Genomic DNA, 115343 nt, shown 5'->3' with positions numbered 1-115343 from the left:
GAGGCTCGGGCTCCGCCACGCGCAAGGACGCCCGTTGCGGCGATTCGCCCACCCACAGCGCCGGTGAAAAATGCGGGTCCGGAGCGGCGCCGATCCAGGCATCCTGCTTCCTGAGCCGAGCGAGGCGGCCGCCAGACACGGAATCTTGATCGTCTCGCACCAGCCGCAAACGCACGCCGTTGCGCACGACGATCAATGGCTCACCCGTTTCGGCGACGCGGTCGGCGAGTTGGAACAGGCGCTGGCGCAATTCGGTCAACGAAACGCTCATGGCGGTATCCTCATATCTTTCCATATGCACGTACATACGTACAATATTTTTTGATGAATAGCAAGTCCAACTGAGAGGGCGGATCGTGAAGGCTCCGGGCCAGGCGGTCGAATGTTCCCTGGGTCACACAAGCCGGGAAACGCGAACTGCCGCTCTGCCTCGCTGTGTCCAAAGCGCCGGTACCGTGGCCTGAATGGACGAATCTGAAGGTCAGCCCCCGGGACACGCGCCCTTCCCCATCGCAACGTAGTTCCGCGCCACAGACGCAATCCCACCAGCGATCGTGGCCAGCGCACGGCGATACCCCGAGACGAGTTCGTCGTAGCCCGGGGCCACCGTTTCGCGCGCCTCGCTCGCGCAGACGAGGGCTGAAGACGCGTCGTTGCCGATGCGCAGGCTCCACACCGCATCGATCAACGCATAGGCGCCGGGCGCCGAATCGAAGCGGCGAAGATCGACCTTGATCGCCAGTACTTTCGTGCCTTCGGGTCGCGGCTGGCTGGCCACGTCGGTCGTCGCCAATTCGCGCGACAGATCGGCCGACAGCGCGGAACGCACGTCATCGGCCAACGGTGCGATCCAGCGTTCCTGCTCGAGCGGCGTCACGCCGCCGCCATCGCGCACGACGAGTTGTGGACGGTCGACCTGGGCCGGCACGCCGACGGACTGTACGTCGATCAGAAACGCCGATGGGGTCGCCGACGCGGCCGAAGCCGCAGAATCGCCGAGCAGCGTGTGGTAGTGCGTCGGCGCAGTGCTCACGCAGGCGCCCAGCAGCAGGATTCCGAACGCGGCGGCCATGCGCAGCGCCGTGGTGAAACGCGATCTCATGGCTTGTTTCCTTTGGCGTCCTGCTCGGGCGTGCCGCGCAGCTCGGCGGGATCAGCCGGCTTGCCACGCAGTATCGCTTCCGGGTGCACGCCGAGGTAGTCGGTCACGACGCGCACCGAACGCGCGGCGCGCTGTATTTGCGCCAATGTCTCCGCAAGATTCTGTTGCAGCGACGAATCGGTCGTGATCGTTTTCTGTGCGCTGCCCAGCGTGCCCTGCGCATCGGCCAACGTAGCGTTGAACTGCGGCAACGTGGATTCGTTGACCTGCCGCAGCGTCTTGTCGAGCTGGGCGATCGTGCTGTCGAGATTCCTGCCGATCGACTCGAACGGAATCCGATCAAGCTTCTCGACGATGCCGGTCATCTGCTCCTGCAGGCGGTCGAAGCTGCCCGGCGCGGTCGGCAATTCCACCGGCCGCGCGGCCGGATCGAACGCGGCCTTCGGCGCGTTCGGCAGGAAGTCGAGCGCGATGTAAAGCTGGCCCGTCAGCAGATTGCCGGCCCGCGCCTGCGCGCGCAGGCCGCGCGCGATCATCGGCTTGATGATGTTCGCGAGCCGGGTGTCTTCGTCGTCGCTCGCACTCTCGAGCCGCGCAATTTTTTCGCCCGCCTGGCCGAAACGCTTCGGATAGACCACCACGCCGACGATCAATGGGAAATTCTGCTTGTCGGCGTCGTAGTCGAGACGAATCGAAACCACCTTGCCGACGACGAGACCGCGAAAATCAACCTGGGAACCGACGGTGAGGCCGCGCAACGACTGTTCGAAGCGCATCTGCAGATAGTCGGGTTCGCCGTCGGGCGGCGCCATCGCGGTCTGCAGATCGTCGAACAGGACGAACTCCGCGCCTTCGGCTGCGGGCGTTGCGTCGCGCGGACCGGGCGGCGTCTGGAACGCGATGCCGCCGGCGACGACCGTCGCGAGCGACTGGGTGTTGAGTTTCAAGCCGCCCGCATCGAGATTCAGGTCGACGCCGCTCGCGTTCCAGAAGCGCGAGGAGATGGTGACGAAGCGGTCGTACGGCGCGTCGACGAACACGTCCACCTTCATTGCCTTGCCGTCCTTGTCGAGGTCGTAGGAAACGACGCGGCCGACCTGGATGCGGCGGTAATATACGGGCGAGCCGATGTCGAGCGAACCGATGTCGGCCGCACGCAGCGTGAAGCGCTTGCCCGGCGAGCCGTGGATCACCGCCGGCGGGCGTTCCAGACCGACGAAGGTTTTCTGCACTTCACGCGAGACGCCGCTGTCCGCACCGATGTATGCGCCTGAAAGCAAGGTGCCTATGCCGGACACACCCGTCGTGCCGAAACGCGGCCGCACCACCCAGAAACGCGAGTCGGCTGCGGCGAAGCTCTCCGCGTCCTTGTCGAGCTTCACGTGCGCGACGATGGTCGTGCGATCCTGCGACAGGCGGATCGAATCGACGAGCCCGATCACGACGTCCTTGTACTTGACCTGGGTCTTGCCGGCTTCAAGGCCTTCCGCGGTCAGGAACGAAATCTCGATCGTCGGCCCTTCGGACGCCCAGTTGTGGATCACCATGCCGATGCCGATCAGCGCGGCGACGATCGGCACGAGCCAGATCAGGCTCGCGCTCCAGCGTCGCCGCCGCACCACGGACACGGCCGGCGGCATCGCCGCGTTCGCGGAAACGTCTTCTTCGTTCATGGCGATTCATCCGTCATGCTCGTCGCCATCCCAGATCAGGCGCGGATCGAAACTCATCGCCGCAAACATCGTCAGCACGACGACGAGGCCGAAAAACACGATGCCCGCGCGCGGTTCGGCCGTGCCGAGCAGGTGGAATTGCACGAGCGCGCAGACCAGCGCGACGACGACCACGTCGAGCATCGACCAGTAGCCTATCAGCTCGACGAAACGATACAAGCGCGCGCGTTGCAGCCGCGCCCACGTGCTGTGCCGCTGCGCGGTCACGAGCAACGTACCGAGCACGAGAAACTTGGTCGACGGCACCGCCACGCTCGCAATAAAGATCAGCAACGCGATGTCCCACGAACCGGCCTTCCAGAACTCGACCACGCCGTGCAGGATCGTGCTCGCCTCGCCGCGGCCGAGCATGCTCGTGTACATCACCGGCAGCACGTTCGACGGGACATACAGGATCAATGCGGCGATCAGGAACGCCCAGGAGCGTGCGGTCGAATCGGGCTTGCGCGCATGCAGCCGCGAGCCGCAGCGTGGACAATGCGTTGCCGAACCGGCGCAGGCGAGGTCGCAAACATGGCAGCCGACCAGCCCCAGTTCCCGCGCACGCGGCACCCGGGTCACGAGCCCAGCTCCATGCTACGGTCGCCCCGGTTGTGGCCGTCGGCCACGAGACTCCACAGCGTGCGGATGTCGCGCTTGGCGATCACCGTGATCAATACGGTCAGCACGGCCGTCGCCCAAGCCCCCGGTCCGGCAACGACGTTGATCATGCCCGACAACTTGACGATCGCAACGAGCACGCCGAGCAAGAACACCTCGGTCATGCTCCAGGGCCGGATCCGATGCAGCACGCGCATGACGGAGGCGAAGCCCGGCGCGCGCCGGCCGGCGCGCGCGAACGACAGCACCCAGCCGAGCAGCGCGATCTGCAGCAACGGCACGACGAACAGCGTCACCGCCGCGACCACGCCTACCAACAGCGATCCGCCGTGCGACAGCGCCGAAATCGCCTGTGGCAGATCGGCCTCGTTGTGCATGCCGCCGACCGCAATGCGGATCACCGGCGACGTGTTGGCGATGGCAAAGACGATCGCCGCAGCCACGGTCAGCGCGAGCAGATGATCGATGTCGAGGCGCGACGACCGGTAAAGCACGGCACGGCAACGCGTGCAGCGTGCCATCTCGTCATGCTGCAGTTCGTGCCGATGATGGACAGAATCGCAATACTCGCAGACGACGAGCGAAGCGTGGTATGACCCGGTCGCGCTGCGGGAAGTCGCCATGGGCGCGCTTGGCTAGATTACCCCGAGAACAGCAGCGCCGTCCCCGCGGCGATCAACGCGGCCACGGCAATCAGCCACCAGATGTCATTCCGGCCCGCATCGGGTGCGCGCCGCTCTGCGCCGGGGTGCGGTGCAGGTGCGGCATCGCTAGGCGGCGTGATCGCCTGCATCGTCTGGGTGATGGTCGGGTCCGCCGGACGATGCATCGCCACGCCACCCGATGGACGTGCCGGCAAGCCCGGCGCCTCGACCAGGAAGCGCTCGTGGCCGAAGCATATCTGGTCGCCGGCATACAGGATCGCGTCGCGCACCTCGATGCCGTCGACGCGAGTGGCGCCACCCGCGCCGAGATCGCGCAGCACGATCGTCTCACCGGCGAATTCGATCGCCGCGTGGCGTGCCGCCGTGCCGGCACCGTCCAGATCGAGGTCGACTAGGTTGCCGCTCCCGACCACGAGCCTGCCGCGCACCGGCACGATCTTGCCGAAATGCGTGCCGGAAAGGCCGCGCAACAGCACACGCGGCGGCCGCACGGGATCGGATTCGGGCAAAACGGACGGCGGCGGTACCGCGCTGCAAATGTCGGCGTCGCGATCGGGCTTGAGCACGAACTGCACGCCGCCGAGGCTGATCACGTCGCCCAGCCGTAACATGGCCTTCTCGCGAACTGGACGCGTGTTCACGTGCGTGCGTGCGCCCGCGTCGAGCACGGTCAGTTCAATGCCGCGCTCGCTGGACTTGAGGCTCAAATGGTGCGCCGCGACGCCACTGCCGCCGATCACGATGGTATTGTCCGCCGCTGCGCCGATACGGGCTTCGCCGGCACCGACCAAGGTGTCCTCCTGCTCCTTGTTCGGGAACGAAATGCGCATGCTCTGGGTATGTTCTGCGAGTTTGTACACAATGTAGCATACGGCCCCGCGAACCCGTCCTGAACACGAAGGAAACGCCATGCCGAGCATCGACATCCGCCGCAAGCACCATCACTCGCTCAAGGACGCCAAGGCTGCGGTCAAGAAGACGGCAGCCGCGATCGGCAAGAAGTTCGGCATCGAAAGCGAATGGGACGGCGATACGCTGCATTTCGAGCGACCTGGCGCAAGCGGCGCGATCCACGTCACCAACAAGGAAGTGCGCGTCACCGCCCAGCTCGGCTTCCTGCTCGGCGCGCTCAAGCCGATGATCGAAAAAGAGATCGAAAGCCACCTGGACAAGGAACTGGCCTGACGACGCGCCAGCCCATTCGCTGGCGATAGTGTGAATATTCTAGGTTGCGCGCCTAGATTGGGTTTCGCAGGGACGCATCCGCGTCCTCGATTCGAACCGGGAGGAAAAAAATGGCAACCAAACCGAAACTCAAGACCAAGGCTGCGACGGACAAGAAGGCCGCGTCGGCGGACAAGTCGATCATGGAATCCGCACAGCAGATCTGGCTCGCCGGGCTCGGCGCGCTGACGCGCGCGCGCGAAGACGGCACCAAGTTGTTCGAAAATCTGGTCAAGGAAGGCGTCAACCTCGAAGCGGCCACGCGCAAGATCGCCATCGGCAAGGTCGGCGAGGTGCGTGGCGCGGTGGAGTCGGGCGTCAGCCAGGTGCGCGAACGCACGCAGGAGACGTGGGATCGCCTGGAGCAAGTGTTCGAGTCGCGCGTCGCGCGCGCGCTCGGCAAGCTCGGCGTGCCGGGCCGCAAGGATCTCGACGAACTGCTCAAGCGCGTGGACGAACTCAACCGCCAGATCGTCAACCTCAGTCCAGCGGCGAAGAAGGCCGGTCTCGCCGACGCACTGACGAGCAAGGTCAAGCGCGCGCGCGACGATTTCGGCGATCTCGTCAAGGACATCGAGGAAGCGCAACTCGCCGCCAAACAGACCGTGCAACGCCACGTCGCTCGCCTGACCGAGGCGGTTTCGCCGTCCAAGCCAAAGCCCGCAAGGAAAGCCGCGAAAAAAGCGGCGAAGAAAAAATAGCGCGCAGCAAATCTCCAATGCTCCGCCACGAAGCCCCCGTCTGCCGGGGGCTTCTCTTTTTCGACTCTTGCGACCTGCTTCGCGGCCCCGGCCGGTGATTTGCGGGAATCATTAAATAAACCCAATGGTATGTAATTGCCTTGACAATTATTGTTCCGACAATATACTGTCCGGCGTGAACCGAATACCCGCCATCAAAGAATTGCGCGACGACGCCAACTTCGCCCTGCTGATCCGCCAGATCCGCGAGGGGCAGACGGCCTTGCTCGAACGCGAACTCGGCGCCCTCGGCGTCGAACTCAATTACAGCCAGTTCCTGGTGCTCAAGCTGCTGGCCAAATACGGCCAGCAAATGCCCGGTGACGTGGCGCGCTGCCTGGACCACAACGCCGGCGCCATGACGCGACTTCTGGACCGTCTCGAAAGCAAGGGCTACCTGCGCCGCCGACCACACGCCGAGGACCGCCGCGCCTTGACCGTCGAGCTGACCGAAGCCGGCCACGCGGTGTGGGAGTCGATCAACCGGCGTACCGATCGCCTGCAGGCAATCGCCTTTCAAGATCTCAAAGAAAGCGAGCGCAAACAGCTGCTCGACTTGCTCAGGCGCGTCCGCGACACCTTGGAGAAGCTCACGTGACTGCAAATTGCTTGCCTCGGCAATCGTCTACTGAAAAGTACATTTTTCGCCTTGCCGTGACCGTTGCGACCGCAGCGCTGACTGCCTGTGCGAGCATGGACGGCCTGCACGCCGACGGCCGCGCCGCCGACCCGGCCGCGTTGCATGCCGAACGCAAGTTCGCCCGTATCGCAACGTCACCGGCGGCGTGGCCCAAGAGCGACTGGTGGACTGCGCTCGGCGACACCCAACTCGACGCACTGATCGCCGAAGCGCTCAAGGACAACCCCGATCTCGCCAGCGCCGACGCGCGCGCCAAACAGGCGCAGAGCCAGGTCGATGCGCAGAACGCCAAGCGCCTGCCGACCGTCAACGCCAGCGCAAGCATCGCCGGCGTACACTTGCCGACGACGGCAGCGCCCGAACCGATCGGCGGTTCGTTCGCCACGTATCCGGCGGTCTACGCGAGCTTCAACTGGAGCCTCGACCTCTGGGGCGGCAAGCGCGCCGCATGGGAAGCCGCGCTCGGCCAGGTGCGCGCCGCCGAGGTCGACGCGCACGCCGCGCGCCTGACGCTTTCGGTCAACGTCGCGCGCGCCTACGTGCAACTCGGCTACGCGTTCGCCGAGAAGGACGTTGCCGACGCGCAGCTCAAGCGCGCAAACGCCTCGCACGCACTTGTCAGGCAGCGCGTCGCAGCAGGCATCGACAATCGCATGCAGATCAAGCAGGCCGAAGCCGAAGTCGCCAGCGCCGAACAGCAGGTTGCCGTGGCGAGCGAAGCGATCGATTCGGCGCGCATCGCGCTCGCCGTACTGCTCGGCAAGGGGCCGGACCGCGGCCTCGACATCGCCCGTCCCAAGACCCTGCGGCCCGGCGCGCTTGCCCTGCCGACCGGCCTGACCGCCGACCTGATCGGCCGTCGCGCCGACCTCGTCGCCGCACGCTGGCGCGTGGAAGCCGCGACCAAGAGCATCGCCGCCGTGAAAACCGAATTCCTGCCGAACATCGGCCTGTCCGCATTCGCCGGACTGGCCTCGTCATCGTTCGACAACCTGGTCTCGCTGCCGGCACGCTTCTACATGGTGCAGCCCGCGATCAGCCTGCCGATCTTCGACGGCGGCCGTCGCCGCGCCGATCTGAACGACGCCAATGCGAACTACGATCTCGCCGTCGCGCACTACAACTCGACTCTCGTCGGCGCGATCAACGACGTCGCCGACGACATCGCCAACCTCGATTCGCTGCAGGTGCAGATCGCCGCCCAGCAACGCGCCGTCGATGCCGCGCGCGCGGCGTTCGATCTTTCCCGGCAGCGTTACAAGGCCGGCATCGGCAGCTATCTCGACACCTTGAGCGTGGAACAGCAACTGCTCGCCGCAGAACAGCGCGCCGCCGCGCTGGCCGCGCAGCAGGTCGATACCTCGGTGCGGCTCGTGCAGGGGCTCGGCGGCGGTTTCGACGCGGGCGGCGACGTGCCGCCGATCGCCGCGATCGATCCGCAATCGACAACGCCGCCGGCCCAGCGGAAGCCGGGATCCCGATCTTCAACAATCACGCAATAAAAGCCGGATTCCGGCTTTTGCCGGAATGACGAGCAAAGACCATTTCACCGCAGGTATCCGAATATGAGCACCCCGAACCCCGCCACCGAAACCGCTGCGCCGGCCAACGGCAAGCGCAAGTTGCTCCTGCGACTGGTTCTCCTCATCGTCGTCGCCGCCGCGATCGGCGTCGGCGTCTGGTACTACACCATCGGCCGCTGGTACGAAGGCACCGACGACGCCTACGTCAACGGCAACGTCGTGCAGATCACGCCACAGGCAATCGGCACCGTGGTCGGGATCAACGCCGACGACGGCAACCTCGTGCACAAGGGCGACGTGCTCGTCGAGACCGACGGCAGCGACGCGCGCGTCGCGCTGATGCAGGCGGAAGCCAATCTCGCGCGCAGCGTGCGCCAGGTGCGCGGCTTGTACAGCAATGTGGAAAGCGGCCAGGCCGTGGTCACCGCGCAGAAAGTGTCGCTCGACCGCGCACGCGCCGATTACGCGCGCCGCAAGGGCCTCGTCGCCACGGGCGCGATCTCGGCCGAGGAACTCTCGCACGCGCGCGACGCGCTCGCCGCCGCCGAAAGCCAGCTCGCTGCGACCCAGCAGCAACTGAGCACGACCCGGGCGCTCGTCGACGAGACCGTGATCGCCAAACACCCCGACGTGCTCGCCGCCGCCGCCGCGCTGCGCACCGCCTATCTCAACGACGCGCGCTCGAAGATCTACGCGCCGGTCGACGGCTACGTCGCCAAGCGCAGCGTACAGGTGGGCCAGCGCATCCAGCCCGGCACGCCGCTGATGGCCGTGGTGCCGCTGCACCAGGTCTGGGTCGACGCGAACTTCAAGGAAACGCAGCTCGCGCACATGCGCATCGGCCAACCGGTCCGGCTTACGTCGGACCTGTACGGACCGAAAGTCGAGTTCAACGGCAAGGTGCAGAGCCTCGGCGTCGGCACCGGCAGCGCGTTCTCGCTGCTGCCCGCGCAGAACGCGACCGGCAACTGGATCAAGATCGTGCAGCGCGTTCCCGTGCGCATCGAACTCGACTCGAAAGAACTCGACAAGAATCCGCTGCGCATCGGCCTGTCGATGGCGGTGGACGTCAACCTGCACGACCAGAGCGGCCCCGCGCTCGCCCAACAGTCGCCGAAGGAACCGGCATTCACGACCGACGTCTATCAGGGCCAGATGCAAGGCGCGCAGGCGGACATCGACCGCATCATCCACGACAACGCCGCCCACGCCGGCGCGGACGTGGCGACGAAATAGAAGAAAAGCCGGCTCTCATGGCCACGCCCAATCCCGCGCCGTTCCGCCCCGCGAACCCCGGCCTGACCACGGTCGGTCTGTCGCTCGCCGTGTTCATGCAGGTGCTCGACACGACGATAGCGAACGTATCGCTGCCGACGATCGCCGGCAACCTCGGCGCGAGCGCGGACCAGGCCACCTGGGTCATTACCTCGTTCGCGGTCAGCAATGCGATCGCGCTGCCGCTGACCGGCTTTCTCACGCGCCGTTTCGGCGAAGTGAAACTGTTCGTCGCGACCACGCTGCTGTTCGTGTTCGCCTCGTTCCTCTGCGGCATCGCGCAGAGCATGACCATGCTGATCGTGTTCCGCGCGCTGCAAGGCGCGGTCGCGGGCCCGATGTATCCGGTCACGCAAAGTCTGCTGCTGTCGATCTACCCGCCCGAGAAACGCTCGCAGGCGCTGGCCCTGCTGGTCATGGTGACGATCGTCGCCCCGATCATGGGCCCCATCCTCGGCGGCTGGATCACCGACACCTACACCTGGCCGTGGATCTTCTTCGTCAACGTGCCGGTCGGCGTCTTCGCCGCGCTCGTCGTTTATTCGCAAATGCGCGGCCGCCCCGAGCGGATCATCCGGCCGAAGATGGACTACGTCGGTCTCGCCACGCTCGTGATCGGCGTCGGCGCATTGCAGATCCTGCTCGACAAGGGCAACGACGAAGACTGGTTCAACTCGAACCTCATCATCATCCTCGCCGTCGTCTCGGCGATCGCGCTCGCGATCTTCCTGGTCTGGGAGCTGACCGACAGGGAGCCGATCGTCGATCTCAAGCTGTTCCGCCACAACAACTTCATCATGGGCACGATCGCGATGACGCTGGCCTACGGCGCGTTCTTCTCGATCAACGTGCTCGTGCCGCAATGGCTGCAGCGCCATCTCGGCTATACCGCGACCTGGGCCGGCTTCGCCGCCGCTCCGCTCGGCATCCTGCCGATCCTGCTGACGCCGTTCGTCGGCAGGCACATCAACAAGGTCGACCTGCGCATCTCCGCCTCGCTCGCGTTCTGCGTGATGGGGCTGACCAGCTTCATCCGCTCCGGCTTCTACCTCGACGTCGACTTCTACCACGTCGCGATGGCGCAGTTCATCCAAGGCCTCGGCGTCGCGTTCTTCTTCATGCCGCTGATGCAGATCATGCTCTCCGACCTGCAGCCCCACGAAATCGCCTCGGGCACCGGCCTCGCCACGTTCGTGCGCAACCTCGGCGGCAGCTTCGCCGCCTCGATCACCAACTTCATGTGGCAGCACCGCGCGATCGTCCATCACGCGCAGCTCACCGAGCATCTGACGCCGTTCGATCCCGACACGCAGCAGGCGGTGGCGACGCTCGGCCGGGGCGACGACGCCCTCGCCTACCGCGTGCTCGAGCGCATGCTCGATTCGCAGTCCTACCAGATCTCGTTCAACGAGCTGTTCCACGTGCTCGGCTACGTCTTCCTGTCGCTGATCATCGTGATCTGGTTCGCGCGGCCGCCGTTCACGGCCAAGGGCGGCGCAGCAGCCGGCGGGCATTGACGATCGCAGTCACGCCGCGGCGTAGAGCCAGGTTTCCCGATCCTCCTTCGGCGGCAGCTGCAACGATTTCTCGAAACGGAATCCGAGTTTTTCGAGCAGCGCGATCGAGCGCGCGTTGCCCGGCGAAACGATGGCGACGACGCGCTGCAGCCCGAGCGTCTCGCGCGCGTAGGCCATCGTCGCCGACGCCGCCTCGAAAGCGTAGCCGCCGCCGCGTGCCGGCGGCAGGAAGGCATAGCCGAGATCGACATCGGGCAGCGTGTCGCGCTTGATCAGGCCGCACAGGCCGATCGCCTCGCCGCTCGCCTTCGACTCGACGCAATACAAGCCGTGGCCGTGCTGCGCATACATGGCCAGCGGGCCGTTGCGCAGGTAGACGCATGCGTCGTCGAGCGTGCGCACGCCTTTGTCGCCGATGAACTCCAGCCATGCCGGGTCGTTGACCAGCGTGAGTATGAATTCGGCATCGCGCTCCTCGAGGCGGCGCAGCACGAGACGCGAAGTTTCGATGACGACCATCGGGAACACTTCCTCGTTGAGAGAAGGAAAAGTCACGCCGCGTTCTCCAGCGACGCCATGTCGATAACGAAGCGGTACTTCACGTCGTTCTTCAGCAGCCGCTCGTAGGCCGCGTTGACCTGCTGGATGTCGATCATCTCCACGTCGGCGGCGATGCCGTGCGCAGCGCAGAAATCGAGCATCTCCTGCGTCTCCGCGATGCCGCCGATCGCCGAACCGGCGATGCTCTTGCGGCCGCCGATCAGGCGCCCGCCGACGAGCGGCGGCGTCAGTTCCGTCAGCGCGCCGACGAGTACGAGCGTGCCGTCACGCCGAAGCAGCGCCGCGTAGGGATTGAGGTCGTGCCCGTTCGGGATCGTATCGAGCAGGAAGTGGAAGCTTCCCGCATGCTTCTTCATCTGCGCCTTGTCCGTCGACAGCAGCACTTCGTCCGCACCGAAGCGCACCGCGTCCGCGGCCTTTTCCGGCGACGTCGTAACCATGACCACGCGCGCGCCGAACGCCTTGGCGAACTTGATGCCCATGTGACCCAAGCCGCCCAGCCCGATCACGCCGACCTTCTGGCCTTTCCCGACCTGCCAGTGGCGCAGCGGCGACCAAGTCGTGATGCCCGCGCAGAGCAGCGGCGCCGCCGCCTTGAGATCGAGCGCCGGCGATATCTTCACGGCGAAATGTTCATCGACCACGATCAGGTCGGAATAGCCGCCGAACGCGAGTTCGTCGCTGTTGCGCAGCCTCGCGTTGTACGTCAGCGTCGCCCCGTTTTCGCAGTACTGCTCGAGGCCGTCGGCGCATGACGGGCACGTCCGGCACGAATCGATCATGCAGCCGACGCCGGCGAAGTCGCCGACCTTGAATTTCGTCGCCTGCGCGCCGATCGCAGTCACGCGGCCGACGATCTCGTGGCCCGGCACCATCGGATACAGCGAGTTGTGCCAGTCGTTGCGCGCCTGATGCAGGTCGGAGTGGCAGATGCCGCTGTAGAGAATCTCGATCTGCACGTCGCGCGGGCCGGGCACGCGGCGCGCGAAGGAAAACGAAACCAGCGGGGAATGCGCGTCGTGCGCGGCGTAGCCTTTGGCCGGTAGCATGGAATGATCCCGGGGAATGAATCAGGAAGATGGCGCACAGTATGCGCGATCTCGCTTGCGCAAATGAAGCCCGATTCCGTCATGCCGGTTGGCCCGACGATGCGTTGCGCGTGTAAACTGGACGCGCGATACCTCACCGGCAACCACGATGAGCGACGAAGACGACTACGAAGAACAATGGTGGATCGCCTCGCTCGGCGACGCGCTGGTCTGGGCGCGCCTGCGCGTGCTCGCATCCGGCGTGGCGGAAGTGTTCAACGCCGAAGGCGAAACGCTGCGCTACGACGACGAGGACGCTGCGCACATGGCGCTGCTCGACGCCGAATTCCGCGCCTTCGACGGCCTCGACGACGACGACGCGACGACAATGGGCTTCGAACTCGATTCGATCGAACCGCCCGACGCCGAAAGCGACGAGGAATTGCTGCCGCTGATGACCGAAAAACTGTCGTTGCGGCATTGAACGAACCGATGGATCTCGACCTTTCCGGAAAACACGCACTGGTTTGCGGCGGCTCGCAGGGCATCGGCCGCGCGGCGGGAGAGGAACTCGCGCGCCTCGGCGCAGACGTCACCCTGCTCGCGCGCTCGCGCGAGGCGCTCGAAGCCGCCTTCGCCGCGCTGCCTGTGGTGCGCCCGACGCAGAAGCACGCCTATGTCGCCGTCGACATGTGCGACCACGCCGCACTGCGCGCCAAGGTCGAGGCGATGATCGCCGCGCCGCGTCCCATGCAGATTCTCGTCAACAACACCGGCGGTCCGCCTGGCGGTTCCGCACAAGACGCAAAAGTGGAAGAATATACCGATGCCTTCCATCAGCATCTCGTCGCCAACCAAGTGCTGCTGCATGCCGTGTTGCCCGGCATGCGCGCATCGGGCTGGGGCCGCATCGTCAACGTGATCTCCACTTCGGTGAAGGAACCGATCCGCAACCTCGGCGTCTCCAACACCGTCCGCGCCGCAGTGGCGAACTGGGCGAAGACGCTCGCGGCCGAGCTTGGCCCGTACGGCATCACGGTCAACAACGTGCTGCCCGGCTACACGAAGACGCAACGGCTCAAGCAGATCCTCGGCGAGCGCACGCGAGCCACGGGCAAGAGCGAGGACGAAATCGCCAAGGCCATGCTCGCCAGCGTACCACTCGGCCGCTTTGCGGACCCGGCGGAGGTCGCCAACGCGATCGCCTTTCTCGCTTCGCCCGCCGCGGGCTACGTCAACGGCGTCAACGTGCCGGTGGACGGCGGCCGCACGTCGTCGCTCTGACGCATGGGAAACTCGCATCGGCGGAAGATTCCGCCGCGTTTCCCTCCGCTCAGGCCGGCACCGCCACCACGCGGAAGCCCACGCTGTGGTAGGCACCGCTGGCCGCGCGGCCCTCGCCGCGATGGCTCGTTTTGCAACTGCTCCCGACCGCGTACCACGAACCGCCGCGCACGGCATTGACCGTCGTACCCGACTCGCTGCCGTTGGTGGCGGTGATCAGGCTCGTGGTCCAGCAGTAGGCATTGCCGGACATGTCGAAACAGCCGTAGGCGTTGGCGCCGCTCGCATAGGCATCGACATCGGTGGTGTAGCCGCCGGCGGCGATCAGGGCCGTGTACAGGTCGGTGTGCGCGAAACCGGTGGTGTCGCCGTCCTCCTGCCAGCCGGACACGCCGCCGCTGCTGCTGACCGAAAGAATGCTGCTCACCGTCGTGTCGACGCCGTTCATCGCAGTGACCGTGTCGGCCTGGGTCAGGAGGTAGTACGCCGCGCACAGCCCGTTGTAGTTGTAATTCGCCGTGAGGATACCGTTCGCGTAGCGGCTGCCTTCGCTGTTGCCCCAAGGCCAGATGGTCTTGTTCGGACCGCGCGCGGCATTTTCCATTTCGGCTTCGGTCGGCAGGCGGAAGGTCCAGCCGCCGGATTGGCTCGTCAGCCAGGTGCAATAGGCGTCGGCGTCGTTCATGGAAACCCACAGCACCGGATGGTTGGCCTTGCCCGTCGGATACGTGTCGCCGTTCTGCCGCCAGTGCCAGGGCAGGCTGTTGCCGGTCCTGCCGGTGGCGTCGCAGAACGCCTTGTACTCGGCATTGGTCGTGTGGTATCGACTCATGAAATAGGCGTCGATCGATTGCGCCGTCACGGTGCCCGAAGACAAGGCCGTGGCGAACGAGAACGAAGCGTTCGCCGGGATGTAGGCGAAACGTTCGTTCGGCCCGGCAACGCTGGAACTGCCGAACAGGCAGGCATCCGGCGTGTCGCCGAGCCGGCTCAGCGCGATCGAACCGCTGCGGCCGCTCAATTCGCCCGCCGTGAACGCATAGGCGAACGTCGCCGCGGCGCAGCTCGAGAACGTCAGCGTGGCGCTGCCGACGAGCGTGACCGTGATCGCGTCCGACGCATCGAACACGCCACCGGTCCCCTGATACAGGTCGAGGACGATCGCGGTCGAACCGGCGACATAGGAATTCACCTGTCCGGTGAACCAGCGCTGGCCCGACACCCCGCTGCCCTCGCCGTCGGCGGCATAGGTGAACCACGCGAGGAACACCGCCGGCGAGGAGGGATTCACCTCGAGGAAGATACCCTGCCCCGAGGTGGCGGGGTTGTACCATGCGCCGGAGAGTCCGAAATCGGCATTGTCCGCGGCGATCGTCGACGAGGAAGTGCAGGCGATGGTCGGCAACAGTCGCGTCAACCGAATCGAACCGCTGCGGCCATCCGTGAACGTGAAGTCGAATGTCGCGGCGGAGCACGACGTGAACGTCATCGTCCCGCTGCCCACGGCCACGGCGGTGACCACGGGCGCGGCGTCGAAATTGCCGCCGCTGCCCTGATAGATCGTCACGTCGGTGCTCGCGAGCCCGCTCTCCAGACTGCCGCTGAGATAATACCAGCGCTGGCTCGAGGCATCGCCCGCGCTGGTGTCGTAGGTGAACCAGCCCGCGGTGAGCAATCCCGACCCGATGTCGACGAGGAAACCCTGGCCGCTCGTCGTCGGGTTGTACCACGCGCCGGTGAAGCCCTGCTGGGTCGTGTCGAGCGCGGTCGTGGTCGCCGCGCGCAAACGCGCGACGATCCCGAGCGGAGCCAGGCCGAGCAGGGTCAGGGAAGCCAGCAACCTGCGTCGCGTACCGGATATCCCTGCGTCGGTCGAGGCAGCCTTGTCCGTCGTGGATGAAACCGGCAACGTGCCCATGATTCACCTAGAACGCAATCGTCTGCGAAACCGGCGCCATTCTTGCGCGGCCAATGATTTCGATGGTGCAGATTCCAAGGAATCGAAGTTAGGGCGCGTTTAACACATCTTCGCGCGGATCACGCGCCGTGAGTCGCCGGCGAATGCGTTAAGCTTGCCCGCATGATCGTGCCCAAGACCTCCCGCCTCGCCCATCTGCTCGAACGCAACCGCGCCTGGTCGGCCGACCTGCGTGCGCGCGATCCGGATTTCTTCCGCCGCCTCGCCGACCAACAGGCGCCGAAGTACCTGTGGATCGGCTGCTCGGATTCGCGCGTGCCGGCCAACCAGATCATCGACATGGCGCCGGGCGAAGTGTTCGTGCAGCGCAACGTCGCCAACGTGGTCGTGCACACCGACCTCAACTGTCTGTCGACCATGCAGTTCGCGGTGGACGTACTCAAAGTCGAGCACATCCTCGTCGTCGGTCACTACGGCTGCGGCGGCGTGAAGGCCGCGCTCGACGGCGCACGCCTCGGCCTCGTCGACAACTGGCTGCGGCATGTCGGCGACGTCGCGCAGAAGCACGCGGCCGTGCTCGATCGCATCGACTTCGCCGCGCAACGCCACGCGCGCCTGTGCGAACTCAACGTGATCGAGCAGGTGGTCAATGTCGCGCAGACGACGGTGGTGCGCGACGCCTGGGAACGCGGCCAGAACCTGACCGTGCACGGCTGGTGCTACAGCCTCGAAAACGGCCTGGTCAACGACCTCGGCCTGGAAATCGCGCAGCATTCGCAACTCGCCGAGCGTTACCATCGCGCGCTGGCGCAATTGCGCGAACACGTGCCGTGAGTCGTCTGCAAAAAATTCTCGCACCGCACTTTTGTTTCTCCCGCTTGCGGGGAAAGCGATAGCCTTCGTACCCGCCCGGTTCAATCTTTTCGCATTCGGCAAACAGACGGACGAGCATGCGATGAAGCTACGGCTGTTGCTGTCGTGCCTGCTGCTCGCCGCGCCGCTCGCGGTGCCGGCCGACGACAACCCGCTCACCGAGGCCGCGCGGCTCGGCCTGCTGCAGCGCGCCCAGCAATTGCCGACCGGACACGGGGTGACGCCGGCGGAGTGGCGGCGACGCCAGCTCGCCGCCGCGGACAAGTCCGAGCGGATCATGCGCCGCGCGCAGGAGCAACCGGGCCTGCTCGCGCAATACCTGGCAATGCGGGCCGCCTACGACGGGAGCGACGAGCGCATGTTCCGCCTGGTCTTCAGCCAGTACCTGTCGTGGTTCCAGACCTGGATCGGCGACTACGACGGTGCCGAGCGCTCGTTCTCGATCGCGCAGCCGGCGCAGCCCGACGACGCAGCCTCGCCACTCGCGGGCGCATGGCGCACACGGGCCGCCGATGAGGCAATCCTCGAACTGGCGAAAAACCGCAAGGCCGTGTTCTTCAACGAAGCGCACAGCGCGCCGCTGACGCGCACGCTCACGGCGGAACTGCTCGCGCGCCTGCGCGCGCAGGGCTACACGCATTTCGCCGCGGAAACGCTGTACCTCGAGCAAGCGGAAGCCTTGCGCAAGCGCGGTTATCCGGTTTCGAAGAGCGGTTTCTACACCGAGGAACCGATCTACGCCGAGATGGTGCGCGCGGCCCAACGGCTGGGCTACATCGTCGTCGCCTACGACGCCGAGGAAGCGGGTACCGGCGACGCGCGCGAACGCGCCAGCGCGCAGGCGCTGTACGACCAGGTGTTCGGGAGCAATCCGGACGCGCGTCTCGTCGTCAACGCCGGTTTCGGCCACATCCAGAAGTCCGGCGCGTATCTCGGCGGTTCGAGCATGGCGAAGTTCTTCGCGAAAATCGCGAACGTCGACCCGCTTTGCGTCGAGCAAACCATGATGATCCCGCACGTGCGCAGCGATCAGGATCATCCCTGGTACACCGCGGCGATGCAGGCCGCGCATCCCGCGCAGCCGTTCGTCTACGTCGACGCCGCCGGCAAGCCGTGGACGCTGAAACCCGGGCTCTACGACGTCAGCGTATTCTTTCCGCCCACGGCGCAAATCGACGGCCGTCCGGACTGGGTGAGCCTCGGCGGCATTCGCCAACCCCATACCGTCGGCGGCGATCTCTGCCGCAACCGGTTTCCGTGCCTGATCGAAGCGCGCTACGCGAACGAAGGCGACGATGCCGTCGCCGCCGACCGCACGGTACTCGATGCGATCGACCCGAGCGCGCCAACGACGCAGCACGCGCCGGCCGACCACGGGTCGGCGCAGAGCCGCCTGTATCTTTATCCAGGCGATTACCGGCTGAGCGCGATCGATGGCCGCGGGCGCGTCGTCTCTTCGCAGTCGGCGACGATCGCGCCGGGCACGGCGGCACCCTAGCCGCGCAATGCCCGCGATATCGCATCGAGACCCGCCTCCAGCTCCGCCGCCGTCGGCCAGCCGTAGCCCAGCCTGAAACAGGTATCGGGCATTTCGAACCAGTGGCCCGGGCCGACATAGGTGCCATGGACGTCGAGAAGACGGCGGTAGAACGCGTCCGTGCCTCCCGGCGGCAAATCGCGCATGCGCGGAAAGCACACCACGCCGCCGGCCGGAGGAACCCATTCGAGCAATTCCTCGTTCGCGATCCAGTCGGCGACCCGCTTGCGCCGGCGTCGCATTTCGGCCAGCACTGGATCGAGGATGGCGGCACGGTTTTCCATGATCCGTTCGCCGATCCACTCGTCGATGACGCTGCCGCAGATGCCGATCTGCTCCTTCGCCGCGAGGAACGTTTCCTGCAATGTCGCATTCGTCGTGACGACCCAGCCGAGCCGGATGCCCGGAACGCCGAACGCCTTCGACAGCGACGCCACGCCGATCACATGGTCGCCGAGCGACGCGGCCAATGGTAACGCGCCGTCCAGCGACAGGTCGCGATAGGTTTCGTCGACGAGCAGATAACAGCCGTGCCGGTGCGCCAGCTCGGCCAGGGCGCGCAGCTCCGCTTCGCTGCACATGACGCCGGTCGGATTGTGCGGACAGGTCACGCTGAGCAGCTTCGTCGCCGGCGTGAAGCTCGCCGCGATGCGGTCGAGGTCGATGCGAAAGCCATCCTCGAACCGCAGGTCGACGTGGGTCGTCGCGCATCCGATCGCTCGCGGCGTTTCGAGGTTCGTCGCGTAGTTGGGACGAACGACGACGAGATGGTCCCGCGCACCGAGCAGCGACGTGGCGACGATGAACAATGCGCCCGCGGCGCCGGTAGTGACGAGCACGTCGTCGCGCCCGATGCCCTCGCCCTGCGCCGCGATCAACGAACGCAGCCGTTCGCGGCCGCGATGCTCGCCGTAGAGCAGGGTCAGGTCGGGAACGGCCAGGCCCAGGTCGGACAGCTTGCGGTCGGCGACCGAACTTTCCGACAGGTTGTTGCGGATGCGCGCGTAACCGTATTCCTCCGGCGATTCGACTTCGATGGGCATTCGCACGTAGCGCATGCGGATCTCTCCTCGGCAACCCAGACTTGCCGCTTTCGCAGCGATTCCGCCGATTTTCGCACGCGGTCGCGTCATGGTCGCATGCGCCATGATTTACAAGCTTGCCGGAAGCTGGCAGGCTTTTCGTCGATCCGGCGCTTCGCGCCATTCGCGATCGGAGGCGCTGCGGCGCCAAACTCCCCTGCCGCGAAGGAAGGAAAGAAACGCGCCCATGCTCATCCCGCCCATCGATCTGCAGAAATGGATCGCCGCGCACCGCGACGAGCTGAAACCGCCGGTCGGCAACAAGTGTATCGTCGACGGCGACTTCATCGTGATGATCGTCGGCGGCCCGAATGCGCGCAGCGACTACCACTGGGACGAAGGCCCCGAGTTCTTCTACCAGATCGAAGGCGAGATGGTGCTCAAGGTGCAGGACGAAGGCCATGCGCGCGACATCCCGATCCGCGCCGGCGAGTTGTTCTGCCTGCCGCCGCGCGTGCCGCATTCGCCGCAGCGCATGGCGGGCGGCGTCGGCCTCGTGATCGAGCGCAGGCGCCTGCCGCACGAGAAGGACGGCCTCATCTGGTTCTGCGCGAACTGCAACCACAGGCTGTACGAGGAATACTTCCACCTGCACAGCATAGAGCGCGATTTCCCGCCCGTGTTCGAGCGCTACTACCGCTCGCCGGCCGCGCGCACGTGCAAGGCGTGCGGAAAGGTAGACGGAGTGCCCGACAAGTACCGATGAACTTGCGCCCCCGCGATCCGTCGTTCATCACGGCATATTGGTGGCGCGCACCGGAATCGGTACGCTGCATACGTCGATGTGCCCGAGCGGCACCTTGTAGAACTCGTCGATGCGGTTGCGCCGCGATTCGACCAATGCCGCGAACGTCGGCGTGTCGGTGCGCATGACTTCGAGGTTCGTGCGCTCGGCCGCGGGCACGTCGGCGGCGAGGCGCACGCGCGCGATCCTCACGCGCTGTTCGGGCTTGTCGTAGAAGCCCATCGTCGAGCTGCCGCGCGGCAGGCTGGACAGCAGTTCGATGCCCTGTACGACGCGACCGACGGCGGTGATGTTGCGTTCCAGCCAGCGCGGGGCCTGGCTGATGACGGCGTAGAGTTCCGTGCCGCCGCCCGAGTCGGCGTCGAGATCGCGACCGACGCCGACCGTGCCGTAGCAGTGCGCGAGCCATGCCCGGCCGAGCCTGGGATCGCGCGCGCTCGGGAAATCGCCCGAGAACCCCGTCTGCGCGGCATAGCCGTCGGCATCGGGCAGACGCACGAACGGAATCTTCGCGTCGATCGGCGCGGTGAACTCGGCCTTCAACGTGCGCTTGCCGGTCTTGATCGGCTTCTGCTTCGTCTTGTCCTCGGCGTCGGGATCTCCCCATTGGACCACGTAGTTGTCCTGCACGCGCAGGATCGCGAGACCGTCGAAATACCCTTCGCGCACCAGCGCCTCGATGTTGGCGACGTGGTTCGGCGCGAACTGCGGCGCAAGTTCGATCACGACGCGGCCGGAGGCGAGTTCGAGATAGAGCGTGTGCGCCGGATCGAGCGCGTGCCAGTCCGACGGCTTGGAGTTCTTGACGACGTCGGCCATCGTCGGCGGCTTTGTCGCCGCCCCGGCGCCGGCGCCGAGCGTCAGGCAGGCCAGCGCCATCGCACATGCGGCACGCAGGCCACGAAGCTCGTTTTTCATCGCTCTCTTCCTCCGTCTGGCAGGATTCATTGCTTCGCGTCGCGCGATTCCGCCGCGAGCACGCCAAGCCGTACGCTGCGCTCGACCTGCACACCGCCGCGGCTGATGGTCAGGTTCACGCGCTTGCCCATGTTCGCGCGCAGCAGGTTCTGGAAATCGGCGCGGTCGCGCACCGCCGCGCCGTTGAACTTGAGCACGAAGTCGCCCGTGCGCAGGTTGGCCTCGGACGCGGGCGTACCGCCGATCACCGCGCCGATCTGCACGCCGCCGCCGCCGAGCGTCTTCGCCTCGTCGGCGGTGAGGTTGCGGAACTGCGCGCCGAACGGCAGCTTGTAGCGCACGTAGTACGTCGCGACGAGCGCGGCGGGCAGCGGCCCCGACTCGTCGCTGCAGGCGGCGGTCATTTCCTGCGCGAGTTTCGCGTCGGCCTTCGCGTCGGCCGGCAACACGTAGACCAGCACCTTGTCCGCGCCGACGCGCACGCCCATGCGCTGCGCCCAGTCGCGCGCGGCGGCATCGTCGGTCGGATAACAGCCCGTGCCGATGCGCACGAAACTCCTGGCGACGAGCTTGCGTTCGTCGGCGTGGATGCCGCCGCCGTCGGCGACCTCGGGCGTCGCCGGCGCCGGCGCGGCGCGCAACTCGGCGACGCTCTCGGCGCCGTGGCCCGCCGTTGCCGAATAACGGCCCGGTTCGACTGCCGGCGGCGGCGCTGCGCCCGGCGTTTCGCGCTCGGGGCCGCGCCGGAACCAGGCACAGCCGCCGAGCAGCAGCAACGCCGCCACGACGAACGCGGCGCCGCGAAGCTTCACGATGGACAGGACTCGCATACGCGGCGATAGTACCGCTTTGAAACCCGACTGCCCATGTCGTCCACCTTCGCCTCCGCACCCGCCGACTCGAAACGCGCCTTGCGCATGGCGCAATTCCAGAATCCATTTCTGCGTGCTGCTCTGGGGCTTCACCGCCATTCTCGGCAAGCTGATCTCGCTGTCGGCGCTCGCGCTCGTGCGTTGGCGCATGCTGATCGTCACGCTCGCGCTGCTGCTCGCGCCGAAGGTCTGGCGCGGTCTGCGCGCGATATCGCCGCGCCTGCTGCTGGGCTACGCGACGGTCGGCTTCTTCGTCGCGCTGCACTGGCTCGCGTTCTATGCCTCGGTCAAGCTCGCCAACGCTTCGGTCGCGGCGACCTGCATCGCGATCGCGCCGGTATTCCTCGCCGTGCTCGAGCCGTGGCTGGCGCGGCGGAAATTCCGCTGGCACGAACTGTGGCTCGGCGTCGGCGTGGTGCCGGGCGTGGCGTTCGTGGTCGGCGGCATTCCGGGCGAGATGCGCCTGGGCGTGCTCGTCGGCGTCGTCTCGGCGTTCTTCTGCGCGGTGTTCGGCGCGCTGAACAAGCGCCTCGTGGACCATGCCGATCCGTTCACGGTGACCGCGATCGAAATAGGCACCGGCGCAGCCATCCTGTGGCTGCTCGCCTCCGCGATCCCGCACGAGGGCAGCGTGTTCGACCTGCCCGATCCGCACGATGCGTTCTTCCTGCTCGTGCTTGCGGTCGCCTGCACGCTGGTGCCGTTCACGCTGTCGCTGGTCGCGCTGCGCCACCTCTCGGCGTTCGCGGTCGAGCTCGCGGTCAACCTCGAACCGGTCTACGCGATCCTGCTCGCGATCCCGCTGTTCGGCGAGCAACGCGATCTCGATCTCGCATTCTATCTCGGCGTCGCCATCATCATCGGCGCCGTGCTCGTGCATCCCGTGCTCGAACGGCGGCAGCCGCACAAGGTCGAAACCAACGTGACAGGCTCGGTGGAATGATTCTTTTCATCGGGAAGCGCGGCCAAGCATGGCCGTCTCGTGGCCTTCGCATTCGAAGTAGAACGCGAAAATTCAAACGCAAGAGTCGGAGTGCTTGCGATCATGCGCGTCGATAAGCTGCGTCCATCCCCACCCAAACACAAAGGAACGCGGATGAACGCCATGCTGAAAACTCCCGCCGCCGAAACCGATCCGCGCTGGTCGGCCGTGGTCGCAAAGGACGCGAAGGCCGATGGCACGTTCTGGTATTCGGTCAAGACCACCGGCGTGTATTGTCGGCCGTCCTGCGGCGCGCGCCTGCCGCGGCCGGAGAACATCGCCTTCCACGCGACCTGCGCCGAGGCAGAAAAAGCCGGTTTCCGCCCATGCAAACGCTGCAAGCCGGACCAACCTTCGCTCGCGCGGCAGCACGCGGCGACGATCACCGCGGCTTGCCGCCGGATCGAGGCTGCCGACGAAACGCCGGGCCTCGAAACCCTCGCCGCGCAGGCCGGGATGAGTCCGTACCATTTCCATCGCGTGTTCAAGGCGATCACCGGCGTGACGCCGAAGGCCTACGCGGCCGCGCATCGCGCGCACCGCGTGCGCGACGGGCTCAGCCGCGGCGCGCGCATCACCGATGCGATCTTCGACGCCGGCTACAACTCGAACGCACGCTTCTACGAGCAATCGAACGCGCTGCTCGGCATGACCCCGGGCGAATGGCGCCGCGGCGGCGCAGATGCCGAGATCCGCTTCGCGATCGGCGAATGCTCGCTGGGTTCCATCCTCGTCGCGTGCAGCGGCAAAGGCATCTGCGCGATCCTGCTCGGCGACGATCCCGACCGGCTCGCGCGCGACCTGCAGGACCGGTTTCCGAATGCGCGCCTGATCGGCGACGACGAGGCATTCGCCGATCTCGTCGCGCGCGTCGTCGGCTTCGTCGAAGCGCCGCAGCGCGGCCTCGATCTGCCACTCGACGTGCGCGGCACGGCATTCCAGCAACGCGTCTGGGAAGCGCTGCGCAAGATTCCTGCGGGCGCCACCGTGAGCTACAGCGAGATCGCCGAGCGTATCGGCGCGCCGAAAGCCGTGCGCGCGGTGGCGCAAGCCTGCGCGTCGAACGAAATCGCCGTCGCGATTCCCTGCCATCGCGTCGTGCGCAACGACGGCGCACTGTCGGGCTATCGCTGGGGCGTCGAGCGCAAGCGCGCACTGCTGGAACGCGAACGTACCGGCTGATTCGCGCGGCGATTGCGCCGGTCTACTGCGCCTGAGGAACCGCGCAATTCGGCGAAAGCGTAGCGGTCAAGCCTTCGCTGTCATGGGCGAAACTCACCTGTGTATGGCCGCCGCTGCGCGTCAGCGTGATGACGAAGATGCTGTCGTAATAGTCGTCCGGCCATGCCGGCACCACGCTTGCGTCGCCGCCGTAGTCCTTGACGATGTTGGCGGCGAGCTTGTCCAGGTCGTTGTGTTCCCAGGCGACGAACACCGTGGCGTTCTCGTATTGCGACTTGAGAAGCTCCTTCTCGAGCTTGTCGTAATCGCTGGTCTTGTACTTCACGTCGACCGTCACGCCTGCCGCGATCGCGGTGGGCTCGATCGTGGCCAGCGCACGCAGATACCAATAGTCGACGCCATTGGAATCTTTGTTTTCCTTCGTCTTGGCCGCGAATACGTAGTTCGGAACGCCGAATTTCGGAGTCAGGATGCCTGGCAGGGCCAGCGCGCGGTTCTGGCCCGTGCAGGTCAACTGCCCATTGTCCACATCCGCCGGCTTTTCGCCGTGGCGCACGAGAACCAGCGTCTCGACGCTCGTGGAGGGAGTCGCTGCGGATACCGCGCCTGCGGCCGCAAACGAAAGGGAAAACGCCGCAACGGCGCCATGCAGAAACCGGTTGGACATATCGACTCCTCATCGCAAGAAAGTCCGCTGCCGCGCATCGCAGCGAAGTCGCCGAAGCGACCGCCGCGATACTGTCGCGGGGTTTCTTGCATCGAGCTGACGAAAGCCGAAATGCGGGATGAATGCTCAGCCGGCGTTCACCAACAGACCGTTGACGCGGCGTACGTACTCCGCCGGATCTTCGAGAGCGGCACCTTCGAGAATCTGCGCCTGTTCGAGCAGGAGCAGGCCCAGGTCGGCGGCGCGCGCCGCGTCGATTTCGCCTTCGAGGCGCTTGACCAGCGCATGCGCGGGGTTGATCTCGAGCACGGGCTTCGATTCGGGCATGTCGTGGCCGGCCTGCTTGAGCAGGCGCTGCATCGCGGGACTCATGTCGTGCTCGTCGAGCACGAGCACCGAGGGCGAATCGGTCAGGCGCGCGGACACGCGCACGTCGCGCACGCGCTCGCCGAGCAGTTCCTTCAATTTCTTGACGACGCCTTCGGCGGCCTTTTCCGCTTCCTTGCGTTTTTCCTCGTTCGCGCCGCCGAACTTCGACAGGTCGAGATCGCCCTTGGCGACGTTGCGCAGTTTCTTGCCGGCGTATTCGGCCAGATAATTCGACATCCATTCGTCGATGCGATCGACCAGCAGCAGCACTTCGATGCCGTGCGCCTTGAGCGCCTCGAGTTGCGGGCTGCCCTTGGCCGCGGCATAGCCGTCGGCGGTGAGATAGTAGATCGTGTCCTGGCCGGCCTTCATGCGGCCGATGTAGTCGTCGAGCGACACGGTCTGCGCGGCGCCCTCGCCCTGCGTCGAGGCGAAGCGCAGCAGTTTGGCGATGCGTTCCTTGTTGGCGACATCCTCGGCGATGCCTTCCTTGAGCAGGTTGCCGAATTCCGTCCAGAACGTGGCGAACTTCTCCGGCTCGCCCGATGCAAGCTTGTCGAGCAGGTCGAGCACCCGCTTGACGCAGGCCGCCTTGAGCTTTTCGAGGTTGCGGTTCTGCTGCAGGATCTCGCGGCTGACGTTGAGCGGCAGGTCGTCGGAATCGACCACGCCGCGCACGAAGCGCAGGTACGCCGGCAGCAGTTGCTCGGCCGCGTCCATGATGAAGACGCGCTTGACGTAGAGCTTAAGCCCCTTGCGCTCGTCGCGGTTGCCGCCGAAGAAGTCGAACGGCGACTTCGACGGCACGTAGAGCAGCGACGTGAAATTCTGGTTGCCCTCGACGCGGTTGTGCGTCCAGGCGAGCGGATCGTCGAAGTCGTGCGCGATGTACTTGTAGAAGTTGCGGTAGTCCTCGTCCGAAAGGTCGCTCTTCGGCCGCGTCCACAACGCGGAGGCCTGGTTGACCGTTTCCCACTCGTCGGTCGGCTTGCCGTCGTTTTCCTTCGGCATGCGGATCGGGAAACCGATGTGATCGGAATAGCGCGCGATCAGGCTGCGCAGCGTCCAGCTCTGCAGAAACTCGTCCTCGTCGGCCTTCAGGTGCAACGTTACCGCCGTGCCGCGCTCGGCGACGTCCAGCGTTTCCAGCGTATATTCGCCGCTGCCGGCCGATTCCCAGCGCACGCCTTCGCTCGCCGCTTCGCCGGCCTTGCGCGTCGTCAGCGTGACCTTGTCGGCGACGACGAAGGCGGAGTAGAAACCGACGCCGAACTGGCCGATCAGGTTGGCATCGGCCTTCTTCTCGGCCGACAGCGCTTCGAGAAACTTGCGCGTGCCGGAACTGGCGATCGTGCCGATGTTGGCGATGACCTCGTCGCGCGTCATGCCGATGCCGTTGTCGCGGATCGTCAGCGTGCGCGCGTCCTTGTCGATGCTGACGCCGATGCGCAACTCGCCGTCGCCGCCGAGCAGTTCCGGTTTGCCCAGCGCCTCGAAGCGCAGCTTGTCGCAGGCATCGGACGCATTCGAAATCAGTTCGCGCAGGAAGATTTCCTTGTGCGAATAGAGCGAATGGGTGACCAGGTGAAGGACCTGGGCGACTTCGGCTTCGAACTTGCGGGTTTCGGCGGCTGCGGTCACGGAGCGGATTTCCTTGGCGATGAGTTGCCGGACGAATAAGGTCGCGGAGCCGGCTTTTCAAGCCATCCGTCGCCGGACCTGTCATCAATCGGGAACATTGAACGCGGACCATGGTCGTCCCGGCCCATTGCACATTCCGCCATGAGCACCCTCGCTGCCGAAGCCCTGCCCTCCGCGCGTCCCCGGCTCGACCACGAGCCGAGCCGCGCCACCACCTTCGTCTTCCTCGCCCTGCTCGCGATCGGACTCGGCTACACCGCCTGGAGTCTGACCGTCGACATCGGTGCCGCCGGCGTGCACCCGACGACCTAGATTCCGTTCCTGCTGCTCGGCGTCGCCCTGCTGATCGCGCTCGGCTTCGAGTTCGTCAACGGCTTCCACGATACCGCGAACGCCGTCGCCACGGTGATCTACACGCATTCGCTGCCGGCCAACGCCGCCGTGGTCTGGTCGGGCCTGTTCAACTTCCTCGGCGTGCTGTTCTCCTCGGGCGCGGTCGCGTTCGGCGTGATTTCGCTGCTGCCGGTGGAACTGATCCTGCAGGTCGGCTCCGGCGCGGGCTTCGCGATGGTGTTCGCGCTGCTGATTGCGGCGATCCTGTGGAACCTCGGTACCTGGTGGCTCGGCCTGCCCGCGTCGAGTTCGCACACGCTGATCGGTTCGATCATCGGCGTCGGCGTGGCCAACGCACTCATGCACGGGCGCGACGGCACCAGCGGCGTCAACTGGGCGCAGGCGTCGAAGATCGGCTGGTCGCTGCTGGTCTCGCCGCTGGTCGGCTTCGTTTGCGCGGCGCTGCTGCTGCTCGTGCTCAAGGCCTTGGTCAAGAACCGCGAGCTGTACCAGGAACCCAAGGGCGACACGCCGCCGCCGTGGTGGATCCGCGGCCTGCTCGTGCTGACCTGTACGGGCGTGTCGTTCGCTCACGGCTCGAACGACGGCCAGAAAGGCATGGGCCTGATCATGCTGATCCTGATCGGCACCGTGCCTATGGCCTACGCGCTCAATCGCGCGATGCCCGCCGACCAAGTGACCCCGTTCGTCGCGATGGCGACGACGACCCAGGCGTCGCTGAACAAGTACGCCACCGGGCCGGCGCCGGCCGATTCGCGCAAGGCGCTGTCCGAGTACGTGCGCACGCGCGCATGGAACGACCAGGTCGTGCCGGCGCTGGGTGCGATCACCGGCGACATCGGCGCGCAGATCAAGTCCAGCGGCAGCTTCGCCAAGCTGCCCGCGGAATCCGTGGCCAACGTGCGCAACGACATGTACCTCGCCTCGGAGGCGATGCGCTTCCTCGACAAGGACACGCACAGCGCGGTGTTCGACACCGACACGAAGAACAACCTCGCCGCGTTCAAGAAGCAGATCGACAACTCGACCAAGTTCATTCCGCTGTGGGTGAAGGTCGCCGTGGCGATCGCGCTCGGCCTCGGCACGATGATCGGCTGGAAGCGCATCGTCGTCACGATCGGCGAGAAGATCGGCAAGACCCACCTGACCTACGCGCAGGGCGCGAGCGCGGAACTCGTGGCGATGAGCACGATCGCGGCCGCCGACATGGTCGGCCTACCCGTGTCGACCACGCACGTGCTCTCGTCCGGCGTCGCCGGCACGATGGCCGCGAACCGCTCGGGTCTGCAGCTCGCCACGCTGCGCAACCTCGCGATGGCCTGGGTGCTCACGCTGCCCGCGGCGATCCTGCTGTCCGGGTCGCTGTACTGGCTGTTCAGCCGCGTGCTGTGACGCAAACGGGAAGCGGGCCGGCGAAGTCGCCGCCCGTCCCGGCCGCGATCAGTCCTTCGCGTCCGCGTAGATCTTCACGACCTCGTAGAGGAACTTGCGCCCGTCGAGCAGCGACTTCACCCGGATGCGCTCGTTGAGCCCGTGCGCGCGGCTGCCTTCGGCATCGTGGAACATGCCGGACAGGCCGTAGGTCGGCACGCCGGCCGCGTTGAGGAAACGTCCGTCGGTCGCACCGGTCGACATCGTCGGCACGATCGCCGCGCCCGGCCACATCGATTCGGAAACCTTGCGCACCGGCTCCATGATCTTCTCGGAGAGCGGCGGCGGCGGGCTCTGCAGGCCCGGATCGCCGACCATCTTGATCGTGATCTTGTCGTCGCCCATCACGCTCGTGATCTGCTTCTGCACGTCGGCGATGGGCACGCCGGGCAGGATGCGGCAGTTGACGTTCGCGCTGACGTGCTGCGGCAACGCATTCGGCGCATGGCCGCCGTTGATTTCGGTGACGACGCAGGTCGTGCGCAGCATGCTGTTCCAGCCCGGATTGACCGCCCAGAGTTTTTCGATCGCCGCGTCGTCGTTCGGATTGGCCAGCACCGCGCGCATCTGCGCGCCGATCTCCGGCGGCAACAGCTTCGACTCCGCTTCGTAGTAGCCCTTCGTCGCCTGGTTGAACGCGACCGGGAACTGGTACGCCGACAGTTTTTCCAGCCCCTTGGCCAGGCGCGCGATCGGATTGTTGTGCGTCGGCCGCGAGCTGTGCCCGCCGACGTCGCTCGCGTCGAGCCGGAAGTCCTGGTACACCTTTTCGCCGGCCTGGATCTGCAACGCGACGTGCTTGCCGTCCTTGTCGAGTTCGCCGCCGGCGCCCTCGTTGAGCGCGAACGCGGCGTCGAGCGCTTCGGGATGCGCCTGCAGCAGCCATTTCACCCCGTTGAACGTGTCCGGCGTTTCCTCACCGCAGGTCAGCGCGAGCTTGATGCTGCGCTTCGGCACGAAGCCCGACTTCCTGTAGCGGATCAGGTTGTCGGTGAACGATGCGGCCATCGCCTTGTCGTCGCTCGATCCGCGCGCGTAGAACCAGCCGTCTTCCTCGACGAGCTTGAACGGGTCGCGCTCCCAGTCCTCGCGCTTGGCTTCGACGACGTCGATGTGCGCGAGCAGCAGGATCGGCTGGGCGAGCTTGTCGCTGCCGCGCAGAATCGCGCTCAGGTTGCCGTCCTTCGGCCTATCGGGCGGCACGAGAACCTGCGTGTCGCTCTTGGGAATGCCGCCGGCGACCAGACGCGCCTGCATCGCTTCCGCAGCCTGCGTGCAGCTGCCGACCGAGCGCGTCGTATTGATCTCGACGAGTTGCTTGTACAGGTCCCGGAATGCGGCCTCGTCGGCCGAGGGCGCCTGCGCCCTGCCCTGCGCCGCGAACAGTGCGGCCATGATGGCCGTTGAAAGAGAAAGCGATCGGGCGAAGACGCGCATGAAAACTCCTCGGCAGGTGGGCAGAAAGCGGCAAGAGTGCGATGCGCGGCGGCGAAGATCAATCCCCGCCTCGCGCACATCGCGCACGAACCGCGAAAACGCACTTGCCGTTTTGCCCGCCGTGGCCGGCAAAGCCGGGTTGGCGCGCCCCGTTCATGCCAGCACCAGATCCTGGTATTCCGCGTGCCGCTTGATGTAGGCGGCGATGAACGAGCACTGCGGTATCACCTTTTCGCCGTTGCGGCGCGCGTCGTCGAGCGCGAACTGGGCGAGCCTGGAGCCGATGCCGCGTCCACCGAGCTGCTCGGGCACGATCGTGTGGATGAAGGTGATCACTCCGGGCTTGCGCGCGTAGTCGACATGCGCCGTGAAGCCGTCGACAGTCAGTTCGTAGCGGTTGCGCGCACGGTTGTCGATGATCTCGTCGGACACGGTCCGGCTCCTTGCAGGTTGGACGTCTCCATCTTAACCCCACTCGCCCGTCGACGACCCTCAGATCAAACCGGCATCCGCACCCGCTCGCAGCAGCCACGCGGCGACGCGCTCGCCCCAGGCGGCTTGCCCATCCGCGTCCGCGATCAGGTCCTGGCGGATTTCGAGTTCGACGTTGGCCAAGCCGCGTTGCGTGCCGTACACCGGGATCGCATAGTCGCTCGTGTCGCTGACCGAATACGGCTCGTTGTCGCCGACCACCCACTCGCCTTCCGCACGGATCAGGTGCAGCAAGGCATGCGCAAGCCGCGTGTCGTGGTGGTAGAGGATGCCGGCCTGCCACGGCCTCGAGACGTCGAGATAGGCCGGCGTGAAGCTGTGCACCGTGACGAGGATGGTTCGACGCCCGGCGGCGCGGCGTGCGTCGAGCTCGGCTTCGATGCGCGCGTGGTACGGCCGGAACACTTCGTCGACGCGCTGGCGCCTCTGCGCGTCGGTGAGATTCGCATTGCCGGGGATGTCGGTGCGTTCGCTGCGCGTCGCGATCAGGGTCGGCGAGGCCAGCGGGCGGTTGCAGTCGACGACGAGGCGCGAATAGGTCTGCGCGATCGCGAACGCGTCGAGGCGCGCGGCGAGGTGGGATGTCACCTCCGCCGCGCCGATGTCCCAGGCGATGTGGCGCTCAAGCTCGCGCCCATCGAGGCCGAGGTTGCCGAGCGCGCGCGGCAGGCGCCGCCCGGCGTGGTCGCAGGTCAACAAGAACGGCGAGGTGCCGTTCGCGTTCTTGATCGAATACGGCGGCGGCTCGTCGGCCGCGATGAGGCGCGCGGGGGCAGCCGTCGCCGCGTCGATGCCGGCGACGGCGCTCATCCCTGCGGCGCCCCCACCGAAGCACGGCGCGACCAGTCCAGATCGAGCACGACGCGCTCGCCGCTGCGCGCATCGGTCGCCTCGATCCGCGCGAGGCGGCCGCTGCCGTCGCAAACCCATGCGCGCAGGTCGCCATCGGCGCCCGCTCCGGGCAGCTTGCCATGGGCGCGAAAACGGTAGACCTGCGCCGCGCACTGGCTGGTCCGTGCGGTCGACTCGACATGCGCATCGCGCACCGTGGCGATCGCGCTGCGCATCGCCGCCATGTCGAACGCGGTCGCCGGCACGAGCGATCGGTCGACCGCCGTCCACACACCGAGCGCGCGGATCCAGGCACGCGCGCCGATGGCGACGAACTCCATCTCGTCGGTGCTCGCGTGGATGCGGTCAGGGAACACGACTTCGATCTCGCCGGCCATCGCCGGCAACGAGAGGCCGAACAGGCGCCCTTGCGCATAGCCGCGAAAGCCGCCCGCATCGATGATCTGCGTCAGCGCGCGCCGCACCTCGGCGCGCGCGTCCGCATGCGCCTGTGCGGCGGCGGCGATGCCGAGCAAGCCGGCCAGTAGCAGCCTCATTCGCACTCCAGCAGAAATTCCGCGCAGAGTATCCGGCCGCGTCGATGAATGCAGCTTATCGGCGTGCGCCCCTCAGTGCGCGATGGCGACGCGATCGCGCCCGAGCGCCTTGGCCTCGAACAGCGCGATGTCGGCGCGCTTGACCCAGGCGCGCGCATCGTTCATGTCGTTCTCGTTCGCGGCGATACCGATGCTGACCGAGGACATCGACACCGGAATGCCGTCGGGCGCGCCGGCCAGCACGCTCAAGCGAATGCGTTCGGCGACCTTCATCGCCGTCTCCACGCCGGTCTGCACGAGGACGATGGCGAACTCGTCGCCGCCGTAGCGCCCCGGCACGTCCACGTCGCGAATGCAGCGGCGAATGATGCCGGCGACCTCGCGGATGACCTCGTCGCCGGTGAGATGGCCGTACTCGTCGTTGATGCGCTTGAAATTGTCGATGTCGATCATCAGCAGCGCCGCGGGAATACCCAGGCGCTGATGCCGGCGCAGCAGGTCGAGCGTCTTTTCCTCCCAACTGGCGCGATTGAGCAGCCCGGTCAGCGGATCCACGCTGCTCAACTGCGCCAAGTGCCGGTTCTGCCGACTCATCTTGCTCACGAGCCGGTAGTTCGCGCAGCTTATCGCGAGCGGATACGCCACCAGCAACGGCAACGCCATCGCGATCTCCGCCATCGTCGTCCCGGGCCGGAAGCGCAAACCGCACACGAGCGCGGTAGCGGCGCAGGCAACCGTCTGCGCGATGACGGCGCGCACGAGCAGTTTCGGGCCGCCGAGAGCAAGCCGATCGAACGACAGCGTCACCGCCAGCAGCACGCTGGGCAGGAAGTTGAACTGCATCGCGGCGATCCAGATGCCGCCGAACATCGCGTCGACGACGAGATTGCGCAACTCGGCTTTGCGCGGCGAACGCGAGCGCAGGGCGAGCCAGCGTGCGAGATGCGGCCAGAAGATTCCGTTCCAGAACAGCGCCGTCCAGACCGGCCAGGATGCGCCGTTGACGCGAAGCACGCCGGCCACGCAGATGACGCTCAGCACCACCCCGAGCAAGCGCAGCGGATAGATGCGCCGCACGAACTGTCGCTCATGGTCCATGAACTTCGCAGATTCGGCTTGGAACGCGGTCATCGGTCGGGGACTGCTCGCAAGTCGCTCGTGAGAACGACGGTCGACACGGGAAAAGCAATCTCCATGCCAACCGCGACAAACCTCCCGACCAACCTCTTGCAAGCCGCGTTTTCACGCGAATTCGCCGCTGCCGGCCCCGTAGCGGAGGCGCGACAAAGCCCATGGCGCGCTGCGCAGCCCGCTATCCGCCGGAGCTGCCGCGGTGCGTTACTTTCTGTCTCCTGCCGTCGTGTCGCGCACGGCGCGGAACTCGGAATCGGCGGACCAGTTCGGCCATTCGCGCGAGTTCGCCAGCTTGTTGCCGAGCTGGTAGAGCACGCCGAGATCGTGGCTCATGCCGGCGAAGGTCCAGGTTGGCTCCCATTCGTCGGCCGGCTGGTGGTAGCGGTTGGCGGTGTAGTCCTTGCGGTATTTCTCGCCAGCCTCGATGCCGCCGTTGACCAAATCGTCGCCCGATTCCCACGAGAACGCCGGCACGCCACGCTTGGCGAAACCGAAGTGGTCGGAGCGGAAGAAATGGCCGGCTTCCGGATGCGGATCCTCGGAGAAGTAGAGACCGTTCGTCTTGGCGATTCCAATCACGTCGCCGAGCAGGTCCGACTTGGCATTGCCCGACTGCGAGAAGTTCTTCGCCGGCCCGTTCGGATCGAGCGCATCCATGTTGATGTCGGCGACCGTCCTGCTCAACTGATACAGCGGGTTCGAGGCGTAGTATTCCGAACCGAGCAGGCCCTTCTCCTCCGCGGTGACGTTGAGGAACAGCACCGAACGCTCCGGCTTCGGCCCGTGTGCGAACGCGCGGCCGAGCTCGATCAGCGCCGCGGTGCCGGTGGCGTTGTCGACCGCGCCGTTGTAGATCTTGTCGCCCTTCGCATCGGGCATGCCGACGCCGAGATGGTCCCAATGCGCGCTGTAGATCACCGTCTCCCCGGGATGCTTGGTGCCTTCGATGCGGCCGACCACGTTCTGCGAGGTGATCACGCTCGAATCGACCTGGTAGCTGGCCGAGAAGGTCGTGTCCTTCAACGCGACGGGCTTGAACTCGCGCGTCTGCGCTTCCTTCTTCAGCTTGTCGAAATCCAGCCCGGAGCTCTTGAGCAGCGACACGGCGAGATCGCGCTGGATCCAGCCTTCGAGCTTGGGATGCGTTTCCGCCGGATTCTTGCGGACGATGTCGAACTGCACGTTCGTGTTCGAGTTCTTCACCGTGGCCCAGCCGTAGGAGGCGGGATCGGTCTCGTGCACGATCAGGAGCCCCGTCGCGCCGCGGCGCGCGGCTTCTTCGTACTTGTAGGTCCAGCGGCCGTAGTAGGTCATCGCCTTGCCGCCGAAATCGCCGACGCCGGTTTCGAAGTCCGGGTCGTTGATCAGCACGATCGCCACCTTGCCGTGCAGATCGACGCCCTTGAAGTCGTCCCACTTGCGCTCCGGCGCGGTCACGCCGTAGCCGCAGAACACGACCGGCGCGTTGGCGATGTCGACCGACTTGGCGCCGTCGAGCGGCGCGCGGATCGCGATCTCGTTGCCTTGCGTCAGCGCGTCCACCTTGCCGCGGACGTCGAACGACGACTTCGGCGCGCCCTCGATTTCGGCGCGCAGCAGCGGCACGGCCTGGGTCCATGCACGCTTGCCGTCCTTGAGATCGCCGCCCGGCAAAAGGCCCGCGCCCTTCATCTGCTCGATGACGTAGGCGAGCGTTTTCGTCTCGCCCGGCGTGGCCGGCCCGCGCCCCTCGAAGGCATCGGAAGAAAGCGTCTTCACTTCCGCCGACAACAGCTTGGGGTCGAATTTCGGCGTGTAGGCGGAAGATGGATCGGCGGCAAACGCCGCGCTGGAAATCGCAAGTGCGACGGCGCAGGCAAGCAGAGTTTTCATGACGCTCCCATGGGTGCAGACGAACGCCGATGATAGCCCGCACGCCGCGATAGCGTCCACATCACGCCCATGTTCGCGCAAAGATCGCCAAGAAAGACCGGACTTCCTTTTGCGCCCTCGCATCGAATCGCCCGTTCGTCAAGGCTCCTCGCGCGATCGCAGCGTGGCGCCGGGCGCGCTACTGCACACCGCGCACCGGCAGCGCGATGCGGCTGCCCGGATCGTAGTCGAGCTTCACGCGCAGGTTCTGGCCTTGGTAGGCGTAGACCACATCGAACAGTTGCGGCACGTCCTTGCCCGCGACCACGTTGCGGCAGCGCCTGACCACGCGCGTCACGGTGTCGCCTTCCTGGTGCGCCTCCTGGATCTTCTTGCCGGCAATGCCGCCGCCGATCGCACCCGCCACCGTGGTAAACCTGCGTCCGCCGCCGCTGCCGATCTGGTTGCCGATGACGCCGCCGGCGATCGCGCCGATCACCGTACCGGCGACCTGGTGGTCGTCGGACTGCGGCCGGCGCTCGGTCACGCTCTGATCGCTGCACACCTGCTGCATGCCGCTCAACGGGGTCAAGCTGACTACCTGCGCGTATTCGGCGCTGCCGGCCGCGGGCGCCGGCTCACCGCTTGGCGAAGCGACGCTCGAGGCGGACGAATTCGCCGGCGCGGTCAGTTCCGCCACCAACATCGACGCTGGCGGCGGCGGCGCGGGCGGCGGGTTCTGCGCGGCCGCAGGCGCGTTCTGCGCCGTGTTGCCCGGCGACGAACCGCCGCACGCCGCCAGCGTCGCGGCGAGCGCGCAGGCCAATGCGCCGGCGAACTTCTTCGAGCGGACGAACGGGGACACGATCATGGCGTTCTCCAAATCCCTGCACGGCCGATGGTAGTCGGAAGACGTGTACGGGCGCTGAAAAACGCCGCACGGCGGCACCGATTTCCGCGCGCAATACGGACACGGGAACAGGTGCCGAACACACCCCGCTCGGCGCCTGCGCGGGGCGCGCCGATCCGCATATACTTCTTCGCCACCAACGCTGGGGAGAGAAAAGAAATGAACACCCGTATCGGCTCGATTGCCGCAAGCCTGCTGTTTGCCCTGTCCGCGCAGTCGCCGGCCGCCGCGCCCGCGGCAAAACCGCTCGTGCTCAAGGCCGCGCACCTGTTCGACGGGCGCAGCGGCGCACTGGTCTCGCCCGGCATCGTCGTCATCGAGGGCGAACGCATCGCCGCGGTCGGCGCGAACGCGGCGATTCCGGCCGACGCGAAAGTGATCGATCTCGGCGACGCCACGCTGCTGCCCGGCTTCATCGATGCGCACACGCACATCGCTTCCGACCACAACGACAATTGGGCGCAGGGTTTCTACGAAGACATGCTGCGCTTCCCGGTCGAGCAGTCGTTCCACGCCGAGCGCAACGCGCGCGCGACGCTGCGTGCGGGCGTGACCACGGTGCGCGAGGTTGGCGCGGCCGATTTCATCGACGTCGCGCTGCGCAACGCGATCAACCAGCATCTCGCCGAAGGCCCGACCATGCTCGTCGCCGCGCATGCGATCGGTTCGACCGGCGGCCATTGCGACGGCTCGCCGATCCCGCCCGACCGGATGAAGGAACCCGGTCCGCTCGAAGGCGTGTGCAACGGCCCCGAGTCGTGCCGCCAGGCCGTGCGCGAGCAGATGAAATTCGGCGCCGACGTGATCAAGATCTGCGCCTCGGGCGGCGTGCTGTCCGAAGCCGATCCGGTCGACGTGCCGCAGCTCACGCCCGAAGAACTGAAGGCGATCATGAGCGAAGCGCACGCCTGGCGCCGCAAGGTCGCCGCGCACTGCCACGGCGATCTCGCCGCGAAGCTCGCGATCGAAGCCGGCGTCGATTCGATCGAACACGGCAGCTTCCTCAAGCCCGACACGCTGCAACTGATGAAGCAGAAAGGCGTCTACCTCACACCGACGCGCATGACCCAGGAATGGGTGCTGGCCAAGGCCGACACGTATCCGCCGAAGATCGCCGCCAAGGCGCGCGCCGCGGCCAACGCGCACAACGAGATGATGAAGAACGCGATGAAGATCGGCGTGCTGATGGCGTTCGGCACCGACGCGGCCGTGTATCCGCACGGCAAGAACGCCGAGGAATTCGGCGACCTCGTCGCGCTCGGCATGACGCCCGCCGCGGCGCTGATGACGAGCAGCATCGGTTCGGCCAAACTGCTGGGCATTGATGCCGATACCGGTACGCTCGAAGCGGGCAAGTACGCCGACGTCGTCGCCGTCAAGGGCGACGTGCTCAAGAACATCCGCGCAACCGAAAACCCGCTGCTCGTGGTCAAGCGCGGCGAGACGGTGCGCATGGATTGATCCACGCGACGACGTCGATCGAGGCAGATCGACATTCGGGACGCTGCGCCGGGCGGTGCGTTCGGTCACAATGCGAGGCACCACATACGCGCGGCTCACCTCGCATGCCTGCAACGACGCATCGCCTCCGCATCGTCCGGCGCTTCGCCGCGCTGACGATCGCCGCCCTGCTCGCCGGCTGCGCCACGCCACCAAAGAAACCCAGCCGACCGCGCGAGGAAGTGCGCGCGCAGCTCACGGCTTTGATTCCGCCCTCGGCGCGCGATCGCGCCGGCTGGGCGCTCGACATCACCGACGCTTTCTACGCGCTCGACGTCGAACCGACCTCCTCGCACCTGTGCGCGGCGCTCGCGGTCATCGAGCAGGAATCGGGATTCGTCGCCGATCCGCCCGTGCCGAACCTCGGCCTCATCGCGCAGGAGGAAATCGACCGCCGCGCCGGCGCGCACCATGTTCCGGCGTTCGCCGTGCACGCGGCGATGGCGATCAAGTCCTCTGATGGGCGCAGCTACAACGACCGCATCGCCGCGGTGCGCACCGAGCGCGAGCTGAGTCTCCTGTTCGAAGACCTGATCGGCCGCGTGCCGCTGGGGCAGACGCTGTTCGCCGACTCCAATCCGGTCAAGACTGGCGGCCCGATGCAGGCCAGCGTGGCGATCGCGGAGGCGTTCGTGCGCACGCATCCCTACCCGTATCCGTACGACGGCTCGATCCGCCACGAAGTCTTCAGCCGGCGCGGCGGCGTCTACTTCGGCATCGCCCATCTGCTCGCCTACCCGGTTTCCTACGACCGCATGATCTACCGTTTCGCCGATTACAACGCCGGCTATTACGCGAGCCGCAACGCCGCGTTCCAGAACGCCGTCCACCTGCTGACGCAACAACCGCTGGCCTACGACGGCGACCTGATCGACTACGCCAGCGGCAACGGCCATACCGAACTTGCCGTGCGCTCGCTCGGCAAGCGCCTCGACATGGACGACGGCGACATCCACGCCGCACTCGCGCAGGGCGAGAAGTTCGACTTCGAGAAGACGCCGCTGTACGCGAAGATCTTTGCGCTGGCCGACCGGGCCGCCGGTACGTCGCTGCCGCGCACGATGCTGCCGCAGATCGACCTCGACAGCCCGAAGATCACGCGCAGGTTCACCACGGCCATGTTCGCCGAAAGCGTGGAGCGGCGTTATCGCGCCTGCCTCGCGCGCGCCACGCCGAAGAATTGATTGCGCGCCCCCGAGCCGGGCGATGCGGCCGCGACCGACGGCGCGGAACGCTCTTGAGCCGGATATGCGGAACCGTGCGCAAGTACGCGACCAAAATAGGGATTTTTAACGAAAAGTTCCATTTTTTCCGACTGCGTTGGCGTACTCTTGCGATTCCGGCAGCGCAGCAGGCCATCGCGCGCCGCTGCCGGACGATACCGCACACCGACCAGGAGCGCCTCATGGCACTGTGGAAAGAACCGACCAAGCAATCCCCGCCCTCCGGCATCGCCCCCGACCCCGTCGCGCCGGCCCGTTTCGAGGCGCAATCCACGCCGGAACCGAAGCCCGAAGCGGCACCCGTCGTGGCCGTCGCGCCGCTGCGCGCGCAGACGCGCGCCGCCGAGAAATCCGAATCGCTGATCGCGCCCGACATCACCATCGAAGGCAAGATCGAAGGCGCGGGCCACGTGCGCGTCGCCGGCCGTTTCAAGGGCGACATCAACGTGCACGGCGACCTGACGATCGACCCGCGCGCCAATGTCACCGGCAGCGTGCGCGCGGAGAAAGTCGTCGTCGCCGGCGAACTCGTCGGCAACATCGATGCCGCATCGCACGTCGACCTGGCCCAGTCCGGCGCATTGACCGGCGACATCAAGGCCGGCACGCTCACCGTCGCCGCCGGTTCGCGCATGCGCGGGCACGCCGAGTTCGGCTGGGGCGACGAGAAACCGGCCACGCACAAATCCGCGAACGGCTCGGTCTCGTGAGCGTCGCGCGCGCGGGCACGCCCGGCGCGACGCGCCTTTGTCCGCACTGCCGCGAAACAATACTCGAGAGCGCGACGGTGTGTCCGTCGTGCCGGCACCATCTGCGCTACGGCGCGGAGCCGGTCGCGGGAGAGGCGCAGGCCGCGGCGGTCACTCCGCTGCGCGTCGAAGGCAGCTTCCGCAACAGCGAGGGCGGCGCGTGGGAGTATTCGATGGTGCTGACGATCCGCAACGAGCGCGGCGAAGAAATCGCGCGGCGCCTCGTCGGCGTCGGCGCGATGCAGCCCGACGAAGTGCGTGCGTTCACGCTGAGCGTGGAGATGACGCCGGCCGCGCGCGGCGGCCACACGCGGCATTGAACCCGGGCGCGGCGGGCGACGGCCAGCGGCAATCGTGCGAACGGGAAAACTGGACAAGCCCACGTCGATAACGAAATCCGAACGCAGGTTTGCGGCAAACGTGCCAAGCTCGCCTCAAGGCAAGTGGCAAGCGCAACGACGAGAGGAGCAGCAGTCATGGCCCAATCCGGATCTCCCGCCACCCAGGATATGCCGCGCAGGGAACTCTACTATCCGCCCGGCGTTGCGATTCTCGTCGCGCTGGCGTTCGCGGTGAACGCGTGGCTGTTCTATCGTTTGGGTAACGAAGAAGCGTCGAACGTCGATGCCGCGGCAACGCCGCCGGCCACGATCGCCTGGACCGTTCCCGTTCCTTCGTCCTCTTCGGCACCCGACGCCGGCACGCAGGCGCAATCCGCGCAGCAGGCCGTCACCGCGACGGACGAAACCGCCAAGCCCGCGGCGACCGATGCCAGGCCGGCGGCGAAGCATGCGGCCAAGGCAAAGGCCGCAAACCGCATGCTGGCCAAGGCGACCCGGCCTGCTACTCAGTCGACGACGAAGCCGGTCGAGCGCAGCGTCGCGCTGCTGTCGCATCCCAAGCCGGCTTATCCCGCGGCGGCGCTGCGCGAACGCGAGCAGGGCACCGTGCTCGTGCTCGCCCAGGTCGACGTCGCCGGCCATGTCAGCGACGCGCGCGTCGTCCGACGCAGCGGCTCGTACGTCCTCGACCGCGCGGCGATGAACGAAGTGCGCCGCTGGCAATTCGAGCCCGCGCTGCACGACGGCCGTCCCATCGTCGCCAGCGTGCAGGTACCGGTGAACTACCGCCTGCAGGACTGAAATCGTACGTGCGTTCCCTGCGTTCTACGAGCGCGCTGCCAGCGCGTAATCGAGCGCCGCGCACACTGCCGCCACCTGCGCGGCGTTGCACTGCCCGGGCGTCGTGCGCGGGCTGTCGGGATAGACCTCGGTCGTGGTCTTGTAGGGCGCATCGGTGATGCCGGCGCACAGACCGAGTTTCTTCAACTCGTATTCGATCACGCCCGGCGCGACGACGCGCGAGCCGATGATCTCGCCCTTCGCGTCCGCCGGCGCGATGTGCGTCACCTTCGCCACCGCCGCGATGATCGCCCGCTGGAACGCGGGCTGCGGATGTTCGGCGTCGTCGACCAGATAGAAGCCGTCGGGAATCCCTTCGGGCTCGAACGCCTTGCCGTCGCGCGCGGCCAGCGCCGGGCGGAACTCCGACTCGTCGCTGTCGGTGGTTTCGTGCAGGTCGATGTGCACGAGCATACGTTTGCGCAGCGGCGCAACGAGGCTCATCAACGCGGCCGACTCCGGCGCCGGGCTGTCGTCGCGGAACGAACGGTTCGGATCGATCGCGAGCGGATTCCAGCGATGGATGCGCTCGTATGCCCACGGACTGACGCACGGCACGACGAGCAGGTTGACGCGGCCCGCGTAGTCCGCCGCGCGCAGATCGACGAATTGCAGCGCGCCGTGCACGCCGCTGGTCTCGTAGCCGTGCACACCGCCGGTGACCAGCGCGCACGGAAGATCGTCGCGCCACTCGCGGCTGCGGATCGCGAACAGCGGAAACGATTCGGGCGGATAGTCGAGGCGGCCGTACTCGGCCACGTCGAAGCAGCCACGCAGGCGTTCGACGACGCCGAGCACGTCGGTTGCGTAGCTGCGCTTGCGCGTCTGGCGCGACCGCCAGAGCGCTTTCTCGGCCTCGCCCCAGGGCTGGCCGGGAGTGCCGATGGAATGGGTCGTCGGAAGGTTCACAACGTCGCTCGCGAAGGCAATGGGCCGTGAACTTTATCACTGCGGCGATCGCGCGCGGCGATCAACAAACCTCGCAAGTCCGCCATTGGCGCCGGCGCAGCGTGGCCGCGGCCCAAAAATAGACGGCGGTACCGAGCAATGCGGTCGTCGCGCCGACGTAGCCGGTGGCAGTCCAGCCCCAACCCGCCGTGATCGCCATGCCGCCGAGCCACGGACCGAGCGCATTCGCGGCGTTGAACGCCGCATGGTGCGAAGCGGCCGCGAGCGTCTGCGCCTCGCCGGCCACGTCCATTAGATGCGTCTGCAACACCGGGCCGAGCGCGCCCATCATGCCGATCGCGACCGTGATCGGTAGCAGCGTCCACAACGAACCCGCCGCGAGCGGAAACAGCAGCAGCATCGCCGCCGCGCCGAACAGGATCGCCGGCACCGCGCGGAAGCGCAGTCGGTCGAACAGCCAGCCGCCGAGGAAATTGCCGATCACGCCGCCGAGGCCGAAACCGGCGAGGCCAAGCGGAATCAGCGACGCCGGCGCGCGGGTCACCTGCAGCATCGTCGGCGCGAGATAGCTGAACACGCAGAACAGGCCGGAGAAACCGACCGCGCCGATCGCCAGCGCCTGCCACACCGGCGGCCGGTTGAACGCGCGCAGTTCGGCCAGCGCGTGCGCCGGCGCTCCGGTACGGTCGCGCGGCATGAACGCGGCGATCAGCGCCAGCGTGATCGCGGCGACGGTCGATACCATGACGAAGGCCCAGCGCCAGCCGATGGTCTGCCCCATCCACGTCGCGACCGGGTTGCCGATCAGGATGGCCACGGTCAACCCGAACATGGTGAGACTCACCGCCTTGCCGCGTTCCTCGGGCTTGCTGATCGCCACGGCCGCGAGCGCCGCCACGCCGAAATAGGCGCCGTGGGGCAAGCCGGCGACGAAGCGCGCCACCAACATGCCCGCGTAAGTCGGCGCCGCGGCGCTGGCCAGGTTGCCGAGCGCATAGAAGCCCATGAGCAACAGCAACAAGGCGCGGCGCGGCAGGCGCCCGCCGAGGACGGCGAGCAACGGCGCACCGACCACGACACCGAGCGCATACATGCTGATGACGTGGCCGACTTGCGGCTCGCTCACGCCGAAGCTTTTCACCATCTCGGGCATCAGGCCCATCGCCGAGAATTCGCTGGTGCCGATGGCGAAACCGCCGAGCGTCAATGCGGCGAGGATCAGGGCGCGATGGCGCGGCGACACGGCGATCGCCGACGGCGCCGTCCGCATGGTGGAAGTCGTTTCCATAGCGCCATTATGCTGCAAAGCAGCAAAGCCGGGGTGAACGTGAAGAAAACTTCAGGAAAGCGACGGCAAAGCCGACCGCCGGGAAGTGAAACGATTCCCGCATTCGAGTAAGTTCCACTCTGCGCCGACGAATTTTCCACCCGCTTCCGCCGTCGAATGAAGGAAAGCACGCATGAGCGAACCGGTTCGACACAATCCGCCGTGGACACTGGCGGTGCCGCCGCTGGGCATCGCCGTGCTTGCGCTGGCATGGGCTGCGCCGGGCCTGCCGGGCATCGTCGCGCTGCTCGTGCTCGGGCTCGTGGGCAGCGTGATCGCCTCGGTGCACCACGCGGAGGTGATCGCGCATCGCGTCGGCGAGCCGTTCGGCACGCTCGTGCTCGCGCTCGCGGTGACGATCATCGAAGTGGCGCTGATCGTGTCGATGATGCTTTCCGGCGGCGAGGCCACCTCGGGCCTGGCCCGCGACACGGTGTTTGCCGCGGTGATGATCATCCTCAACGGCCTGATCGGCGCGAGCCTGCTGATCGGCGGCGGCCGCCATCATGTGCAGGAATTCAAGCTCGAGGGCATCAACGCCGCGCTCGGCACGTTGACGGTGATCGTCGTGTTCACGCTGATCCTGCCGAATTTTTCCCTCAGCGCGCCAGGCCCGGCCTATACGCGCAGCCAACTGCTGTTCGTCGCCATCGCGACGCTGGTCCTGTTCGCCGCGTTCACCGTGTTCCAGACCATTCGCCATCGCGACTATTTCCTGCCGGCGGACGCGGAGCACGACGACGACGAACACGCGAGGCAACCGTCCAACCGGGAAACCGCGGCCAGCCTGGGCCTGCTGCTGATCGCGCTCGTCGCCGTGGTGCTCAGCGCGAAAGGCATTTCGCCGACCATCGAAGCGGCACTGCACGCGGCCGGCGCGCCGGCGGCGACGGTCGGCATCCTGATCGCCGCGATCGTGCTGCTGCCCGAAAGCGTCGCCGCGATCCGCGCCGCGCACGCCAACCGCCTGCAAACCAGCCTCAACCTCGCGATCGGTTCGGCGATCGCAAGCATCGGCCTCACCGTGCCCACGGTCGCCGTGCTTTCGTTGATCATGGGCTGGCCGCTCGCACTCGGCGTCGACGCGAAATCCACCGTGTTGCTCCTGCTGTCGCTGTTCGTCGCCTCGATCTCGCTGCGCACCGGCCGCACGACGGTGCTGCCCGGCATGGTCCATCTCGTGATGTTCGCAGCCTATCTGTTCCTCAGTTTCGTGCCGTAGAACTCGATCGACAAATTTGAATTCTTCGTGGAATCGGACCGAAATGCGCTTCGATCCATTGCCCGCCCGCGCAAATGCGCCGAGCATGCGAGGCCGTCCATTGCCACCGAACTCCCATGCGCGATTCTTCCTCTCCCGCCTCCTTGCGCCAGCGCCGACGCCTGCTGAAGGCGGCCGGCAACGCCTTGCTCGCCGCGCCGCTGCTGTCCCTCAACGGCTGCAGAACGACCGACGGAGCAAAAAACGCGATGGCCGCAAAAACGCCTCGCTGGGCCAGCGGCGGCACGGCGAAGATCGGCAGCACAGACCGGTTTCCCGACCCGTTCGGCAAGCTCGGCAACGCGTGCGCGCTCACCTGCATGGCCACGATCGGCCCGTGCCACGCGCTCTCGCCCGAGCGCAGCGACATCAGCGACGGATGGGACGGCCTGCCGCTGCGTCTGGCCCTGCGCGTGGTCGATGCCGACTGCAGGCCGCTACCGGATGCCATCGTCGAGATCTGGCACACCAACCACACCGGCGGCTATTCCGGCCGGATCGCTCCGATGTGCAACAACGACCAGGCCGATCTCGACAAGCGCTTTTTCCGCGGCTACCAGCGCACGAACGCGCACGGCCGCGTCGACTTCGACACCTGCTACCCGGGCTGGTACCGCGGCCGCGCGGTGCACATCCACTTGCGCGTGATGACGGGCGATTACCGGAGCGACGATCGCGCGCCGACCAGCGTCACCACACAATTGTTCTTCTCGGATGCCATGAACCGCGACGTCTTCACCCGACATCCGCTCTACCGCATCCACGGAGTGCCTGAGACGTCACTCGACCGCGACGGCGTGATCGGCGCGGAAAAAGACAAATCGCCCTACCTGTGCGACACCGTACGCATGGACGACGGCGTCCTGTTCGCGTCGAAAACCCTGATCGTGCGCGCATCGCCGAACGACGTCGTCTGCGAAGCGAAGGGAATGATGCCTCCCGGCGGGCCGCATGGCCCCGGCGGACCGCCGCCCGGTTTCCCGCCTCCGCCGGCAGCGGGCTATCCGCCGCCGCCCGGTGAGGGGCCGCCGTCGAATCCGTGACGCTTCGGATTTTCAGCCCACGGCTTTTTTCACGAGCGCGCCGATCTTCGCCTCGACGGCGGCGGTCAACTCCTTGAGCGCGAACGCGCTTGGCCATATCGCGCCGTCGTCTAGCCTCGCCTTGTCGCTGAAGCCGAACGTGGCGTAGCGCGTGCCGAATTTCTGCGAACTCTGGAAGAAGCAGACGACCTTGTCGTCCTTGGCATACGCCGGCATGCCGTACCAGGTTTTCGGCGACAATGCCGGCGCCGCGGCGGTGATGATCGCATGCAGGCGCCTGGCCATCGCGCGGTCCGGTTCCTTCATCGCGTCGATCGCCGCGAGGGCGGCGCTTTCGCCTTCCGCCCTGTTTCGGCCAGCGCGCGCTTCGGCCTTCTTCTCCTGGAGGTAGGCCTTCATCGCCTCTCGCTCTTCCGCCGTGAATCCCGTGGACGATTTGCTGGCGGCGACTGTGTTCCGCGCGGAGTTGCGCACGTTTTTCTTCGCGGGTTGGCGCATGAGGAATTCCTCGCTCGGATTGGGTCCGCCGATTCAACCGCGTTGTTGCACGCGGATCAAGTCGCGCGCCGTGGGCCTGGCCGGTCGGCAACGCACACATCGGAAACCGGCTTGCCGGGCGCTCGACATTCGCGATGGCGTCGCCGCGTCATGCGGATGCGGCGGCCGCTGCGTTATCATGCGCGGACCATTCGCACGAAAGATCGCGCCATGCGTCCATTTCCGCTCGGTGAAGAACTCGACCTGCTGCGCGACACCGTAGCGGCGTTCGCGGACAAGGAAATCGCGCCGCGCGCGAACGCGATCGATCACGACAACCTGTTCCCGTCCGACTTGTGGCGCAAGCTCGGCGACATGGGCCTGCTCGGCATCACCGTGCCGACCGAATACGGCGGCTCCGGCATGGGCTATCTCGCCCATCTCGTCGCGATGGAGGAAATCTCGCGCGCCTCGGGCTCGGTCGGCCTGTCCTACGGCGCGCATTCGAACCTCTGCGTCAACAACATCCTGCACAACGCGAACGAGGCGCAGAAGAAAAAGTATTTGCCCAAGCTGTGCAGCGGCGAGTTCGTCGGCGCGCTCGCGATGAGCGAGCCGGGCGCGGGTTCCGACGTGGTCGGCTCGATGACTTGTCGCGCGGAACAAAAAGGCGACGTGTGGATCGCCAACGGCTCGAAGATGTGGATCACCAACGGTCCCGACGCCGACGTGCTGCTGGTCTACATGCGCACCGCGCACCGCCCGGCGGGCTCGCGCTGCATGACCGCGTTCCTCGTCGAGAAAGGCATGAAGGGTTTCTCCACCGCCCAGAAGCTCGACAAGCTCGGCATGCGCGGTTCGAACACCTGCGAGCTCGTGTTCGACAACTGCGAGATTCCCGATGCGAACCGCGTCGGCGAGATCAACGAAGGCGTGCGCGTGCTGATGGGCGGCCTCGACACCGAACGCCTGGTCCTGTCCGGCGGCCCGATCGGTTTGATGCAAGCCGCGCTCGACATCGCCCTGCCCTACGTGCGCGAGCGCAAGCAGTTCAACGCGCCGATCGGCACGTTCGGCATCATGCAGGCGAAGATCGCCAACATGTATACTTTGCTGCAATCCTCGCGCGCCTACGCCTATGTGGTCGCGCAGGAATTCGACGCCAACCGCAAGTCGCGCATCGACCCGGCCTCGTGCCTGCTCAACGCATCCCAGAACGCGGTCAAGGTCGCGCTCGAGGCGATCCAGGCGCTCGGCGGCAACGGCTACATCAACGAATACCCGACCGGCCGCATCCTGCGCGACGCCAAGCTCTACGAGATCGGCGCGGGCACGAACGAGATCCGCCGCATGCTGATCGGGCGCGAATTGTTCCACGGCAAGTCATGACCTGCGTCGTACACGGCGATCTGCGCGTGCCGGAAACATGCGGGCTACCGCCGCATCGCCGAGCACGGCGCCGGGACTCGTTTTCAGACTTTAGTTCCAATTGCCGCGCCAGTGCCATGGCGCGATAATCGGGGGCCCGTCTTTTTCGACACAGCACAGTAAGGAACCCACCATGTCAGACATCGTCATCGTCGGCGCCAAGCGCACCGCCATCGGCTCCATGCTCGGCCAGTTCACGGGCGTGCCGACGCCCACGCTCGGCGCCGCGGCGATCAGGGCCGCGCTCGATGCGTCCGGCGTACCCGCCGCCGACGTTTCGGAAGTCATCATGGGCTGCGTGCTGCCGGCCAATCTCGGCCAGGCGCCGGCGCGCCAAGCCGCGCTTGCGGCCGGCCTGCCGAAGTCGGCCGGCGCGACGACGATCAACAAGGTCTGCGGCTCGGGCATGAAGGCGATCATGCTCGCCACCGATCTGATCAAGGCCGGCTCGGCGACGGTCGTCGTCGCCGGCGGCATGGAATCGATGACCAACGCGCCGCACATGGTCGCGGCGCGCACGGGCCTGCGCTACGGCGATGCCAAGCTCGTCGACCACATGGCGTGGGACGGCCTGACCAATCCCTACGACGGCAAGTCGATGGGCGTGTTCGCCGACGCCACCGCTGCGAAGTACGGTTTCACGCGCGAGCAGCAGGATGCGTTCACGATCGAGAGCGTGAAGCGCTCGCAGGCCGCGATCGCCTCGGGGGCGTTCGTCGATGAAATCGTTCCGGTCAAGGTCGCCACGCGCAAAGGCGACGTCGAATTCGCCACCGACGAGCAGCCGGGCAAGTCCGACGTCTCGAAGATTCCCTCGCTCAAGCCCGCGTTCGCGAAGGACGGCACGGTTACCGCGGCCAGTTCCTCGAGCATCTCCGACGGCGCCGCCGCGACCGTGCTCATGAGCGCCGACGAAGCGAAAAAGCGCGGCGTGAAGCCGATCGCGCGCATCGTCGCGCACGCGACCAATTCGCACGAACCGGAATGGTTCACCACCGCGCCGGTCGGCGCGATCCAGAAGGTGCTCGACAAGGCCGGCTGGAAGGCCGGCGACGTCGACCTGTACGAGGTCAACGAGGCGTTCACCGTCGTCGCGATGGCGCCGATGAAGGACCTCGGCATCGCGCACGAGAAGCTCAACGTCAACGGCGGAGCCTGTGCGCTCGGCCATCCGATCGGCGCGTCGGGCGCGCGCCTCGTCGTCACCCTGTTGCATGCGTTGAAGAAGCGCGGCGGCAAGAAAGGCGTCGCTGCGCTCTGCATCGGCGGCGGTGAAGCGACCGCGATCGCCGTGGAATTGGTTTAAGCCTCCGTCCAGGCGTCCGGCCGGGCTTCATTGCCGCGGCCGGATGCCCCACACCCGCACATCGCGGATTTGACCTGAGTCAAACGGTCGCGGCTCGCGCCGGCTAGGCTGGTTGCCTTCACTCGCAACTGCGCTTCCCGGCCGGATGTTCCAACCCTGTTCCAGCACGTCGACGCGAACCGCGCACATGCCGTCGCGCGCGGGCACCGGCGCGCCGCCGAACGCCGCGCGCCGGCGCGCAAGACCATGAGCGGGAACAGAACGCCGGGAGAATCGCCGTTCGTCGCGCCGGCCGCGGTCGAAGCCTGGGATGCGTGGTTCCGCTGGCGCGAAAACGGCGTATTGCGCGACGACACCATCGAAGCGACTTGGCAACGCGTGGCCGCGACGCTCGCCACCGTCGAGCCTGGCGGCGAACGCTGTGCGTTCGAGCGCCGTCTGCTCGATGCGTTCGCCGATTGGCGTCTGCTGCTCGACGAACGCATCCTCGCCGCCGCCGGCACCGAGGCCACGCCGTGGCCGGACGACGGCCTCGTCGCGGTGCTGAACCTTGCCGGCTTCGTGCGCCCGTCTCCCGCATCACAGGCCGTGATCGACTGTGCCGCGGTGAAACACTGCGCCGGCCTCGCTGCGCATGCGCTCGACAACGCCATCGTCCTGCGTCGCGACTCGCACCGGACCGCGAAACGGCTGCGCATCGGCGTCATTGGCCTTGCCGATGCGTTGGCCCTGCTCGGCCTGGATTACGCCTGCGCCGAAGCGCGCATGCAGGCCCGGCGGATCGCCCAAGCGCTTGCCGAAGGCAGCCTCGACGCAACGATCGCGCTGGCCGAGTCGCGTGGCCGCGCATTGCGCTGCGACGCCGCCTGGTTCGAGCGCGCGCGCCTGCGCGAGACGCCGACCGACCTCGTCGCGCGCGCGCGCAGGCACGGACTTCGCCACATCGGATTGACGGCGATCACCCCGCAACCGCGCCTGGCGCGATTCGCGAACGACGTCGGCGACGCCATCCATCCGTTGGCGACCGCCGCGCGCGGTGGTTCGGGTCCGGCAAAGCGGGTACGGGCGTCGGTGCCGTCCCAGCTCGACATGCGCGCCGCGATGCAGCCGTGGATGGACGAATCCCTCTCTCTGCCGGTGCAATCGAACCGCAAGCCGTCGCCGGCGGAACATCTGGACTGGTATGCGCGCGCCGCCGCGTTGGGGCTCGGCGCGCTGTCCTGGCGGCGCGCAGCTCCGGCGCCCTCGCCGCAGCCCTGAAACGGCGATGCGCCGATGCCCTGAGGGTATCTACAAAATAAACCCGCCCTCGCGAAAAAGGAGGACTCTTCCTTCCCCCGCTACGCAGGGGAAGCGAAAGCATCCGCTTCGACAATTCCCTCTCAGGCGCCGGCGGCTTTCAGATTTAGGGAATGCAATACCTGGCTGCCGTCCTGCGGATCGGGCACGCGCTCGAAACCGAGAAACTCCGCCAGCGCGCACATGTTTTCGTTTTCCCGCGCGTCGATCGAGTACATCCGCGCATAGCCGCGCTGGCGCGCGATCTCGATCAGATGACGCATGAGGATCGTTGCCAGGCCCTTGCCCTGCCAATCGTCGGCCACGGCGACGGCACATTCGCATTGGACTTCGCTCGGGTCCGCGCTGAAGCGCGCAACGCCGACTTCGCGCTTTTCCGCGCCGTCGGCAACCAAGGCGATGAAGGCAGCCTCGTGCGCGGGGTCCGGATGAGTGAACTTGTCCAGCAATGCCCGGTCCGGCGTCGTCATTTCGCCGAGAAAACGATAACGCCGCGACTGCGGCGAGAGGCGCTCGATGAACCTGCGTTCCAGATCGACGTCGGTGCCGGCAATGGGGCGAATCAGCACCGTCGTGCCGTCGCGCAGCTTCTCTTTCCATTCGGGCGCCGAGGCGGCGCCGCCATGTTCGGGGTGCTCTGGCGAATGCAATGCAGTGGCGATCATGGACGATACCTCCGGTCGGCGGGTGGGCAATGCGGAAGTTCGCGCCGTCGCATCGGATTGGCTTTTTCCGCACCGCATACGAAGGTGCGCCCAGCCGCCGAAACGCGTATTGACCGCCGTCAAATTCACCTCCGCTTCCCGCAACGCACGAACGGAGGCCGGTCTTGATGAAGATCAACGTCGCGCGTCGATCTGCCGGCTATGGTTTCCCCGTTCGGCATACGGAACGGCATCCGCGCCCCGGCGCTCACATCCCACCGCGACGAAGCGGAATCCAGGGGGTTCCATGAATTTCTCCGACCCGACCTACCTGATCCTCGCGCTCGCACTTGCGCTGCCGATGGCGATCCTCGCCGTGCTCAACGGGCTGCTGCGCGAGCGCGGCGGCTTTCTGCGCGGCTGGGCCGGCGCGATCTTCGTCGGACTTTGCTGGATGGCAGCGCTGGGCTTCATCGTCCGCCGCCTCGCGGAATAAGCGTCGCCGCGGCATGGAAAATTGCCATCCGGAGCCGGCGCAAAATCAAAGGTCCTTCGCGGCTCAACCTGCCGCGTGGTGCGCAAAGAAACGCTTGAGCGGAGCGACGCGATCGACCAGGGCGAGGCCCACGCCGCGCAGGGCGGCGACGGCCGCGACATCGCTGCCGAATCCGCGCTGGATCACATCGAAGGCGTTTGCCGCGATCGCATTGTCGCTGCGCCGGCGGCGCTCGTAACGGCGCAAAGTATACTCTGATGCAAAGTCGTGGCTGGAATCGGCCACTTTGCGATTCTTCGCTTCGGCCAGCACGTTCGCAAGCTCGACCGCATCGCGGAAACCGAGATTGACGCCCTGCCCCGCCAGCGGATGCACCACGTGCGCGGCATCGCCGACGAGCGCGAAACGCGGCGCGGCGTAGCGTTCGGCGAGGCGCAGGCGCAACGGGAATGCGGCGCGCCGTGTCGTCGCGGTGATCGCGCCGAGGCGGAAATCGAACGCCGCGCCGAGCTCGGTACGGAACGCCACGTCGTCGAGCGCGAGCAGGCGCTCGGCCTCGTCGTTCGGCACCGACCAGACGATCGAACTGCGCCCGTCGGCGAGCGGCAGGAACGCCAGCGTCGCGCCCGGCAGGAAACGCTGCCACGCGGTCGCCTCGTGCGCGCGCTCGTGCGCGACGTGCGCGACGATGCCGCGCTGCGCGTAATCGCGGTCCCGCGTCGCGATGCCGAGCAGGCCGCGCAGCGCTGAATCGTCGCCGTCCGCGGCGACGACGAGGCGCGCCTTCAGTTGCGTGCCGTCGTCGAGGGTGAGGAGCCGTGATTCGTGATTCGTGATTCGTGATTCGATGGCGGCGCCGGTGGACACTTCGGTCGCTACCACACGCGCGGGACAATGCAGCCGGATCGCCGGCTGGCGCTCGATCGCCCGCCACAGCGCCGACTGGATCAACTTGTTCTCGACGATGTAGCCGAGCGCGGCCGCGCCCTCGTCGGCGGCGTCGAAACCCAGACTGCCCGGTGCGAGCGCGTCCCATACCTGCATGCGCCGGTATGCGCTCGCACGCGATGCAGCAATGGACGTCCAGACGTCCAAACGTTGCAATAGCGCGATCGACGAGGCGGCCAACGCAACGACGCGCAGATCGACTTCGTCCTCCGCGCGCCACGGCGCCGGCGGCCGCGATTCCACCAACGCCACGTCGAAGCCGCGCTGCGCGAGATCGAGCGCGAGCGCCGCGCCGACCATGCCGGCGCCGACGATCGCAACGTCGAAAAGTCTTCGACCGCTCATGGGAAATGCCTCAATGCCAGTGCAGGCGAATGCCCGCGAAAACCCATGCCTCGCGCAACGAGCGCCTGCTTCAGCGGCGCGATCCGATCGATCGCAATCAGACCGAGCGAGCGCAACGCTTTCAGCGGCAATGCCTCGTCCGCCGTCCACCGCGCCAGGCCGTCGCTCATCGCGGCGGTGCCTTCACGATCCTTCCGGCGCAGTTCCGCATGGCGCTTCAGCAGCGAAGCAGCGCCGGCATCGCCGCCGGCGCGTGCCTGTTCGACCAGCAGTTCGGCGAGCGTCAGCGCGTCGCGCAGGCCGAGGTTGAAGCCTTGCGCGCCGATCGGATGGATCGTTTGCGCCGCGTTCCCCACCAATACCGTGCGAGTTGCAACCAAGCGTCGCGCGATCACGCGCGTCAGCGGATGCGACACGCGTCTGCCGAGCCGCGAGAACTTGCCGAGCCGGTAACCGAAGCGCTCGTGCAGTTCGGCGATGTAACCCGCATCGTCGAGCGCAGCCACGCGCGGCGCATCGGCCGATGGCACGGTCATGACGACACCGGCACGGCCTTGCGCCAGCGGCAGCAAGGCCACCGGGCCGGTTGCAGTGAAGCGCTCGTAGGCGCAACCGTCCATCGCGCGTTCCGGCTGCACGGTGGCGACAAAGGCGGTCTGCGCGTAGTCGACCTTGTCGATGCCGATGCCGCACGCATCGCGCACGAACGAAGCCGTGCCATCGGCGCCGACCAGCAGGCACGCGCGCAGATGCTTCTCGCCATCGTCGGCGGCGAGCGTGGCGACGACGCCATTCGCGTCGCCCGCAATCGCGGTGAGCTTCGCCGGCGCGTAGCGCACAAGACTCGCACAGCGCTCAAGCCGCGCGAGCAAGCCGTTGCCAAGCTCGCGCGCCGGACAAGTCGCGCCGAACGCGTCGAGGCCGTGCTCCGCCGCATCGAGCCTGACCACGCCGAACTCGCCGCGGCGGCTGACGTGCACGCGCCGGATCGGCGTCGCCTTCGCCTCGATCGACGGCCACACGCCGAGCGCGGTCAGCGCGTTCACGCTCGCGCGAGCGAGCGCGAGGCTGCGCTCGTCCGGATCCGCGGCGGGATCGATTCGCGGCGCCACCGCCTCGACCTGGGCGACGCGCAGGCCGCTGCCGTCGAGCGCGATGGCCAGGCTGGAACCGACCAGGCCTCCGCCGACGATAAGGACATCCACTTCGTTCATGGCGCGCATCATACCGGGCATGCCCCAGCACGGATATCGATCATCATGCGAGGCCGCCGATTGCCGGTATAATGCCCACGTCTCTTCCGAGGACCCGCGCGATGACCCTTTCTTCTCCCGCCGCCCGCGACGCCGCATCCCCGCTCGTCCGCTATGGGGTGTTCGCCCTACTCGCCCTGATCATGGCGACGACGCGCGTCAACCATTTCGCCGCGGTGCCGGACGCCTCGTGGGGGGTGTTCTTCGCCGCCGGGTTCTACTTGAACAAGGAAGTGCGCTGGGCGTTTCCCGCGCTGTTCGTCGAAGGCGTGCTGATCGATTATCTGGTGATCAGCGGCAGCGGGCTTTCGTTCTGGCAGCACTACTGCGTGTCGCCGGCCTATTGGTTCCTCACGATTGCCTATTTCGCGATGTGGCTCGGCGGCGCGTGGCTTGCGCGCCGCTATCGCGGTCTCGGCGCGCGCGAACTCGGCCTGGCGATCATGGCGGGGTTCGTCGCGATCAACCTGTGCTACCTGACTTCCAACGGCAGCTTCTACTGGCTGTCGAACAGCGTGCCGCTGCCGCGCAGCTTCAGCGCATGGATGAAGAATCTGGGCGACTGGTACCTGCCCTATCTCACCACCCAGGGCATCTACATCGGCATCGGCATTGCCCTGCACGCGATCGCAACCCAATTCGTCCAGTTGCAGCCGGAGCGCACGGCGCTCCCGCGCTGACGCTCGCTCGGGCGCCCTGGTTTGCTGGCATCAGCTTCGTTGCGGTAGTAGAGTCGTCGCATGAACGCGAAACTTGATCCACTGGTTTCGGAATTCGAAAACGCCGAGCAGGCCGCTCTCTACGACGAGTGGCTGCGCGCGAAGATCGAAGCCGCCGCCAACAGCAAGAAACCGCGCGTTCCGCACGACCAGGTCATGACGGAAATGCACGAGCTCCTGCAATCCAAATGCAAGGCCCGCGAAGGCGGCGGTTGAGTGGAGCGACGAAGCTCGCGCCGACTTGCTGCAAATCCTCGACTATATCGGCGAACGCAATCCATGGGCTGCAGAGCGGCTGGCCGATCGTATCGAACAGGCGACTTCACAGCTTCCGCTTCACCCTTATCTGTACAAGCAGAGCGAGCGTGTCTCCGGCGCACGCGAACTGGTGGTTCATCCCAACTACATCGTGTTTTACCGCGTGGAAGTCGTCATTGAAATTCTCGCAGTCGTCCATGCGCATCGGAACTTTCCTTGAGCCATGGGCAACCGCCTCTCCAAAATCTACACGCGCACCGGCGACGACGGCACCACCGGCCTCGGCGACGGCACGCGCGTGGCCAAGGATTCGGCGCGGGTCGCCAGCTACGGCACGGTCGACGAATTGAACAGCGTGATCGGCGTCGTTCTCGCCCAGGAAATTCCCGATTCCGTGCGCGAGACGCTGACCCAGGTCCAGCACGACCTGTTCGACCTCGGCGGCGAGCTGTGCATTCCCGGCATGGCGATGATCCACGCGGCCGATGTCGACCGGCTCGAAACCACGCTCGACGGCTTCAACGCCGACCTGCCCGCGCTCAAGGATTTCATCCTGCCCGGCGGCGGTGCGGCGGCGGCGCACTGCCAGGTCGCGCGCACGGTCTGCCGACGCGCGGAACGCGAAGTCGTCGCGCTCGCGCGCACGGAGACGGTGCGCGCCGAGGCGATCCGCTATCTCAACCGTTTGTCCGACCTGCTGTTCGTGATCGCGCGCGTGATCGCGCGCGCATCGAGCCACGGCGAAGTCCTGTGGCAACATGAGCGCCGGAAGAAATCCTGACGAGTCGCATGCATCCCCGGCTTTACACTCATCCCGCCTGCCTGCGCCATTCGGCCGGCCCCGGCCACCCCGAATCGCCCGCGCGCCTGCAGGCCGTGCTCGAAGCGCTGGATCACGACCGCTTCGCGATGCTCGACCGCATCGAAGCGCCGCGCGCCACGCGCGCGCAGCTCGAACGCGTGCACGACGCGGGACTGGTGGAACTCGTCCACGCCACCGCGCCGGCCGAAGGCTATGCCCAGCTCGACGCCGACACGACGATGTCGCCCGATTCGCTCGAAGCCGCCCTGCGCGCCGCGGGCGCGGTCTGCGCCGCGGTCGACGCGCTGCTCGACGACGGCGCGACGCGCGCCTTCTGCGCCGTGCGCCCGCCGGGCCATCACGCCACGCACGATACGCCGATGGGATTCTGCCTGTTCAACAACGTCGCCGTCGGCGCTGCGCACGCTCTTGGCAAGGGGATCGAGCGCATCGCGATCGTCGATTTCGACGTGCACCACGGCAACGGCACGCAGGACATCTTCTGGCGCGAGCCGCGCGTGCTCTACGCCTCCACGCACCAATCGCCGCTGTATCCAGGCACCGGCGAAGCCCGCGAGACCGGCGTCGGCAACATCGTCAACGCGCCATTGCCGGCCGCGTCGAGTTCGTTCGCATTCCGCGAAGCCTGCCGCGACATCGTCCTGCCCGCGGTCGAGCGCTTCCGCCCGCAACTCGTCATGATCTCGGCCGGCTTCGACGCGCACTATCTCGATCCGCTCGCCAACCTCAACCTCGGCGCGCCCGACTACGAGTGGATCACGCGCGAACTCGTCGACATCGCACGCAAGCACGCGCACGGCCGCGTGATTTCGAGCCTCGAAGGCGGCTACAGCCTCACCGCGCTGCGCCAGTCGACGGCGGCGCACGTCGCCGCGTTGATCGACTAGGCTGTGCCGTTCCAGCGCGGCCCTTGCCCGAACGCTTTGGCTTGTCATTCCCGCATGCTTCTGGCGGGAATCCAGTGACTTTTGCTTTTGAGAGAGCATGCGGAGAGCAACCGGCAAAGACACTGGATCGGTGGGTTGGGTTTTGCAGTTGGCGAAGAGCCAAGACGCCGCATTCCCGCCAGAAGCATTGGGAATGTCGAGGCAAACTGCCCATCGCCCCTTGCGCTCAGAGATTTTGCGACGCCTTGTCCACCGCGAGACGCGGCAGTTGCCGCCTTACCGCCTTGAATTGCCCGGTCATGCCTGCGAGGCGCGCACGCCACTCGCGTTCGAGATCCCCATAACCCAGTTTCATGGCATCGGAGGCAAGAGCTGCAAGACCCGTTGCGCCGATATTGCCCGCGACACCCTTTATCGCATGGCACACATCGCGGAAATCGTCCCAGTTCGAAGTCATTGCGACTTTTTCCAACGCCGCAAAATTTTTCGTCAGGTCGCGCATGCACTCTTCAACGAACAAATCCAGAAATTCCCGGCCGAATTGCTGGGAAATATCATCGAGCACGTCACGAGAAAGCACCTGCGACGCCTCGAATGCGATGGTGGAACTTTGCGGCTTTGCCGATTTCGAAGGCGCACTCTCCGCGCCGCCAAGCGCTATTTCCGCAAGCGTTTCCAGCAACAGCGGCGTGGCGATGGGCTTCGTCAGGAACGCCTTGGCGCCAGCCTGGTCGCAGGCCTGCTTCATTTCAGGCGTGGCGTCCGCGCTCAATACGATGAACGGCGTCACCTCGCTTCCCGCCTGCATGAATCTGGCATGTCGCAATACGTCGAGGCCGCTTAGCCCGGGCATATGCATGTCGATCACGACTGCGTCATACCGACTGTGCTCGAGGCGATCCAGCACTTCCTCCGCGTCGCTCACTTGCTGAACCTTGTGCCCCGATTTTTCAAGGATGCGCTTCAATACCGTCAAGTTGGCCTGCTGGTCGTCCGCAATGAGAATGCTCATTTGCGGGACCCTGGCGCGGTGCCGGATGAACGGATCGTCGAACGAAATCACATTCTGGTTCGAGGCGGCCTCGTTTTCGCTAAAAGCCGTATCCGTCACTTCCTGAAATGGCATATCCACCCAGAAGTGCGATCCTTCGCCTTCCGTGCTTTCGAACGAAATGGTGCCGCCGGCCAGCTCGGTCAACGCTTTTGCGATCGAAGTACCCAGGCCCGTGCCGTCGAATCGACGCCCCCGGCCCTGATCGGCTTGTTCAAAAGCTTCGAAAATTCGCGATTGCGCCGAAGCCGGTATGCCGACTCCCGTGTCCCGAATGGAGAACCTGAGGGTAACCTGCTCTTCGATTCTGTTTGTCTGGGACACCGAGATTTTGACGGATCCGCGCTCGGTGAATTTGATGGCGTTGGCGGTGAGGTTGATGAGCACCTGGCGCAAATGGTTGGCATCGCCCTTCACCTGGGAAGGGATTTCCGCATCGACGCTCACATCGAAATCAAGCTTCTTCTCCAATGCGTGAGGTTGCAGCATCAGATGTATTTCGCTCAACAAGTCCCTCACGCGAAAATCGTTCAATTTCTGCTTGAGTTTTCCGGCCTCGATCGCGGAGATATCGAGGACGTTTTCAATCAGCGTGAGGAGGGTTCGCGCCGAAGTCTGGATGACTCGCGAGTATTCGGTTTCCTCGGGGGGAAGGCGTGCGGTCGACAGCAAATCGGACATGCCGACTATACCGTTCAGCGGTGTACGCAATTCATGGCTCATCGCAGCCAGGAATCGGGATTTGGCTTCGTTCGCCTGCCTGGCCTCTTCCGTCGCGTGCCGCAAGGCTCTGATCAAGTTCGATATGTATCCCGGCAGCGCAATCAGGCCTGCCAACAAACCCCACGCAAGCGGGCGGTTACTCAACCAGTAAGGCGTGTACAGAATTACGCAACTGAAAGAGACGGTCGCCAGCGTCATGGCCGCGATAAGAAAATTGAAACCGTAGCGCAGCCCGTTTCCTATCGTCACCCACAGATACACCGCGTACAGGGGCGCCATGACGTCCCCGAGAAAGTACATCGCCGCCCCCAACGCGATGTAGTCGGCGACCATGCCGAGAATTCGCCGAGCCGGCGATTTCCCGGGGTTGATCACGATACCGGCAAGAATGATTCCGCCGACGATGAATTCCAGGCTCGCTATGAGCAGCGACCACTGGAACAAATGCTCCACGTGCCCCCTGGCAATTTCCAGCCAGACCACGTAAGCGAAATAGGCGCTTACGACAGCGAAGCGGACGATGGCTTGATGGTGTTCGCTGTCGGGCCGATTTGAAAGGCGGCCACGAACGAAATTGACGGCCGATTCGATGAGGCGGCCAGGAGTACGAGCGCGCGAAACCGTCCGGTCCATGGCTTCAATACCCGAATTCTTTGGCCGCAAGGCTGGCGTATTGGATTTCGCTCAGCCTGGCCTGGTTGGCCAGCATGATGTCGACGCACGCCGGGGAAAACAGAACCCCGCGATTCTCGACGAGATAGTCCAAGGCTTTCGCGGAACTCCACGCGGGCTTGTAGGGCCGCTCCGTCGTCAGGGCATCGTATACATCGGCAACCGAAACGATCTGCGCCGCAAGCGGAATTTCATCGCCCTTCAGACCATCCGGATAACCGCTCCCGTCCCAGCGTTCGTGATGCCGCAGGGCGATGACGGCGGCCATCTTGATGAACTTGCTTTGGCTGTCGCGCAATATCTCGTGGCCGATCAGCGGGTGGCGGCGCATGACCTGCATCTCTTCATCGGTCAGCGCGCCCTTCTTCAGCAGGATCGAGTCCGGGATGCCGATTTTCCCAATGTCGTGCAGCGGAGCGGCCAACGTCAGGCAGCGGACGTCGTCCTCGGGCAACCCGATTTCCTCGGCCAGAAGTTCGACGTAGTGCGACATGCGCATCAGGTGTATGCCGGTCGTGAAATCGCGATACTCGGCCGCTTTGGCCAGACGAAACAGGATTTCACGCTCGCGATTCTCCACCTCGTGCAGATTGGCGAGCAGGCGCTCTTCGAGCGAGCGAGCGCGCTCCTTGACCGACTCGCCCTGGCGCCGCAGCGACAGCAGATTGCGGAAACGCGCGCGCAGTTCGCGCGGGCGCACCGGTTTGACGAGGAAATCGATGACGCCCGCATCGAGCGCCGCCTGGCGCAGCGGTTCGTCACCGACCACGCTGATCAAAACGATAGGCACGTCGCGGTTGGCGGGAAAACGGCGAAAACGGCGCGCGAACTCGAGGCCGTCGTAGCCCGGCATGCGATAGTCGAGCAACAGCAGATCGATACGCTGGGTCTCGGACCATTTCAGGGCAACGACCGGATCGCCGAAATCGAACACGCGCACGTCCGGGCTGATGTCCTCCACCACCTTGCGCATCATCAGGCGTGCGGATTGCTGATCGTCGACGATGACTATGTTCATATGCGACTGAAAGCCCAGACGGAACTGCGTCAATTCCGTCCCTTGGACTACGATTTCCGGATTCGACAGCGAATTATTGTCTAACATGGCTGCACTTCGAGTCTGTTGATGGGCTACCGCCAACGAAGTGCAAAGCAAAACTTGCGCCAAAATTTTATCAGCTTTGGAATCAACACGTTGTGTTGCCAAACCCAGGCGACGGCATGACGCGTTACGGCAACTCGTGCCGCAAAAGGCGCAACCTGGACGGGATTACAGGTCGCGAATGCCGCCCCCCCCCTGAGGACGCTCTTCAACCGTTGCGCGCCACCTTGCGCCTCGCTGCAACGGCAAAGCCAGCGTAGACCTACCCGACGCAGGATTCAAGCGCTCTGCGTCGGCGTGAGACGCGCCGAGCCTTTAGCCCGCATTTCTCACAGCCCTCCTGCTGCGGCCGCCGATCCATCCGCCCTGACGCGCGCCGCTCCCTCAGCCGGGCTCGACGTACTGTCGAGTACGCCTTCACCCGTCTTCAGTGCGCATCGCGCGTCAGGACGGCGTCTCGGCATCCTCGCGACGGAGGGCTGCGAGAAATGCGGGCTAGAGATCGCGCGCGACGCGAATGCCGACCTGCGAGTTGCGCGCATCGGCCGGCAGACTCGCGCGGAACGCCGAGCGCGCCTGGTCCGGCGCGCTGCCCCAGGAAGCGCCGCGCACCACGCGGCGCTCGCAGCCCGGATTGACCCAGGCACGGCCATCGGCCGGCGCACGCAGATAGTTGTCGTGCCAGCAATCTTCGACCCAGTCGGCCACGTTGCCGTCGATGTCGCGCAGGCCGAACGGATTCGGCGGAAATTTCCCGATCGGCGCCGGCCCCCAGTAGCCGTCGGCGTAGCGCGGGAACGCATTGGTCCAGCGCCGCTGCGAGGGCGACTTGTCGCCATCGCCGGTCAGGTTCGCGTTATTCGGGGGGGGATTGCCGTCTCCCCACCAATAGCGCGTCGTCGTGTCCGCGCGCAGCGTGTACTCGTACTCGGCCTCGCTCGGCAGGCGATAGCGCTTGCCGGTGCGCGCCGACAGCCATTGCACGTAGGCGGCAGCGTCGTTCCAGGAAACGTGGATGACGGGCAGATCGTCCGCCGCGGCACCGCCGCTGTAGTCATTGCGCCAGGTGATGCCGCGCCGGTCGATCGTGCGACCGGAGTCTTCGTCGTAGACGGTGGAGGAGCCGAGTTTTTCCGCGTCGGTCACGTATCTCGCGGCGTCGACGAAGGCGCGGAATTCGGCGACGCTGACTTCGTCGCGGCCGAGCGCGAAACCGAGCGCGATCTTGACGTCGTGCTGCGGCTCCTCGCTGCTGCGATGGCCCGGTTCCTGCGCAGGCGAGCCCATGGCGAAGCTGCCGATCGGCACGACGACCACGGGCGGCGCATTGCCGTTGCGATCGACGAAGGCATCGGTCAGCACCTGCCCCGGCTTGTAGCTCGCGTACAGGCGCGCGTTGCGCAAGCGCTCGTTGAACGCGTCGACGCCGCCGACATCGGGGCTCATGCCCAGCGCGCGCTGCGCGAGCCGTTGCGCCAGGTTCGCATCGCCCGCGTCGAGCGCGGAGTTGGCTTGCGCCATCACCGCGGACGCGCGTTGCTTGCGCAGACCCTGTATCTGGCTGCGCGTGTCCAGCAGTTGTTGCGAGCCGGGACGGATCGCCGACGCGCGGCTCAGCGCGTCCTCGGCACCGGCGTAGTCGTCCTGCGCCGCGGCGGCGAGCGCGCGATCGAGCCAATTGCGCTCGATCTGCGCAAGGCCCTGGTCCGCCAGCTTGTTGTCCGGGTCGATCTTGATCACCTCGCGGTAGACCGCGAGCGCGTCGTTGCGATTCTTCTCCGCTTCGCCGTCGTCCTTGGCCTCGCGGTGCAAAAGCCCGGCAGCGCGCGTCAACAACGGCGTGGTCTGGCGCAGCTTCTTCAACCGCGCCTGCAAGTCGTCGACGTGCTCGTCGTCGAGCGCCTGGTCGCGCAGCACGGCGATGGCGCGCGCCGATTCATCCTCGTCGCCGCGATCGAGCGCGTCGTTCGCCTGCTGCAGGATCGCCTCGCGCACCTTGTCCACGCCCACCTTAGCGGGCGCGCTGCGATGGTCGGCATCGAGCACCTGGCGGTACAGCGCCAGCGCGCCGTCCCTGGTCTCGAGCAGCCGGCCCTTCGCGAACGCATCGTCGGCCTTCTTCAGCAACGCGGCGATCTGCTTCGGCGGCGGCGGGGCGAGATCGGCGGGCGGCCCCCACGACTCCACTGTTTTTTCGTTGCCGGCCGGCGCGACCACAGCGGCATCGCCCGACTTCTGCGCCTGCGCGACAACGAGCGACGGGCCCATGCCAGCGCTCGCCTCTTGCGTCGGTTCCGTTGGCGGCGGCATGCCCGGGAAGAAACGCCAGGCCAGCGCGAACAGCAGCACGGCGATGCCGGCGGCGCCGCCGAGCGCGGTCTGTTTGTTGACGACATCGCTGCCGGGCATCGTGCACGCACCCAAAACGGCTGACAAGGTGACGGCGGAACCTTAGGCTATGCGTCTTTGTTAGACAAGGGACGAGACAGCCGATGCACGAATGGATGGACAACGAAGCCGCGCTCGACGCATGGATCGCGCAATCTCCGCGCGGCGGAATCATCGCGCTCGACACCGAATTCACGCGCACGAACACGTTCGCGCCCATCCTGGCGCTCGTGCAGATCAAGCTCGGCAACGGCATCGCCCTGCTCGACTCGCCGCGGCTCGGCGCCCACGCCGCGCTCGCGGCGCGCCTGCGCGAACCGGCCGGCATCTGCGTGATGCACAGCGCGAGCGAGGACCTCGAAGCGCTCGCCGGCATCGTGCCCGAAGGCCCCGCGAACCTGTTCGACACACAGATCGCCGCCGCGATGGCCGGGCTTGGTTTCGGCCTGTCGTACCAGAAACTCGTCGCCGCATTGTTCGGCGTCGAACTGCCGAAATCGGAAACACGCTCGGACTGGCTGCAACGCCCGCTCAGCGCCGCGCAACTCGATTACGCCGCCCAGGACGTGGCCTGGTTACTGCAGATCCATGCGCGCCTCGCCGACTCGCTCAAATCGCTCGGCCGCAGCGAATGGCTCGCCGAGGACTGCCGGCGCATGGTCGAGCGCGTGCGTCGCGCCGAGCCCGACATGCAGCCGCAGCGCGCCTTCCGCAGCGCATCGGACTGGCCGCGCGAAAACCAGATCCTGCTGCGCCGCCTGCTGCTCTGGCGCGAACGGGCCGCACGCCGCTTCGACAAGCCGCGGTCCTGGCTGCTCGACGATGCGCATGCGCTCGCTCTCGCCGAGCGCCCGCCAGCGAACGGCAACGAACTGTTCGAACGCACCAAGGGCCTACGCGCGCTGCGCAGCGCCCAGCGCGAGGAAGTGCTCGCCCTGTTGCGCGCGCCGCACGACGACTCGGACGCGGCGGCCTTGCCGATTCCCGCGCCGATGACATCGGCGGAAAAGAAAGCCGTCGCCGCAATGAAAGACGCGGTCGCAGCGGTCGCGCAAAAGCTCGATCTGCCCGATGGCCTGCTCTGCCCGCGCCGCCATCTCGAAACCTTCCTGACCGATCGAGCGTGGCCGGCCGCGCTCGAAGGCTGGCGCAAGCCGCTGTTATTCGATGCGCTGAGCGCGAAGCTGCCCTGATGCAAATCGCAGGGTATTCCGCCCGACCCTACTTTTTCGCCCCCGGCAGCGGCGCCCACTTGCCCGCATCGTATCCGCCCACATCGTAGGACAATTCGCGCGACTGCCCGGAGTCCTGCAAAACGACCGGGATCACGATTTTCTTCGCCTTCGCCAATGCCGCGATGAAATCCTTGTCGCCCTTGATCATGACCGAAGGTTCGCCTGTCGGCGGCAGAAAGCCGCGCAGCGGATGCGGCGTGCCGTCGAACGTCGCCGGCAGGGTGCATACCGCCTTGCACACGAAGCGCCCGCCGTAGAGGAACACGCTCTGGCCCCATTGCGTGTGCCGGCGCAGCACCATCTGCACCGGCGCGCCGTTGATGCGCTGGTTGCTGTAGATGCTCGCGGTGGATTGCGTACCGCCCATCATCGGCGCGACCTGGTATTCCCACAGCGAGGCAAGGCGCGCCTTCTCGGCCTGATCGCGCACGCGCTGTTCGATGGCCGGCAAGGTCTGCTGCACTTCCTGCGCAGCGTCGCTGCCCGCGGACAACTTGACGATGGCGCGGCCCGTATCGACGGCGGCCGCATCCTCGCCGGCCTGCGTCTGCTTGCGATAGAGGTCGAGCAGCCCGGCCGTGCGTTTGGCCGCCGCAGCGGCGGCGTCCGCCTTCGCCTGCGCCGCCGCGGCCTGCGCGGCGGTATCGTCCTGCTGCGAGCAGGCGCCGAGCGCAATGATGGCGAGCAGCGAGGCGAAAATCCGTTCGTGTCGGCGATAACGATGAAAATTCATGGGCACGACTTCCAAGGCAAGGGATGGCCAAGCTTGGAACGAATGCGCTTGCGGCGCAACCCGCCGATTCCCGCGCATGTCCGGTTTTTCCTGCGGATTGTCGCCGTCGACGCAACACGAATGGCCGTCCAAACGGCCAAATGACGAAACGGCTTGACAGCCTGCGCGCAATCGGTTCCACTACATTGATGTATTGCGCCGCAACAATCGCGACGACGACCATTACCACTACCCGCGTGGTGCGGTCCGTCGTGCGCAACTGAATTCCCAAGCACACGGCCCCGCACCTCGACGAAGGTGCGGATCGCGCCGCCCGCCTTCGGTAGAATGCGCAACCCTTCCGGAGGTTCAATGACCACGCTCGCCCAGCCGCCCCGCCCCGCCGACGCCGCATCGGCGACGTCACAGCGCGCTAATACATTGACGAATGTCGCGCACAAATTCGGCGGCACGTCGATGGCCGACGCGACGCGCATCCGCCACGTCGCCGAACTGGTGCGCGCACGGCCCGAGACCACCCAGGTGGTCGTCGTCTCGGCCATGTCGGGCGTCACCGATGCGCTGCTGGCCCTGGCTGCGGCGGCCGCGGCCAACCAGACTTGGCGCGAGCAGTTCGAAACGCTGCGCCGGCGCCATCTCGACACGGCCGCAGTATTGCTCGGTAACGCAGCGCGGCCTGCGCAGGATTGGCTGCATACCCGTTTCGACGAACTGGCCCGGCTGCTTGACGCGATCGCGGTGTTGCGTGGCGCGGGCAGCGGCGTGGCCGAGGCGATCAGCGGCAACGGCGAGATCTGGTCGTCGTGGCTGCTCGCGCGCCTGCTGAACTCGCTCGGCGCCGACTATGCCTGGTGCGACGCGCGCGACGTGCTCGTCGTGCGCCACGAGGAACTCGGCGTCGCGGTGGACTGGGAGGCGACCGAGGCGAAGCTCACGCAGTGGCGCCGTGCCAATCCGCAATCGCGCCTGATCGTGACGGGCTACGTCGCCCGCGACGAGAACGGCCGCGACACCGTGCTCGGCCGCAACGGCAGCGACTATTCGGGCGCGATCTTCGCCGCATTGTATAAAAGTGAAGAATTGCACATCTGGACCGACGTCGACGGCGTGCTCAGCGCCGATCCGCGCATCGAACCCGAAGCGGTTACGCTCTCGGCGATGAGCTACAACGAGGCCTGCGAACTGGCCTATTTCGGCGCCAAGGTCATCCATCCGCAGACGATGGCGCCGGCGATTGCGCGAGGCCTGCCGATCCTGATCCGCAACACGTTCAAGCCGAAACTGCCCGGCACGCGCATCGACGCGACCGGCGACGAGAACGGCCCGGTCAAGGGGCTCACGCTCGCCCACGGCCTCGCCCTGCTCAACGTCGAAGGCACCGGCATGATCGGCGTGCCGGGCACGGCCGAGCGCGTGTTCGCCGCGTTGCGCGCGGCCAAGGTATCGGTCGTGATGATCTCGCAGGGCTCGAGCGAACACTCGATCTGCTGCGTCGTGAAGCTCGTCGAGGCGGATACCGCGTGCGCGGCGATCGAAGGCGCCTTCGCGCGCGAACTGCATGCGGGGCAGATCAGCGGCGTGCAGGTTTCGCGCGACATCAGCGTGCTCGCCGTCGTCGGCGACCGCATGGCCGGCGTCCCCGGCGTCGCCGCGCGTCTGTTCTACGCGCTCGCGCGCTCGCACATCAACATCCGCGCGATCGCGCAGGGCGCCTCCGAGCGCAACATCTCGGTGGCGATTTCGAGCGCGCAGGCGACGCTCGCGCTGCGCGCCGCGCACGCCGCGTTCTGGCTGTCGCCGCAGACGATTTCGGTCGGCCTGATCGGGCCGGGCAAGGTCGGCGCGGCGCTGCTCGACCAGATCGCGGCCGCCGCGCCGCGTCTGCGCCGCGAGGTCGGCCTCGACCTGCGCCTGCGTGCGATCCTCTCGACCAAATACCTGCTCGCCGACGAACTCGACCTCGGCACCAACTGGCGCGACCGCGACGGCGACTTCGTCGACAACGACATCGACGGTTTCATGAAGCACCTGATCGCGGCGCACTTGCCGCACACGGTCATCCTCGACTGCTCCGGCAGCAACGACGTCGCCGCGAAATACGCGCAGTGGCTCGCCGCCGGCATTCATGTCATCACGCCGAACAAGCAGGCCGGCGCGGGCCCGATCGAGCGCTACCGCGCGATCCGCGCCGCCGCGGCGCAGGGCGGCGGGCGCTTCCGCTACGAGGCCACGGTCGGCGCGGGCCTGCCCGTGATCCAGACGCTGCGCGATCTGATCGACACGGGCGACGAGCTGACCGCCGTCGCCGGCATCTTTTCGGGCACGCTGGCGTGGCTGTTCAACAAGTATGACGGCAGCATCGCGTTCTCCGAACTGATCCGCGAGGCGCACAAGCTCGGCTACACCGAGCCCGATCCGCGCGACGACCTCTCCGGCATCGACGTCGCACGCAAGCTCGTCATCCTCGCGCGCGAGGCGGGGCGCGAGCTGTCGCTCGAAGACGTGGCGGTCGAGAACCTCGTGCCCGAATCTCTGCTCGGCGCGGGACGCGAGGAATTCATGTCGCGCCTCGGCGAACTCGACGCGCCGATCGCCGCGCGCTTCGCCGCGGCCAAGGCCAAGGACTGCGTACTGCGCTACGTCGCCCAGCTCGGCAAGGACGGCAAGGCCAGCGTCGGCCTCGTCGAGCTGCCGCGCTCGCACACGTTCGCCAACCTGCAACTGACCGACAACGTCGTGCAGTTTTCGACCAAACGTTACAACAGCAACCCAATGGTGATCCAGGGCCCCGGTGCGGGCCCCGAAGTCACCGCCGCCGGCGTGTTCGCCGATCTGCTGCGCGTCTCGGCCTCGCTCGGCGCGCGCGTATGAAGCTGGAAGCGACCGCCTTTTCTCCGGCGAGCATCGGCAACCTCGGCATCGGCTTCGACATCCTCGGCCAGAGCTTCGCCGGTGCCGGCGATCACGCCACGGTGCGCCGTATACAAAGCGGCAAAGTACAGGTTGCCGCCATCCGCAACGCGCCGGTCGCGCTGCCGCTCGACGCCGAAAAGAATACCGCCGGCGCCGCGCTGATCGCCCTGCGCGAGGCGTTGAACCTGCCGTTCGGCTTCGAGATCGAACTCGACAAGGGCATCCCGTTCGGCTCGGGCATGGGCGGCTCGGCCGCGTCGTGCGTCGCCGCGCTCGTCGCCGCGAACGCGCTGCTCGATGCACCGCTCAGCGCCGAGCAGTTGTATCCGTTCGCGCTGGCCGGCGAAGCCGTCGCCAGCGGCGGCCGCCACGGCGACAACGTCGGGCCGATGCTGCTCGGCGGCGTCGTGCTCGCCACGCTCGACCATCTGGTCAAGATTCCGGTGCCCGACGCTTGGCACAGCGCCCTCGTCCACCCCGATGCGGTGCTCGAGACGCGGCGCGCGCGCGAAGCCTTAAAAGGCGCCTATGCGATTGGCGATTTCGTCGCGCAGAGCGCCAACCTGGCCCTCGTGCTCGCAGGCTGCCAGCGCGGCGACGCGAACCTGGTGCGCGCCGGCCTGAGCGACGTGCTCGTCGAACCGCGCCGCGCGCCGCTGATCGCCGGCTTCGCGCGCGTCAAGCAGGCTGCGCTCGACCATCGCGCGATGGGTGCCAGCATTTCGGGTGCCGGCCCGTCCGTGTTCGCCTGGTTCGAATCGCGCGCGCAAGCCGAGGCCGCCGCGCCCGCGATGCAGGCGGGATTCGACCACGCCGGCATCGCCAGCGAAATCTTCGTCTCGCCCGTCAACGGGCCCGCCGCTCACGTCATCCCATGAAATACATCAGCACTCGAGGAAACTCCCCCGCGCTCGGCCTGTCCGCGGCGCTCGCGGCCGGTCTCGCGCCCGACGGCGGCCTGTACGTGCCGCAGTCGTTGCCGAAATTCACTCCGGAAGATTTCGCCGGATGCGACGGGCTTTCCGATACCGCCGAGCGCTTGCTTGCGCCATTTTTCGTCGGCGATGCGCTTGCCGACGAATTACCGGCGATCTGTCGAAGCGCCTTTACCTTCGATTCACCACTGTACCCACTGGCGACGCCGGACGACCATATTCTCGAACTGTTCCACGGCCCCACCGCCGCGTTCAAAGACTTTGGCGCGCGCTTCCTCGCCGCGTGCATGCAGCGCCTTGCACGCGAATCGGATAAGCCGCTGACTATCGTCGTCGCCACTTCGGGCGACACGGGCGCCGCGGTCGGCGCGGCCTTTGCCGGACTGCCCGGCTTCAAGGTCGCGATCCTCTACCCCGACGGCCGCGTCTCACCGCGCCAGGCGCACCAGCTCGGCGCATTCGGCGGCAACGTACGTGCCCTGCGCGTCGACGGCGCATTCGACGACTGCCAACGCATGGCCAAGCAGGCGCTGGGCGACGCCTCACTGCGTGCGGTCTCGCCGCTCGGCACGGCCAACAGCATCAGCCTCGGTCGCCTGCTGCCGCAGATGGCTTACTACGCGCAGGCGTCACTGCTGCACTGGCTCACACTCCGCGAAAATCTCAACTTCGCGATCCCCACCGGCAACCTCGGCAACGCGGTCGCGTGCGTGCTTGCACGCGCCTGCGGCCTGCCGATCGGATGCATCGCGCTCGCGACCAACGCCAACCACGTACTGCCCGACTTCTTCGGCGGCGCCGACTACGCCGCACAGCCGAGCGTGGCGACGATCGCCAATGCGATGGACGTCGGCGCGCCGAGCAACTTTGAACGCCTCACCTGGCTGTACCCCGATGCCGCCGCGCTGCGCCGCGAATTCGTCTGCGCCTCGGTCGACGACGAAACGATCCGTGAGACGATTCGCGAACGCTATTCCCGCTATGGCGAAGTCCTCTGTCCGCACACCGCAACGGCAATACATCTGCTCGAAACGATGCGTGCGAACGGCAGCACGAAGGCCGATGAGGGCTGGGCCATCGTGTCCACCGCCCATCCGGCCAAGTTCGACAGCATCGTCGAGCCCCTGATCGGCGCGCCCGTTCCGGTGCCGCCGAGTCTGGCAGCCCTTCTCGCTCGCCCCGCGCACGCCGACGCCCTCGCCAACGACTACGCCGCGCTGCGCACCGAACTGGCTTGCGAGTGAGTGATCCGTCGCAGCGTCCGCATTCCCAATTCCAAGCCTTGCCGGCTACGAAGACTTGGCGCAGAAATAGTTAGGCTGTATCATACGCGGCCCGGTGCGGCTCCCCGCCGCACCGACCCGATTCCGGGGTGGTAGCTCAGCTGGGAGAGCGTCGCGTTCGCAATGCGAAGGTCGGGAGTTCGATCCTCCTCCACTCCACCAATTTGATATCACTGGATATCACGCAACATCCAAGAAACCGCGCTACGACGCGGTTTTTTGTTGCTCGTATATCATTCAACTACTGCCAGCATCACTTGAGTTACCGCAATTTTGGCGGTAACTTGGACGGTAACTGCTACCGCCGCAAGTGAGTTACCGTCATGTTGACGCCCTCCGCAGTCCAGAACGCCAAGTCCCGTGCGAAGCCGTACAAGCTCGCCGACGAACGAGGCATGTACTTGCTGGTGCGTCCCGACGGCGCACGCTGGTGGCGGCTGGACTACCGCCGCCCAGGCATCGGCAAACGCAACACGTTGAGCTTGGGCACGTTCCCCGACGTGAGCCTGAAGCGGGCTCGAGAAAAGCGCGATCAAGCCCGCGCCCTACTCGCCGATGGAATCGACCCCGGCGACAAGCGGAAAGCCGAAGCACTTGCGAACGCGGATACCTTCGAGGCCGTCGCGCGCGAGTGGTTTGCCAAGTTCTCGACCAAGTGGGTCAGGAGCCACGCCGACAAGGTACTCGCCCGACTCGAGAATGACGTGTTCCCGTGGCTGGGCGGCAAGCCCATCGCCAAGATCATCGCACTAGACTTCTTGGGCGTCCTGAAAAGGATCGAAGCGCGCGGCGCCATCGAAACCGCACGCCGCGCCAGCCAGAACTGCGGCCAGGTCATGCGCTACGCCGTAGCTACCGGACGCGCGCCACTTGACCCCACGCCGAGCCTGCGCGGCTCACTCACGCCGTGGAAGCCCGAGCACTACGCCAGCATCACGGATCCGAAGAAGTACGCCGAGCTATTGCGCGCGATCGACGGCTTTACCGGAACGCTTCCCGTGAGGTGCGCCCTGCGGCTGTTGCCGCTGGTGTTCACTCGCCCCGGCGAACTGTGCGCCGCCGAGTGGGCCGAATTCGATCTGGATGAAGCGGTGTGGAACATCCCTGCCGAGCGCATGAAGCTGCGCCTGCCGCACGTCGTCCCGCTCGCGCCGCAAGCCGTGGCGATCCTGCGCGAGCTGCACCCACTGACCGGCCGCGGCCGCTACGTGTTCCCCGGCGCTCGAAGCTCGAAGAAGCCGCTCTCCGACATGGCATTGAATGCCGGCCTGCGCCGCCTCGGATTCGACAAGAATACCTTCACGGCTCACGGCTTCCGTGCCGCCGCGCGCACGATCTTGGACGAAGTACTGAACTACCCGATCGACCACATCGAGCACCAGCTCGCGCACGCCGTCAAAGACGCCAATGGGCGCGCCTACAATCGCACTGCTCACCTGCCCGCGCGCCGCAAGATGATGCAGGCCTGGGCCGACTATCTCGACGGGCTTCGTGCGGGCGCTGACGTGGTGCCGGTCAAGCGCCGGGCGTAACTGCAGCCACTCGACCCAATTCCCGAAAGTCGTCAGATATCCAACCTCACCGCATTGACCACTTCACGCTGCCTTCGCAACCCTCGAGCCAGTTCGCGCAGCAGCGGCCGCGTTCCACCCTTCCAGCCATTCCGACTAGCCACAGCCTTGCCCTCCTTCGTGCGCGGCCCGGTTGATGCCTGCCACGGCTTCCACCGTCGAATAGCTTGCGACTGTCGCGCACGCCGCTCCGAAGTCCAACCCGTTTTCATGCTCGTTCTCCAAAAGTTCGACTTGTGCATTTTCGGTCTTCTTGCGCGCGACGGGTCCAGGTGTGCCGTTGTTCACTTGCTGATGGCCGTGCGCGATGTTGGCTTGCTTGGCGAACACCGCCGGCGGGTTCTTGATCGTCAATACCCCTCGCGCATTCTGGCAGAAAGCGGAGCGGTGCAGCGCACTGGCGGTAACTTTGGCGGTACGCCAGAAATCACAAACCACAAACACTTTTGAAGTTCAATTTGTTGCGCGATCCGTCAGGCAGCCCTTCACCCATAGGCCCGCGAAAGCGGGCCTTTTCCGTTTATCTTTTTCTTCCTTTCTTCAAAGCACCGCGCAACATCGCCGCAAACTTCTTCGGCTCGCTGCGACGCACGATCACCTTGGGCGTGCCGTGCCAGTCGGCGGCACGCTGGATCGCTGCGGCGACATCGGCCGTCAGCGCCTCGTCCGGTTCGACGCCGGGTTCGAGGAAGATCGCCTTGACCTCGAACTCGCCGGCCGCGCGATGCGCCTTCGCGTCGAACCGGCCCACGAGCCGGCCGCGGTGCAGAATCGGCAGGACGAAATATCCGTAGCGCCGTTTATGCTCCGGCAGGTAGCACTCGATCGTGTAGTCGAAGCCGAACATCGCGCTCGCGCGTTCGCGATGCCAGACGACGGGATCGAACGGCGACAGCAGCGTGGTATGCGTCGCGCGCAAGGCGCCGCGTGCGGCGCGCGCGAGCAGCTCGGCATGGTCGCGGTGCACGTAGGCGGGATTGTCCCAGCCGCGCACGGCGACGCGGATCAGATCGCCCGATTCGACGTGCGCATCGAGCGCGGCGTCCTTGAATTTCCCGTAGGTGCGGAAATAGTCGTCGATCCAGCGCGCCTGGGCGATGCCGAGCGCGCGCACCGCACCGAGAAGGAATTCGCGACGGATGTCCGCTTCGCTCATTCGCGCATCGGCGTCGGCAAGCTTCGCCTTCGCGAGCACGCGCTCGGAAAGGTCGTAGATGCGCTGGAAATTCTCGCGCCGTGCGATCATCAACCCCCCGAGGACGAATCCGGCCTCGAGCCAGCGCTTCTCGTTCGAGCGGTTCCACCAGCCGCCTGCGCCCTTCGCCTGGCGCTCGAAATCGGACGATTTCACCGCGCCGTTGAGGCGGATATGCTCGATCAGGGCCTCGACATCCGCACGGTGTTCGCGCTGCATGCGCGCGGCGTTCCTGTGCGCCCAATGCCCGGCGCGGATCGGCGACGGATGCCGGTGCAGACCGAAGTCCGCGATCGGCGCGAAACAGGCTTCGTGCGCCCAGCATTCGAAGATTTCCGCGCGCGCGAGCAGGTCGTCGAGCCAGTGCGGATCGTAGTCGCCAAGCCGCGAAAACAGCACGAGGTACGGACTGCGCGCGACGACGTGGATCGTGTCGATCTGCAGCAGGCGCATGCGTTCGATTGCGGCGAGCACGGACTTGCGCCGCGCCCGCGCGCGCGGCGGCGAAAGCAGCCCCTGCGCGGCCAAATGCAAGTTGCGCGCCTGCTGCAGGCTCAGCGGCTTCATCGGGCGGTTATTCCGCAGTCAGGCGCGGCAGAACTCGGCTCGCCGATTCCAGTTGAAATTTGCACCCATTTCATTCGCAGACAGCCCATGAGAATCGTTTCCCGCAGCATCATTCTGGCGTCTGCTCTGTTCGCGTTCGCCTCGATCGCCCATGCGCAGGATTCGTCACGCACCTACACCAATGCGCAAGATCGCGAAGTCATCGTGCGCACCGGCATGCCCGCGGCCGACCATTACGGCCCGAAGCCGAGCTTCGCCCAATTGGACCACGACCACGACGGCACGATCAGCCGCGAGGAAGCCGACGCATTCCCGCCCCTTGCGAACGATTTCGATTTCGTCGCGCAGAACGGCAACCGCATTTCGGCCCGCCAATACGCTCAATGGGATCATCGCTGATCTCTCGACAACCCAAAAAGACGAACCCCCGGCCTTCGCAAGAAGGCCGGGGGTTTTTCATGTCTTCAATCTTCGAAAACGGCTCAGTGACGGGTGCCGTGACTCATGCCGTGACTTGATGGTGCGCTCACGTGCGGCTGGCCGCCACGACCGCCCCAGCCGCCGCCCTGTCCGCGCCACGGGCCGCGATAGCCGTGACCGCCCCAGTAGCCGCCGTAGAACCCGAGGCTGATCGACGGGTAGCCCCAGCCGTACCAGCCCGAGCCGTACCAGTACGGATCGTAGTAGCCGTAGTAGGCCGGCGCGGCATAGTAGCCGCTGCCGTAACTGTCGCTGTCGTCGACGATGGCGTTGCCGTTGGCGCCGTCATAGGCGACGCCGGTGCGCACCGGATAGTAGACGCAGCCGCCGAGACCGAGGCCGGCCGCAGCGAGCAGAACGAGAGCGCTGGATTTGATGACCTTGTTCATGGCGAATCTCTGCCTGGGGAATGCAGGGAAAATATACTCGCACCGGGTTAAATCAAGCCTTAGCGGCAGCGCTCACAAAACTTCACTCAGCCGCCGGCAATCTTGTGCACCCACGCGGCAAACGCCGCCATGAATTTGCCGAGAAATTCCGCGGTCGCCGGAACGAGCGCGCCGTCGGCCTGGAACATCTTGTCGAACCCGCTCAAATACATCTCGGGTTGCTGCAAAAGCAGTACGTCGAGGAAAACCATCGACTAGCGCAGGTGATGGTTCGCGCCGAAGCCGCCGATTTGGCCCATCGAGCCCGCCGGGTTTGCCGCTCCATACGCTCTTGCCGTAAGAGCGCGAGCCGACGTCGAGGGCATTCTTCAAGGCGCCCGGCACGGAACGATTGTATTCCGGCGTGACGAACAGCACCCCCTCGGCGAGGCGCATGCGGTCACGAAAAGCCTGCCACGCCGGCTTCGGTGTCGAGATCCTGGTTGTACAGCGGCAGATCGCCTATCTCGACGATCTCGAGCTTGAGCGACGCCGGCGCCAGCGCAATCAGGTGATGGGCGATCTTGCGGCTGAACGACTCCTTGCGCAGGCTGCCGACGAGGACGGCGATGTTCTTCTGACTCATGGCGGGCTCCTTTCGACGAATGCGAATGCTCAAAAATTGAATTGCGGATGGCCGAGCCGTTCGAGGAAATACGGCACGACGCGCGGCGCCGCCAGCACGGTGAACACGATGCCGTAGGCCGCCCCCCACAGATGCGCGCTGTGATTGATGTTGTCGCGTCTCTGGCGATCCATGTAGATCGAGTATGCCACGTAGGCCACGGCGTAGAGGATGGCCGGACACGGCACGAACCAGACCAGGATCGTCGCCCACGGATTGACCAGGATGAAGGCGAACAGCACGGCCGACACACCGCCCGACGCGCCGAGGCTGCGGTACGCCGGATTGTCGCGATTGGCGAGATAGCTCGGGATGATCGCGACGACGACCGCCCCGGCATAGAAAAGCGCGAAACCGAACGGACCGAGCAAGCCGTCGTACAAGCCCTCCATCACCCTTCCGAAGAAATACAGCGTCATCATGTTGAACAACAGATGCGCGCCATCCGCATGGATCAGCGCGTGGCTGAGAAAACGGTAGTACTGGCCACGCTTGACCGCGGGCGCCCAGAAAATCAGTTTGTCGATCAGTTGCGCATTGTTGAAACCGAGAAAGGAAACGACACAGGTGACGGCGATGATCAGGAGGGTCGTGGTCATTGGAGTCCGGCTGTAGTTTGGAAGTCCTTGACGGATGCCGGTTATGCTTGGCCCCGCACCGCAATGGTAGAGGAAAAACCATGCTGACGATTCATTTCGCGGGTCCCGCCGCATGCACCGTCTGGAAACCGGGTGTGGCCGAGCCGGCCGACACGCCCGTGTGGCTCGACCTGCTCGATCCCGACGACGCCGAACGCGCCCACGCGGAAAGCGTGCTCGGCGCGAAGCTGCCGCAGCGCGACCAGATCAGCGCGATCGAACTGTCCAGCCGTTTGCGTTCGGACGACGAAATCCTGCGCCTCAACATCCCCGCCTTCGTGCGCGCGGAAGCGGGGCACGGTGCGATGACGCCGCTCGGCTTCGTGCTGACGCCCAAGCTGCTCGTCTCGGTGCGCTATGCCGAATCGCTCGCCTTCGCGCACGCAAGCGAGTTGACCGACAAAGCCGAGACGGCGGGCAACAGCGTCGACATGTTCATCGGCCTGATCGAAAGCATCGTCAACGTGTCCGCCGACCGCATGGAGGAAACGGCCGCCGAACTGTCGAAGCTGTCGCGCGCGGTGTTCTCCGACGAGGGTGGGCAGCGCGGGCTGTTGCGCGGCGCGCTGTTCAAGGTCGGCGCGGCGCAGCGCCAGATCGTGCAACTGCGCTCGGCCATGCTCGGCGTGTCGCGCGTGATCGCCTACCTTTGCGAGATTTCTCCGGAATGGATCGGCAAGAAGAAGCTGGAACGGTTCAAGACGATCCAGACCGACATAGGCTCGCTCAACGAATTCGAGCAGCAGTTGTCCGACCGCCTGCAGTTCCTGCTCGATGCCGTGCTCGGCTTCATCAACAACAACCAGAACGAGATCATGAAAGTGCTGACCATCGTCTCAGTCGTCACGATCGGACCGATGACGCTGGCCGGCATCTGGGGGATGAACTTCAAATCGATCGGCGAGTACGACTGGCCGCACGGCTACGCGATGGCGCTGGCCGCGATGGCGGTCAGCGTGATCGTGCCGATGATCATCTTCAAATGGAAGAGATGGTTCTGAGCAACGTTCTACAAGTACGAAATCACACCGCCTTTGCTCCGCTCGTCATTCCCTCATGCTCTCGGCAGACTGCGAAGGCAGGATGCCGAAGCGAACATTCGCGCAGCGAATGGCGCGAAGCGCAAGCCGCGGATGCGGCGAGTCAATTCCGTGCTTTTTCTTGTTCGATGTCGGAGCAAAGTCGCTGGATTCCCGCCAGGAGCATGCGGGAATGACGAGCAAAAATGTCCCTGAAACAATCGAACAACATTCGCTTGGAACACGCGAAGGTCGAACCTCTATTTGCCCAGGTTGTCGGTCTTCTGCACGAATGCGGCGACGTTCGCGTGCAGTTTCTCCAGCGCCGGCAGGTGCGCATAGACCATGTGTCCGGACTCGTAATAGTGCGTCTCGATGTTGCCGGCAAGGTTTGTGGGAATCGGCAGGTGGCGCATCTCGTAGTCGGCTGTGTAATAGGGCGTGGCGAGATCGTAGTAACCGGAATTGAGCATCACGTGCAGGCGCGGGTTCTGCTTCATCGCCGCGGCGAGGTCGGGCATCACGTTCGGGAAGCCCGGCACGGCGAAATCGCCGCCGGGCTGCTTGTGCTCGAACTTCCAGGCTTGGCTGCCTTCGGCGAACAATTCGTAGGTCTGGTCCTGGCCGAACTTGAGCTGCTTGCGCACGTAGTCGTTGAACGCGCCGTAGTACGCCGACGAGATCGCCGCGGACTGGGGATCGTATCCCGCCGATTGGGCAAGCTGGTCGAGCGCCGGGCCGGAGAAGCGCGAGTCGAGGCGGCCCGTGGTCAGGCCGCGATCGATCTGCAGGGTATGCTGAAACTCGCCGCCGTTGACGCGCAGGTCGGCGCGCTCGATGTAGTCGACCGGCAACCCGGTATACGCATGCAGTTTTTCCGCGACCGCATGCTTGCGCGCGGGATCGAGCGCGGTGCCCGCGGCGAGGGCCTGCGCGTACTCGCCCATCGCGAAGCCTTCGACCTCGCGCAGCAGCGTCTGCAGATCGGCGGGCGGATTCGGCGACTTCTTGTGGTACCACGCCGTCGCCGCGTAGCTCGGCAGCACGAGTTGGTAGGACAGGTCGACGCCCGGATTGATCTGCGGGAAATCGATCAGCATCGCCATGTTGAGCACCTGCGAGATCAGGATCACGCCGTTGACGTCGATCGCCTTCTCGTTCTGCAGGACGTTCGCAAGCAGCGCGGAGCGCGTGGTGCCGTAACTTTCGCCGCACAGGTATTTCGGCGAATTCCAGCGCCCGTACTTCGACAGGAACTTGCCGATGAACTGGGCGAACGCCTGCGCATCGGGATCGACGCCGAAATACTCCTTCGGCCCCTTCTCCTTGTCGGCGAAGGTGGAGAAGCCCGCGCCCGGCGCGTCGATGAAGACGAGGTCGGCGACGTCGAGCAGGCTGTATTCGTTGTTGACGAGCCCATACGGCGCGGCCGGCGTGCGTTCGTCGTCCGCGGTGACGACGCGCCGGGGTCCGAACGCGCCCATGTGCAGCCACACGGTCGATGAGCCGGGGCCGCCGTTGTAGATGAACATGACCGGGCGCTTCGACGCTTCCACGCCTTTCTTGAAATAGGCCGCGTAGAATATGCTCGCCGTGCCCTCGCCTTTCTTGTCGTCGAGGATCAGCGTGCCGGCGACGGCCTTGTAGTCGATCGTCTTGCCGCCGATCGTGACGCTGCCTTCGCTCTCGGATTGCTTCGGCACGAGCTTGTTCGGCTTGGCCGCGGCGGGCTGCTCCTTCTTCGCGTCGGGCTTGGCGTCCTTGGCCGGCTCGTCGTCGGCGAAAGCGCCGGCGCTGAAGGCAAGCAACGCAGACAGGACGAGCACGGAACGGAGCGAACGCATGGCATATCCTTCGAACGAGCGGGTCTGGACGCGCATTCTGCGTTGGCGCAGGCATCCGTCACAATCCCAAAAGTCATGGGTCGCCCACGCAGGCGCAGCGCCCCATGCGAAGCTCGTTTAGCCCCGCCGCACCGTATTCGTTATAATCCGTTCCTTGTGCGCCCGGCGCCCTGCTGTGCAATTCATGAATCCCAACTTCCTCGATTTCGAACAGCCCATCGCCGAACTGGACGCGAAAATCGCCGAATTGCGCGCCACCAGCCACGGTCAGGCGTTCAACATCGACGAGGAAGTCGGCAAGCTCGAAGACAAGCTCAAGCGCAAGACCGCGGACATCTTCCGCAACCTGACGCCATGGCAGATCGCCCAGCTTGCGCGCCATCCGGCGCGGCCGTACACGCTCGATTACGTGCAGACGATCTGCGAGGAATTCGTCGAACTGGCCGGCGACCGCGCGTTCGCCGACGACGCGGCGATCGTCGGCGGCCTAGCCCGCATCGACGGGCGCAGCGTCGTCGTGATCGGCCATCAGAAGGGCCGCGACACCAGGACCAAGATCCGGCGCAATTTCGGCATGCCGCGGCCGGAGGGTTACCGCAAGGCGCTGCGCCTAATGCAGCTCGCCGAGCGCTTCAAGCTGCCGATCCTCACCTTCATCGACACGCCCGGCGCGTATCCGGGCGTCGGCGCCGAGGAGCGCGGCCAGAGCGAGGCGATCGCGCGCAACCTGCTCGAAATGTCGGAACTGAAAGTGCCGATCCTGTGCACCGTGATCGGCGAAGGCGGCTCCGGCGGCGCGCTCGCGATCGGCGTCGGCGACGTGACCAACATGCTCCAATATTCCACCTACTCGGTGATCTCGCCCGAAGGCTGCGCCTCGATCCTGTGGAAGAGCGCGGACAAGGCCCGCGATGCGGCCGAGGCGCTCGGCCTCACCGCCCCGCGCCTGCTCGAACTCGGCCTGATCGACAAGGTGCTGCGCGAACCGCTCGGCGGCGCGCACCGCGATCCGCGCAACATGGCGGTTCGCCTGAAGGCCGTGCTGCTCAACCAGCTCGACGAACTCGAAAAGATCGACACCTCCGCGCTGCTCGACCGGCGCTACAAGCGATTGCGCAAGTACGGTGCGCTGCGCGCTGCATAAGCCGAATCCATTGGCATAGTACTCATGATCGTCTTGCTCACCGGACCTACCGGAGTCGGCAAGACGGACACAAGCTGGGCGCTCATCGAACTGGCAGCGCCGATGGTGTTTCTGGATTGCGACTGGTTCGCTTCTCGCATCCCTTTTTCGTGGAAGTCGGCAGTCGATGTCGAAACGGTCTTTCAAGCATTATCGATATTGCTGCGCTATCACATCGGCCGAGGATCGACTCGTTTCGTGATTTCCTTGACGGTCGAGATGGCGCAGTCCTTCAAACAGAATCGACATTACTTCGATGAGTTCCATTTGCCCATGCATCACTTGCAGTTGCGCTGCACCGAAGACGTTCTCAGGCACCGCATTCTGCAACGCGATCGCATGAAGGCTCAGCAGGATGCTGAACTCGCGGTGATGCGCGAACAGCAAATCAGCTTCGAGACGTTGACACGGGAATTTGCCGTCGTCGAAACATCGCAGATCGATGAACGGGCGGCGGCTGAAAAAATCTGGCATATCGTCAACAGAGCAAATGATGCCCCAACCTCTCCCGCGCGAATCACGCCGCGCGCGACTGGCGCATGAGCAACGCAGTCAGCGTGGCGAGCCGGTCGCGCATCTCGCGCCGGTCGACGATCAGATCGACCGCGCCGTGCTCGACGAGGAACTCCGAACGCTGGAAACCTTCCGGCAGCGTCTCGCGCACGGTCTGCTCGATCACCCTGGGGCCGGCGAAGCCGATCAGCGCCTTCGGTTCGCCGATGTTGATGTCGCCGAGCATGCCAAGGCTGGCCGAGACGCCGCCCGTGGTCGGGTCGGTCAGCACCGAGATGTACGGCACGCCGGCGCCGCGCAGGCGCGCGATCGCGGCCGAGGTCTTGGCCATCTGCATCAACGAGAACAGGCCTTCCTGCATGCGCGCGCCGCCGGTCGCGGAGAAGCAGACGAACGGCGCGCGCTGCTCGAGCGCGCGCTCGGCGGCGCGCGTAAACTTCTCGCCGACGACCGAACCCATCGAGCCGCCCATGTAGGAGAACTCGAACGCGGCCGCGATCAGCGGCTGCGCCTTGAGCCTGCCCTGCATCGCGATCAGGGCGTCCTTCTCGCCGGTGTTCTTCTGCGCGGCGGCGATGCGCGCCTTGTAGGTCTTCGAGTCCTTGAACTTGAGCGCGTCGATCGGTTCGAGCGAGGCGAACAACTCCTCGCCCGTGTTCTCGTCGAACAGCGCGGCGAGGCGCTTGCGTGCCGCGATCGGGTGATGGTGACCGCACTTCGGGCAGACCTGCAGGCTGCGCTCGAGTTCGGGGCCGTAGAGCACGGCGCCGCAGCCTTCGCATTTCTCCCACAGGCCTTCGGGCACCTTGCCCTTGCCGGAAGGGCCGCCCTTGCCTTCGGTGCGGATGCGCGAAGGCATCAGTTTCTGTAGCCAGCTCATGTCGTTGTCGTTCTCGCTGTCGAATAGTTCGGCGTCGGGCATTGCGGTGACGATGCGCTCCGGCAGTACCGGTTCCGCCGGCGCCGACCCGGACGAAACCGAATCGGAGACGCGCGATTCTACCGGCTCGTCCGGCCGCGGCACATCCTTGTTGTCCGGATCACGCGGCATGCTTGGCCGGACGCGCGTCAAGCGCCTTGCGGATCGGCGCGAGAAAATCCCGCGCCGCAGCTGTGACCGCGGCGGCGGGCGAAGAGTTCGCCAGATGTTCGACCAAGGCGCTGCCGATCACGACCGCGTCGGCGAATTCGGCGATCGCGACGGCCGAGGCCGCGTCGCGTACGCCGAAACCGACCGCCACCGGCAACGCCGGCACCAAAACCTTGATCGCCGCAACGCGCGTACGCACCGGCGCGAGATCGAGCCGGTTCGCCCCGGTGACGCCGGCGAACGACACATAGTATAGAAATCCACTCGCTGCCCTGGTCAGCGCGGCGAGACGCACATCGTGCGTGGTCGGCGCGGCGAGGAAGATGCGATGCAGGCCGGCATCGGCCAGCGGCTTGATCGTCGCCGACTCCTCAAGCGGGCAATCGACCAACAGCACGCCGTCGACGCCTGCGGCAACCGCTTCGCCCGCGAACTTCGCGTAACCGTGGATTTCGATCGGGTTGAGATAACCCATCAGCACGATCGGCGTGTCCGCATCGTTGCGGCGGAATTCATCGACCCAGCCGAGGATTTGCGCCAGGCCCACGCCTTTGGCGAGCGCACGCTCGCTCGAATGCTGGATCACCGGCCCATCGGCCATCGGATCGGAAAACGGCACGCCGAGTTCGATCAGATCGGCGCCGGCGGCGACGAGCGCGTGCATCAGCGGCACGACCTGTTCGGGCGACGGATCACCCGCGGTGATGAAAGGAATCAGGCCGGTGCGGCCGGCTGCCTTGAGTTGCGCGAAACGCGCATCGATGCGGTTCATTCTGCAATTCCCGGAATATCGTTGAAAAATCAGTCGGCATCGCGCCGGCCGGCCTGGTAGGCCAGCGCTTGCTGCCGTTCGGCTTCGCTCAAAAGCCGCTTGACGAGCACGACCTGCATCTCGTCCACCGCGCGCGGCACGCGAAACAGTTCGTCGCCTGCCGTGCCGCGCTGGCGCAACGCCTCGCCGACCGCGGACAGCTTCATGCCCATCTCCTTCACGTCGAAACGCGCCTCGTTCCAGCCCAGATACCAGTGCCAATCGGTGTAGTACAGCCAACTGCGTTCGTTGAAGGCGCGGACATGCGTCGGATCCTGCCACGCGCCCCACGAAAGATCGTAGGGCACGACGATACGCATCGTGCCGCCGACATCCAGCAATTCCAGGCAGCGCGTCATCAGCGCGACGAGGTCGGGTACGTGTTCGAGCACATCGATCGTACTGATATCGTCGAACCGTCCGGGCTCCAGGCGTACGAGGCCGAAGCGCCTGCTGAAGAAAACCTGCTTCAATCCGCCCGGCACGACGAGGTTGCCGAGCACGTCGGGTTTCCACTTCGGATCGATGTCGATGTTGAGCTTTGCGGCGTCGTAGGCCTTGCCGCTGCCGAGATTGAGATGCCGGGGAAACGGCAGCGAAAACTTCGGCAGCACTTCGGCAAGCAACGCGGCCTGGTCGCGCCGCGCGAAAATCTCGTAGCCTTTCCGCTCGATCGCCGCACGCCGCGCCTCGTCGCGCAGCAGCGCGACGCAAGTCTCGACGATCCCGGCATACGGCACGGCGATCACGGCTTCGCGGATATCGTCGTCGATTTCCGTGTCGGTCTCGCATTCGCTGACCACGATCTTGCGGTTGGCGAGCAGGTACGAACTGCGCACTATCTCGTGCACCTTGTCCTCGTAGAAATGTACGTTGAGCACGATCTTCGCTCGGGCGATCGCGGCGTCGCGCTGTGCTCCGTAGACGCCCGGGGGCAGCACGGCCACCTTGATCCCCGCCGCAGCCAAACCGTCGAGAATGTTCTTGCGGCGCTCGTTGAGCACGCCGTAGAACAGCACGTCGATGTCCTGCACCGGCGCCGCCTCGATACGCGTCAGCTCCGGCATGTAGCCGATCCGGCACGGGTGGACGTGGCGGTTGCCGGTCAGTTCGATGATGCGCGCGACGTTGCGCGCCGAGTAGTCGAGCACGGCATGGCGCTTGAGCAACTCGACATAGTGCGGCTGCACGTGCATGCCGCGGCGCATCTGTTCGAGATTGACGATGATCGAGCCCTGCGGCAAAGGGTATTCCGGCGCGATCAAATGCGCGCCGAAGACGAAGTTGACGCCTTCGCCCGCAAGCGGCTGGTTCACCGCCGCATCGACCTGCGCGCCGAGCGCGGCGAACGCCGCCCTGAAGCCGTCGACGAGTTCGGCGAAGGCGCCGCTGTGCGCATAGCCCGGCGGCTGGATCGTGACCAGCCGCACGCGCTCGAACAGGCGCGGCAGCCGGCCCGAACGTTGCGCGGCACTCACAACGCGATGCCCTCGCGCGCAGCGATCGTATGCACGTCCTTGTCGCCGCGGCCGGACAGGTTCACGAGCACAAGCTTGTCCTTCGGCAGTTCGCGCGCGAGCTTGATGCCCTGCGCGACGGCGTGGCTGGATTCGAGCGCGGCGAGAATGCCTTCGCTGCGCGCGAGTTCGTGGAATGCGGCGAGCGCTTCCTCGTCGGTGATGCCGACGTAGTCCGCGCGGCCGATGTCCTTCAGCCAGGCATGCTCGGGGCCGACGCCGGGGTAATCGAGACCCGCCGAAATCGAATGCGTCTCGGTGATCTGGCCGTCGTCGTCGCAGATCACATAGGTGCGGTTGCCGTGCAGCACGCCGGGCCGGCCGGCGGCCAGCGAGGCGGCGTGGCGTCCCGTGGCGATGCCGTCGCCCGCGGCCTCGGCGCCGACGATCTTCACCTCGCGGTCGTTGAGGAACGCGTGGAACAGGCCGATCGCGTTCGAGCCGCCGCCGACGCAGGCGGTGATCACGTCGGGCAGCCGACCGTACTGTTCGAGCATCTGCGCGCGCGCCTCGCGGCCGACGATCGCGTTGAAATCGCGCACCATCATCGGATACGGATGCGGGCCCGCAACGGTGCCGATGATGTAGAACGTGTCGGCGACGTTGGTCACCCAGTCGCGCATCGCCTCGTTGAGCGCATCCTTCAAGGTCTTCGACCCCGAAGTGACCGGGATCACTTCGGCGCCGAGCAGCTTCATGCGGTAGACGTTGATCTTCTGCCGCTCGATGTCGACCGCGCCCATGTAGACCACGCATTCCAGGCCGAGCCGCGTCGCGACCGTGGCGCTGGCGACGCCGTGCTGGCCCGCGCCGGTCTCGGCGATGATGCGGCGCTTGCCCATGCGTTTGGCCACCAAGGCCTGCCCCACCGTGTTGTTGATCTTGTGCGCGCCGGTGTGGTTGAGGTCCTCGCGCTTGAACAGGATCTGCGCGCCGCCGACTTTCTGCGACAGGCGCTCGGCGTGGTAGATCGGGCTCGGTCGGCCGACGTAATGGGTGAGGTCGCGGTCGAGCTCGGCGATGAAGTCGGGGTCTTTGCGCAAGCGCAAGTAAGCGTCGCGCAATTCCGCGAGCGGCTCCATCAGCGTCTCGGCGACGTAGAGGCCGCCGTAGTCGCCGAAGCGGCCGTGCGCATCGGGGTACCGCGCGTAGTCGATCGCCGCGGCGGACGCGGCTTCGTCGAGGGGTTTTGCCAACATCGAATTCTCCAATCGGTTTGCCGGCAAGCGCGCTGAATCGGGCACGCTTGCGTATGCGGTCTCGGCCTGGGCCGAAGCGACGGCCGTCGGTTGCGGCCAGATGCCGATGCGCGCCGCTATCGCACCGCGGATGCGGGCACGCGACGCCAGCGGCGCAGAGAGCGACCGAACGGAGGCGACGGCAGATTGCGGGGAGAAATTCTCATGGCAGCGCACATAGCGTACACAATCTTGCGCGCCTGCGCTTGTCCGCCGCCACTCAAGCCGCGTCCGCCGCGCGCACGGCCTCGACGAAGGCGCGCAGTTTGGTCGCGTCCTTGACGCCCGGCGTCGATTCTATGCCGCCGGAAACGTCGACCGCATGCGGCCGCAGCGCACGGATCGCCGCGCCGACGTTGTGCGCGGTCAGGCCGCCGGCGAGCACGACCGGCTTGGCGAACGTGTTCACGGCGGCCGACCAGTCGAAGGTCCTGCCGCTGCCGCCCTGCTCGCCCGCGGCGTGGCCGTCGAGCAGAAACCCCGCTGCGGCGGGGTGTGTGCGCGCGACCTCGGCCGGATCGACGCCGCCGCCCATCGCGACCGCCTTCAGGTACGGCACGCGATAGCGCACGCACTCCTCCGCCGTCTCCAGGCCATGGAACTGCAACAGGTCCGGCTGCACCGCGGCGACCGCCTCGGCGATGAATCCGGGCTGGTCGTCCATGAACAGCGCGACCAGATCGACGAACGGGGGCAGCGTCATGCGGATCTCGACTGCGCGCTCGATACCGGCAAAACGCTTGCTTCTTTCGGTCAGCACGACGCCGATCGCATCGACACCGAGCGCGGTCGCAGCCTGCACGTCCTCGACGCGGGTCATACCGCAGAATTTGATCCGCGTTCGCGAGAGGCGGGCGACGAGAGGCGGCGAGGAAGGGGACCTGCTGCTGGCGTTCATGATGCGAGACTCACCGGGTCGGGCAATCCATGCTCGCGAGGATACAGCGGATGCAGGAAGACAAGTCCCTGCGCGACGGCCGTGGGACCGGCCTTGCCGCGATCGCGGCCGCCGAGCAGTCGCGCGATCCATTCGGGTTTTTCCTCGCCGCGTCCGACCGGCAGCAGGCTGCCGACGATGTTGCGCACCATGTGGTGCAGGAACGCGTTGGCCTGGATCTCGACGATCACGCGCTCGCCTTCGCGCCACACCGCAATCTCGTGCACGTTGCGCATCGGCGTGCGCGCCTGGCAGGCGACGGTCCGGAAAGCGCTGAAATCGTTCTCGCCGAGCAGCGCCTGCGCGGCCGCGTGCATCGTGCCGGCGTCGAGCGGCAAGCGCTCCCATGCGACTTGGCGCGCATCCAGCGCGGCACGCGCGGTGCGGTTGAGGATGGTGTAGCGGTAGCGCCGCGCGAGCGCGGAAAAGCGCGCGTGGAAATCGTCCGCGACCGGCCGCGCCCAGACCACGGCGACGCCGCGCGGCAGGTTCGAATTCGCGCCGAGCATCCAGCCGCGCGCGCTGCGCTCGGCGGCGGTGTCGAAATGCACGACCTGGCAGCGCGCGTGCACGCCGGCATCGGTACGCCCCGCGCAGGTGACTTCGACCGGCTCGTCGGCGACCTTCGACAATGCCGCTTCGACCGCAGCCTGCACGCTGGGCCCGTGGCCGAGCCGCTGCCAGCCGTGGAAATCGGTGCCGTCGTATTCGATGCCGAGAGCGATGCGCATGCGAAGGATGAGAGTGCGGGAAGCGGGACGAGTTCGGCCTTGGCCCGCCCCGCCTCTCGTCTCTCACCCGGGCATCAGCCGATCTCGGAAAGCAGCTTGCGCGCCTCTTCCTTCTGCGCCGGGTTGCCTTCGGCCAGTACCTCGTCGAGCATCGAGCGCGCGCCGTCGGGATCGCCCATGTCGAGATAGGCGCGGGCGAGGTCCAGACGCGTGCTTATCGTGTCCTCGTCGAGGAACGTGTGCCGCCCCTCGACGATCTCGTCGTCTCCGGCCAGACCATCCGGGACGGCATCGACCTGGCGGCTGAATTCGCGCTCGAATTCCAAGTGGCTCGGCTCGTTCGATTCGGGCGCGGGCTCGTGATGCGGCTGCTCGAACGCGAGCGGCCCCTCCTCGTCGAGCATCGATCTGAGTTGCGCATCGTGGATGCTGGCCTCGTCGATCGGCTCGGCGTATTCCACCCCGGAGTCGGTCTCGAGGAAGAATTCGTCCGGGTCGTGCCCGTCATGCGCGGCCTGCGCGGAATCGGCGAACAACGGGTTATCCGGCAACAATTGCCGGCCCAGTTCGCTCACCTCGTGCCACTCCGTCGAATCCTCCGGCAACTTTTCGCGCAGGGCATGCGCGAGCGCCAGGAAACGGTCGGCGTCGCCATCGTCGAAATGGCGGTGCAGTTCTTCCATCTCGTCGTCGCCGACGAGCGGCATCGTTTCGAACGGCTCGGACGGAGCGTCGCCGGCGGCCTCGGCGGAATGGTGCCCGGCCTCCTCCTCACCAAGCGCGTCTTCGCCCTCGACCGCCACGGCAGCGGCGCTGGCCGCTGGCAGCATGGGCCGCGGATTGACCTTTTTCTTCTTGCCCGAAGCGCGCGCCAGCAGCCAGCCCGCGAGCAGCACGAGAATGCCGCCCACGCCATACAACGCGTAGGGGTTGTCCTCGTACAAGCCGACATACCAGGGTTTCGGTGCCGCAGGCGACACCGACGCCGGTGCCGGCTTCGGTACCACAGCCGGCGCGGGCACGGGCGTCGGTGCCGGCGTCGATGCGGCGGCGGTCTCGGCCGGTTGCGTGGAAGGCGGCTGCGAAACGGCGGGTGGCGGCGTCGGCATTGCGGCGGCAGGCGCGGGCGCAGGCACAGCGGCGGCCGAAGCCGGTGCGGACGCGACAGGCGGAACGGCCGGCTCGACCGTTGCGGTATCGGCCGGTTTGGTTCCCGCCTTTCCCGCTTCGAGCTGCTTGAGCTTGTTCTGCAGTTCGGCGATCTGCGAATCCTTCAACGAGATCAGGCGCTGGCTCTTTTCGTTGATGTCCTCGAGCTGGCTGACGCGCGATTTGAGTTCGTTCGTCTCCTGCTCGCGGTTCGACAAAGCCTCCTTGGTGCGCGCAAGGTCCGCATGCAGCGCAGTCGATTTGCCGCCGCCCGCACCGCCGCGGCTCGCGCCCCCGTCGCTGTCGGCCCCGGATGGGGGCACCAGGGCGAGACGCTCGGACCTGGAGGCCGCCTCGGCATTGGCAGGCGCAGCCGATTTGTCCGCCGCAGGCGCCGCGCCGGTATTCGCGACCACGGTCGCCGCCCCTCCCCTCCATGCCTCGTTCTGCGCGCGCACCGCCATCGCCGCTTCGCGCAACGTGCCGGTCGCCTGTACCTCGGCGGCAGACGGAATGCGCAGCACCGCGCCGGTCTTCAGCACATTGATGTTGCCCGCGAACGCCCCGGGATTGGCTTTGTACAGGGCCAGCAGCATGCGATTGAAATCGCGCTCGTCGTCGACGCGTTCGTTGGCGATTTGCGAGAGCGTGTCGCCACGCTGGACGGTGTACTCGCCGCTCTGTTCCGCCTTTGCCGCGGCGCGCGGCGATGCGGCGGCCGGTGCCGCCGGCGTCGCCGGCCTGGGAGCCTCGACGGCACGCGGCTGGTTGACCGGCGCACGCGGCGCGGCCTCGACCGGCTTCGGCTTTTCCGCGGCCCCGGGGGCCGTGGCGAGCACGGCCGGCGCGGTCACCGGCGGATCGAGCAGCACAGTGTATTCGCGCAGCAGCTTTCCTTTGCTCCAGATCGCCTCGATCAGGAAATCGAGAAACGGCTCGCGCACGGCTTCCTTCGTCGTCAGCCGGATCACCTTGCCGTGGCCGCTGTTGGCGACGGTGAACTCGATCGGTACGGTGACGCGCGCCCGGGAAAGGCCCACGCGCTGGAAATCCTCGGCCGAGGCCAGGTCGACGTGCAGGTCGTCGGCCTCGGTGGCCGTGTCGGTGACCACGGGAATCTCGGCGAGCAACGGCTGGTTGAGCCCCGACTTGATCTGGATCGGCCCCAAACCGAGCGCGAACGCCTGACTTGCCGCCATGCCCAAGGCAATGGACAACGCGGATTTGATCGGTCCTTTCATGGCATTTCCCCCAAGTATCGAACTTGAATCAGGCGCAACGACGACGTTCCGGGGCGACCCCCGGCAGTGCAAATCTTAGAATGCACATCATCTAAGAGCCATAACTATGAAACGCCATTGCGCTTTCCGCAAGGGCTCCGCGGGCACGGGCACGCCCCGGAATGCCTACCCGTTCAAAGATACGAGGCAATCAGCAACTCGCCGACCTGGACCGCATTGAGCGCTGCGCCTTTGCGGATATTGTCCGAAACGATCCACAGGTCGAGGCCGTGCGGGTGCGAAACGTCCTCGCGGATGCGGCCGACAAAGATCTCGTCCTTGCCCGCCGCGTCGCCGACCGGGGTCGGGTAGCCGCCGGCCTTGCGCTCGTCGATCACCTTCACGCCGGGCGCGGTCTCGAGCAGCGCGCGCGCCGCTTCGGCCGTCACCTTGTCGCGCGTCTCGATGTGCACGGCTTCGGAATGGCCGTAGAACACCGGCACGCGCACGGCCGTCGGGTTCACGAGGATGGACTTGTCCTCGAGGATCTTCTGCGTCTCCCAGACCATCTTCATCTCTTCCTTGGTGTAGCCGTTGGCCTGGAATTCGTCGATGTGCGGGATCACGTTGAACGCGATCTGCTTGGTGAACTTCGACGGCGGATATTCCTGGAAATTGAGCAAGGCCGCGGTCTGCTTGCCGAGTTCTTCCGCGCCCGAACGCCCCGCGCCCGAAACGGACTGGTAGGTGGCCACATTGATGCGCGTGATGCCGTACTTGCGATGGATCGGCGCGAGCGCGACGAGCATCTGCATCGTCGAACAGTTCGGATTGGCGATGATGCCGTGCTTGGCGTAACCCGCGATCGCGTGCGGATTCACTTCGCTGACGACGAGCGGGATGTCGTCCTGGTAGCGGAACTCCGAGGTGTTGTCGATGACGACCGCGCCGGCCGCCGCCGCGCGCGGCGCATGCACCTTCGATACGCTGCCGCCAGCCGAGAAGAACGCGATATCCACGCCCTTGAAATCGAAATCGGCAAGGTTTTGCACGGTGATCGATTTGTTGCCGAAGTCCACCTTGCCGCCGGCGCTGCGCTCGCTCGCGAGCGGCACTAGTTCGGAAATCGGAAATTTGCGCTCGGCGAGGATGCCCAACAGCGTCTCGCCGACGGCGCCCGTGGCGCCGACCATCGCTACCTTGTACTTCTCTTTCTTGCTCATCGTTACGTCAACTCGAGGCTTCGGGGGTGATCTTTCATTTGCTGCGCGGCAGCATAACACGCAACCCGCGCAAACAGCCGTCTGGACGTCTAAATGACGTTCGGTGGCCGCCCCGCATTCGGGCCGCAGCCGAGCGCGGCGATCAGATTGTCGACGGCCAGCGACGCCATCGCGCGCCGCGTCGCCAGACTGGCGCTGCCGATATGCGGGGTCAGCACGACATTGTCGAGCGCGAGCATTTCTGCCGGCACTTCGGGCTCGTGTTCGAACACGTCGAGGCCCGCGCCCGCAATGCGTTTCTCGCGCAGCGCGGCGATCAGCGCCGCGTCGTCGACGATGCCGCCGCGCGCGATGTTGATCAGGTAGGCCTCGCGCTTCATCGCCGCCAGTTCGGCTGCGCCGATCATGTGGCGCGTCCCGGCGCTCAGCGGCACGGTCAGCACGACGAAGTCCGCATCGCGCAGCAGCGTGTCGCGATCGACGTAGCGCGCCTCGCAGTCCTCCTCGATCCCGGCTGCGACGCGCGAACGGTTGTGGTAGATCACCGGCATGCGGAAGCCGCTCGCGCGCCGCGCGATCGCCTGGCCGATGCGTCCCATGCCGAAGATGCCGAGCGTTTTGCCGTACACGTCGCCGCCGAGCATGATGTGGAACGACATGCCCTTCCAGTTTCCCGCGCGCAGCCAGCGCTCGCCCTCGGTCACGCGGCGCGCGGCCGCGAGCATCAGCGCCCAGGCGAAATCCGCCGTGGTCTCGTCGAGCACGCCGGGCGTGTTCGTCGCGACGACGCCGGCGTTCTTCAACGCGTCGAGATCGAGATTGTTGTAGCCGACGCCGCGGTTGGCGATCGCGCGCAACAGCGGCGTCTGCGCGAGCACGCTCGCATCGACCGGATCGGCCACGCCGAGCACCGCGCCGGTCTTGTCGCGCAGCTTCTGTGCCATCTGCTCGTGCGACCAGTCGTGGTCCCCGTTTTCGACTTCGACATCGAAATGTTCGCGCAACCGATCGAGGACGTCGTCGAACAGCGGGCGCGAGACCCAGACGCGAGGGCGTGGCGCTTGCGTGCTCATCGAACTACTTCTCTTCGGCCGAGCCCGGAATGCGCGGCTTGACCTCGCCGACGTCGCCGCACTGCGCGCGATGGCGCAGCGCGTGATCCATCAGCACGAGCGCGGCCATCGCTTCGCCGATCGGCGTCGCGCGGATGCCGACGCAGGGATCGTGGCGGCCTTTGGTGCGCATCTCGATAGCCTCGCCCTGCAGGTTCACACTGCGTCCGGGAATCAGGATGCTCGAGGTCGGCTTGAGCGCCATCGACGCGACGATCGGCTGGCCCGAGGAAATGCCGCCGAGAATGCCGCCGGCGTGATTCGACAGGAAACCTCGCGGCGTGATCTCGTCGCGATGCTCGCTGCCGCGCTGCGCGACGGACGCGAAACCGTCGCCGATCTCGACGCCCTTGACCGCGTTGATCGACATCAGCGCCGCGGCGATGTCCTGATCGAGCTTGCCGTAGATCGGCTCGCCCCAGCCCGGCGGCACTCCGTCGGCGACGACGGTGACGCGCGCGCCGACCGAGTCGCCCGACTTGCGCAGCGCGTCCATGTAGGTTTCCAGTTCCGACACCATCGCCGCGTCGGGCCAGAAGAACGGATTCTCCTCGACCGCGCCCCAGTCGAACGCCTTCGGCGTCACCTCGCCGATCTGCGAGAGATAGCCGCGCACGACGACGCCATGACGCTGCCCAAGCCATTTCTTCGCGATCACGCCCGCGGCGACGCGCATCGTCGTCTCGCGCGCGGACGAGCGTCCGCCGCCGCGCGGATCGCGGATGCCGTACTTCTGCCAATACGTGTAGTCGGCATGCGCCGGGCGGAATGTCTGCGCGACTTCGGAATAATCCTTCGAACGCGCATCGGTATTGCGGATCAGCAGCGCGATCGGCGTGCCCGTGGTCCTGCCCTCGTACACGCCGGAAAGAATCTCGATGTCGTCGGCTTCGCGCCGCTGCGAGGTATGGCGCGACTTGCCCGTCGCGCGCCGGTCGAGGTCGTGGCGAAATTCGTCGGCCGACAATTCCAGCCCCGGCGGACAGCCGTCGACGACGCAGCCGATTGCGGGACCGTGGCTTTCGCCGAAGGTCGTGACGGTTAGGAGTTTTCCGAAGGAGTTGCTCGACACGCTGTACTCGCTCTTGCTTCCCTTCTCCCATCGGGAGAAGGTGGCGCGAAGCGCCGGATGAGGGAAAAGCGTTCCGCATTCGAAATGTCATTTCAACTTGAAAGGCTCTTCCCTCATCCGCCCTTCGGGCACGTACATTCAGGCGGCTCCGCCGTGCACTTCGGCAATCCTGCCGAAGTGTCTCCCGGCGGGAGAAGAAAAGAAAGTCAGCGCCTCTTCAACGCCGCCTTGATCGCTTTCGCATGCGCGACGACGTCCTCGCGCGCGATCGCGAACACGCCCATCTGGCCGACCTCGAATTCGATCCAATTGAACGGCACGCGCGGCAGCAGTTCGACCAGCGCGCGTTCGCTCTCGCCGACTTCGACGATCAACATGCCGCCCTCAGCCAGATGCGCGGGCGCATCAAGGAGAATGCGCAGCGCGAAATCGAGGCCGTCGTGGCCGGCTTTCAAACCGAGCGCCGGCTCGTGGCCGTATTCGAGCGGCAGCGCGGCGAACTCCCGGTTGGTAACGTAGGGCGGATTGCTGACGATCAGGTCGTAGACCTCGCCCTTGAGCCTGGAGAACAGGTCGGACTTGACCGCGCGCACGCGCTCCTCGACGTTCTGGAATGCGATGTTCTCCTTCGCGAGCGACAGTGCCTTGTCGCTGACGTCGACGAGATCGACTTTCCATTCCGGATTGTGCGCCGCCATCGCGATGCCGATGCAACCCGAACCCGTGCACAGGTCGAGCGCGCGATGCACGGCGAGATTGTCGAGCCACGGCGAGAAGCCATTGGAGATCATCTCCGCAATCGGCGAACGCGGCACGAGCGCGCGCTCGTCCGATTTGAACTTGAGGCCGGCGAACCACGCCTCGCCGGTGAGGTACGCCACCGGTTTGTGCTCCTTGACGCGCCGCTCGATCAACTTGAGCACGGCCTTCTTCTCGGCCGCGATCAGCCTGGCCGAACCGTAGGCCGGCGACAGATCGTGCGGTAGGTGCAATGTGTGCAGCACGAGGTGCGTCGCCTCGTCGAGCGCGTTGTCGTAGCTGTGGCCGAAAGTCAGCCCCGCGCCGGCGAAGCGGCTCGCGCCGTAGCGGATGAAGTCGATGATCGTGGCGAGTTCGGCGGTCATGCGAAGAAGTATAACCGAGGGCATCACACGTCACCGTCATTCCGGCCGAGGGCGCGGCAGGACGCCAAGCGGAAGGAGCTTCATGGATGAATCGCCATGCGTGCCCCGGACCCTCACCCGTCGCGCTGCGCGCGCCGGTCTCTCCCGACGGGAGAGGTAAACACGCCATAATAGACGCATGAATTCACCCGCCTCTTCGCGCACCAACACCACCCTGCTCATCGTCCTCGCGGCCGTCGTCGCGGCATTCGGCTTCTGGTTCGGCGCTCGATACGCGAACGCGCCGGCGCAGCCGAAGCTCGCGAGCGCCCTGCTCTACCCCGAACCGCGCGCGATTCCCGAATTCCAACTGCAACAGGCCAACGGCAAGCCGCTGACGAATGCCGACTGGCGCGGCCGCTGGAACTTCGTGTACTTCGGTTACGCGAGTTGCCCCGACGTCTGTCCGACCACGCTGGCCGAACTCAAGTCGGTCTGGGGGGAATTGGCCAAACGCGGCGTACAGGACAAGCTGCGCATCGATTTCGTCTCGGTCGACCCCGAGCGCGACACGCCCGACGCACTGGCCAAATACGTCGGCTTCTTCAGCCCCGACTTCGTCGCCGCTACTGGCACCGACGCCGAACTGGCCAAACTGACCCGCGCGCTCGGCATCGTTTACTCGCGCACGAAGAAGGACGACGGCAGCATCGAAGTGGACCATTCCGGTTCGATCGTCATCGTCGACCCGCAGGGCCGGCTTGTCGGCTTGTTCCGCCCGCCGTTCGTGGCCCGCAGCCTTGCCGACGACATGGTCACGCTGACCGGCTGGCGCTGACGCATGCGCGCGGCCCTCGTCCTGCAATACCTGCTGCCGCACCGCGCGCTGTCGCGCCTCGTCTACCGGGCGACGCGCTGGACCTGGACGCCGTGGAAGAATTTCCTCATCGACGCCGTGGTGAAGAACTACGCGGTGGACATGAACGCAGCCGCACAGCCCGATCCGCATGCCTACGCCAGCTTCAACGCCTTCTTCACGCGCGCGCTCAAGCCGGGCGCGCGCACCGAGCCGGCCGATCCGCGCGCGGTCGCGTGTCCGGCCGACGGCACCGTCAGCCAGGCCGGAGCGATCGGCGACGGACGCATCCTCCAGGCCAAGGGCTTCGACTACAGCGTCGCCGAACTGCTCGGCGACGAGATCGAGGCGACCAAGTATACGAATGGACGATTCGTCACCGTATACCTTTCGCCGCGCGACTATCATCGCGTGCACATGCCGCTCGCCGGGGTGCTGCGCGAGACGGTGCACATCCCGGGCCGCCTGTTCAGCGTCGCGCCGTTCACGGTCGAGGCGGTGCCGCGCCTGTTCGCGCGCAACGAACGCCTCGTCTGCCATTTCGACGGCGAGCACGGGCCATTCGCGGTGGCCATGGTCGGCGCGATGCTCGTGTCGAGCGTGGAAACGGTGTGGAGCGGCCTCGAGATTCCGCCTTACGCAAACACGGTCACGCGCCGCGACTGGCGCGAGAAACGCATCCGCCTCGAACGCTTCGCCGAAATGGGCCGCTTCAATATGGGCTCGACCGTGATCGTGCTGCTGCCGTCCACGCACGCGACGAAATTCGCGGTCGAGGCGGGCCGCAGCGTGCGCGTCGGCCAGCCGATCGGTTGACCACGCGCAGAACGCGGGCCGCCCGTTTGCGTCCGCGCCGCGCCGCGCGATCAGCGCGTGCAGACGCCAACCTGCAGCACGCGCCCCGGACGCACGTTGCCCATGTCCCTGGTCTTGATGCCGTTCGCAATGGCCAGCTCCTGCGCGCTCTGGCAGCCGAACTTGCGCGCGATCGCGCTGAGCGTCTCGCCGCGGCGCACGACGTAGGTCGGCGCGGCCTTGGCGCGCGCCTTCGCCACCGGCGGAGGCGGCGGTGGGGCCCTGCGCGTGGCACTGATCACCGCGGCTGGCGGCGGCGTGGCCAGCACCGCCGCATGCAGGTCGCCGGCCACCGCGCCCCAGGCCCCGTGCACGCAGTTCTTGTCGTACAGCGCGACGAGTTGCTGCGGCACGCGCAGCGGCGTCGACGCCGGCAGCGGCTCGCGCGGATCGATCGCGGCGTTGAGGTTGCGCAGCGTGCGGAACCAGCCGTCGTGCGCGCTGCCCTCCGATCCCAGGCACACGGCGAGTTCGGCCAGCGATGCCCTTTTCTGCAGCACCAGCGTACCGGGCCGGCCGTCGATCTTGGGGAACTGCAGGTTGTATTTCTCCGGATGCAGGAACAGCCACGCCGCGGCGAGCACGACCGGCACGTAGTCGCGCGTCTCGACCGGCAACTGCGCGAAGATTTCCGGATCCCAGAAGCTCGCATCGGGCGCATTCTTCGCAAGCCGCTGCATGCGGCCCTCGCCGCCGTTGTACGCGGCGATCACCATTTCGAGGTTGTTGTTGAAGATCGCGAGCTGCTCGTTGAAATAGGCCGCGTTCGCCCGCGCCGCGAGCTGCGGATCGTAGCGCTGGTCGAAACCGTCGACGTAGCCGAGGCCGAAGCGCTGGCCCGTCGCCGGCATGAACTGCAACAGGCCCGCCGCGCCCGAGCGCGAGTAAGCGTGCACGCGGCCGCCCGACTCCTTGGCCATGATGCCGAACAGGATGGCCTCGGGCAGGCCGGCCTTCTGGTATTCCGGCCACATCAGGTTGCGCAGGTACTGGTAGTTCTCCCACGTGTCGATCAGGTTCGGACGCAGGCTCGTCAGCCACTCCTCGAGCGCCACCTTGACCGGGCCGTTGAGCGTCATCACTTCCGACAATTCCTTGCCCTTGAGCAACGTCACCGTGCGGCCGACCTCGGGCACGGCCGCGGCGACGGCCGAAGTCTCGCCCGCGTTCGCCGTCGCCTCGGGCGTCATCGCCTCCTCCCCCTGCGGCGTCGCCGCGCTCGCGTTGCCCGACATGCGCGCGAACGCCGCGTCGAACTTCGCCACGTCGCAGCCGTGCGTCTTCGTGCACTGCGCGGCCGCGTCCAGCGCGTCGTTCCACGCCCACTCGTACGAGGCCGTCGCCGCCGCCTCGTCGTTCTTGTACGTGGCCGGATCGCGTGCGGCGAAATAACGCTTCTCGTCGTCGGCGAGCCTCGCGTACAGCGCCGCGGTCGCCGGACTGACCTTTTCCTGGCCTTGCGCACCCGTCTTCCTCTGCGCCGGGCCGCCCGCGCAACCCGCGAGCGCGAGCGCGGCAGCGGCCGCCACGCACATCCGAAAATTCAACATGCACTTCTTCCGGCGAGTAAAGCCGGACACGTTACACAGCGCGCGCCGATGCGACAACCCTCGGCACGCACCGCGCGCAAACCGTTCAGCCCGCGTTCCCCGAATCCGGGCGCGGCGACTTTGTCGCGACGCCGCCGCTCGTGCGAACATTCGCCGCGAAGCCTTCCACGAACCATGGGGCAGCCATGAGCAACGACATCCTGCTCGGCAAGAGCCAGCTTGCCGGCAGCAAGACGCCGGACATTTTCCTGCACGCGAAATACGGCAACCGCCACGGCATGATCGCGGGCGCGACCGGCACCGGCAAATCGGTGTCGCTCATGGTGATGGCCGAGGGTTTCTCCAAGCTCGGCGTGCCGGTGTTCCTCGCCGACGTCAAGGGCGATCTCGCCGGCCTCTCGCAGGCCGCGGTCGTCAACGACAAACTGAAGCCGCGACTCGACAAGCTCGGCATCACCGACTTCACGCCGAGCGCGAATCCGGTGATCTTCTGGGACATCTACGGCAAGCTCGGCCATCCGGTACGCGCGACCGTGTCCGAGATGGGCCCGACCCTGTTCTCGCGCCTGCTCGAACTCAACGACGTGCAGTCGGGCGTGCTCGAAATCGTGTTCAAGGCCGCCGACGACCACGGCTGGCTGCTGCTCGACCTCAAGGACCTGCGCGCGCTGCTCAACTTCGCCGCGGACAAGGCCAACGCCAAGGACCTTTCCGCGCAGTACGGCCTGATCAGCCCGACCTCGATCGCGGCGATCCAGCGCTCCCTGCTGCAGCTCGAGAACGCCGGCGGCGATGCCTTCTTCGGCGAGCCGGCCTTGGACCTGGCCGACTTCATGCGCCAGGACATGTCGGGGCGCGGCGTCGTCAACATCCTCGCCGCGGACCAGTTGATCCTCAAGCCGATGCTGTATTCGACCTTCCTGCTCTGGCTGTTGTCCGAATTGTTCGAAAAGCTGCCTGAAGTCGGCGACCTCGACGTGCCCAAGCTCGTGTTCTTCTTCGACGAAGCGCACCTGCTGTTCGACGACTGCCCGCCCGCGCTGCAGAAACGCGTCGAGCAGGTCGTGCGCCTGATCCGCTCGAAGGGCGTCGGCGTCTACTTCTGCTCGCAGAATCCCGACGACGCGCCCGACATCGTCCTCGGCCAGCTCGGCAACCGCGTGCAGCACGCGCTGCGCGCGTTCACGCCGCGCGACCAGAAGGCGGTCAATGCCGCGGCGCAGACCTTCGCGCCGAATCCGGCGCTCGGCGACATCACCCAGGTCATCGGCCAACTCGGCGTCGGCGAGGCCCTCGTCTCGACCCTGCAGGACGGCGGCGTGCCGCTGCCGGTCGAACGCGCGCTGATCGTGCCGCCGACCTCGCGCATCGGCACGATCAGCGATGCCGAACGCGCGACGATCCGCTCGCGCTCGCCGGTCGGCGGCAAGTACGACACTGCGGTCGACCGCGAATCGGCATTCGAGATTCTCGCCCAGCGCACCGGCGCCACCGCCGCGCCGCCCACGGGCGGCGGCGCGCCGGCGTCCACCCAGGACGCGGGGTCGGGCTGGAGCAAGACGATCAGCGACGTGCTGCTCGGCACCGGCCGCCGCCAGGGCATGATCGAAACGATGGCCAAGTCCGCGATCCGCAGCGGCGGCAGCCGCCTCGGCACCGCACTCGTGCGCGGCGTGCTCGGCTCGCTGCTGAAGAAATAACGTGGCCGGATCCGCTCCGCAGGCGGACGCACCGCCGCTGCTCGAACGCCTGTCCGATGCGCTGGCCTATCCGAGCCAGCCCGGGCCGTTGTCGACGCTGGCGGCGATCGCCGCGACGCACGTCGTCGCCGACTGGCTGCCGAGCCTGCCGAGCATGCTGATCGACTTCATCGCCTGGGCCGCGTTCCTCAAGTACGGGTTCGAAGCGTTGCGCTGGAGCGCGAACGGGCGCGACGCGGCGCCGGAGCTAAGCCTGCTCGTCGGCGAATCCGCGGGCTGGTTCGGCGTCGGCGTGCTCGTGGTCGCGCAACTTGCCGTATTCGGCGCCGCGCACTTCTACGGCCAGGGCGCCGGGCTGGCGGCCGGCATCGTCGCGGCGTTCGCGATGCCCGCGATCATGATGCTGATCGCGGTCGAAGACAGCACGCTGCTCTCGCTCAACCCGCTCGCGTGGCTGCGCATCGCCGCACGCCTGGGCGCGGCGTACTTCGCGCTGGTCGTCTTTTTTGCGCTCACCGTCGCGGCGCAGATCGCGCTGGCCGGCGCGCTCGTCGCGGCGCTGCCGCGCTTCGTCGCGATCTTCGCCCTGCACCTGGCCACCGGCTGGCTGCTGCTCGCGAACTTCCGCCTGATCGGCACGCTGATCCACGACCATCGCGACGAACTCGGCTACGCCGGCGATCCGCTGCTGCGCGACGAGCCGCAAACGCGGGACGATGCCGATCCGGTGATCGCCAGTGCGCGCCGCCGCGGCGCCGGCGGCGATGCGGCCGGCGCCGCCGCCCTGCTGCTCGACGAACTGCGCGCGCGGCCCAAGGCGCTCGTTCTGCACGACGAATGCCGCCGCTGGCTGCGCGAAGCGGGCGACGCGGCCACGCTGGCCGCGCACGGCAAGGGCTATATTCCGCTGCTCCTCGATCTCGGCCAGGACCGGCTCGCCATCGACATCGCGCGCGAATCGCAGCAGTGCGATGCGGGCTTCGCTCTCGACGACCCCGCCGACATCACCCGCCTCGCCGCGGCGGCGGCGAACGCGGGCCAGACCCAGGTTGCGCTCGGGCTGATCGACGGTTTCCACGAACGCTTCCGTGGCCATGCCGACACCGTGCGCAATCTCCTGCTCGCGGCGCGGCTGCTGGCCGAGCGCATGAACAAGGAAGCGTCCGCGCACGCCCTGCTGCAACGGGCCAGGCAGGAATTTCCCGAGCATGCGATGATCCCCGAGGTGGATCGGTATCTCGAATTCCTCGATCGCCTCGGCGCATCCGGTCCGGGCGCGAAAACGGGCGCGCCGAGATAACACGCATCGCACGCCACGCTCCACCGCACCAATTCGCCGCATGAGACTTTTCACGCTGGCCAGCCGCGATCGCCAACCGCCGTGCGCCGGCGTTTCGCCCGGACCACGCAAGCCGCGACCCGGCCGCCGCCGCGCGTGGCGCGGGCGCGTCGATATGCGACACTTGGCGCATGCTCGCAACGGCCTCCACCCTGCTCGCCATCGCGCTGTACCTGACCGGCGCGGCGATCCTCGCCCTGCCGCTGCTGCACCGCCAGGCGCAGCCGCGCGCGATCGGCACGGGCCTCGGCGCGCTCGCCGTCGTGCTGCATTTCGCCGTGCTGTTCGGCGTGCACCGCGGCGGCGTGGACCTGCATTTCTTCGCCGCGCTGTCGCTGGTCGGCGCCTGCATCGCGGCGCTGTGCGTGTTCGTCAACCTGAGCCGGCCCGTGGCTACGCTCGGCGTCATCGTGTTCCCGCTCGCCTCGCTGCTGCTCGGCATCGATGCGTTCCTCGCCCCGTCGACGCAGCCGATGCTGCTTCCATGGCAGATCAAGCTGCACGCGCTCTTCGCCCTGCTCGGCTACAGCGTGCTCAGCATCGCCGCCGTGCTCGCGATCCTGCTCGCGCTGCAGGAACGCGCGCTGCACGCCCGCCGCTTCGACGGCCTCGTGCGCACGCTGCCACCGCTGACCCTGACCGAAGCGCTGATGTTCCGCCTGATCGGCGCCGGCTTCGTCCTGCTCACGCTGACCCTGATCACCGGCATCCTGTTCGTCACCAATCTGTTCGACCAGCACCTCGCGCACAAGACCATCTTGTCGATCGCCGCCTGGATCGTGTTCGGTGCGCTGCTGCTCGGCCGCTGGCGCTACGGCTGGCGCGGGCGCCGCGCGGTCAATCTCGTGCTGATCGGCATGGCGCTGCTGCTGCTCGCCTTCTTCGGCAGCCGCTTCGTGCTGGAGTTGGTATTGAAACGCGTGCCATGAAACGTCGGAAGTTTGGCCTGCCGAGTCGCTTACGGTTGTCGGGTTTCGCTGCGCTCTACCCAACCTACGAAACTCAACCGGAAAACGCGGTTGTCAGGATACCAGGTCGATCGCTTCGCGCAGCCGGTCGACGGCAATCACCTCCATCTCGCCGATCCTGCTCTTCTTGGGGGCGTTCGCTTTCGGCACGATCGCCTTGAGGAAACCGTGCGTCGCCGCTTCGCGCAGGCGTTCCTCGCCGTTCGGCACGGGACGGATCTCGCCCGACAAACCGACCTCGCCGAACGCGACGAGTTTTTCCGGCAGCGGCCGGTCGCGCAGGCTCGACAGCACGGCGAGCAGCGTCGGCAGGTCGGCCGCGGTTTCCTGCACGCGGATGCCGCCGACGACGTTGACGAACACGTCCTGGTCGTACACCGCGACGCCGCCGTGCCGATGCAGCACCGCGAGCAGCATCGCAAGTCGATTCTGTTCGAGGCCGAGCGCGACACGGCGCGGATTGCCGAGCGAGGACTGGTCGACCAGCGCCTGCACCTCGACCAGCAGCGGCCGCGTGCCCTCGCGCGTGACCATGATCGCGCTGCCCGGCGTCGGCGCGCTGTGCTGGGCGAGGAAGATCGCCGACGGATTCGGCACCTCGCGCAGGCCCTTGTCGCCCATCGCGAACACGCCGAGTTCGTTGACCGCGCCGAAGCGGTTCTTGAACGCGCGCAGCACGCGGAAGCGCGAACCGGATTCGCCTTCGAAATAGAGCACCGCGTCGACCATGTGCTCGAGCACGCGCGGTCCGGCGATACCGCCTTCCTTGGTCACGTGGCCGACGAGGAAGATGCTCGTGCCGGTTTCCTTCGCGTAGCGCACGAGGCGCGCGGCCGATTCGCGCACCTGCGATACCGAGCCGGGGGCGGCGGTCAGCGTCTCGGTCCAGATCGTCTGGATCGAGTCGATCACGAGCGCGCGCGGGGCATCCTTCTTGGCGTGCTCGAGGATGCGTTCGACGCAGGTCTCGGCGAGGCAACGCAGCGGTTCGAGCGGCAGGCCGAGGCGCTGCGCGCGCGCGGCGATCTGCGCGAGCGATTCCTCGCCCGACACGTACAGCGTGCGCAGCCGTGCGCCGAGCGCGCCGAGCGTCTGCAGCAGCAGCGTCGACTTGCCGATGCCCGGATCGCCGCCGACGAGTACGACCGAGCCTTCGACGAGGCCGCCGCCGAGCACGCGGTCGAGCTCGCCGATGCCGATGCGTACGCGCACTTCCGCCTCGGCCGCGACCTCGGTCAGCGCGACGACCTTCGCTTCGGCCGCGCCCGCATAGCCCGTGCGCCGCACCGTCCCGTTCTTCGCCGCGGATTCGACGACGAATTCCGACAAGGTGTTCCATGCGCCGCAGGATTCGCACTGCCCCTGCCATTTGCCGTATTCGGCGCCGCACTGGTTGCAGACGTAAGCGGTTTTGGCTTTGGCCATGAAACGGAATTCCGATGAAGACGACGGCGTCGCTATTCGGCCGCGACCAGCCAGGCGGCGATGTCGCGGTTCGCGTGCAGCACACGCCAGACGTCGATGCAATCGCTGTGTTCGAGGTAAAAAATCAGGAATGGAAATTGCCGCAACGGCCAGCTTCGCAACTGCTCGAGCTTGAGTTCCACGCCATAGCGCGGCGACCCGCTTGCGGGATGGGCGACGATGTGAGCGACGGCCGTCTCGAAGGCATCGAGAAAACGCGATTCGAGCGACTGGCCGCCCTCAAGGGCATAGTACGCGGCGGCTTCATCGATATCCGCTTCCGCGCGCGGCAGCAGGATCGCAAGCTTGGCGCTCACTGTCGCGCGCGTGCCTTCGCACGTTTGCGCAGACGATCAAAAAACGCCTTGTCCATCGGCTTGCCCGGCCCGGAATTCGCCCCTTCCAGCAGCTTCCGGCGCAGATCGTCGATGTCGCGCTGCTTGCGGATCAGGTCGCGCAGGTATTCGCTGGTCGAGCCGTAGGCGTGCTCGGCGACCTGGCGGTCGACGAAGGCCTTGAGTTCGTCGGGCAGGGAAATGTTCATCGTCGCCATCGCAGCACCCGTGTTTGGCAATGTTTGCCACACCATAGCGCAAGCGCCTGGAAACCGCCAGCGAGCAGGCAAGCACGAATGCCTAATGCGGGAATGAAGATCGGTCGACGCCGATCAGGTTCCCGCGAGCGCAGGAAAAGCGACGTTCCCGCTGACCCATTGATAACAATCCGCACCGAATTCCGTTTTTTTCGTTAGACGCTGCCGTGCGCGGCTTGATCGGACGAGGCGAACATGAAACGAAACCGGGAACGAAGCGTGTCCCGCCCGCTGGCGTGGCTCATCGGCATCGGCGCCATGCTGCGGCTGACGTCGGCCGGGGCCGACGTGCCGGGCACGGAACGCGACGCGCTGGTCGCGCTTTACGGCAGCACCAACGGCACAAGCTGGACCCACCACGCTCACTGGAATACGCCCGACCCGGTCTGTCCCGGCACGCCGGCGAACAACTGGCACGGCATCGCCTGCGATGCCGCCAATGCGCACGTCGTCGGCATCGATTTGGACAACAACCAACTGACCGGTCCGCTTTCCGATCTGTCGGCATTGCCCGCCTTGCAGGGATTCTCCGCCGGCGGAAACCAGTTGACCGGGCCGATTCCGCCGCTGGCGGGATTGACGAATCTGGTGGTATTCGAAGTCGATATCAACCAATTGACCGGCCCGATTCCAGCCCTGACGGGATTGACCAATCTGTATGCTTTCTCCGCCTCGGAAAACCAACTGACCGGCTCGATTCCCGCGCTGACGGGATTGACGCAATTGGAAGCTTTCCAGGTCAGCGACAACCAGCTGAGCGGCTCGATTCCCGCGCTGACCGGGTTGACGAACCTGGAATTCTTCTACGTCGACGGTAACCAGCTGACCGGCTCGATTCCCGCACTGGCGGAATTGACGGCGCTGCAATTCTTCGAAGTCGGCGACAATCAATTGACCGGTTCGATTCCCGCGCTCGCGGGATTGACGAATCTGGAAGCCTTCGGCGCCTACGACAACCAACTGAGCGGCCCGATTCCGCCGCTGGCAGGATTGACGAAACTGGAAATTTTCGCCGCCAGCAACAACCAATTGACCGGTTCGATTCCGGCCCTGGGGGGATTGACGAGTCTGCTGAACTTCTACATCGACAACAACCGATTGACGGGTCCGATTCCCGCGCTGGCGGGATTGACGAAGCTTTCCGACTTCGACGTCAGCACAAATCAATTGACCGGTTCGATCCCGTCGCTGGCCGGGCTGATGAATTTGGATTTATTGAGGGTGAATCACAACGCGCTGAGCGGCGCGCTCGACGCCGGCGCGCTGCCGCCCAGCCTCGAATATGTGTCGCTGGACCACAACGCCTTCAGCGGCCCCGTTCCCGACGCACCCGGCGCGTTGCAACCCGACGACAGCATACTCTGCCCCAACCTGTTCGCACCAGCCGCGAACCCCGAAAGCGCGAACGACCAGGCCTGGGACAAGGCCACCGGCATTACTCCATGGTCCACGGCATGCGCCGGCGCGCAGGCGACCACGACGACGATCGTCTCGACCTCGCCCGCGACGCCGGGCACGGGCATGGCGACCACCGTAAACTTTTCCGTGGCCCCGTCGGCGGGCGGCGGCACGCCCACCGGAACGGTTTCGATCAGCGACAGCGTCGACGCCACGGCCTCGTGCGCGCCGACGACGCTGAGCGGCGGCGCAGGCAGCTGCACGCTGACGTTCGCGACCACCGGCGCGCATACCTTGACCGCGGTATACGAACCCGACAGCGATGCGTTCGCGCCTTCGAGCGCGACACGGAGCCTGACCGTGAACGTGCTCGCGCCGAGCACGACCACGTTCGGCGCCACACCGAATCCGGGCACGGCAGGCCAGCCGGTGACGTTCAGCGTCAGCGTCGATCCTGCCGCCGCGCCGAGCGGCACGGTCACGGTGACCGCCGGCGCACTGAGCTGCCAGGCGACATTGACCGCAGTCAGTGCAACCACGAGCAGCGGCAGTTGCCCGATCACCTTTGCCGCGGCGGGCGTCTACAGCGTGACCGCGAATTATCCGGGCGACGGCAGCAATGCGCCTTCGAGCGCGACGCTGAGCCTGACCGTGAACGCGGCTGCGCCGACGCAGCCGGCCGTGCCGGCGCCGCTGCTCGATGGGTGGGCCTTGGCAAGTTTGTTCGGCGCCCTGGCTGCGATGGGCTGGATCGCGTCGAAACATGCGCCACGGACCGCAGGGCAGTGCGAAGATCAGCCTGACTAGCGCTCAACCTCAACGGCTGTTTCGGCGGGAAATGGCTTTGGCTCGTCATTCCCGCATGCTTCTAACGTGAATGACGAGCTGAGGTTCGGCGCTAATCAGGAATCCTGATAACAATCCGCGCCGAATTCCGTTTTCTTCGTTGACGCTGCCGTGCGCGGCTTGATCGGACGAGGCGAACATGAAACGAAACCGGGCACGAAACCTGGGCCGCAGCCCGCTGGCGTGGCTTATCGGCATCGGCGCCATGCTCGGGGCGGCATCGGCCTGGGCCGACGTGCCGGCCGCGGAACACGACGCGCTGGTCGCGCTCTACAACAGCACCAACGGCGCAAGCTGGACGAACCATGTGCACTGGAACACGCCCGACCCGGTCTGCCCCGACACGCCGGCGAACGACTGGTACGGCGTCACCTGCGATGCCGCCAATACGCATGTCGTCAGCATCGATTTGGAAAGCAACAATCTGGCCGGATCGATTCCGGCACTCACGGAATTGACGCAACTGCAATATTTCGACGCCGATACCAACCAATTGACCGGCCCGATTCCGCCGCTGGCAGGATTGACGCAACTGCAATATTTCAACGTCGGCTTCAATCAATTGACCGGCTCGATTCCCGCGCTCGCAGGACTGACGAATCTGGAACACTTCGAAGTCCACGCCAACCGGCTGACCGGATCGATTCCGCCGCTGGCAGGATTGACGCAACTGCAATATTTCTACGCCGATGCCAATCAGCTGACCGGGCCGATGCCGCCGCTGGCCGCACTGACGAATCTGCACGGGCTGAACCTGAGCCACAACGCGCTGGGCGGCGCGCTCGCCGCCGATGCGCTGCCGTCCAGTCTCGAATTTGTGGTCCTGGACCACAACGCCTTCAGCGGCTCCGTTCCCAATGCACCCGGCGCGTTGCTGACCGGCGACAACACGCTCTGTCCCAACCTGTTCGCACCGGCCGCAAGCCCCGAAACCCCGAACGACCATGACTGGGACCAGGCCACCGGCGACAGCCCCTGGTCCACGGCATGCGCCGCCACGCAGGCGACCACGACGACGATCGTCTCGACCTCGCCCGCCGCTCCGGGCACGGGCATGGCGACCACCGTGAACTTTTCCGTGGCCCCGTCAGCGGGCAGCGGCACGCCCACCGGAACGGTTTCGATCAGCGACAGCGTCGACGCCACGGCCTCGTGCGCGCCGACGACGCTGAGCGGCGGCGCAGGCAGTTGCACGCTGACGTTCGCGACCACCGGCGCGCATACCTTGACCGCGGTATACGAATCCGACAGCGATGCGTTCGCGTCTTCGAGCGCGACACGGAGCCTGAGCGTGAACGCGGCTGCGCCGACGCAGTCGGCCGTGCCGGCGCCGCTGCTGTCGCGCCCGGCGATCCTCGCGCTGATCGCGCTGATCTTTCTCGTCGCGATTTTCCGGCCTCATAGCTGCGCGCAGCATCCCTGGTGACGGCATGCCGCGGCGATCCAGCCGCGGATCCGATCGACTTCCACACCTCAAGGAACACACCGATGAAGATTTCTTTCCTCGTTCTCGCGGCCGTTCTGGGCCTCGCACCGGCGGCACGCGCGGCAACGCTGTACAGCTGCCCGGGCAACGGCACGGCCAACGGCTGGGACTATATCGACCGCGGCTTCTACGTCACCGACTACCCCGGCACCACGCTCGACAGCGTGACCTTGATCTACCACGGCCCCGCGGGCGACGGCTCCTACACCATCGCACTGACGGCGCATCTGAACAGCTACGACGGCGCCGTGATCGGCTCGACCCAACAGCAGACGGCAAGCCTGAGCGAGAACTCGGCCACGCCCGTGACCTTTCACTTCGGCAATGCCGCCGTGTCTCCCGGCAGCACCATCGCATTCACCCAGAGCACGGTCAGCGGGCCGGGCGAGGTGGCCTACGACTATGGCTTGACCACGCCGACCTGCGCCGGCGTTTTCGAGACCGAGGGGACCGCACCGCCTCTCGACACGATACGCCGCAACACCGTGGGCCTGACGATCACCGGGGACGCGCAAACGACTGCGCCGAGCGGCGTTTCCGCGACTGCGCCCGCGCTCGCGCTGCCGGGCATTCTGCTGATGTTCGGCGGCTTGTTGGGCGTCGCGTTTCTGCGCCTGAAATCGCAACGCGCGAACACTCGACGCTGAAACGACGGCATCGGCACGCACCCTGCGCCCGGCGCGGTCGCGGCACAAAAAAAATCGTTCAACGGTTCCAGGTTCGGAGCATTCGGCCGCGATGCAGGCGGAAGACGCGCGAGCCTGCGCAACGGCCGGTTCGTTGCGCCTACTTCGCCGCGGCGGAAGCCTCCGCGGCGTTCACGGGCGGCAGTTTTTCCCGCCACCGCGCCGCCAGGTCGGTCCTGCCCCACGCGCTGTAGAGATCGACGTAGGTGCGCACGATCTGGCGCATGACGACGTTCATCGGCATTCCCGTTTTCTGCGATGGCTGCGCCGCATACGCCTGCGCGAGTTCCGTTTCGGCTTCGCCGAAACGCCTCTGCCCGATCAGCACCCGGGCGAGCAGCGAACGCGTCGCGCCGCCGTCGCCGTGCGGGCCGCCCAGCTTCTCCGCTTTTTCGAGAATCGCGCGCGCATGCTTTTCCGCATCGGCGTACTCGCCGAGCGCGACGAGCGAATCGACGAGAACGGTCTCCGCCGACATCGGCGTGAAGCCGCCGGCCTCGTCGCTTGCGTTGAACAGCGCCAGCGTGCGCAGCAGCGATGCCTTGGCCTCCACATAGCGATGCAGATCGTTCAGCGTGCGTCCTCGCCACATCGCGAGGGTCAGCGTGGTCGGGTGGGACTCGCCGAGCGCCTTCGTGGCAAGCGGCAGGTACTCGTCGAGCAGCTTTTCGTTTTCCGCATAGCGGCCGGTCGTGTCGTTGAGCGCGGCGATGCGGACGACCGCGCCGAGCGTATGCGAATCGCTCTTGCCGTAGCGCGTCGCGTAGCCGTCGATCGTTTTCCGGCAAATCGCCCTGGCCGCTTCGTCGTTGCCGAGATGCGCCTCGGCAACGCCGAGGCCGCTGAGCGATTCCAGCGTCTCCGGATCGTTTTCGCCGAGCACGCGGCGTTCCAGGGCGTAGACGCGTTCGAAGCGGTCGCGGCACGGCTGAGTGCGGAACAGCATGCATTCCGCCGCCGCGAGCTGACTCTGCGCATACAGGCGGTCGACGTCGCTTTCCGGCAATGCCGCGGTGAGTGCCGCGGCCTGCTCCGCGGTCGCCAGTGATTCGCGATAGCGGGCGCCTCCCATCTCGGCCTGCGAGCGATGCGCGAGCAGGCGCGCCTGCGCTGCCGCGTCCGCACCCGATTCGCGCACGGCCGCGTAGGCCAGATCCCAGTGCTCGGCGGCGCGGACGGATTCGCCGATGCTGTAGTAGCTCGCCGCGATCGTGTCCTCGATCGACGCGCGCACCGCGGGCTGTTGCGCCAGTTCGCGCTGCGCGTTGCCGGCGGCGGTGTCGAGCAGCGAACGGATCAGGGTGCGGTCCATCGTCTTCGCCCGATCGGGATCGATGCCGGAGAGGATGCCGCTCGTGAACTTCGCGATCTGCTTCGCCTTCGCCGCCTCGGTCTCGGCGCGCGCGGCCTCGCGCCGTGCGATGCGCGCCTCCCAGACGATGCCGGACACGCCGGCGAGCACGGCGAACAGCAGCAGCGCGCCGACGCCGACGCCGACGCGATGGCGGCGCGCGTACTTGCGCAACCGATACGCCGCGCCGTCGGCGCGCGCGGCGATCGGCCGGTGCTCGAGGTAGCGGCGCACGTCTTCGGCCAGCGCCTGCACCGACGCATAGCGTTCCTGCGGATTTCTCTTCAGCGTCTTGGCGAGGATCGTGTCGAGGTCGCCGCGCAGGACGCGCTGCAATTGCCTCGGCGTGGCCGCTCGCGCGGCCGCGATCGCCTGCGTGTCGCCGGTCGTCTCGACGATGCGCGAAGAAGGACGCCGCGGCTCGTCGCGGCTGACCGCATGCGCGAGTTGCATCGGCGTCGCGCCCGCTTCGCCGTGCGGCCGGCGTCCGGTCAGCAGCACGTAGAGCACCGCACCGAGCGCATAGACGTCGGTCGCCACCGTCACCGCCTCGCCGCTGAATTGCTCGGGCGCCGCGTACTCGGGCGTGAACGCGGCCCCGGCGGCGCGCGTGAGTTCGGTGATCTCGCCTGGGGGCGCATCGCCTTCGAGCAGCTTCGCCATGCCGAAATCGAGCACCTTCGCCGTACCCCGGGGGAAACCTGCGGCCGCAGGCCGCTCCGACTTTCCTTCTCCCCGCGGAAGAAGGTGGCGCAAAGCGCCGGATGAGGGCGAGGGCGGCACGGACTCGTCGCCACCCGAATTCCCGCCTGCGTCGCAATCCGTCACCAGGATGTTCGACGGCTTGAGGTCGCGATGCACGATCAGATTGGCGTGCGCGTAGGCGATCGCCGCGCAAACCTGATCGAACAAGCGCAAGCGCGTCTCGACCGTCGCGCGCCGGGCGTCGCACCACTCGTCGATGCGCTCGCCATCGATGTACTCCATCACGAGGTAGCGCTGGCCTTCGTCGGACTCGCCGACGTCGAGCAGGCGCGCGACGTGCGCATGCCGCAGCCGCGCCAGCAGTTCGCCTTCGCGCGCGAAGCGCTGCTGCGCCGCGCGGTCGACGGCCGCGAAGCGCAGCATCTTGAGCGCGGCCTGGCCCGCGTGGAGTCCGTCGCCGCGCTCGACCAGCCACACCTGGCCCATGCCGCCGACGCCGAGCAGGCGCACGATCCGCCACGGGCCGATCCGCTCGCCGTGCCGGTCGCGCAGCGCGGCGTCGCCGCCGACGTCGCGCGCGGCCGCGGCGAGCGCGCCCTCCTCGAGGAAATGCAGCGATTCGGCGTCGCGATCGGTCTGGATCGCGCCGAGCACGAGCGCATGCAGCTCGCCGTCCGTTGCGGCGAGGCCGGCCAGCAGCGCGGCGCGTTCCTCGACACCGCATTCGAGCCAGCGCTCGAACCACGCCAGGACTTCGGCGCGCCTGCGCGCGCGATCGTGCGGATCCTGCGCGTTGCCGGTCATCGGACCTTCTTCGCCGCGGCGTTAGGGCTGGCGCAGCAGGTCGAGCAGGAACATGCGCGCCTTACGCCAATCGCGCTCCACGGTCGGCCGCGAAACGCCGAGGACTTCGGCGATGTCCTCGCGCGGCATGCCGCCGAAGTAGGACATCTCGACGACGCGGAAGGCGCGCTCGTCCACGCGTTCGAGCGCGCGCAGCGCCTCGGTCAGATCGGAAATCGGCACCTCGGCGAAAGCCGCCTCGGACAGGCTACCGCTCAGGGTCAGCGCGATCGCATCGCCGCCGCGCTTCTGCGCGCCGCGCTCGCGCACGTAGTCGACGATGACGCTGTGCATCGCGCGCGCGGCATAAGCGTAGAACACGCGCCGGTTGACCAGCGGGACGCCCGGCGCATGGCCGAAACGCATCCAGGCTTCGTGCAGGATCGCCTGCGCGTCGAGCGAGATCGTGCCCGCGCAAGCGAGGCGCTGGCGCGCGCGGCGCATCAGCTCCGGATAAAGCAGCCGGTACAGCGGTTCCTGCGCCCCTGCGTCGCCGGCCGCGGCCCGCTGCAACAGTTCCGTGATCTCGCCCATGCGGCCACAAGGAAGCAGCGCTGCGGCCATCATAGCGGCAGTCGCGCGCCGCCGCGACCTCCTTCGCGCGGGACCTGCGATCGTGAAGCGCTGCGGACGCATCAGCGCTTGCGTCCCCACTCCTCGCGCGCCGCCGCGATGCCGGCGACGAGGGCGATCAGCAAGGCCAGCGCCCAGGCGGCGAGCGCCGGTGCGGGAACGGCAGACACGGGCGGCGGTGGCGGCGGCAACTGCGCGTCCTGCGCCCTGCACTGCGAGAATTCGGAGGTCTGCGGCGGAAACGCCGAGATCGCGAGAATCGCCGTGGCGGTCACCTGCTCGCCGGCGGCCAGCGCCGGCACGGCATGGGTGAACGCGGCATTGCCCGAGGCGTCGGTGGCGAGCGTGAACGAGCCGAGATAGCGCTCGCCTTCGCCGAAGCCGGAAGGATCGCAGGCCGCGTTCGCGTACAGCGCGATGCTGAATCCCGTGTTCGGATAACTGTTGAACGTGCCCGCGATCGTCGTCGTCCCCGCCGACGTGGCGACGTCGGTCAGCACCGGATAATTCTGCACGCCGTCGGCGTCGTTGACATCGTTCGGCAACGGCAGGTCGTCGTCGGCGCCGGGCGCCTGCAGCTTGATGCCGAGTCCGCTGAAGTAACCGTGGTTGTCGACGATGCGGTTGGCGAGGATGCCGGCGCGCGCGCCCTGCTTCACGTAGATGCCCTGGCCGTTGTCGGCGATGATGTTCGGCGCGCCGATCGCCTCGTCGGTGCCGATCGCGGCGGAGCCGGCTTCGACGAAGATGCCGTCGAGCGCATTGGCAATGGCAATGGTGCCGCTGGCGTCGGTGCCGATCGCGTTGCCGAAGATCGAGACGCCGTCGCCCGCGCTGTCGATGCCGTAGGAGCAGCCGCCGATGACGTTGCCCGCGCCGGGCGCCGCGCCGCCGATCGTGACCGTGAGCGCGTCTTCGATCCAGATGCCCACGCAACTGTCGCCGAGCGCCGCCGTGCCGGTCGCCGTCGTGCCGATCAGGTTGCCCTGGATCGTGGTGATGCCACTTTCCAGATGGACGCCATAGCCGTTCGGTGCGTCAATCACGTTGCGATCCGCCGGCGCGGTGCCGCCGACGGCGTTGCCCGGATAGCGGATGTGTACCGCCGCGCGCAGCCGACCCGGCGTGACCCCGTCCGGCCCGACCCCGAACCAGTTGCCGACGATCTGGTTGTAATCGCCGACCCCGATCACCGGCAGGCCGCCGTCGAGCAGCAGGCCGTCGGTGGCAATGCCCACGGAACTCTCGAACAGCAGCCCGCGCACCGTGCTGGGGCGCGCATCCTCGGCCACTTGCAGCAGCGCGCTGGCGCCGCTGTCGACGCTCTGGCGCAGCGCGATGCGCAGCACGGCGTTGTTCGCGCCAAGCGCATTGGTGTTCGGCGACGAACCGCCCTGGGTGTAGCCGTCGATGATCGCCGGCTTGAACAGTGCGACGTTCTGCGCGTCGTCGAGATCGATCACGTGCAGGCCGGAACCGGGAATCGCGAACGCGATCGTGTCGGCCGCGGGCGGCGCCGCGTCGCCCGCCGCGCACTCGCCGGGTGATGCGCCCGAGGCGGCCTTGGCGTTGACCGCGATCACCGCCTCGCGCAGCGAGCAGAAGCCGTCGACAGCGACGACGTCCTGGTCGGTGTTCACGGTGATCGTGGCCGCGAATCCCGTTTGCGCAAGGCCGGACAGAACACAGGCGAGGCAGAAGAAATAGCGGTGTGGCATGAGTCCTCCCGATGATTGCGGACCGCATGCGTCGATCTGCCGCATGCGTATCATTAAGAGAGACGCAATTTGAAATGAAGACTTATCGTTTCCCCGTCGTATTGTGCGAACGTCGTGGCCGCGCGCGGCTCAGTGCGCCGCGCCGGGCGCAGGAATCACGAGCTTGCCCGCGCTTTCGGCGACGAGAATCTCGTTCGTGCCGCTGACCGAGCCGTTGGCGTTCCTGGTCTCGCTCTTGATCACGAGCTTCTTCACCGGCGGCAACACGAACCTCATCGGCTTGCCGTCGGGACCGCGACCGCCTTCCGCGCGTTTCCTGTCTGCGGCATCGAGATCGAGCAGTTGGATCGAAACCACTTTGCCGCCGATGCCGTCGGTGACCATCATCTTGTAGAAATCGGCCATCTGCGGATCGGCGCCCTGGGTGTAGATCAGGCCGGTCAGAGTCTTCGCATCCTTGGCCTCGAAGGCCTTGCGATAGGCGTCGACGAATTCTTTCTCGGCCGCCGGCGTGGCGGCACCGGTCAGCGCGGGAACCGTACCGAGCAGCAGGACCAGGCTGCCCGCCCATGCCGACCTCGGGCGCCTTGCATGCACGCCCGAATGCGCATTCCGATCGATATGAAACTGCTTTGCCATGACATTCTCCTCGTCGTCGTTGAAGGAACCATGCTTATCCGATCCATTGACAAGCGGCCGGAAATCAAGAGAGTTGCCACGAAAACACGAAGATCACGAAGGAAAAGTCACGAAGAAAGTCGAAGAAGAATCATGACTTTGTTCTCCATCGCTTTTCTTCCTGTCTTCGTGGCAACTCTACAGACGCAAAACGGGCGCGAAACCGATCACGCCGCGAACGGGCGATCATCGTTGCCGCCTTGCGGAGCCCGCCGCGACCGACGCAACGAGAATGCCCAGCAGCGCCAGCATCCTTGCGGCGAGCGCAGGCGCGGGAACCGCCGGGGCGCCGCTGCCGCTGCCGGCGTCGTCGTTGACGATCGTGCCGACGCCCTGTGCCGTAACGATCGTCACGGCCGCGGGCGCGGCGTGCGGCGCGGCGCCGCGTCCGCGTTCGGCCTGCGCCGATCCGCGCGGCGCGGATGCGGGCGCCGGCACGGTTTGCGTCGCGCCGGAAAGATTGACGTAGAACGTCTCGTCCGGCTCGACCTTTGTGTCGCCGACCACGTAGACGATCACGGTCTTGGTCGTCTCGCCCGGATTGAATGTCAGGGTGCCGCTCGCCGCGAGGTAGTCGCTGTCGGCCAGCGTCGCGGTGCCGTCGGTGGTGGCGTAATCCACCGTGACGGTGGTGTCGGGGCTGCCCGGCGACAGCGCAACCGTGAACGCGAACGCCGTCGTGCCGCTGTTGCCTTCGTTGCCGCTGACGTTGTCGATCGACAGGAACGGGCCGCCTGTGGCGGTCAGGTCGGGCGTCATCTCGGCGACGAAGCCGTCGTCGTTGCCGGCGTAATCGCTCTGCGCGCCGCCGCCCGTGCCGGGGAAGGGATCGGCGCTGGTGTAGCCGGCCGCGTAGAGGTGGCCGCCCGCGAGCGCGAGGCTCACCACGCCGTTTTCGTCCGCACCGCTGCCGCCGCCGAGATACGTGCTCTGCACGAGCGTGGTGAGCGCCGAATTGAAGCGCGCCACGTATCCAGAGGAATCCGCGTCGGGATGAACCGCCTGGATGCCGCCCGCGGCGCCGGGCAGATTGGTCGACAATTCCGTCGCTCCCGCGATGTAGACGTTTCCGCCGGAATCGACGGCGATCGCGCCGCCGTAATCGTCGCCGTTGCCGCCGAAATAGGTGGCCTGCTTCAAGCTGGAAAGCCCGTTGTCGAATTTCGCCACGAATGCGTCGTCCGCCGTCGCATTCGCATCGTGCGACGGCTGCGCGCCGCCCGTGGTGCCCGGAAAATCCGTCGAGCGCGTCGTGCCCGCCACATAGACGTTACCGCTCGCATCGAGCGCGATCGCATCTCCGTCCTGCGCCAGGCTGCCGCCGAGGTAGGTCGATCGCAGGGACGTCAGGGCGCCGTTGAATCGCGCGACGAACGCGCTCGAGAAGGCGCCGGTGACGGCATTCGGAAACGCACCGCCCGTCGTGCCAGGCAGATCGGTGACGCGGGCGTCGCCGGTGACGAACACCTGACCGCCGGCGTCGATCGCCAGCGCGTAGGCGATGACCTGACCCGTCGTGCCGCCGAGATAGCTCGCCTTCGTCAGCGTCTTCAGGTCGTTGGCGAATTTTGCGACGAATGCGTTCGCCGCGGCGCCCGCGTGCGCCGGCTGCACGCTGCCCGCGGTGCCGGGCAGATCCGACGCCAGGGTGTAGCCGGTGACGTAGATCGCATTGCTGCCGTCGACGCCGATCGCCTTGCAATACGTGTCGTCGTCGCTGCCGCCGAAGTAGGTGGACTGCACCAGCGTGTCCAGTCCGCCCGACAGCTTGGCGATGAAGCAATCCGTTCCGGCGCTCGTCGCATTCGTCGCCACCGCGCCGCCGCTCGTGCCGGGGAAGTCCGCATCGCGCGCGATCCCCGCGACGAATACGTTGCCGCTCGCATCGAGCGTGATCGCATTGCCTTCGTCGTCCTTGCCGCCGCCGAGATAGGTCGCCGCGACCAGCGTCGTCAGCGATGCGTTGAACTTGGCCACGAACGCATCGGCCGGCGCGCCGGCGAACGCGGGTTGCGCGCCGCCGGCGGTGCCGGGAAAACCGGTCGAGCTGGTGACGCCCGCGACGTAGACGTTGCCTGCGGCGTCGAGCGCCATTGCATTGATGGCGTCGTAGCCCGAGCCGCCCAGATAGGTCGATTGCAGCAGCGGATCGATCGTCACTGGCGCGTTCGCGTCGTGCGCGCCGAGCGCGAAGCCGTAGCGGTTCTTCGCGAGCAGGCGATAGCGCACCGCGACCTCGCGGCGCACGCCGTCGACGGTCTGCCAGGCGAGCGGCGCGCCGAACGCGACGTCGCCGTTGCCGGTGCGCGCGAGCAATGCGCCATTTTCCACTCGTATACTTTGCGCGCCGTCGACGCGCAGCGCGATGCGGCTTACGTCCGCACGCGCTTGCAGCGTGAACAGTTTCTCCACGCTGCCGCCGTGCGCGGCCAGCGCCACGCCGATGCCGGGCCAGGCTTCGCCGAGGCGCACGTCGTCGTAGCCGACGCCATCGTCCCGCCGCTGCGCAGGATCGCCAACGCCGAAGCGGTGGATCGCGGCCGCGCTCGCCTGCCCGGCCTGCGGCGCGAGCGGCGCCGCGCCGAGCAGCGTCTCGACCAGCGTCCTGCCCGGTCCGCGCCGCGCGGCGGCGTGCCTATGTCCGGGCAGCGCCTTGCCCGCGAGCGCATGCACGAGCTGGCCGTCGCGCGTGACGAACTCGGTGCCGGCGAACGTGCGCGCGGCGAACGCGACGCGACCGTCGAATGCGCCGCGGTTGGCCTCGAACGGCACGCTCGCACGCGCGAGCGCGGCATTCTGCGGCGGCGCGGCCGCGGCGCAGCACGACGCGAACGCGAGTCCCGCGGCGGCGTAGGCCTGTGCGAGTGCATGAAGCGGATGGCGAATCGGCATGTCTTTCTCCCGTCGTTGGCGGCGCGCGGCCGTGGTCGGGGAGACAGACGCATTCCGGCGGGAGAATTGATCATCGGCAAATCTGATTGGTGTAGATCCGTAGCGAGATTCTTTCCTTCTCCCACCGGGAGAAGGTGGCGCAAAGCGCCGGATGAGGGTTCGGGTTTGCAACGACGCTCATTCGCAGCACCGGACCCTCATCCGCCTGCCGGCACCCACCCCGTTCGGCATCCTGCCTCACCCTCATCGGACTGTCGTCCGCTTCGACCCGGTGGGAGAAGGGTTCCACCATGAAAGTTTTTCCTTCTCCCACCGGGAGAAGGTGCCCGAAGGGCGGATGAGGGAAGGGCCTCACACGAATGAAGGCCGAGAGTGCTTGATCCACCGCGCGCGATGCGGTTCAGTTGCCCAGTTTCGCCGCGATATCGGCAAACCCTTTTTCCAGTCGCTTGTCGCCGGCCAATTTCTCGCGCCGCGCCGCGTCGGCTTTTGCGAACAACGCGCGTGCCTCGTCGAAACGCTTGAGTCCGATCAGCGCCTGCAGTTCGACGAAGTCGGCATAGAGCAGGTCGGGATGCGCCGCGCCCTCGAACCTGAGGAAGCCGGCCTCGGCGTCGCGCACGCGCGCGAGCGCCGCGTCGAATTTCTCCTCCCTGAGCAGGATGCGCGCCTGCACGAAGTCGGCCTGCGCGACGTAGACCGTGTCGGCGCCGTACTTCGCCACCGCGGCGTCGTGCATCTCGGCCGCGGCGCTTTCGGCCTCGGCGAGATGGCCGCTGGTCACCGCGAGC

Annotated in this window: 104 protein-coding genes, 1 tRNA gene and 2 pseudogenes (2 of these 107 running past the window's edge); 49 read left to right on the top strand and 58 right to left on the bottom strand. The window is 66.5% G+C overall.

The features are described 5' to 3' along the window. The 6 genes from QM741_RS12360 to QM741_RS12335 all read right to left on the bottom strand — a co-directional run. Positions 1–271, bottom strand: partial view of a type II toxin-antitoxin system prevent-host-death family antitoxin gene (locus QM741_RS12360; RefSeq protein WP_415207986.1) — the 5' portion only. 47 nt of this gene lie to the left of the window's left edge; only the first 271 of its 318 coding nucleotides appear in the window; the start codon lies at positions 269–271; its stop codon lies beyond the left edge, outside the window. 210 nt (positions 272–481) lie between these two features. Further along, positions 482–1102, bottom strand: a complete 621-nt coding sequence (locus QM741_RS12355) for a membrane integrity-associated transporter subunit PqiC (RefSeq protein ID WP_415207985.1) — start codon at positions 1100–1102, stop codon at positions 482–484. Further along, positions 1099–2775: an intermembrane transport protein PqiB gene (locus QM741_RS12350; RefSeq protein ID WP_415207984.1), complete on the bottom strand. Its 1677-nt coding sequence runs from the start codon at positions 2773–2775 to the stop codon at positions 1099–1101. The genes QM741_RS12355 and QM741_RS12350 overlap by 4 nt, the downstream gene beginning before the upstream one ends. A 6-nt stretch (positions 2776–2781) precedes the next feature. Then, the gene (locus tag QM741_RS12345; RefSeq protein ID WP_415207983.1) at positions 2782–3396 is read right to left on the bottom strand and encodes a paraquat-inducible protein A; all 615 of its coding nucleotides are present in this window, start codon (positions 3394–3396) and stop codon (positions 2782–2784) included. Then, positions 3393–3956, bottom strand: coding sequence for a paraquat-inducible protein A (locus tag QM741_RS12340; RefSeq protein WP_415207982.1), 564 nt, complete (start codon positions 3954–3956; stop codon positions 3393–3395). Before QM741_RS12340 ends, QM741_RS12345 begins: the two co-directional genes overlap by 4 nt. A 119-nt stretch (positions 3957–4075) precedes the next feature. Beyond that, positions 4076–4930 (bottom strand): FHA domain-containing protein, encoded by an 855-nt coding sequence (locus QM741_RS12335; protein WP_415207981.1) that lies wholly within the window; start codon positions 4928–4930, stop codon positions 4076–4078. A gap of 79 nt (positions 4931–5009) precedes the next feature. Here QM741_RS12335 and QM741_RS12330 point away from each other — a divergent pair, with 79 nt between their 5' ends. The 6 genes from QM741_RS12330 to QM741_RS12305 all read left to right on the top strand — a co-directional run bounded on the left by QM741_RS12330 (position 5010) and on the right by QM741_RS12305 (position 11019). Continuing rightward, a complete protein-coding gene (locus QM741_RS12330; RefSeq protein WP_415207980.1) occupies positions 5010–5285 on the top strand; it encodes a polyhydroxyalkanoic acid system family protein in 276 nt (91 codons plus the stop codon). 110 nt (positions 5286–5395) lie between these two features. Next, the gene (locus tag QM741_RS12325; protein ID WP_415207979.1) at positions 5396–6025 is read left to right on the top strand and encodes a phasin family protein; all 630 of its coding nucleotides are present in this window, start codon (positions 5396–5398) and stop codon (positions 6023–6025) included. Between the two features lie 175 nt (positions 6026–6200). Continuing rightward, the gene (locus QM741_RS12320) at positions 6201–6662 is read left to right on the top strand and encodes a MarR family winged helix-turn-helix transcriptional regulator (protein WP_415207978.1); all 462 of its coding nucleotides are present in this window, start codon (positions 6201–6203) and stop codon (positions 6660–6662) included. 56 nt (positions 6663–6718) lie between these two features. Further along, on the top strand, positions 6719–8206 hold the full coding sequence (locus tag QM741_RS12315) for an efflux transporter outer membrane subunit (RefSeq protein ID WP_415207977.1): 1488 nt from the start codon (positions 6719–6721) through the stop codon (positions 8204–8206). 63 nt (positions 8207–8269) lie between these two features. Then, entirely contained in the window at positions 8270–9463 is a 1194-nt protein-coding gene (locus QM741_RS12310; protein ID WP_415207976.1) for an efflux RND transporter periplasmic adaptor subunit, read from the top strand. A gap of 17 nt (positions 9464–9480) precedes the next feature. Further along, entirely contained in the window at positions 9481–11019 is a 1539-nt protein-coding gene (locus tag QM741_RS12305; protein ID WP_415207975.1) for a DHA2 family efflux MFS transporter permease subunit, read from the top strand. A 9-nt stretch (positions 11020–11028) separates the two neighbouring features. Here the strand turns inward: QM741_RS12305 and QM741_RS12300 are convergent, their stop codons facing one another. Both QM741_RS12300 and QM741_RS12295 read right to left on the bottom strand, forming a co-directional pair. Further along, complete coding sequence (locus tag QM741_RS12300) at positions 11029–11574, bottom strand: GNAT family N-acetyltransferase (protein WP_415207974.1); 546 nt, start codon at positions 11572–11574, stop codon at positions 11029–11031. Beyond that, positions 11571–12629, bottom strand: a complete 1059-nt coding sequence (locus QM741_RS12295; RefSeq protein ID WP_415207973.1) for an NAD(P)-dependent alcohol dehydrogenase — start codon at positions 12627–12629, stop codon at positions 11571–11573. Before QM741_RS12295 ends, QM741_RS12300 begins: the two co-directional genes overlap by 4 nt. A gap of 148 nt (positions 12630–12777) precedes the next feature. Here QM741_RS12295 and QM741_RS12290 point away from each other — a divergent pair, with 148 nt between their 5' ends. Continuing rightward, the gene (locus QM741_RS12290; protein WP_415207972.1) at positions 12778–13092 is read left to right on the top strand and encodes a hypothetical protein; all 315 of its coding nucleotides are present in this window, start codon (positions 12778–12780) and stop codon (positions 13090–13092) included. 8 nt (positions 13093–13100) lie between these two features. Beyond that, positions 13101–13892: an SDR family oxidoreductase gene (locus QM741_RS12285; protein ID WP_415209121.1), complete on the top strand. Its 792-nt coding sequence runs from the start codon at positions 13101–13103 to the stop codon at positions 13890–13892. Positions 13893–13941: 49 nt separating this feature from the next. Here the strand turns inward: QM741_RS12285 and QM741_RS12280 are convergent, their stop codons facing one another. After that, positions 13942–15810, bottom strand: coding sequence for a formylglycine-generating enzyme family protein (locus QM741_RS12280; RefSeq protein ID WP_415207971.1), 1869 nt, complete (start codon positions 15808–15810; stop codon positions 13942–13944). A gap of 162 nt (positions 15811–15972) precedes the next feature. On the opposite strand from QM741_RS12280, the gene can reads away from it, so the two are divergent. Next, a complete protein-coding gene (gene can / locus QM741_RS12275; protein WP_415207970.1) occupies positions 15973–16644 on the top strand; it encodes a carbonate dehydratase in 672 nt (223 codons plus the stop codon). 121 nt (positions 16645–16765) lie between these two features. After that, entirely contained in the window at positions 16766–18181 is a 1416-nt protein-coding gene (locus tag QM741_RS12270; RefSeq protein ID WP_415207969.1) for a hypothetical protein, read from the top strand. Here QM741_RS12270 and QM741_RS12265 read toward each other — a convergent pair. Then, positions 18178–19278, bottom strand: a complete 1101-nt coding sequence (locus QM741_RS12265; RefSeq protein WP_415207968.1) for a pyridoxal phosphate-dependent aminotransferase — start codon at positions 19276–19278, stop codon at positions 18178–18180. The two genes, QM741_RS12270 and QM741_RS12265, sit on opposite strands and share 4 nt — an antisense overlap. Before the next feature lie 211 nt (positions 19279–19489). On the opposite strand from QM741_RS12265, the gene QM741_RS12260 reads away from it, so the two are divergent. Continuing rightward, positions 19490–20008 carry a 3-hydroxyanthranilate 3,4-dioxygenase gene (locus QM741_RS12260; RefSeq protein WP_415207967.1) on the top strand — a complete coding sequence of 173 codons (519 nt, stop codon included), beginning with the start codon at positions 19490–19492 and terminating at the stop codon, positions 20006–20008. A gap of 27 nt (positions 20009–20035) precedes the next feature. Here QM741_RS12260 and QM741_RS12255 read toward each other — a convergent pair whose 3' ends face one another. Both QM741_RS12255 and QM741_RS12250 read right to left on the bottom strand, forming a co-directional pair. Beyond that, entirely contained in the window at positions 20036–20965 is a 930-nt protein-coding gene (locus QM741_RS12255) for a peptidylprolyl isomerase (protein ID WP_415207966.1), read from the bottom strand. A 26-nt stretch (positions 20966–20991) separates the two neighbouring features. Beyond that, positions 20992–21777, bottom strand: coding sequence for a PDZ domain-containing protein (locus tag QM741_RS12250; protein ID WP_415207965.1), 786 nt, complete (start codon positions 21775–21777; stop codon positions 20992–20994). 133 nt (positions 21778–21910) lie between these two features. Between QM741_RS12250 and QM741_RS12245 the strand changes: the two genes are divergently transcribed. Next, entirely contained in the window at positions 21911–22780 is an 870-nt protein-coding gene (locus tag QM741_RS12245) for a DMT family transporter (protein WP_415207964.1), read from the top strand. Between the two features lie 162 nt (positions 22781–22942). Beyond that, positions 22943–24001, top strand: a complete 1059-nt coding sequence (gene ada, locus QM741_RS12240) for a bifunctional DNA-binding transcriptional regulator/O6-methylguanine-DNA methyltransferase Ada (RefSeq protein ID WP_415207963.1) — start codon at positions 22943–22945, stop codon at positions 23999–24001. Between the two features lie 22 nt (positions 24002–24023). On the opposite strand, the gene QM741_RS12235 is transcribed toward ada, so the two are convergent. Continuing rightward, positions 24024–24668: a hypothetical protein gene (locus QM741_RS12235; protein ID WP_415207962.1), complete on the bottom strand. Its 645-nt coding sequence runs from the start codon at positions 24666–24668 to the stop codon at positions 24024–24026. 126 nt (positions 24669–24794) lie between these two features. Continuing rightward, positions 24795–26678, bottom strand: a complete 1884-nt coding sequence (gene htpG / locus QM741_RS12230) for a molecular chaperone HtpG (RefSeq protein ID WP_415207961.1) — start codon at positions 26676–26678, stop codon at positions 24795–24797. Positions 26679–26819: 141 nt separating this feature from the next. Here htpG and QM741_RS12225 point away from each other — a divergent pair, with 141 nt between their 5' ends. Both QM741_RS12225 and QM741_RS12220 read left to right on the top strand, forming a co-directional pair. Next, on the top strand, positions 26820–26990 hold the full coding sequence (locus tag QM741_RS12225) for a hypothetical protein (RefSeq protein WP_415207960.1): 171 nt from the start codon (positions 26820–26822) through the stop codon (positions 26988–26990). Continuing rightward, positions 26991–28424, top strand: a complete 1434-nt coding sequence (locus QM741_RS12220; RefSeq protein ID WP_415209120.1) for an inorganic phosphate transporter — start codon at positions 26991–26993, stop codon at positions 28422–28424. It abuts the gene before it with no gap. 48 nt (positions 28425–28472) lie between these two features. On the opposite strand, the gene QM741_RS12215 is transcribed toward QM741_RS12220, so the two are convergent. From QM741_RS12215 to QM741_RS12185, 7 genes are all read right to left on the bottom strand, one after another. Continuing rightward, complete coding sequence (locus tag QM741_RS12215; RefSeq protein ID WP_415207959.1) at positions 28473–29900, bottom strand: M20/M25/M40 family metallo-hydrolase; 1428 nt, start codon at positions 29898–29900, stop codon at positions 28473–28475. 153 nt (positions 29901–30053) lie between these two features. Beyond that, positions 30054–30332: a GNAT family N-acetyltransferase gene (locus QM741_RS12210; protein WP_415207958.1), complete on the bottom strand. Its 279-nt coding sequence runs from the start codon at positions 30330–30332 to the stop codon at positions 30054–30056. 60 nt (positions 30333–30392) lie between these two features. Beyond that, the gene (locus tag QM741_RS12205; protein ID WP_415207957.1) at positions 30393–31202 is read right to left on the bottom strand and encodes an N-formylglutamate amidohydrolase; all 810 of its coding nucleotides are present in this window, start codon (positions 31200–31202) and stop codon (positions 30393–30395) included. Then, entirely contained in the window at positions 31199–31780 is a 582-nt protein-coding gene (locus QM741_RS12200) for a hypothetical protein (RefSeq protein WP_415207956.1), read from the bottom strand. Before QM741_RS12200 ends, QM741_RS12205 begins: the two co-directional genes overlap by 4 nt. A 72-nt stretch (positions 31781–31852) precedes the next feature. Continuing rightward, positions 31853–32911, bottom strand: coding sequence for a diguanylate cyclase (locus tag QM741_RS12195; RefSeq protein ID WP_415207955.1), 1059 nt, complete (start codon positions 32909–32911; stop codon positions 31853–31855). 207 nt (positions 32912–33118) lie between these two features. After that, the gene (locus tag QM741_RS12190) at positions 33119–34786 is read right to left on the bottom strand and encodes a M28 family metallopeptidase (protein ID WP_415207954.1); all 1668 of its coding nucleotides are present in this window, start codon (positions 34784–34786) and stop codon (positions 33119–33121) included. A gap of 178 nt (positions 34787–34964) precedes the next feature. Further along, positions 34965–35636: a glycine zipper 2TM domain-containing protein gene (locus QM741_RS12185; protein ID WP_415207953.1), complete on the bottom strand. Its 672-nt coding sequence runs from the start codon at positions 35634–35636 to the stop codon at positions 34965–34967. Between the two features lie 198 nt (positions 35637–35834). Between QM741_RS12185 and QM741_RS12180 the strand changes: the two genes are divergently transcribed. The 5 genes from QM741_RS12180 (at position 35835) to QM741_RS12160 (ending at position 40289) form a co-directional block, all read left to right on the top strand. Then, positions 35835–37136, top strand: a complete 1302-nt coding sequence (locus QM741_RS12180; protein ID WP_415207952.1) for an amidohydrolase family protein — start codon at positions 35835–35837, stop codon at positions 37134–37136. Positions 37137–37240: 104 nt separating this feature from the next. Then, the gene (locus QM741_RS12175; RefSeq protein ID WP_415207951.1) at positions 37241–38359 is read left to right on the top strand and encodes a DUF1615 domain-containing protein; all 1119 of its coding nucleotides are present in this window, start codon (positions 37241–37243) and stop codon (positions 38357–38359) included. 221 nt (positions 38360–38580) lie between these two features. Next, positions 38581–39108, top strand: a complete 528-nt coding sequence (locus QM741_RS12170) for a bactofilin family protein (protein ID WP_415207950.1) — start codon at positions 38581–38583, stop codon at positions 39106–39108. Further along, complete coding sequence (locus QM741_RS12165) at positions 39105–39467, top strand: hypothetical protein (protein ID WP_415207949.1); 363 nt, start codon at positions 39105–39107, stop codon at positions 39465–39467. The genes QM741_RS12170 and QM741_RS12165 overlap by 4 nt, the downstream gene beginning before the upstream one ends. Positions 39468–39623: 156 nt before the next feature. Further along, positions 39624–40289: an energy transducer TonB gene (locus QM741_RS12160; protein ID WP_415207948.1), complete on the top strand. Its 666-nt coding sequence runs from the start codon at positions 39624–39626 to the stop codon at positions 40287–40289. A gap of 24 nt (positions 40290–40313) precedes the next feature. Here QM741_RS12160 and QM741_RS12155 read toward each other — a convergent pair whose 3' ends face one another. Both QM741_RS12155 and QM741_RS12150 read right to left on the bottom strand, forming a co-directional pair. Beyond that, complete coding sequence (locus QM741_RS12155) at positions 40314–41237, bottom strand: M14 family metallocarboxypeptidase (protein ID WP_415207947.1); 924 nt, start codon at positions 41235–41237, stop codon at positions 40314–40316. 61 nt (positions 41238–41298) lie between these two features. Further along, positions 41299–42507 carry an MFS transporter gene (locus QM741_RS12150; RefSeq protein WP_415207946.1) on the bottom strand — a complete coding sequence of 403 codons (1209 nt, stop codon included), beginning with the start codon at positions 42505–42507 and terminating at the stop codon, positions 41299–41301. A 190-nt stretch (positions 42508–42697) separates the two neighbouring features. Between QM741_RS12150 and QM741_RS12145 the strand changes: the two genes are divergently transcribed. Together QM741_RS12145 and QM741_RS12140 are read left to right on the top strand one after the other, a co-directional pair. Continuing rightward, complete coding sequence (locus QM741_RS12145; protein WP_415207945.1) at positions 42698–43786, top strand: calcium:proton antiporter; 1089 nt, start codon at positions 42698–42700, stop codon at positions 43784–43786. Positions 43787–43902: 116 nt separating this feature from the next. Continuing rightward, on the top strand, positions 43903–44868 hold the full coding sequence (locus QM741_RS12140; protein WP_415207944.1) for a hypothetical protein: 966 nt from the start codon (positions 43903–43905) through the stop codon (positions 44866–44868). Between the two features lie 12 nt (positions 44869–44880). On the opposite strand, the gene QM741_RS12135 is transcribed toward QM741_RS12140, so the two are convergent. Next, a complete protein-coding gene (locus QM741_RS12135; protein ID WP_415207943.1) occupies positions 44881–45366 on the bottom strand; it encodes an iron chaperone in 486 nt (161 codons plus the stop codon). Positions 45367–45576: 210 nt separating this feature from the next. On the opposite strand from QM741_RS12135, the gene QM741_RS12130 reads away from it, so the two are divergent. The 3 genes from QM741_RS12130 (at position 45577) to QM741_RS12120 (ending at position 49339) form a co-directional block, all read left to right on the top strand. Further along, entirely contained in the window at positions 45577–46734 is a 1158-nt protein-coding gene (locus tag QM741_RS12130; protein ID WP_415207942.1) for an isovaleryl-CoA dehydrogenase, read from the top strand. 172 nt (positions 46735–46906) lie between these two features. Then, the gene (locus QM741_RS12125; protein ID WP_415207941.1) at positions 46907–48079 is read left to right on the top strand and encodes a thiolase family protein; all 1173 of its coding nucleotides are present in this window, start codon (positions 46907–46909) and stop codon (positions 48077–48079) included. 246 nt (positions 48080–48325) lie between these two features. Then, complete coding sequence (locus QM741_RS12120; RefSeq protein ID WP_415207940.1) at positions 48326–49339, top strand: hypothetical protein; 1014 nt, start codon at positions 48326–48328, stop codon at positions 49337–49339. Positions 49340–49461: 122 nt separating this feature from the next. On the opposite strand, the gene QM741_RS12115 is transcribed toward QM741_RS12120, so the two are convergent. Further along, entirely contained in the window at positions 49462–50043 is a 582-nt protein-coding gene (locus QM741_RS12115; protein WP_415207939.1) for a GNAT family N-acetyltransferase, read from the bottom strand. Between the two features lie 286 nt (positions 50044–50329). Between QM741_RS12115 and QM741_RS12110 the strand changes: the two genes are divergently transcribed. After that, positions 50330–50518, top strand: coding sequence for a hypothetical protein (locus QM741_RS12110; RefSeq protein WP_415207938.1), 189 nt, complete (start codon positions 50330–50332; stop codon positions 50516–50518). Between the two features lie 63 nt (positions 50519–50581). Here QM741_RS12110 and QM741_RS12105 read toward each other — a convergent pair whose 3' ends face one another. Next, positions 50582–51811 carry a UbiH/UbiF/VisC/COQ6 family ubiquinone biosynthesis hydroxylase gene (locus QM741_RS12105; RefSeq protein WP_415207937.1) on the bottom strand — a complete coding sequence of 410 codons (1230 nt, stop codon included), beginning with the start codon at positions 51809–51811 and terminating at the stop codon, positions 50582–50584. Beyond that, a complete protein-coding gene (gene ubiH, locus QM741_RS12100; protein WP_415207936.1) occupies positions 51808–53025 on the bottom strand; it encodes a 2-octaprenyl-6-methoxyphenyl hydroxylase in 1218 nt (405 codons plus the stop codon). Before ubiH ends, QM741_RS12105 begins: the two co-directional genes overlap by 4 nt. 101 nt (positions 53026–53126) lie before the next feature. On the opposite strand from ubiH, the gene QM741_RS12095 reads away from it, so the two are divergent. Genes QM741_RS12095 through QM741_RS12075 form a run of 5 tightly spaced genes read left to right on the top strand, consistent with a single transcriptional unit; the run spans position 53127 to position 55751 of the window. Beyond that, the gene (locus QM741_RS12095; RefSeq protein ID WP_415207935.1) at positions 53127–53744 is read left to right on the top strand and encodes a hypothetical protein; all 618 of its coding nucleotides are present in this window, start codon (positions 53127–53129) and stop codon (positions 53742–53744) included. A 60-nt stretch (positions 53745–53804) separates the two neighbouring features. After that, positions 53805–53999, top strand: a complete 195-nt coding sequence (locus tag QM741_RS12090; RefSeq protein WP_415207934.1) for an antitoxin — start codon at positions 53805–53807, stop codon at positions 53997–53999. 25 nt (positions 54000–54024) lie between these two features. Beyond that, on the top strand, positions 54025–54261 hold the full coding sequence (locus QM741_RS12085) for a type II toxin-antitoxin system RelE/ParE family toxin (RefSeq protein ID WP_415207933.1): 237 nt from the start codon (positions 54025–54027) through the stop codon (positions 54259–54261). Between the two features lie 3 nt (positions 54262–54264). After that, the gene (locus QM741_RS12080) at positions 54265–54822 is read left to right on the top strand and encodes a cob(I)yrinic acid a,c-diamide adenosyltransferase (protein WP_415207932.1); all 558 of its coding nucleotides are present in this window, start codon (positions 54265–54267) and stop codon (positions 54820–54822) included. Between the two features lie 8 nt (positions 54823–54830). Next, on the top strand, positions 54831–55751 hold the full coding sequence (locus QM741_RS12075) for a histone deacetylase family protein (protein WP_415207931.1): 921 nt from the start codon (positions 54831–54833) through the stop codon (positions 55749–55751). Positions 55752–55977: 226 nt separating this feature from the next. Here the strand turns inward: QM741_RS12075 and QM741_RS12070 are convergent, their stop codons facing one another. The 3 genes from QM741_RS12070 to QM741_RS12060 form a co-directional block, all read right to left on the bottom strand. Then, positions 55978–58158 (bottom strand): ATP-binding protein, encoded by a 2181-nt coding sequence (locus tag QM741_RS12070; RefSeq protein WP_415207930.1) that lies wholly within the window; start codon positions 58156–58158, stop codon positions 55978–55980. A gap of 4 nt (positions 58159–58162) precedes the next feature. After that, a complete protein-coding gene (locus QM741_RS12065; protein WP_415209119.1) occupies positions 58163–59215 on the bottom strand; it encodes an HD-GYP domain-containing protein in 1053 nt (350 codons plus the stop codon). 579 nt (positions 59216–59794) lie between these two features. After that, the gene (locus QM741_RS12060) at positions 59795–61735 is read right to left on the bottom strand and encodes an SUMF1/EgtB/PvdO family nonheme iron enzyme (RefSeq protein ID WP_415207929.1); all 1941 of its coding nucleotides are present in this window, start codon (positions 61733–61735) and stop codon (positions 59795–59797) included. Between the two features lie 56 nt (positions 61736–61791). Between QM741_RS12060 and QM741_RS12055 the strand changes: the two genes are divergently transcribed. Further along, positions 61792–62880: a ribonuclease D gene (locus QM741_RS12055; protein WP_415207928.1), complete on the top strand. Its 1089-nt coding sequence runs from the start codon at positions 61792–61794 to the stop codon at positions 62878–62880. A gap of 28 nt (positions 62881–62908) precedes the next feature. Here QM741_RS12055 and QM741_RS12050 read toward each other — a convergent pair whose 3' ends face one another. Then, on the bottom strand, positions 62909–63655 hold the full coding sequence (locus QM741_RS12050) for a hypothetical protein (RefSeq protein WP_415207927.1): 747 nt from the start codon (positions 63653–63655) through the stop codon (positions 62909–62911). Positions 63656–64006: 351 nt separating this feature from the next. Here QM741_RS12050 and thrA point away from each other — a divergent pair, with 351 nt between their 5' ends. From thrA to QM741_RS12025, 5 genes are all read left to right on the top strand, one after another. Next, positions 64007–66526: a bifunctional aspartate kinase/homoserine dehydrogenase I gene (thrA, locus tag QM741_RS12045; RefSeq protein WP_415207926.1), complete on the top strand. Its 2520-nt coding sequence runs from the start codon at positions 64007–64009 to the stop codon at positions 66524–66526. Continuing rightward, on the top strand, positions 66523–67446 hold the full coding sequence (locus tag QM741_RS12040; protein ID WP_415207925.1) for a homoserine kinase: 924 nt from the start codon (positions 66523–66525) through the stop codon (positions 67444–67446). Before thrA ends, QM741_RS12040 begins: the two co-directional genes overlap by 4 nt. After that, complete coding sequence (gene thrC / locus QM741_RS12035; RefSeq protein WP_415207924.1) at positions 67443–68747, top strand: threonine synthase; 1305 nt, start codon at positions 67443–67445, stop codon at positions 68745–68747. The genes QM741_RS12040 and thrC overlap by 4 nt, the downstream gene beginning before the upstream one ends. A 125-nt stretch (positions 68748–68872) precedes the next feature. Beyond that, positions 68873–68948 (top strand) — tRNA-Ala (locus QM741_RS12030). Between the two features lie 161 nt (positions 68949–69109). Then, positions 69110–70318: a tyrosine-type recombinase/integrase gene (locus QM741_RS12025; RefSeq protein ID WP_415207923.1), complete on the top strand. Its 1209-nt coding sequence runs from the start codon at positions 69110–69112 to the stop codon at positions 70316–70318. A gap of 135 nt (positions 70319–70453) precedes the next feature. Here the strand turns inward: QM741_RS12025 and QM741_RS12020 are convergent, their stop codons facing one another. Together QM741_RS12020 and QM741_RS12015 are read right to left on the bottom strand one after the other, a co-directional pair. Next, the gene (locus tag QM741_RS12020; RefSeq protein ID WP_415207922.1) at positions 70454–70711 is read right to left on the bottom strand and encodes a hypothetical protein; all 258 of its coding nucleotides are present in this window, start codon (positions 70709–70711) and stop codon (positions 70454–70456) included. Positions 70712–70877: 166 nt separating this feature from the next. Further along, positions 70878–72119: a winged helix-turn-helix domain-containing protein gene (locus QM741_RS12015; protein ID WP_415207921.1), complete on the bottom strand. Its 1242-nt coding sequence runs from the start codon at positions 72117–72119 to the stop codon at positions 70878–70880. Positions 72120–72206: 87 nt separating this feature from the next. Between QM741_RS12015 and QM741_RS12010 the strand changes: the two genes are divergently transcribed. Beyond that, the gene (locus QM741_RS12010; RefSeq protein ID WP_415207920.1) at positions 72207–72518 is read left to right on the top strand and encodes a hypothetical protein; all 312 of its coding nucleotides are present in this window, start codon (positions 72207–72209) and stop codon (positions 72516–72518) included. Positions 72519–72601: 83 nt separating this feature from the next. Here QM741_RS12010 and QM741_RS12005 read toward each other — a convergent pair whose 3' ends face one another. From QM741_RS12005 to QM741_RS11995, 3 genes and pseudogenes are all read right to left on the bottom strand, one after another. Beyond that, positions 72602–72988, bottom strand: a complete 387-nt coding sequence (locus QM741_RS12005; protein WP_415207919.1) for a hypothetical protein — start codon at positions 72986–72988, stop codon at positions 72602–72604. Positions 72989–73074: 86 nt separating this feature from the next. Next, positions 73075–73613: pseudogene (locus QM741_RS12000) on the bottom strand (NADPH-dependent FMN reductase). A gap of 29 nt (positions 73614–73642) precedes the next feature. Further along, on the bottom strand, positions 73643–74251 hold the full coding sequence (locus tag QM741_RS11995) for a rhomboid family intramembrane serine protease (protein ID WP_415207918.1): 609 nt from the start codon (positions 74249–74251) through the stop codon (positions 73643–73645). 80 nt (positions 74252–74331) lie between these two features. Here QM741_RS11995 and QM741_RS11990 point away from each other — a divergent pair, with 80 nt between their 5' ends. Then, positions 74332–75291 carry a CorA family divalent cation transporter gene (locus QM741_RS11990; protein ID WP_415207917.1) on the top strand — a complete coding sequence of 320 codons (960 nt, stop codon included), beginning with the start codon at positions 74332–74334 and terminating at the stop codon, positions 75289–75291. A 278-nt stretch (positions 75292–75569) separates the two neighbouring features. Here QM741_RS11990 and QM741_RS11985 read toward each other — a convergent pair whose 3' ends face one another. Beyond that, the gene (locus QM741_RS11985; protein WP_415207916.1) at positions 75570–77153 is read right to left on the bottom strand and encodes a S10 family peptidase; all 1584 of its coding nucleotides are present in this window, start codon (positions 77151–77153) and stop codon (positions 75570–75572) included. 184 nt (positions 77154–77337) lie between these two features. On the opposite strand from QM741_RS11985, the gene QM741_RS11980 reads away from it, so the two are divergent. Both QM741_RS11980 and QM741_RS11975 read left to right on the top strand, forming a co-directional pair. Beyond that, positions 77338–78297 (top strand): acetyl-CoA carboxylase carboxyltransferase subunit alpha, encoded by a 960-nt coding sequence (locus QM741_RS11980; protein WP_415207915.1) that lies wholly within the window; start codon positions 77338–77340, stop codon positions 78295–78297. Between the two features lie 24 nt (positions 78298–78321). After that, the gene (locus QM741_RS11975; protein ID WP_415207914.1) at positions 78322–78879 is read left to right on the top strand and encodes an AAA family ATPase; all 558 of its coding nucleotides are present in this window, start codon (positions 78322–78324) and stop codon (positions 78877–78879) included. Here the strand turns inward: QM741_RS11975 and accD are convergent. From accD to prmB, 11 genes are all read right to left on the bottom strand, one after another. After that, entirely contained in the window at positions 78854–79729 is an 876-nt protein-coding gene (gene accD, locus QM741_RS11970) for an acetyl-CoA carboxylase, carboxyltransferase subunit beta (RefSeq protein ID WP_415209118.1), read from the bottom strand. The two genes, QM741_RS11975 and accD, sit on opposite strands and share 26 nt — an antisense overlap. A gap of 160 nt (positions 79730–79889) precedes the next feature. Next, positions 79890–80711 (bottom strand): tryptophan synthase subunit alpha, encoded by an 822-nt coding sequence (gene trpA / locus QM741_RS11965; RefSeq protein ID WP_415207913.1) that lies wholly within the window; start codon positions 80709–80711, stop codon positions 79890–79892. 29 nt (positions 80712–80740) lie between these two features. Then, the gene (locus QM741_RS11960; RefSeq protein ID WP_415207912.1) at positions 80741–82228 is read right to left on the bottom strand and encodes a hypothetical protein; all 1488 of its coding nucleotides are present in this window, start codon (positions 82226–82228) and stop codon (positions 80741–80743) included. After that, positions 82225–83466 carry a tryptophan synthase subunit beta gene (trpB, locus tag QM741_RS11955; protein WP_415207911.1) on the bottom strand — a complete coding sequence of 414 codons (1242 nt, stop codon included), beginning with the start codon at positions 83464–83466 and terminating at the stop codon, positions 82225–82227. The genes QM741_RS11960 and trpB overlap by 4 nt, the downstream gene beginning before the upstream one ends. A gap of 259 nt (positions 83467–83725) precedes the next feature. Further along, positions 83726–84403 carry a phosphoribosylanthranilate isomerase gene (locus tag QM741_RS11950; protein ID WP_415207910.1) on the bottom strand — a complete coding sequence of 226 codons (678 nt, stop codon included), beginning with the start codon at positions 84401–84403 and terminating at the stop codon, positions 83726–83728. Next, a complete protein-coding gene (truA, locus tag QM741_RS11945) occupies positions 84400–85173 on the bottom strand; it encodes a tRNA pseudouridine(38-40) synthase TruA (RefSeq protein WP_415207909.1) in 774 nt (257 codons plus the stop codon). The genes QM741_RS11950 and truA overlap by 4 nt, the downstream gene beginning before the upstream one ends. 74 nt (positions 85174–85247) lie before the next feature. After that, a complete protein-coding gene (locus QM741_RS11940; RefSeq protein ID WP_415207908.1) occupies positions 85248–87563 on the bottom strand; it encodes a FimV/HubP family polar landmark protein in 2316 nt (771 codons plus the stop codon). Between the two features lie 173 nt (positions 87564–87736). Further along, positions 87737–88765, bottom strand: a complete 1029-nt coding sequence (locus QM741_RS11935; RefSeq protein WP_415207907.1) for an aspartate-semialdehyde dehydrogenase — start codon at positions 88763–88765, stop codon at positions 87737–87739. A gap of 89 nt (positions 88766–88854) precedes the next feature. Continuing rightward, the gene (locus QM741_RS11930) at positions 88855–89838 is read right to left on the bottom strand and encodes a 2-hydroxyacid dehydrogenase (RefSeq protein WP_415207906.1); all 984 of its coding nucleotides are present in this window, start codon (positions 89836–89838) and stop codon (positions 88855–88857) included. Positions 89839–89842: 4 nt separating this feature from the next. Continuing rightward, positions 89843–90949, bottom strand: coding sequence for a chorismate synthase (gene aroC, locus QM741_RS11925; RefSeq protein ID WP_415207905.1), 1107 nt, complete (start codon positions 90947–90949; stop codon positions 89843–89845). A 206-nt stretch (positions 90950–91155) separates the two neighbouring features. Continuing rightward, on the bottom strand, positions 91156–92073 hold the full coding sequence (gene prmB, locus QM741_RS11920) for a 50S ribosomal protein L3 N(5)-glutamine methyltransferase (protein WP_415207904.1): 918 nt from the start codon (positions 92071–92073) through the stop codon (positions 91156–91158). 178 nt (positions 92074–92251) lie between these two features. Between prmB and QM741_RS11915 the strand changes: the two genes are divergently transcribed. After that, positions 92252–92890 (top strand): SCO family protein, encoded by a 639-nt coding sequence (locus tag QM741_RS11915; RefSeq protein ID WP_415207903.1) that lies wholly within the window; start codon positions 92252–92254, stop codon positions 92888–92890. A 3-nt stretch (positions 92891–92893) separates the two neighbouring features. After that, complete coding sequence (gene asd, locus QM741_RS11910) at positions 92894–93724, top strand: archaetidylserine decarboxylase (RefSeq protein ID WP_415207902.1); 831 nt, start codon at positions 92894–92896, stop codon at positions 93722–93724. Positions 93725–93774: 50 nt separating this feature from the next. On the opposite strand, the gene QM741_RS11905 is transcribed toward asd, so the two are convergent. Then, a complete protein-coding gene (locus QM741_RS11905) occupies positions 93775–95313 on the bottom strand; it encodes a transglycosylase SLT domain-containing protein (RefSeq protein ID WP_415207901.1) in 1539 nt (512 codons plus the stop codon). Positions 95314–95498: 185 nt separating this feature from the next. On the opposite strand from QM741_RS11905, the gene QM741_RS11900 reads away from it, so the two are divergent. From QM741_RS11900 to QM741_RS11890, 3 genes are all read left to right on the top strand, one after another. Further along, complete coding sequence (locus QM741_RS11900; RefSeq protein ID WP_415207900.1) at positions 95499–97013, top strand: helicase HerA-like domain-containing protein; 1515 nt, start codon at positions 95499–95501, stop codon at positions 97011–97013. Position 97014: 1 nt separating this feature from the next. Continuing rightward, positions 97015–98313 carry a hypothetical protein gene (locus tag QM741_RS11895; RefSeq protein WP_415207899.1) on the top strand — a complete coding sequence of 433 codons (1299 nt, stop codon included), beginning with the start codon at positions 97015–97017 and terminating at the stop codon, positions 98311–98313. A 170-nt stretch (positions 98314–98483) separates the two neighbouring features. Next, positions 98484–99281, top strand: a complete 798-nt coding sequence (locus tag QM741_RS11890; RefSeq protein ID WP_415207898.1) for an inner membrane protein YpjD — start codon at positions 98484–98486, stop codon at positions 99279–99281. A 93-nt stretch (positions 99282–99374) separates the two neighbouring features. Here QM741_RS11890 and radA read toward each other — a convergent pair whose 3' ends face one another. From radA to QM741_RS11875, 3 genes are read right to left on the bottom strand one after another with little or no spacing between them, the layout of a single operon-like run. Beyond that, the gene (radA, locus tag QM741_RS11885; protein ID WP_415207897.1) at positions 99375–100745 is read right to left on the bottom strand and encodes a DNA repair protein RadA; all 1371 of its coding nucleotides are present in this window, start codon (positions 100743–100745) and stop codon (positions 99375–99377) included. A gap of 32 nt (positions 100746–100777) precedes the next feature. Next, positions 100778–101101, bottom strand: a complete 324-nt coding sequence (locus QM741_RS11880; protein WP_415207896.1) for a type II toxin-antitoxin system RelE/ParE family toxin — start codon at positions 101099–101101, stop codon at positions 100778–100780. Then, positions 101098–101337, bottom strand: a complete 240-nt coding sequence (locus QM741_RS11875) for a type II toxin-antitoxin system ParD family antitoxin (RefSeq protein ID WP_415207895.1) — start codon at positions 101335–101337, stop codon at positions 101098–101100. The genes QM741_RS11880 and QM741_RS11875 overlap by 4 nt, the downstream gene beginning before the upstream one ends. Positions 101338–101595: 258 nt before the next feature. On the opposite strand from QM741_RS11875, the gene QM741_RS11870 reads away from it, so the two are divergent. From QM741_RS11870 to QM741_RS11860, 3 genes are all read left to right on the top strand, one after another. Further along, complete coding sequence (locus tag QM741_RS11870) at positions 101596–103581, top strand: Ig-like domain repeat protein (RefSeq protein WP_415207894.1); 1986 nt, start codon at positions 101596–101598, stop codon at positions 103579–103581. Positions 103582–103759: 178 nt separating this feature from the next. Then, positions 103760–105046, top strand: coding sequence for an Ig-like domain repeat protein (locus QM741_RS11865; protein WP_415207893.1), 1287 nt, complete (start codon positions 103760–103762; stop codon positions 105044–105046). Positions 105047–105108: 62 nt separating this feature from the next. Beyond that, positions 105109–105753, top strand: coding sequence for a hypothetical protein (locus tag QM741_RS11860; RefSeq protein ID WP_415207892.1), 645 nt, complete (start codon positions 105109–105111; stop codon positions 105751–105753). Between the two features lie 139 nt (positions 105754–105892). On the opposite strand, the gene QM741_RS11855 is transcribed toward QM741_RS11860, so the two are convergent. The 6 genes and pseudogenes from QM741_RS11855 to QM741_RS11830 form a co-directional block, all read right to left on the bottom strand. Continuing rightward, on the bottom strand, positions 105893–108652 hold the full coding sequence (locus QM741_RS11855; RefSeq protein WP_415207891.1) for a protein kinase domain-containing protein: 2760 nt from the start codon (positions 108650–108652) through the stop codon (positions 105893–105895). Positions 108653–108673: 21 nt separating this feature from the next. Then, on the bottom strand, positions 108674–109225 hold the full coding sequence (locus QM741_RS11850; RefSeq protein WP_415207890.1) for an ECF-type sigma factor: 552 nt from the start codon (positions 109223–109225) through the stop codon (positions 108674–108676). 101 nt (positions 109226–109326) lie between these two features. Beyond that, positions 109327–110982 (bottom strand): hypothetical protein, encoded by a 1656-nt coding sequence (locus QM741_RS11845; protein ID WP_415207889.1) that lies wholly within the window; start codon positions 110980–110982, stop codon positions 109327–109329. Between the two features lie 129 nt (positions 110983–111111). Then, positions 111112–111621 (bottom strand): hypothetical protein, encoded by a 510-nt coding sequence (locus QM741_RS11840; protein WP_415207888.1) that lies wholly within the window; start codon positions 111619–111621, stop codon positions 111112–111114. A 482-nt stretch (positions 111622–112103) separates the two neighbouring features. Beyond that, positions 112104–114552: pseudogene (locus tag QM741_RS11835) on the bottom strand (SBBP repeat-containing protein); the annotation flags it as partial. A 400-nt stretch (positions 114553–114952) separates the two neighbouring features. Then, positions 114953–115343: the final stretch of a serine/threonine-protein kinase gene (locus QM741_RS11830; protein ID WP_415207887.1), read on the bottom strand. Its footprint extends 1883 nt past the window's final position; the window shows 391 of its 2274 coding nt (coding positions 1884–2274); its start codon lies beyond the right edge, outside the window; its stop codon occupies positions 114953–114955.

It is taken from the genome of Rudaea sp., from assembly GCF_047601565.1.
Taxonomy (GTDB): Bacteria; Pseudomonadota; Gammaproteobacteria; order Xanthomonadales; family Rhodanobacteraceae; genus Rudaea.
The sequence above is the reverse complement of the archived record's forward strand: the minus strand, read 5'-3'. Positions and strand labels throughout refer to the sequence as shown.

Coding starts and splice junctions, on each gene's coding strand:
- QM741_RS12355 (WP_415207985.1), bottom strand. CDS start 1,102: ATGAGATCGCGTTTCACCACGGCGCTGCGCATGGCCGCCGCGTTCGGA.
- QM741_RS12350 (WP_415207984.1), bottom strand. CDS start 2,775: ATGAACGAAGAAGACGTTTCCGCGAACGCGGCGATGCCGCCGGCCGTG.
- QM741_RS12340 (WP_415207982.1), bottom strand. CDS start 3,956: ATGGCACGCTGCACGCGTTGCCGTGCCGTGCTTTACCGGTCGTCGCGC.
- QM741_RS12335 (WP_415207981.1), bottom strand. CDS start 4,930: ATGCGCATTTCGTTCCCGAACAAGGAGCAGGAGGACACCTTGGTCGGT.
- QM741_RS12330 (WP_415207980.1), top strand. CDS start 5,010: ATGCCGAGCATCGACATCCGCCGCAAGCACCATCACTCGCTCAAGGAC.
- QM741_RS12325 (WP_415207979.1), top strand. CDS start 5,396: ATGGCAACCAAACCGAAACTCAAGACCAAGGCTGCGACGGACAAGAAG.
- QM741_RS12310 (WP_415207976.1), top strand. CDS start 8,270: ATGAGCACCCCGAACCCCGCCACCGAAACCGCTGCGCCGGCCAACGGC.
- QM741_RS12305 (WP_415207975.1), top strand. CDS start 9,481: ATGGCCACGCCCAATCCCGCGCCGTTCCGCCCCGCGAACCCCGGCCTG.
- QM741_RS12295 (WP_415207973.1), bottom strand. CDS start 12,629: ATGCTACCGGCCAAAGGCTACGCCGCGCACGACGCGCATTCCCCGCTG.
- QM741_RS12290 (WP_415207972.1), top strand. CDS start 12,778: ATGAGCGACGAAGACGACTACGAAGAACAATGGTGGATCGCCTCGCTC.
- QM741_RS12285 (WP_415209121.1), top strand. CDS start 13,101: ATGGATCTCGACCTTTCCGGAAAACACGCACTGGTTTGCGGCGGCTCG.
- QM741_RS12280 (WP_415207971.1), bottom strand. CDS start 15,810: ATGGGCACGTTGCCGGTTTCATCCACGACGGACAAGGCTGCCTCGACC.
- can (WP_415207970.1), top strand. CDS start 15,973: ATGATCGTGCCCAAGACCTCCCGCCTCGCCCATCTGCTCGAACGCAAC.
- QM741_RS12270 (WP_415207969.1), top strand. CDS start 16,766: ATGAAGCTACGGCTGTTGCTGTCGTGCCTGCTGCTCGCCGCGCCGCTC.
- QM741_RS12265 (WP_415207968.1), bottom strand. CDS start 19,278: ATGCGCTACGTGCGAATGCCCATCGAAGTCGAATCGCCGGAGGAATAC.
- QM741_RS12260 (WP_415207967.1), top strand. CDS start 19,490: ATGCTCATCCCGCCCATCGATCTGCAGAAATGGATCGCCGCGCACCGC.
- QM741_RS12255 (WP_415207966.1), bottom strand. CDS start 20,965: ATGAAAAACGAGCTTCGTGGCCTGCGTGCCGCATGTGCGATGGCGCTG.
- ada (WP_415207963.1), top strand. CDS start 22,943: ATGCTGAAAACTCCCGCCGCCGAAACCGATCCGCGCTGGTCGGCCGTG.
- QM741_RS12235 (WP_415207962.1), bottom strand. CDS start 24,668: ATGTCCAACCGGTTTCTGCATGGCGCCGTTGCGGCGTTTTCCCTTTCG.
- QM741_RS12225 (WP_415207960.1), top strand. CDS start 26,820: ATGAGCACCCTCGCTGCCGAAGCCCTGCCCTCCGCGCGTCCCCGGCTC.
- QM741_RS12215 (WP_415207959.1), bottom strand. CDS start 29,900: ATGCGCGTCTTCGCCCGATCGCTTTCTCTTTCAACGGCCATCATGGCC.
- QM741_RS12205 (WP_415207957.1), bottom strand. CDS start 31,202: ATGAGCGCCGTCGCCGGCATCGACGCGGCGACGGCTGCCCCCGCGCGC.
- QM741_RS12200 (WP_415207956.1), bottom strand. CDS start 31,780: ATGAGGCTGCTACTGGCCGGCTTGCTCGGCATCGCCGCCGCCGCACAG.
- QM741_RS12195 (WP_415207955.1), bottom strand. CDS start 32,911: ATGACCGCGTTCCAAGCCGAATCTGCGAAGTTCATGGACCATGAGCGA.
- QM741_RS12190 (WP_415207954.1), bottom strand. CDS start 34,786: ATGAAAACTCTGCTTGCCTGCGCCGTCGCACTTGCGATTTCCAGCGCG.
- QM741_RS12185 (WP_415207953.1), bottom strand. CDS start 35,636: ATGATCGTGTCCCCGTTCGTCCGCTCGAAGAAGTTCGCCGGCGCATTG.
- QM741_RS12180 (WP_415207952.1), top strand. CDS start 35,835: ATGAACACCCGTATCGGCTCGATTGCCGCAAGCCTGCTGTTTGCCCTG.
- QM741_RS12175 (WP_415207951.1), top strand. CDS start 37,241: ATGCCTGCAACGACGCATCGCCTCCGCATCGTCCGGCGCTTCGCCGCG.
- QM741_RS12170 (WP_415207950.1), top strand. CDS start 38,581: ATGGCACTGTGGAAAGAACCGACCAAGCAATCCCCGCCCTCCGGCATC.
- QM741_RS12160 (WP_415207948.1), top strand. CDS start 39,624: ATGGCCCAATCCGGATCTCCCGCCACCCAGGATATGCCGCGCAGGGAA.
- QM741_RS12150 (WP_415207946.1), bottom strand. CDS start 42,507: ATGCGGACGGCGCCGTCGGCGATCGCCGTGTCGCCGCGCCATCGCGCC.
- QM741_RS12145 (WP_415207945.1), top strand. CDS start 42,698: ATGAGCGAACCGGTTCGACACAATCCGCCGTGGACACTGGCGGTGCCG.
- QM741_RS12140 (WP_415207944.1), top strand. CDS start 43,903: ATGCGCGATTCTTCCTCTCCCGCCTCCTTGCGCCAGCGCCGACGCCTG.
- QM741_RS12135 (WP_415207943.1), bottom strand. CDS start 45,366: ATGCGCCAACCCGCGAAGAAAAACGTGCGCAACTCCGCGCGGAACACA.
- QM741_RS12130 (WP_415207942.1), top strand. CDS start 45,577: ATGCGTCCATTTCCGCTCGGTGAAGAACTCGACCTGCTGCGCGACACC.
- QM741_RS12125 (WP_415207941.1), top strand. CDS start 46,907: ATGTCAGACATCGTCATCGTCGGCGCCAAGCGCACCGCCATCGGCTCC.
- QM741_RS12120 (WP_415207940.1), top strand. CDS start 48,326: ATGAGCGGGAACAGAACGCCGGGAGAATCGCCGTTCGTCGCGCCGGCC.
- QM741_RS12115 (WP_415207939.1), bottom strand. CDS start 50,043: ATGATCGCCACTGCATTGCATTCGCCAGAGCACCCCGAACATGGCGGC.
- QM741_RS12110 (WP_415207938.1), top strand. CDS start 50,330: ATGAATTTCTCCGACCCGACCTACCTGATCCTCGCGCTCGCACTTGCG.
- QM741_RS12105 (WP_415207937.1), bottom strand. CDS start 51,811: ATGAGCGGTCGAAGACTTTTCGACGTTGCGATCGTCGGCGCCGGCATG.
- ubiH (WP_415207936.1), bottom strand. CDS start 53,025: ATGAACGAAGTGGATGTCCTTATCGTCGGCGGAGGCCTGGTCGGTTCC.
- QM741_RS12095 (WP_415207935.1), top strand. CDS start 53,127: ATGACCCTTTCTTCTCCCGCCGCCCGCGACGCCGCATCCCCGCTCGTC.
- QM741_RS12090 (WP_415207934.1), top strand. CDS start 53,805: ATGAACGCGAAACTTGATCCACTGGTTTCGGAATTCGAAAACGCCGAG.
- QM741_RS12080 (WP_415207932.1), top strand. CDS start 54,265: ATGGGCAACCGCCTCTCCAAAATCTACACGCGCACCGGCGACGACGGC.
- QM741_RS12075 (WP_415207931.1), top strand. CDS start 54,831: ATGCATCCCCGGCTTTACACTCATCCCGCCTGCCTGCGCCATTCGGCC.
- QM741_RS12070 (WP_415207930.1), bottom strand. CDS start 58,158: ATGGACCGGACGGTTTCGCGCGCTCGTACTCCTGGCCGCCTCATCGAA.
- QM741_RS12065 (WP_415209119.1), bottom strand. CDS start 59,215: ATGAACATAGTCATCGTCGACGATCAGCAATCCGCACGCCTGATGATG.
- QM741_RS12055 (WP_415207928.1), top strand. CDS start 61,792: ATGCACGAATGGATGGACAACGAAGCCGCGCTCGACGCATGGATCGCG.
- QM741_RS12050 (WP_415207927.1), bottom strand. CDS start 63,655: ATGAATTTTCATCGTTATCGCCGACACGAACGGATTTTCGCCTCGCTG.
- thrA (WP_415207926.1), top strand. CDS start 64,007: ATGACCACGCTCGCCCAGCCGCCCCGCCCCGCCGACGCCGCATCGGCG.
- QM741_RS12040 (WP_415207925.1), top strand. CDS start 66,523: ATGAAGCTGGAAGCGACCGCCTTTTCTCCGGCGAGCATCGGCAACCTC.
- thrC (WP_415207924.1), top strand. CDS start 67,443: ATGAAATACATCAGCACTCGAGGAAACTCCCCCGCGCTCGGCCTGTCC.
- QM741_RS12025 (WP_415207923.1), top strand. CDS start 69,110: ATGTTGACGCCCTCCGCAGTCCAGAACGCCAAGTCCCGTGCGAAGCCG.
- QM741_RS12015 (WP_415207921.1), bottom strand. CDS start 72,119: ATGAAGCCGCTGAGCCTGCAGCAGGCGCGCAACTTGCATTTGGCCGCG.
- QM741_RS12010 (WP_415207920.1), top strand. CDS start 72,207: ATGAGAATCGTTTCCCGCAGCATCATTCTGGCGTCTGCTCTGTTCGCG.
- QM741_RS12005 (WP_415207919.1), bottom strand. CDS start 72,988: ATGAACAAGGTCATCAAATCCAGCGCTCTCGTTCTGCTCGCTGCGGCC.
- QM741_RS11995 (WP_415207918.1), bottom strand. CDS start 74,251: ATGACCACGACCCTCCTGATCATCGCCGTCACCTGTGTCGTTTCCTTT.
- QM741_RS11990 (WP_415207917.1), top strand. CDS start 74,332: ATGCTGACGATTCATTTCGCGGGTCCCGCCGCATGCACCGTCTGGAAA.
- QM741_RS11985 (WP_415207916.1), bottom strand. CDS start 77,153: ATGCGTTCGCTCCGTTCCGTGCTCGTCCTGTCTGCGTTGCTTGCCTTC.
- QM741_RS11980 (WP_415207915.1), top strand. CDS start 77,338: ATGAATCCCAACTTCCTCGATTTCGAACAGCCCATCGCCGAACTGGAC.
- QM741_RS11975 (WP_415207914.1), top strand. CDS start 78,322: ATGATCGTCTTGCTCACCGGACCTACCGGAGTCGGCAAGACGGACACA.
- accD (WP_415209118.1), bottom strand. CDS start 79,729: ATGAGCTGGCTACAGAAACTGATGCCTTCGCGCATCCGCACCGAAGGC.
- trpA (WP_415207913.1), bottom strand. CDS start 80,711: ATGAACCGCATCGATGCGCGTTTCGCGCAACTCAAGGCAGCCGGCCGC.
- trpB (WP_415207911.1), bottom strand. CDS start 83,466: ATGTTGGCAAAACCCCTCGACGAAGCCGCGTCCGCCGCGGCGATCGAC.
- QM741_RS11950 (WP_415207910.1), bottom strand. CDS start 84,403: ATGAACGCCAGCAGCAGGTCCCCTTCCTCGCCGCCTCTCGTCGCCCGC.
- truA (WP_415207909.1), bottom strand. CDS start 85,173: ATGCGCATCGCTCTCGGCATCGAATACGACGGCACCGATTTCCACGGC.
- QM741_RS11940 (WP_415207908.1), bottom strand. CDS start 87,563: ATGAAAGGACCGATCAAATCCGCGTTGTCCATTGCCTTGGGCATGGCG.
- QM741_RS11935 (WP_415207907.1), bottom strand. CDS start 88,765: ATGAGCAAGAAAGAGAAGTACAAGGTAGCGATGGTCGGCGCCACGGGC.
- QM741_RS11930 (WP_415207906.1), bottom strand. CDS start 89,838: ATGAGCACGCAAGCGCCACGCCCTCGCGTCTGGGTCTCGCGCCCGCTG.
- prmB (WP_415207904.1), bottom strand. CDS start 92,073: ATGACCGCCGAACTCGCCACGATCATCGACTTCATCCGCTACGGCGCG.
- QM741_RS11915 (WP_415207903.1), top strand. CDS start 92,252: ATGAATTCACCCGCCTCTTCGCGCACCAACACCACCCTGCTCATCGTC.
- asd (WP_415207902.1), top strand. CDS start 92,894: ATGCGCGCGGCCCTCGTCCTGCAATACCTGCTGCCGCACCGCGCGCTG.
- QM741_RS11905 (WP_415207901.1), bottom strand. CDS start 95,313: ATGTTGAATTTTCGGATGTGCGTGGCGGCCGCTGCCGCGCTCGCGCTC.
- QM741_RS11900 (WP_415207900.1), top strand. CDS start 95,499: ATGAGCAACGACATCCTGCTCGGCAAGAGCCAGCTTGCCGGCAGCAAG.
- QM741_RS11890 (WP_415207898.1), top strand. CDS start 98,484: ATGCTCGCAACGGCCTCCACCCTGCTCGCCATCGCGCTGTACCTGACC.
- radA (WP_415207897.1), bottom strand. CDS start 100,745: ATGGCCAAAGCCAAAACCGCTTACGTCTGCAACCAGTGCGGCGCCGAA.
- QM741_RS11875 (WP_415207895.1), bottom strand. CDS start 101,337: ATGGCGACGATGAACATTTCCCTGCCCGACGAACTCAAGGCCTTCGTC.
- QM741_RS11865 (WP_415207893.1), top strand. CDS start 103,760: ATGAAACGAAACCGGGCACGAAACCTGGGCCGCAGCCCGCTGGCGTGG.
- QM741_RS11860 (WP_415207892.1), top strand. CDS start 105,109: ATGAAGATTTCTTTCCTCGTTCTCGCGGCCGTTCTGGGCCTCGCACCG.
- QM741_RS11855 (WP_415207891.1), bottom strand. CDS start 108,652: ATGACCGGCAACGCGCAGGATCCGCACGATCGCGCGCGCAGGCGCGCC.
- QM741_RS11850 (WP_415207890.1), bottom strand. CDS start 109,225: ATGGGCGAGATCACGGAACTGTTGCAGCGGGCCGCGGCCGGCGACGCA.
- QM741_RS11845 (WP_415207889.1), bottom strand. CDS start 110,982: ATGCCACACCGCTATTTCTTCTGCCTCGCCTGTGTTCTGTCCGGCCTT.
- QM741_RS11840 (WP_415207888.1), bottom strand. CDS start 111,621: ATGGCAAAGCAGTTTCATATCGATCGGAATGCGCATTCGGGCGTGCAT.